Annotated in this window: 108 protein-coding genes, 1 pseudogene and 1 riboswitch (1 of these 110 only partly in view); of the genes and pseudogenes, 10 read left to right on the top strand and 99 right to left on the bottom strand. The window is 37.0% G+C overall.

Translation table 11 applies throughout. The features are described from left to right. Nucleotides 1-11: 11 nt before the first annotated feature. A riboswitch (FMN riboswitch) is annotated at nucleotides 12-130 on the bottom strand. Between the two features lie 68 nt (nucleotides 131-198). From I592_RS06690 to I592_RS06640, 11 genes are all read right to left on the bottom strand, one after another. After that, nucleotides 199-915, bottom strand: coding sequence for a pseudouridine synthase (locus I592_RS06690; protein ID WP_010780969.1), 717 nt, complete (start codon nucleotides 913-915; stop codon nucleotides 199-201). A 2-nt stretch (nucleotides 916-917) separates the two neighbouring features. Next, nucleotides 918-1,496, bottom strand: coding sequence for an SMC-Scp complex subunit ScpB (scpB, locus tag I592_RS06685; RefSeq protein ID WP_010780970.1), 579 nt, complete (start codon nucleotides 1,494-1,496; stop codon nucleotides 918-920). A gap of 74 nt (nucleotides 1,497-1,570) precedes the next feature. Continuing rightward, nucleotides 1,571-2,323 carry a segregation/condensation protein A gene (locus tag I592_RS06680; RefSeq protein WP_010780971.1) on the bottom strand — a complete coding sequence of 251 codons (753 nt, stop codon included), beginning with the start codon at nucleotides 2,321-2,323 and terminating at the stop codon, nucleotides 1,571-1,573. Between the two features lies 1 nt (nucleotide 2,324). Beyond that, nucleotides 2,325-2,690, bottom strand: coding sequence for a GNAT family N-acetyltransferase (locus I592_RS06675; RefSeq protein ID WP_010780972.1), 366 nt, complete (start codon nucleotides 2,688-2,690; stop codon nucleotides 2,325-2,327). Nucleotides 2,691-2,704: 14 nt separating this feature from the next. Further along, entirely contained in the window at nucleotides 2,705-3,595 is an 891-nt protein-coding gene (gene xerD, locus I592_RS06670) for a site-specific tyrosine recombinase XerD (protein ID WP_010780973.1), read from the bottom strand. Between the two features lie 113 nt (nucleotides 3,596-3,708). After that, nucleotides 3,709-4,164 (bottom strand): ferric iron uptake transcriptional regulator, encoded by a 456-nt coding sequence (gene fur / locus I592_RS06665; RefSeq protein ID WP_010780974.1) that lies wholly within the window; start codon nucleotides 4,162-4,164, stop codon nucleotides 3,709-3,711. A gap of 112 nt (nucleotides 4,165-4,276) precedes the next feature. Beyond that, nucleotides 4,277-5,134, bottom strand: a complete 858-nt coding sequence (locus I592_RS06660) for a CvfB family protein (RefSeq protein ID WP_010780975.1) — start codon at nucleotides 5,132-5,134, stop codon at nucleotides 4,277-4,279. Nucleotides 5,135-5,261: 127 nt separating this feature from the next. Beyond that, complete coding sequence (locus I592_RS06655) at nucleotides 5,262-6,962, bottom strand: cell division site-positioning protein MapZ family protein (RefSeq protein WP_010780976.1); 1,701 nt, start codon at nucleotides 6,960-6,962, stop codon at nucleotides 5,262-5,264. Between the two features lie 267 nt (nucleotides 6,963-7,229). Continuing rightward, nucleotides 7,230-8,339, bottom strand: coding sequence for an RNA polymerase sigma factor RpoD (gene rpoD / locus I592_RS06650; RefSeq protein ID WP_010780977.1), 1,110 nt, complete (start codon nucleotides 8,337-8,339; stop codon nucleotides 7,230-7,232). Between the two features lie 22 nt (nucleotides 8,340-8,361). Beyond that, a complete protein-coding gene (dnaG, locus tag I592_RS06645; RefSeq protein ID WP_010780978.1) occupies nucleotides 8,362-10,182 on the bottom strand; it encodes a DNA primase in 1,821 nt (606 codons plus the stop codon). A gap of 150 nt (nucleotides 10,183-10,332) precedes the next feature. After that, nucleotides 10,333-10,968, bottom strand: coding sequence for a lysozyme family protein (locus I592_RS06640; RefSeq protein ID WP_010780979.1), 636 nt, complete (start codon nucleotides 10,966-10,968; stop codon nucleotides 10,333-10,335). Between the two features lie 184 nt (nucleotides 10,969-11,152). Here I592_RS06640 and I592_RS06635 point away from each other — a divergent pair, with 184 nt between their 5' ends. The 4 genes from I592_RS06635 (at nucleotide 11,153) to I592_RS06625 (ending at nucleotide 15,644) form a co-directional block, all read left to right on the top strand. Beyond that, complete coding sequence (locus I592_RS06635; protein WP_044926489.1) at nucleotides 11,153-11,875, top strand: alpha/beta fold hydrolase; 723 nt, start codon at nucleotides 11,153-11,155, stop codon at nucleotides 11,873-11,875. A 4-nt stretch (nucleotides 11,876-11,879) separates the two neighbouring features. After that, nucleotides 11,880-14,459 carry a bifunctional lysylphosphatidylglycerol flippase/synthetase MprF gene (mprF, locus tag I592_RS06630; RefSeq protein ID WP_010780981.1) on the top strand — a complete coding sequence of 860 codons (2,580 nt, stop codon included), beginning with the start codon at nucleotides 11,880-11,882 and terminating at the stop codon, nucleotides 14,457-14,459. Between the two features lie 254 nt (nucleotides 14,460-14,713). After that, nucleotides 14,714-14,881, top strand: coding sequence for a hypothetical protein (locus tag I592_RS21385; RefSeq protein ID WP_155857548.1), 168 nt, complete (start codon nucleotides 14,714-14,716; stop codon nucleotides 14,879-14,881). A gap of 25 nt (nucleotides 14,882-14,906) precedes the next feature. Further along, nucleotides 14,907-15,644 carry a hypothetical protein gene (locus I592_RS06625; RefSeq protein ID WP_010780982.1) on the top strand — a complete coding sequence of 246 codons (738 nt, stop codon included), beginning with the start codon at nucleotides 14,907-14,909 and terminating at the stop codon, nucleotides 15,642-15,644. A 77-nt stretch (nucleotides 15,645-15,721) separates the two neighbouring features. Here the strand turns inward: I592_RS06625 and I592_RS06620 are convergent, their stop codons facing one another. The 50 genes and pseudogenes from I592_RS06620 to I592_RS06385 all read right to left on the bottom strand — a co-directional run bounded on the left by I592_RS06620 (nucleotide 15,722) and on the right by I592_RS06385 (nucleotide 68,516). Then, nucleotides 15,722-16,702, bottom strand: coding sequence for a plasmid pRiA4b ORF-3 family protein (locus tag I592_RS06620; RefSeq protein WP_010780983.1), 981 nt, complete (start codon nucleotides 16,700-16,702; stop codon nucleotides 15,722-15,724). Nucleotides 16,703-16,792: 90 nt separating this feature from the next. Continuing rightward, complete coding sequence (gene dnaJ / locus I592_RS06615) at nucleotides 16,793-17,953, bottom strand: molecular chaperone DnaJ (protein ID WP_010780984.1); 1,161 nt, start codon at nucleotides 17,951-17,953, stop codon at nucleotides 16,793-16,795. A 149-nt stretch (nucleotides 17,954-18,102) separates the two neighbouring features. Next, on the bottom strand, nucleotides 18,103-19,932 hold the full coding sequence (gene dnaK / locus I592_RS06610) for a molecular chaperone DnaK (protein WP_010780985.1): 1,830 nt from the start codon (nucleotides 19,930-19,932) through the stop codon (nucleotides 18,103-18,105). A gap of 57 nt (nucleotides 19,933-19,989) precedes the next feature. Further along, the gene (gene grpE, locus I592_RS06605) at nucleotides 19,990-20,526 is read right to left on the bottom strand and encodes a nucleotide exchange factor GrpE (protein WP_010780986.1); all 537 of its coding nucleotides are present in this window, start codon (nucleotides 20,524-20,526) and stop codon (nucleotides 19,990-19,992) included. Between the two features lie 33 nt (nucleotides 20,527-20,559). Then, entirely contained in the window at nucleotides 20,560-21,600 is a 1,041-nt protein-coding gene (gene hrcA / locus I592_RS06600) for a heat-inducible transcriptional repressor HrcA (protein WP_010780987.1), read from the bottom strand. A gap of 121 nt (nucleotides 21,601-21,721) precedes the next feature. Next, on the bottom strand, nucleotides 21,722-22,891 hold the full coding sequence (gene hemW / locus I592_RS06595) for a radical SAM family heme chaperone HemW (RefSeq protein WP_010780988.1): 1,170 nt from the start codon (nucleotides 22,889-22,891) through the stop codon (nucleotides 21,722-21,724). A gap of 92 nt (nucleotides 22,892-22,983) precedes the next feature. Further along, entirely contained in the window at nucleotides 22,984-24,369 is a 1,386-nt protein-coding gene (locus I592_RS06590) for a tyrosine-type recombinase/integrase (RefSeq protein ID WP_010780989.1), read from the bottom strand. A gap of 162 nt (nucleotides 24,370-24,531) precedes the next feature. Continuing rightward, a complete protein-coding gene (locus I592_RS06585; RefSeq protein WP_010780990.1) occupies nucleotides 24,532-24,750 on the bottom strand; it encodes a hypothetical protein in 219 nt (72 codons plus the stop codon). A gap of 178 nt (nucleotides 24,751-24,928) precedes the next feature. Then, complete coding sequence (locus I592_RS20935) at nucleotides 24,929-25,081, bottom strand: DUF3789 domain-containing protein (protein ID WP_010780991.1); 153 nt, start codon at nucleotides 25,079-25,081, stop codon at nucleotides 24,929-24,931. A 655-nt stretch (nucleotides 25,082-25,736) separates the two neighbouring features. After that, on the bottom strand, nucleotides 25,737-26,819 hold the full coding sequence (gene vanS / locus I592_RS06580; RefSeq protein WP_010780992.1) for a vancomycin resistance histidine kinase VanS: 1,083 nt from the start codon (nucleotides 26,817-26,819) through the stop codon (nucleotides 25,737-25,739). Beyond that, nucleotides 26,803-27,507 carry a VanR-ABDEGLN family response regulator transcription factor gene (vanR, locus tag I592_RS06575; RefSeq protein WP_010780993.1) on the bottom strand — a complete coding sequence of 235 codons (705 nt, stop codon included), beginning with the start codon at nucleotides 27,505-27,507 and terminating at the stop codon, nucleotides 26,803-26,805. The genes vanS and vanR overlap by 17 nt, the downstream gene beginning before the upstream one ends. A gap of 76 nt (nucleotides 27,508-27,583) precedes the next feature. Next, on the bottom strand, nucleotides 27,584-29,707 hold the full coding sequence (gene vanT, locus I592_RS06570) for a membrane-bound serine racemase VanT (RefSeq protein WP_010780994.1): 2,124 nt from the start codon (nucleotides 29,705-29,707) through the stop codon (nucleotides 27,584-27,586). Beyond that, entirely contained in the window at nucleotides 29,707-30,282 is a 576-nt protein-coding gene (vanXY, locus tag I592_RS06565) for a D,D-carboxypeptidase/D,D-dipeptidase VanXY (protein WP_010780995.1), read from the bottom strand. Before vanXY ends, vanT begins: the two co-directional genes overlap by 1 nt. Next, on the bottom strand, nucleotides 30,242-31,312 hold the full coding sequence (gene vanC, locus I592_RS06560) for a D-alanine--D-serine ligase (RefSeq protein WP_010780996.1): 1,071 nt from the start codon (nucleotides 31,310-31,312) through the stop codon (nucleotides 30,242-30,244). The genes vanXY and vanC overlap by 41 nt, the downstream gene beginning before the upstream one ends. A gap of 1,196 nt (nucleotides 31,313-32,508) precedes the next feature. Continuing rightward, a complete protein-coding gene (locus I592_RS06555; protein WP_044926486.1) occupies nucleotides 32,509-33,093 on the bottom strand; it encodes an SOS response-associated peptidase in 585 nt (194 codons plus the stop codon). A 5-nt stretch (nucleotides 33,094-33,098) separates the two neighbouring features. Further along, nucleotides 33,099-33,398 (bottom strand): DUF5960 family protein, encoded by a 300-nt coding sequence (locus I592_RS06550; RefSeq protein WP_244265159.1) that lies wholly within the window; start codon nucleotides 33,396-33,398, stop codon nucleotides 33,099-33,101. Beyond that, on the bottom strand, nucleotides 33,398-33,802 hold the full coding sequence (locus I592_RS06545) for a hypothetical protein (RefSeq protein ID WP_010780999.1): 405 nt from the start codon (nucleotides 33,800-33,802) through the stop codon (nucleotides 33,398-33,400). The genes I592_RS06550 and I592_RS06545 overlap by 1 nt, the downstream gene beginning before the upstream one ends. Nucleotides 33,803-33,823: 21 nt before the next feature. Continuing rightward, nucleotides 33,824-35,175, bottom strand: a pseudogene (locus I592_RS06540) (Y-family DNA polymerase). A 576-nt stretch (nucleotides 35,176-35,751) separates the two neighbouring features. Beyond that, nucleotides 35,752-37,236 (bottom strand): MFS transporter, encoded by a 1,485-nt coding sequence (locus I592_RS06535; protein ID WP_010781001.1) that lies wholly within the window; start codon nucleotides 37,234-37,236, stop codon nucleotides 35,752-35,754. A gap of 68 nt (nucleotides 37,237-37,304) precedes the next feature. Then, complete coding sequence (locus I592_RS06530; protein WP_010781002.1) at nucleotides 37,305-38,045, bottom strand: sulfite exporter TauE/SafE family protein; 741 nt, start codon at nucleotides 38,043-38,045, stop codon at nucleotides 37,305-37,307. A gap of 23 nt (nucleotides 38,046-38,068) precedes the next feature. After that, nucleotides 38,069-40,099 carry an alpha-glucosidase gene (locus I592_RS06525; protein WP_010781003.1) on the bottom strand — a complete coding sequence of 677 codons (2,031 nt, stop codon included), beginning with the start codon at nucleotides 40,097-40,099 and terminating at the stop codon, nucleotides 38,069-38,071. 16 nt (nucleotides 40,100-40,115) lie between these two features. Continuing rightward, the gene (locus I592_RS06520; RefSeq protein ID WP_010781004.1) at nucleotides 40,116-40,973 is read right to left on the bottom strand and encodes an NAD(P)-dependent oxidoreductase; all 858 of its coding nucleotides are present in this window, start codon (nucleotides 40,971-40,973) and stop codon (nucleotides 40,116-40,118) included. Between the two features lie 12 nt (nucleotides 40,974-40,985). Then, nucleotides 40,986-42,320, bottom strand: a complete 1,335-nt coding sequence (locus tag I592_RS06515) for an L-fucose/L-arabinose isomerase family protein (RefSeq protein ID WP_010781005.1) — start codon at nucleotides 42,318-42,320, stop codon at nucleotides 40,986-40,988. A gap of 11 nt (nucleotides 42,321-42,331) precedes the next feature. After that, complete coding sequence (locus tag I592_RS06510; protein ID WP_010781006.1) at nucleotides 42,332-43,009, bottom strand: DUF4867 family protein; 678 nt, start codon at nucleotides 43,007-43,009, stop codon at nucleotides 42,332-42,334. 8 nt (nucleotides 43,010-43,017) lie between these two features. Beyond that, the gene (locus tag I592_RS06505; RefSeq protein WP_010781007.1) at nucleotides 43,018-43,683 is read right to left on the bottom strand and encodes a transaldolase family protein; all 666 of its coding nucleotides are present in this window, start codon (nucleotides 43,681-43,683) and stop codon (nucleotides 43,018-43,020) included. Nucleotides 43,684-44,261: 578 nt separating this feature from the next. Next, nucleotides 44,262-45,197 carry a succinate--CoA ligase subunit alpha gene (gene sucD / locus I592_RS06500; RefSeq protein ID WP_010781008.1) on the bottom strand — a complete coding sequence of 312 codons (936 nt, stop codon included), beginning with the start codon at nucleotides 45,195-45,197 and terminating at the stop codon, nucleotides 44,262-44,264. Nucleotide 45,198: 1 nt separating this feature from the next. Continuing rightward, entirely contained in the window at nucleotides 45,199-46,332 is a 1,134-nt protein-coding gene (locus I592_RS06495) for an ATP-grasp domain-containing protein (protein ID WP_010781009.1), read from the bottom strand. Nucleotides 46,333-46,394: 62 nt separating this feature from the next. Next, the gene (locus I592_RS06490; protein WP_010781010.1) at nucleotides 46,395-47,762 is read right to left on the bottom strand and encodes an aldehyde dehydrogenase family protein; all 1,368 of its coding nucleotides are present in this window, start codon (nucleotides 47,760-47,762) and stop codon (nucleotides 46,395-46,397) included. Between the two features lie 19 nt (nucleotides 47,763-47,781). Next, nucleotides 47,782-49,212, bottom strand: coding sequence for an SLC13 family permease (locus tag I592_RS06485; protein ID WP_010781011.1), 1,431 nt, complete (start codon nucleotides 49,210-49,212; stop codon nucleotides 47,782-47,784). Nucleotides 49,213-49,417: 205 nt separating this feature from the next. Further along, a complete protein-coding gene (locus tag I592_RS06480; protein WP_208856165.1) occupies nucleotides 49,418-50,263 on the bottom strand; it encodes an IclR family transcriptional regulator in 846 nt (281 codons plus the stop codon). Next, the gene (locus I592_RS06475; RefSeq protein WP_010781013.1) at nucleotides 50,239-51,624 is read right to left on the bottom strand and encodes an SLC13 family permease; all 1,386 of its coding nucleotides are present in this window, start codon (nucleotides 51,622-51,624) and stop codon (nucleotides 50,239-50,241) included. Before I592_RS06475 ends, I592_RS06480 begins: the two co-directional genes overlap by 25 nt. A 36-nt stretch (nucleotides 51,625-51,660) precedes the next feature. After that, nucleotides 51,661-52,809, bottom strand: a complete 1,149-nt coding sequence (locus tag I592_RS06470; protein WP_010781014.1) for an iron-containing alcohol dehydrogenase — start codon at nucleotides 52,807-52,809, stop codon at nucleotides 51,661-51,663. 19 nt (nucleotides 52,810-52,828) lie between these two features. Then, nucleotides 52,829-53,614, bottom strand: coding sequence for a sulfite exporter TauE/SafE family protein (locus I592_RS06465; protein ID WP_010781015.1), 786 nt, complete (start codon nucleotides 53,612-53,614; stop codon nucleotides 52,829-52,831). Nucleotides 53,615-53,637: 23 nt separating this feature from the next. Next, the gene (gene hpfG, locus I592_RS06460) at nucleotides 53,638-56,118 is read right to left on the bottom strand and encodes a (2S)-3-sulfopropanediol dehydratase (protein WP_010781016.1); all 2,481 of its coding nucleotides are present in this window, start codon (nucleotides 56,116-56,118) and stop codon (nucleotides 53,638-53,640) included. Nucleotides 56,119-56,146: 28 nt separating this feature from the next. After that, nucleotides 56,147-57,097, bottom strand: coding sequence for a (2S)-3-sulfopropanediol dehydratase activating enzyme (hpfH, locus tag I592_RS06455; protein ID WP_044926483.1), 951 nt, complete (start codon nucleotides 57,095-57,097; stop codon nucleotides 56,147-56,149). 198 nt (nucleotides 57,098-57,295) lie between these two features. Next, entirely contained in the window at nucleotides 57,296-58,399 is a 1,104-nt protein-coding gene (locus I592_RS06450) for a response regulator transcription factor (RefSeq protein ID WP_010781018.1), read from the bottom strand. A 254-nt stretch (nucleotides 58,400-58,653) separates the two neighbouring features. Further along, the gene (locus I592_RS06445) at nucleotides 58,654-59,871 is read right to left on the bottom strand and encodes an ROK family transcriptional regulator (protein ID WP_010781019.1); all 1,218 of its coding nucleotides are present in this window, start codon (nucleotides 59,869-59,871) and stop codon (nucleotides 58,654-58,656) included. Nucleotides 59,872-60,222: 351 nt separating this feature from the next. Then, complete coding sequence (locus I592_RS21380) at nucleotides 60,223-60,396, bottom strand: hypothetical protein (protein ID WP_010781020.1); 174 nt, start codon at nucleotides 60,394-60,396, stop codon at nucleotides 60,223-60,225. Between the two features lie 648 nt (nucleotides 60,397-61,044). After that, nucleotides 61,045-61,254, bottom strand: a complete 210-nt coding sequence (locus tag I592_RS06440) for a helix-turn-helix domain-containing protein (RefSeq protein ID WP_010781021.1) — start codon at nucleotides 61,252-61,254, stop codon at nucleotides 61,045-61,047. A 70-nt stretch (nucleotides 61,255-61,324) separates the two neighbouring features. Beyond that, nucleotides 61,325-61,726 carry a sigma-70 family RNA polymerase sigma factor gene (locus I592_RS06435; protein WP_010781022.1) on the bottom strand — a complete coding sequence of 134 codons (402 nt, stop codon included), beginning with the start codon at nucleotides 61,724-61,726 and terminating at the stop codon, nucleotides 61,325-61,327. After that, complete coding sequence (locus tag I592_RS06430) at nucleotides 61,727-62,188, bottom strand: hypothetical protein (protein WP_010781023.1); 462 nt, start codon at nucleotides 62,186-62,188, stop codon at nucleotides 61,727-61,729. Nucleotides 62,189-62,311: 123 nt separating this feature from the next. Beyond that, nucleotides 62,312-63,493 (bottom strand): acetyl-CoA C-acetyltransferase, encoded by a 1,182-nt coding sequence (locus tag I592_RS06425; RefSeq protein WP_010781024.1) that lies wholly within the window; start codon nucleotides 63,491-63,493, stop codon nucleotides 62,312-62,314. Nucleotides 63,494-63,506: 13 nt separating this feature from the next. Beyond that, a complete protein-coding gene (locus tag I592_RS06420) occupies nucleotides 63,507-63,725 on the bottom strand; it encodes a tautomerase family protein (protein ID WP_010781025.1) in 219 nt (72 codons plus the stop codon). Beyond that, on the bottom strand, nucleotides 63,712-63,954 hold the full coding sequence (locus I592_RS06415) for a tautomerase family protein (protein ID WP_010781026.1): 243 nt from the start codon (nucleotides 63,952-63,954) through the stop codon (nucleotides 63,712-63,714). Before I592_RS06415 ends, I592_RS06420 begins: the two co-directional genes overlap by 14 nt. A gap of 66 nt (nucleotides 63,955-64,020) precedes the next feature. Next, a complete protein-coding gene (locus tag I592_RS20705; protein WP_010781027.1) occupies nucleotides 64,021-64,650 on the bottom strand; it encodes a hypothetical protein in 630 nt (209 codons plus the stop codon). A 60-nt stretch (nucleotides 64,651-64,710) separates the two neighbouring features. Further along, a complete protein-coding gene (locus tag I592_RS06405; protein ID WP_010781028.1) occupies nucleotides 64,711-65,184 on the bottom strand; it encodes a tautomerase family protein in 474 nt (157 codons plus the stop codon). Between the two features lie 19 nt (nucleotides 65,185-65,203). Continuing rightward, complete coding sequence (locus tag I592_RS06400; protein ID WP_010781029.1) at nucleotides 65,204-66,049, bottom strand: Cof-type HAD-IIB family hydrolase; 846 nt, start codon at nucleotides 66,047-66,049, stop codon at nucleotides 65,204-65,206. Between the two features lie 22 nt (nucleotides 66,050-66,071). After that, the gene (locus I592_RS20700; protein ID WP_010781030.1) at nucleotides 66,072-66,821 is read right to left on the bottom strand and encodes an AfsA-related hotdog domain-containing protein; all 750 of its coding nucleotides are present in this window, start codon (nucleotides 66,819-66,821) and stop codon (nucleotides 66,072-66,074) included. Nucleotides 66,822-66,921: 100 nt separating this feature from the next. Next, on the bottom strand, nucleotides 66,922-68,055 hold the full coding sequence (locus I592_RS06390) for a trans-sulfuration enzyme family protein (RefSeq protein WP_010781031.1): 1,134 nt from the start codon (nucleotides 68,053-68,055) through the stop codon (nucleotides 66,922-66,924). 89 nt (nucleotides 68,056-68,144) lie between these two features. Next, nucleotides 68,145-68,516, bottom strand: coding sequence for a carboxymuconolactone decarboxylase family protein (locus tag I592_RS06385; RefSeq protein ID WP_010781032.1), 372 nt, complete (start codon nucleotides 68,514-68,516; stop codon nucleotides 68,145-68,147). 77 nt (nucleotides 68,517-68,593) lie between these two features. Between I592_RS06385 and I592_RS06380 the strand changes: the two genes are divergently transcribed. Both I592_RS06380 and I592_RS06375 read left to right on the top strand, forming a co-directional pair. Next, nucleotides 68,594-68,995, top strand: coding sequence for a MerR family transcriptional regulator (locus I592_RS06380; RefSeq protein WP_010781033.1), 402 nt, complete (start codon nucleotides 68,594-68,596; stop codon nucleotides 68,993-68,995). A gap of 182 nt (nucleotides 68,996-69,177) precedes the next feature. Further along, complete coding sequence (locus I592_RS06375) at nucleotides 69,178-69,963, top strand: SDR family NAD(P)-dependent oxidoreductase (RefSeq protein WP_371191119.1); 786 nt, start codon at nucleotides 69,178-69,180, stop codon at nucleotides 69,961-69,963. A gap of 40 nt (nucleotides 69,964-70,003) precedes the next feature. Here I592_RS06375 and I592_RS06370 read toward each other — a convergent pair whose 3' ends face one another. From I592_RS06370 to I592_RS06320, 11 genes are all read right to left on the bottom strand, one after another. Beyond that, complete coding sequence (locus I592_RS06370) at nucleotides 70,004-70,336, bottom strand: MerR family transcriptional regulator (RefSeq protein ID WP_010781035.1); 333 nt, start codon at nucleotides 70,334-70,336, stop codon at nucleotides 70,004-70,006. Nucleotides 70,337-70,452: 116 nt separating this feature from the next. After that, nucleotides 70,453-71,070 carry a sugar O-acetyltransferase gene (locus tag I592_RS06365; protein ID WP_010781036.1) on the bottom strand — a complete coding sequence of 206 codons (618 nt, stop codon included), beginning with the start codon at nucleotides 71,068-71,070 and terminating at the stop codon, nucleotides 70,453-70,455. Nucleotides 71,071-71,109: 39 nt separating this feature from the next. Continuing rightward, nucleotides 71,110-72,171 (bottom strand): Gfo/Idh/MocA family protein, encoded by a 1,062-nt coding sequence (locus I592_RS06360; protein WP_010781037.1) that lies wholly within the window; start codon nucleotides 72,169-72,171, stop codon nucleotides 71,110-71,112. A gap of 10 nt (nucleotides 72,172-72,181) precedes the next feature. Next, complete coding sequence (locus I592_RS06355) at nucleotides 72,182-73,150, bottom strand: sugar phosphate isomerase/epimerase family protein (protein WP_010781038.1); 969 nt, start codon at nucleotides 73,148-73,150, stop codon at nucleotides 72,182-72,184. Beyond that, nucleotides 73,147-73,881 (bottom strand): ThuA domain-containing protein, encoded by a 735-nt coding sequence (locus I592_RS06350; protein WP_010781039.1) that lies wholly within the window; start codon nucleotides 73,879-73,881, stop codon nucleotides 73,147-73,149. The genes I592_RS06355 and I592_RS06350 overlap by 4 nt, the downstream gene beginning before the upstream one ends. Nucleotides 73,882-73,892: 11 nt before the next feature. Further along, a complete protein-coding gene (locus I592_RS06345) occupies nucleotides 73,893-74,969 on the bottom strand; it encodes a Gfo/Idh/MocA family protein (RefSeq protein WP_010781040.1) in 1,077 nt (358 codons plus the stop codon). Nucleotides 74,970-75,130: 161 nt separating this feature from the next. Next, entirely contained in the window at nucleotides 75,131-75,988 is an 858-nt protein-coding gene (locus tag I592_RS06340; RefSeq protein ID WP_010781041.1) for an AraC family transcriptional regulator, read from the bottom strand. A 108-nt stretch (nucleotides 75,989-76,096) separates the two neighbouring features. After that, entirely contained in the window at nucleotides 76,097-77,236 is a 1,140-nt protein-coding gene (locus tag I592_RS06335) for an MFS transporter (protein ID WP_010781042.1), read from the bottom strand. A gap of 134 nt (nucleotides 77,237-77,370) precedes the next feature. Next, nucleotides 77,371-79,569, bottom strand: a complete 2,199-nt coding sequence (locus I592_RS06330; protein ID WP_010781043.1) for an alpha-galactosidase — start codon at nucleotides 79,567-79,569, stop codon at nucleotides 77,371-77,373. Continuing rightward, the gene (locus I592_RS06325; RefSeq protein ID WP_010781044.1) at nucleotides 79,556-81,064 is read right to left on the bottom strand and encodes a glycoside hydrolase family 32 protein; all 1,509 of its coding nucleotides are present in this window, start codon (nucleotides 81,062-81,064) and stop codon (nucleotides 79,556-79,558) included. Before I592_RS06325 ends, I592_RS06330 begins: the two co-directional genes overlap by 14 nt. A 1-nt stretch (nucleotide 81,065) precedes the next feature. Further along, complete coding sequence (locus tag I592_RS06320; protein WP_010781045.1) at nucleotides 81,066-82,574, bottom strand: PTS transporter subunit EIIC; 1,509 nt, start codon at nucleotides 82,572-82,574, stop codon at nucleotides 81,066-81,068. A 116-nt stretch (nucleotides 82,575-82,690) separates the two neighbouring features. On the opposite strand from I592_RS06320, the gene I592_RS06315 reads away from it, so the two are divergent. After that, on the top strand, nucleotides 82,691-83,509 hold the full coding sequence (locus tag I592_RS06315) for an AraC family transcriptional regulator (protein WP_010781046.1): 819 nt from the start codon (nucleotides 82,691-82,693) through the stop codon (nucleotides 83,507-83,509). Between the two features lie 876 nt (nucleotides 83,510-84,385). On the opposite strand, the gene I592_RS06310 is transcribed toward I592_RS06315, so the two are convergent. The 25 genes from I592_RS06310 to I592_RS06190 all read right to left on the bottom strand — a co-directional run bounded on the left by I592_RS06310 (nucleotide 84,386) and on the right by I592_RS06190 (nucleotide 111,402). Further along, nucleotides 84,386-85,813 (bottom strand): glycoside hydrolase family 32 protein, encoded by a 1,428-nt coding sequence (locus tag I592_RS06310; RefSeq protein WP_010781047.1) that lies wholly within the window; start codon nucleotides 85,811-85,813, stop codon nucleotides 84,386-84,388. Next, entirely contained in the window at nucleotides 85,810-87,264 is a 1,455-nt protein-coding gene (locus I592_RS06305; RefSeq protein ID WP_010781048.1) for a PTS transporter subunit EIIC, read from the bottom strand. The genes I592_RS06310 and I592_RS06305 overlap by 4 nt, the downstream gene beginning before the upstream one ends. A 102-nt stretch (nucleotides 87,265-87,366) precedes the next feature. Continuing rightward, nucleotides 87,367-88,356, bottom strand: coding sequence for a LacI family DNA-binding transcriptional regulator (locus I592_RS06300; protein ID WP_010781049.1), 990 nt, complete (start codon nucleotides 88,354-88,356; stop codon nucleotides 87,367-87,369). Nucleotides 88,357-88,950: 594 nt separating this feature from the next. Then, a complete protein-coding gene (locus I592_RS06295; protein ID WP_010781050.1) occupies nucleotides 88,951-89,835 on the bottom strand; it encodes a conjugal transfer protein in 885 nt (294 codons plus the stop codon). Between the two features lie 22 nt (nucleotides 89,836-89,857). Continuing rightward, on the bottom strand, nucleotides 89,858-90,862 hold the full coding sequence (locus I592_RS06290) for a bifunctional lytic transglycosylase/C40 family peptidase (protein WP_010781051.1): 1,005 nt from the start codon (nucleotides 90,860-90,862) through the stop codon (nucleotides 89,858-89,860). Beyond that, entirely contained in the window at nucleotides 90,859-92,919 is a 2,061-nt protein-coding gene (locus tag I592_RS06285) for a CD3337/EF1877 family mobilome membrane protein (RefSeq protein WP_010781052.1), read from the bottom strand. Before I592_RS06285 ends, I592_RS06290 begins: the two co-directional genes overlap by 4 nt. After that, nucleotides 92,920-95,367: a conjugal transfer ATPase TcpF gene (gene tcpF / locus I592_RS06280; protein ID WP_010781053.1), complete on the bottom strand. Its 2,448-nt coding sequence runs from the start codon at nucleotides 95,365-95,367 to the stop codon at nucleotides 92,920-92,922. Further along, nucleotides 95,351-95,743, bottom strand: a complete 393-nt coding sequence (locus tag I592_RS06275) for a conjugal transfer protein (RefSeq protein ID WP_010781054.1) — start codon at nucleotides 95,741-95,743, stop codon at nucleotides 95,351-95,353. Before I592_RS06275 ends, tcpF begins: the two co-directional genes overlap by 17 nt. Nucleotides 95,744-95,752: 9 nt before the next feature. Beyond that, on the bottom strand, nucleotides 95,753-96,055 hold the full coding sequence (locus I592_RS06270) for a hypothetical protein (protein ID WP_010781055.1): 303 nt from the start codon (nucleotides 96,053-96,055) through the stop codon (nucleotides 95,753-95,755). Nucleotides 96,056-96,103: 48 nt separating this feature from the next. Then, nucleotides 96,104-96,619 (bottom strand): antirestriction protein ArdA, encoded by a 516-nt coding sequence (locus tag I592_RS06265; RefSeq protein WP_010781056.1) that lies wholly within the window; start codon nucleotides 96,617-96,619, stop codon nucleotides 96,104-96,106. Next, nucleotides 96,620-96,841 carry a hypothetical protein gene (locus I592_RS06260; protein ID WP_010781057.1) on the bottom strand — a complete coding sequence of 74 codons (222 nt, stop codon included), beginning with the start codon at nucleotides 96,839-96,841 and terminating at the stop codon, nucleotides 96,620-96,622. It abuts the gene before it with no gap. Between the two features lie 343 nt (nucleotides 96,842-97,184). After that, nucleotides 97,185-97,496 (bottom strand): hypothetical protein, encoded by a 312-nt coding sequence (locus tag I592_RS06255; protein ID WP_010781059.1) that lies wholly within the window; start codon nucleotides 97,494-97,496, stop codon nucleotides 97,185-97,187. Nucleotide 97,497: 1 nt separating this feature from the next. Then, a complete protein-coding gene (locus I592_RS06250; protein ID WP_010781060.1) occupies nucleotides 97,498-98,685 on the bottom strand; it encodes an XRE family transcriptional regulator in 1,188 nt (395 codons plus the stop codon). A gap of 246 nt (nucleotides 98,686-98,931) precedes the next feature. Beyond that, nucleotides 98,932-100,143, bottom strand: a complete 1,212-nt coding sequence (locus I592_RS06245) for an AbiH family protein (protein ID WP_010781061.1) — start codon at nucleotides 100,141-100,143, stop codon at nucleotides 98,932-98,934. Between the two features lie 59 nt (nucleotides 100,144-100,202). Further along, nucleotides 100,203-100,487, bottom strand: a complete 285-nt coding sequence (locus I592_RS06240) for a hypothetical protein (RefSeq protein WP_044926116.1) — start codon at nucleotides 100,485-100,487, stop codon at nucleotides 100,203-100,205. Between the two features lie 21 nt (nucleotides 100,488-100,508). Next, nucleotides 100,509-101,723, bottom strand: a complete 1,215-nt coding sequence (locus I592_RS06235) for a DNA cytosine methyltransferase (RefSeq protein WP_044926114.1) — start codon at nucleotides 101,721-101,723, stop codon at nucleotides 100,509-100,511. Between the two features lie 11 nt (nucleotides 101,724-101,734). Then, nucleotides 101,735-103,153: an FtsK/SpoIIIE domain-containing protein gene (locus tag I592_RS06230; protein ID WP_010781064.1), complete on the bottom strand. Its 1,419-nt coding sequence runs from the start codon at nucleotides 103,151-103,153 to the stop codon at nucleotides 101,735-101,737. Continuing rightward, a complete protein-coding gene (locus I592_RS06225) occupies nucleotides 103,146-103,397 on the bottom strand; it encodes a hypothetical protein (RefSeq protein ID WP_010781065.1) in 252 nt (83 codons plus the stop codon). Before I592_RS06225 ends, I592_RS06230 begins: the two co-directional genes overlap by 8 nt. A gap of 58 nt (nucleotides 103,398-103,455) precedes the next feature. Continuing rightward, nucleotides 103,456-103,827 (bottom strand): YdcP family protein, encoded by a 372-nt coding sequence (locus I592_RS06220; RefSeq protein ID WP_010781066.1) that lies wholly within the window; start codon nucleotides 103,825-103,827, stop codon nucleotides 103,456-103,458. 17 nt (nucleotides 103,828-103,844) lie between these two features. Beyond that, the gene (locus tag I592_RS06215; protein ID WP_010781067.1) at nucleotides 103,845-104,159 is read right to left on the bottom strand and encodes a YdcP family protein; all 315 of its coding nucleotides are present in this window, start codon (nucleotides 104,157-104,159) and stop codon (nucleotides 103,845-103,847) included. A 20-nt stretch (nucleotides 104,160-104,179) separates the two neighbouring features. After that, nucleotides 104,180-104,530 carry a hypothetical protein gene (locus I592_RS06210; RefSeq protein WP_010781068.1) on the bottom strand — a complete coding sequence of 117 codons (351 nt, stop codon included), beginning with the start codon at nucleotides 104,528-104,530 and terminating at the stop codon, nucleotides 104,180-104,182. Nucleotides 104,531-104,599: 69 nt separating this feature from the next. Then, complete coding sequence (gene ecbA, locus I592_RS06205) at nucleotides 104,600-107,908, bottom strand: MSCRAMM family collagen-binding adhesin EcbA (RefSeq protein ID WP_010781069.1); 3,309 nt, start codon at nucleotides 107,906-107,908, stop codon at nucleotides 104,600-104,602. A gap of 756 nt (nucleotides 107,909-108,664) precedes the next feature. Next, nucleotides 108,665-109,549 carry an LPXTG cell wall anchor domain-containing protein gene (locus I592_RS06200; RefSeq protein WP_010781070.1) on the bottom strand — a complete coding sequence of 295 codons (885 nt, stop codon included), beginning with the start codon at nucleotides 109,547-109,549 and terminating at the stop codon, nucleotides 108,665-108,667. 208 nt (nucleotides 109,550-109,757) lie between these two features. Further along, complete coding sequence (locus tag I592_RS06195) at nucleotides 109,758-110,651, bottom strand: LCP family protein (RefSeq protein ID WP_010781071.1); 894 nt, start codon at nucleotides 110,649-110,651, stop codon at nucleotides 109,758-109,760. A gap of 475 nt (nucleotides 110,652-111,126) precedes the next feature. Continuing rightward, entirely contained in the window at nucleotides 111,127-111,402 is a 276-nt protein-coding gene (locus I592_RS06190; protein ID WP_010781072.1) for a hypothetical protein, read from the bottom strand. A gap of 163 nt (nucleotides 111,403-111,565) precedes the next feature. Here I592_RS06190 and I592_RS06185 point away from each other — a divergent pair, with 163 nt between their 5' ends. From I592_RS06185 to I592_RS06175, 3 genes are all read left to right on the top strand, one after another. Next, complete coding sequence (locus tag I592_RS06185; RefSeq protein WP_010781073.1) at nucleotides 111,566-112,264, top strand: helix-turn-helix domain-containing protein; 699 nt, start codon at nucleotides 111,566-111,568, stop codon at nucleotides 112,262-112,264. Further along, a complete protein-coding gene (locus I592_RS06180) occupies nucleotides 112,156-113,133 on the top strand; it encodes an IS3 family transposase (RefSeq protein WP_244265182.1) in 978 nt (325 codons plus the stop codon). Before I592_RS06185 ends, I592_RS06180 begins: the two co-directional genes overlap by 109 nt. A 241-nt stretch (nucleotides 113,134-113,374) precedes the next feature. Beyond that, nucleotides 113,375-114,055, top strand: coding sequence for a DUF1003 domain-containing protein (locus I592_RS06175; RefSeq protein ID WP_010781074.1), 681 nt, complete (start codon nucleotides 113,375-113,377; stop codon nucleotides 114,053-114,055). 87 nt (nucleotides 114,056-114,142) lie between these two features. Here I592_RS06175 and I592_RS06170 read toward each other — a convergent pair whose 3' ends face one another. Continuing rightward, nucleotides 114,143-114,676, bottom strand: coding sequence for a PadR family transcriptional regulator (locus tag I592_RS06170; protein WP_010781075.1), 534 nt, complete (start codon nucleotides 114,674-114,676; stop codon nucleotides 114,143-114,145). Nucleotides 114,677-114,687: 11 nt separating this feature from the next. Continuing rightward, nucleotides 114,688-115,343, bottom strand: the 3' portion of a protein-coding gene (locus tag I592_RS06165) for a sialate O-acetylesterase (RefSeq protein WP_010781076.1). Its footprint extends 193 nt past the window's final position; 656 of the gene's 849 nt are visible here — the last part of the coding sequence; its start codon lies off the right edge, out of view; the stop codon is at nucleotides 114,688-114,690.

Below are 115,343 nucleotides of genomic sequence, written 5' to 3'. Positions count from 1 at the left end.
ACTCAAATAAGCTCTATCTTCTTTATCCAGACTGTACTGTCGGTATCGGAATTACACCGATTCGGCTGCTTTCGCAGTTCGCGGACTATCACCGCCGGTCGGGATTTTCACCCTGCCCCTGAAGACGAACCTTAATTTATTTTATTTGTAAAACCACTATAACAATTTTACTATCAAAAAACAAGTAAATGATTTTGTTTATTTTGATTGGTTCAATAACGTATTGATTTCCTTTGTATTCAACCGACGATATTCCCCTGGACGTAACCCTTGCAATGTCAAGTCACCATAACGTTCACGCTTTAATTTTTGTACCGGCAAACCAACCGCCGCCAACATATTCTTCACCTGATGATTGCGGCCTTCATGAATGGTTAATTCAACAATACTTGTCTCTGCTTTTTTATCTGTTGAGAGAATCTCAAAACGTGCAGGCGCAGTTTTCTTTCCTTCAATGCGAATCCCTTTTGTCAATGGCAACAAACTTCTTTTTTCCGCGTAACCTTTTACTTTTGCCACATAGACTTTATCAATTTGGTGTTTCGGATGCGCCAATCGTTGTGAAAAATCACCGTCATTTGTTAAAAGTAATATTCCAGACGTATCATAATCTAAACGTCCAACAGGATAGATTCGTTCAGGGACAGCGGCGAAGTAATCTGTTACCACTTTTCTATTTTTATCGTCAGAAACAGCCGAGATAACTCCCCGAGGTTTATAAAACAAATAATAAACGGGCTCTTCTTGATAAATTGGCACACCGTCAACTTCGACGATGTCTTTTTTTCCAGCTTTTGTACCTAATTCTTTTACAGTATCGCCATTCACTTTGACGCGTCCGCTAGTAATGTATTCCTCAGCCTTACGTCGGGAAGCTATCCCAGCATGGGCGATTATTTTCTGTAATCTTTCCATTATTACTCATCCTCTTCTTTAAAACGATCGTAAAACAAATCCAAAGGCTCTGCTTCGTCTGCTAGATCATCTTCCATTTTTTGAACGTCCGGCAATTCCTTCATATCTTTTAATCCAAAATAATCCATAAAATAGTCACTTGTTCCATATAAAATTGCTCGTCCAGGCCCTTCAACGCGGCCTTTTTCTTCTATTAATTGTCTGGCTACCAAAGTTTGCACAGCTCCGCTCGATTGAACACCACGGAGTTCATCAATTTCGGCACGTGTTACGGGTTGTCTGTAGGCAATAATCGAAAGTGTTTCCAATGCAGCTTGACTTAAGCGATTTGCCATAGGCGAACGCGCGAATTCTTTTAGCAATGAAGCAAATTCTTTTTTCGTGGTTAAAACAAAATGATTGCCCACTTCCAAAATAGTCAAGGCCGACTGCTCTTTATTTTCATATAATTCCTTCAAATCTAGGATGTTTTGATAAACTTCTGGTATGGGTCGATTTAAAGAAAAAGCTAATTCTTCTAAACCGATTCCCTCTTCCCCAACTACAAAAAGCATCGCTTCAATTTGACTTAATTGATTCATAGTACGGCTCCTTTTACATGATAATGGAACAAATCTCTGATTGAACTAGTTATTTCCCTCGTTAGACGCAACAATCATTCTTCGATTATTTCGCCTTTAAAAATGACTATAGGTGCGTAGGTCTCCTCTTGAGTTGCTACAGCCAATCCTTTTTTCATCAATTCTAATAATGCCATAAAAGTTGTAATCATTTCATCTTTAGTATATTGGACAAACAAGGATTCTAAAAACAGCCCTTTTCCTTCGGGTAGAACATTCAATCGATTGCCAATCTCTACTACTTTTTGGTCAATGGTAATTGACTCCGTGGCAACTGTCGTTTCTATTGGTTGATTTCTTTTCTTTCGTTGCAAAACATCATGCAATGCCAGAAAAAGATCAATCGTATTTAATTGGTTTTTAGGCAGCGGAAGGATTTCTTCTTCATAGTCTGAAAGATCCATGGGCGCCTTTGTAAAAAACAAACTACGCTCTTGTTCTTTTTCTGAAAGGACGGATGCCGCATACTTATATTTACGATATTCTAAAAGTTGCTGAACCAATGCCTCACGAGGGTCTTCGCCCTCTTCGTCTTCGTAATCAAAGTCTAGTTCTGGTTTTGGTAAAAGCATTTGGCTTTTAATAGACATGAGTGTTGCAGCCATAACCAGATACTCACCTGCTACTTCTAACTCTAAAGTTTTCATTGCATGGATGAAATTCATGTATTGCTCAGTCACTGCTGCAATAGGAATATCATAGATATCAATTTCCAACTGTTGGATTAGATGGAGCAGGAGATCTAAAGGACCTTCAAAAACATCTAATTTTAAACTTATTTCTTCCATTCTAACCTCTTTTATGTTCCTGCCATTTTGCCAAAAAGGCTGAAGTAGCAGGGGTTCCCATAATTTTTTGATCTGGATACATGGTTTGTAGTTCATCCATCATCGCAATACTTACCCCCTCACCACGATAAGAGGGGTTCAAACTAATGTCGTGCAAGACGATTTCTTGATCTTCTAACGAACTGATCCCGATCACCCCCTGTACGTTGTCGGAGCTTTCATCATAATAGCAATAAAGCTGGTAGCGTTCGTCACCTTCATAGGCATCAATTTCTTTTAATAGATGGCGTTGATCTTTTAGGCTTTCGTGAAAACTCAAAAGTCCCATCGCGATCTTTCGTTGACTTTTTCGGTATTGAGTAAGCATTTTTTTCCTCCTAATTAAGCGCGTGGAAAAAACTCTTTATAAACTTCGGTCATTCTTCGCTTAGTGATATGGGTATAAATTTGTGTTGTAGATATGTCTGCGTGTCCCAGCAATTCTTGAACCGTTCGCAGATCAGCGCCATTTTCAAGTAAATGGGTCGCAAAACTGTGGCGCAATGTATGCGGCGTGACATCTTTTGTGATCTCAGCTTTAATGACATATTGCTTCAAGTTTTTCCATATTCCTTGACGACTCAGCCCGCGTCCGTGATTGTTCACAAAAAGAAACGTCTCATTTGGATTTTTTTTTGTCAGAATGGGACGAACTTCAGACAAATATCTCTCTAGCCAATGTATCGCGTAGTCTCCCAAAGGAACTATACGCTCCTTATCTCCTTTTCCAACCGTTTGTAACAAGCCCATTTCCAGATGGATATCTCCCAGCTTTAAGCCAATTAATTCACTAACACGCAAGCCTGTGGCATACAGGACTTCTAAAATCGCACGATCACGAATGCCTAAATTCGTAGTTGTATCTGGAGTGGCTATCAACCGTTCGACTTCTGCTAAAGAGAGTGTTTGCGGCAACTTTTGAGCCTTTTTAGGGCTATCTATATGCTGCATAGGGTCATGGTCGGTATAACGTTCTTGCCGCAAAAATTGATGAAAACGCCGAAGACTAGAAATCATTCGTGTAATTGTAGTAGACGCTTTTCCAGCATCTGATAAGCTCGCCAAAAAAGCCACAACAGTATAACGATCCACAGCTTCCCACGTGGATACACCCTGCGCGTCTAAAAATGACAAATATTGTTGTAGATCTCTTTGATAACTACTACGAGTATTCTCTGAAAGTCCACGCTCAATCGCTAAGTAATGCAAATACTCTGTTATTTGTTCATCCATGTTCTCACCACTTTCGCTTTATCATAACAAAAAGTCCCTTGAAATGATAGCACGTATCGTTGCAAGGGACTACATAATTTAATTATAACTTAATTCATTTTCATCTAGGTATTCTACGCTTCTTTTTTATCTTGACAGCTTTGACAAATTCCATGAAATGTCAGGCGATGATCTTTTACTAGAAAATGATACCGAGATTCTACGACTCTTTCTACATCTCCTAAAAGATCCTCTTCAATTTCTTCAATATTCCCGCATTCTAAACAAAGTAAATGATGATGAAAATGTTCTGCCCCTTCTTTACGAAGATCATATCTAGCGAGTCCATCATCAAAACTAATTTTATTAACAATGTGCAATTCCGTCAAAATTTCTAAGGTGCGATAGACTGTTGCCAAGCCGATTTCAGGACTTTTCTTTTTAACTAAGAAATAAATCTCTTCCGCTGACAAATGGTCTTTTTCATTTTCTAATAAAACGAGAACGGTCGCTTCACGCTGTGGTGTCAACTTAAATCCAGAATCGTGAAGTTGCTTTTTAGTTTTTTGCAGAGCTAAAATCGCGTTCAAGAGAACCCTCCTCTTCTACTTTATAATAACTATAAACAAGCAAGTGCTTCAGTACTGCTTTTCTTAGAATTATTATAGTTTATCACCTATATTTATGCAAGGACATTCTCAATTAGCTTTTTAAACGAATTTCGCCATCCTTTTGTTCAATTAATTTTTCCTTTAACAAATGACCGATCGCACGTTTGAATTGACCTTTGCTGATTCCAAAGGCAGCTTTAATTTCATCAGGATCTGATTTATCCCAATACGGTAACAAATGGTCTGCATTTCTTTGCAGCATTGTCAAAATCATCGCAGCATCATCGTTGATCATTTCATACCCGCGAGGCTTTAATGACATATTTAGAATACCATCTGGACGTACGCCAATCACTCGTGCTTCCACAACTTCTCCTAAACGTGGTTCTTGATAGCGTTCTGAAGGGTGAATAAATCCGATGTAAAAATCTTCAGTCAGCAGAAAAGAACCCGCGACTTTCAACCGATAAATCGTCCCCTTCTTGTTTTCGTTTTGCATTTCTGCATTTCCGGCACGACTCAAAGAATGAAAGATCGTCTCGTCTGCTAACACACCCCACATGCGATCCTTTTCATCAACACGCATGCTGATCATCAAACGGTCCCCTTTTTTAGGCCAAAGTTCTTTCATGCTAGGCATCTCGTCTAAGGAAACCACCATATCTTTATCCGCAAGACCAATGTTTACGAAAACACCTAAATCCCGACGAACATCTGTGACTTCTCCAAATGCATAATGTCCGATACGAACTTGTGGGATAGCCGTTGTAAAAATCGCTTCTTTTTTCTGATTCACATAGCCGAAACCTTCAACAGATTCGCCAATTTGATATACTTCCTCTTGTTTTTTTTCAAAATGAAACGTCACGCCATTCTTTTGAACCAAATACATGGTTTCATTTTCATCAATAATCAATCCTGTAAATACTTGTCCTAATAATTCATTCATATTTTTTCTCCTAACGCGTATTCATAAAAGCAAAAGCATTGCTCTTAATAGTTTATACTATTTTTTAAACTCTTACATCAAACAATAAAACTGGGAAGAACGTTCTCCCCAGTCTCCATATTTTGATTTAGTTTGGTCCGTTCCCTTTGAACCATCCTGTCTTGCAGTTGATGGTTACTAAATACATCGGCAAATCAGAATTGGAATAGCCCTTCGTCAGTGACGCTCGGTTAGAAGTGGCATATAGATTGTAATACCCTTCTCCGTTCTCAACCTTTACAGGTTCCAAGCTATAACCGCCATCAACTATATAGCCACGTGAAATACAGGTTTGGATTACCTTTTCTTTCACTCCAGGTGCCCAAGCATAAGCATCACTGCTTGTATCTCCGGCTTGATTGGACGCGGATGAAGAATTGCTATTTTGAGCTTCTTGGGCAGCTTTTTCTTGTTCTGCCTTTTCTTGAGCGGCCTTTTCTGCTGCCGCTTTCTCTTCCGCTGCTTTTTTCTCTTTTTCTTTTAGCGTCTGATCTACTTTTGCCAGTTCATCCTTTTGCGTCTGAACTAGTGACTGATTAGCCACGACTTTAACAGCCTCATTCGCCGAATTGTATTGATCACGATTTACTGAATCAATAACGTTTCCATCTTTAAGTAAACCATCGGTTGCTTTTTTTGCCGCTTCAATTTTCGTGTATTGATCTTTTGCATTATTGATTGCTTGGTTCATTAATTGATCAAATTCTTGATCTCCAGTATCAACAGTGAGAGTGACAGGTTCGGCAGATTTCAATAATGGCTTGTCAGTGACCTTATCTCCATTAATTGCTGCTTCTGTAAATAATTGATTCACAGATTTTTCAGCTTTCTGTTTTTCTACTAGCTCATTGTATTCTTTTTTCAGCTTATCATAGCGCTTATTGTCTTTGTATCCAGCCAACTCTTCATCTATTTTACTAGTATTGAGGTCCAATTTATCAGCCGCAATAAATGTCTGCTTCTCATTGGTGTAATATCCTGCAATGCTCGCTTCAATTGAATCAAGCGCCTTATTTTCTTTTTTAACGGTAGCGATTTGTTGTGCTTCTACCTTTTTTTCATGCTGATAATAATAGCCGCCACCAACACCTAGCACGACAATCGCTGCTAAAGTGATGTACCGCTTTTTTCCGCCTTTTTTTTGAGGATCACCTGTAGAACGGGGTGCCTCTGGGGGAATATTACCTCCATTACCAGCTTCAGTTGACTCAACTGGAATCGTAGAATGTTTATCTGAATCGGTCTCAGGCTCAATCGTGCGTTCTTCTTCGATAGCTTCCGAAGATTCCTCAATTGAGGCATCCTCAGTTAAGGGCATCGCTTCGACTTCCTCAGCGTCTTCTTCCGACTCTGCATATTCTGGAATGGGATCTGGTGATAGGCTTGACTCAGAAGGTGCTTCTTCTGTTTCTTCATTAGAAAGCTGGGTCTCATCCGTATTTTCTTCATTGTCGACTACAGTATCTTCTGTCATCTCGTTGTTAGATTCGTCTTGTTCTTCCAGACTATCTTTGTGCTCACGAATGTACTGTGCCAAAATCGGATTCAATTCAGGTGTTTCTTCAGTTTCTTTAGAATGTTCTTCTTTCATTTTTTCCTCGTTATCCTTAAACATTTTCTGCACAGATTCAATGGGCATATCCGCTAGTTCTGACCACTCTATCGTATCATTTTTATCAGTAATATTTTCAGTATTTAATTGATCGTTTAACTGTAATGAAAAGCCACACTTCGGACAAGTCGTGCATCCATCGACTGGTTCATGACCACAGTTAGGGCATTTTTGCAATGAAATCGGCTCCTTTTCAATCATATGCTTTAATCTATCATATGTTTAGGGATGTTCCAAGCGATTTTCGAGTGAATTAATCAAAAATAATAAATTCAATCAGGTTTTTGAAGCTTCCATGATTCGTTATTCACAAATAATTCGTTAAGATAATCGTGTTTTTCCTTATGAAAAATAGTTTTATCCTAGCGTCTGGCATTACGGCGTAGGTTGTCTTATAAAACAGAAAAACTCTGCGAGAAAGGTTCTCGCAGAGTTTAGTAATGACTATTCTAAAAAGTCTTTCAACTGTTTTGAACGTGATGGGTGGCGTAACTTACGTAATGCTTTTGCTTCGATTTGTCGAATACGCTCACGTGTAACTCCAAATACGCGTCCAACTTCTTCCAAAGTCCGAGTTCTGCCATCATCTAAGCCAAAACGCAAACGCAATACGTTTTCTTCACGATCAGTCAATGTATCTAATACATCTTCTAATTGTTCTTTTAACATTTCTGATGCCGCATGCTCAGCAGGGCTTGTTGCTTCTTGGTCTTCGATAAAGTCTCCTAAATGCGAGTCATCTTCTTCACCAATCGGCGTTTCTAGAGAAACAGGCTCTTGAGCAATCTTTAGTATTTCGCGAACTTTTTCAGTCGGCAAGTCCATTTCGGCACCGATTTCCTCTGGTGTTGGTTCGCGTCCTAAATCTTGCAACAATTGACGTTGAACACGGATCAATTTATTAATAGTTTCAACCATGTGAACCGGGATACGAATCGTCCGAGCTTGGTCGGCAATCGCGCGAGTAATCGCTTGGCGAATCCACCAAGTAGCATAAGTTGAGAATTTGAATCCTTTACGGTAGTCAAATTTTTCAACAGCCTTCATCAGACCCATATTTCCTTCTTGAATCAAATCAAGAAATTGCATGCCACGACCAACATAACGTTTGGCAATACTTACAACTAAACGTAAGTTAGCTTCCGCTAGACGTTGTTTTGCTTCTTGATCTCCTTGTTCGATCAACAAAGCAAGTTCTACTTCTTCTTCAGCCGTCAATAACGATACACGACCAATTTCTTTCAAATACATACGAACTGGATCGTTAATTTTAACACCTGTTGGGGCTGATAAATCTTCTTTTTGAGCTTCTTTTACTGTTTTTTCGTTTCGTTTCAAACTCGCCTTAGAAGGTTCACCATTTTCATCTACAACGCTGATTCCAGCATCTTCGATTTTTTGAATCAATTCATCCATCGCTTCTGCACCTAACTCGTAAGGAGTCGCCATACGGTTAGTTAGTTCGTCATAAACTACCTGTCCTAGTGGTTTTTTCTCCTTAATGAAGGCTGTTAAAGCTTTTTGGTACTCTTTGTTATTTTTTACATCTGCCATAAAATAAATGCCCCTTTCACTTCTAGGCTTGTTTCAAGCGTTTTGTCAATTCGATAATTTGAATGGTTAGTTCTAGTTCCCGCTGTTGATTTCCGCTTTTCCTGGCCTCAAGCTGCTCTTTTCGTCGTTGTTTTATTTCTTCAGCAATGCCAGATTGAGAAATCACACGCATCAGATCATAAATTTCCCGTTCGTTACTATCTTCTGACATGGATATCATAGAGATGTCGATGGCTAACTGCTTCATCTCGTTCTCTTTCAAATAGTTCAGAAAATCCGCTAAAATAAAATTTCCATGAACCATCATATAACTATCTAAGTAAAGAAGCAATTCTTGATAATGATCATGAATGAATTGGAAATCCGTCTGGACCAGCTGCTCGCGAACTGAACTCTCATTCATACTACGGTATAGCAGCATCCTTTCGGCTTTTTCTTCTTTTGTTACGACTCTCCTAACCGATTGAACGGGTGCTGGAGAAGGAACTGTCTGTTGTTGCCGTCGTTCTGTACGAATCGTTTGCCGAACCATCTGCAATTGCTGCTTCAAACTCTCTCTTGTTAAATGAAAGTCGTTTGCCAACTGGCCTAGATATAAATCTTGTTCGACAGGTGATTGTACTTTTGCTAAATCCTGCATCACGACATCCAAGTAATTCAATCGATCCGCTTCATTCTCTAAGTTTAATCCTTTTTTTCGATAATGCATCTTGAATGCGAAGGGCGTTTGACGACCATGCTGCAATAAATTTTGCAATTCAGTCACACCGTATTTCCGCAAGTACTCATCCGGATCGAGTTTTTCTGGTACAGTGACGACTGAAAGTCCTAGCCTGCTGTGTGCATCTAAAATCGACAAGGCTCGGTCAGTGGCTGCCTGTCCGGGATCATCACCGTCATAACTGATCACTACTTGCCCTGTTATTCGTTCGATGGAGGCAATTTGTTGTTCAGTCAAGCTGGTTCCCATAGAGGCCAAACCAATTTTTATGTCCGCTTGCCAAGCCGCTAAGACATCCATGAACCCCTCGAATAAAATTGCTTCGCCCTGTTTCCGAATTTCATTTCGCGCTTTATCAAAGTTAAAAAGAACTTGACGTTTATTAAATAGTTCCGTTTCAGGGGAGTTTAAATATTTTGGCTGATCGTCCCCGGGATACTCCTCGGTTTTTAGTATCCGACCGGAAAATCCGATCGGCTTTCCGCGGAAATCATTCAATGGAAACATGACTCTTTGATAAAATCGATCACTGAAACTGCCGTCTTCACGTCGAATAAACAGCCCACTGCGTTCCATCAAATCAGCACTCACTTTATCCTGCTGCGCAATTTGCACGAGAAAATCTCTTTGGCTAGGTGCAAAACCGATTTTGAATTCATTGATCAACTCATCGCTTAATCCACGTTCATGGAGATAGCTCAACGCCGTTTCTCCTACTTTTGTGTTCACTAGCAAATGATGATACAAGTCGCGTGTCCGCTCATGCAAGGCAATCAGTTGCTGCTGTCCTGTTGAGGTTTGACTGATCGGTTCATTTGATATTTCAATACCTAGCGGAATTTGTTCTAAGTCCGCAACTTTTTTTACAGCTTCCGGAAAACTGATGCCTTCCAGTTCTTGCAAAAAGGTATAAACATTTCCACCTTTACCGCACCCAAAACAATGAAAAATCTGCTTATCTTCTGCAACTGAAAATGATGGAGTCTTCTCTTCGTGAAATGGACAAAGGCCTAGATAATTTTTACCAGACTTTTTCAGCTGAACATATTGACCAATGACTTCGACAATATTTGTTTTTTCACGAACCTCATCAATAACATGTTGGGGAATTCTTTGCGCCAAAAAAACCTCACCCCAATTCCCAAAAATATGATAACAGCCGTAAAAAATCGCCCTAATTCATCTTTCGATCAGCGCGATTTTTTTAGACAAACTTATACGTCTATCATTTTAGCATATTTCTTTATTATTACAAGCTTTCCGCTCATTGTTTTAACTATTTTCAAACCTTTGAAAGAATGTAATGAATCGTTTGTTCATTTGCACAATTTCTGCGTAGAACATGTTTCCGCCATTTTGATATAAATAACCTCCATTGTACATTATCGACTGCATTTGCATGTAACGATACGTGTGTTGCTGGTCATTGCCATACCCCGGTGAAAGAACATCTCGCGAGTATTCTTCTGCAAGTTCAACGCTATTTTTTCCACCACGCTCTTTCACGAATTGAATGTATTTTGTTCCGAAATTGTACGCTTGAATCGCCGTATCCAGATCACAACCAGCCGCTTTTGCCTGTTGATAGCTTTCGGCAAAGTGTTTCACGCCGCTTTCGATACTTTCTTGTTGGCTCAAAATCTTTCCTCGGCTCCCATAGGCACTTTCAGAACTTTGCATCAAATCGGTTCCTTTTCCTTTAGATTCCGTGTACATGATTCCCAAAATAACATCCGTGTAGTTCCCTACACCTGCTTGATCAGCTAGAAGCTGCACATCTTCTCGATGGCTATTGATTGTCTTTGTTGTCGTATATGTTCGAAATGCAAATAGTCCAGCTATTGCAAGAGTAACAAGAATCGCAAATGTAAGAATTACTTTTAAAATTTTTCCAATTAATTTCAACATAAAATCTGCCCAACCATCTTCTTTTTTCTCTACTACATACTACAAGAGTCGGCTGAACTTTTGAAAGTATTAATGGATAGTTTTATATTTAATTAATTATTCTGAAGTTTTCATTATGTCTGACAATTAAATTAATGTGCAAGAATTAAAAAAATCGGTATACTTGGTACTGGTAGGTGATGTTGTGAAGAATGAGAAAAAAATTGCTCACATGAGTGATAATACTGAAATTTATTATGAAAAATATGGCGAAGGTCCCGCACTTTTTCTACTGCATGGCAACGGCGGCAGCGGAAGGTATTTTTCTAAGCAATTAAATAGTTTCAGTAAACATTTTAATGTTTATGTTGTAGACAGCCGCGGCCATGGGCGCTCAACAAATACCCAAAAAGAAACAAGTTTTCATTTGATGGCAAACGATCTTGCTGAGATCATGGATCAGGAGGATCTGGACCATGCGGATTTCTTAGGTTTCAGTGATGGTGCAAATTTGGCGATGGTCTTTGCACGATTGTACCCGGAAAAAGTTGATCATCTAATTTTGAACGCAGGCAACACCGTACCCAGCGGCGTAAGGGCGATTCCTCATCTATTGAGCTATATTCAATATGCCATTGTTTGGATCGGTGCCTTTTTCGATTCTGGCATGCGGAATTTTTTGCCGATCTTGCGTTTGCTTTTCCGTGATATTGGGTTAACCACTGAAGACTTAAATCAAATCCAAGCCCCTACGTTGGTCATCGTTGGGAAGCACGATTCTATTAAAACGCAGCATTCTATGTATATTGCTCGTTCGATTCCAAATGCAAGTTTTGCGATCGTATCTGGGCAAGGACATATGTTTGCGCGTAGGAATCCGGGGCGATTTAATCAGGAAGTCTTACAATTTCTAATTGAGAAGGAGTGATTTGGTGGAAAAGTTAGTAGAATGGTTTAAAACACATTTAAGTAAATTTAAAATGATCTTTTTAATTTCAGTTATTATTATTGTCCTATTCGAATTATCAAATATCGCAAAAACAATTTCGTTTGACCAGCTCTCAACCATTTTCAGCAATATCAGTATATGGAATATTCTATTAATGGCTGTGATCGGGCTTGTCTCTGTGACACCCATGATCGGTTACGATTTTACTTTGAATAACATTTTGGAGCAGAAGCCGAAAAAGCTGTACATTTTTGAAACCAGTTGGCTCGTCAACACATTAAATAACATCGCGGGATTTGGTGGATTCGTTAGCGCGGGTCTTCGTTCAGAGTTCTATGGCAAGCAGACCTCTGGAAAAAAAGTGGTTCAGGCGTTATCGAAAATTTTAGTCTTTACCATGTCCGGGTTATCGATCTATGCGCTGATCTCCTTCTTCTTGGTTATGTTTGATGATCATAATCAATACTTGCGTCAATATTGGATCTGGCTTATCGGCGGCGGATTATACTTCCCGATTGTTTTTTGTCTAAGTATTTTCGGAAAGGGAGAATATCTGGGGGATTTAAAAAGTTCTCACCGACTTGAGTTGATCGGAACTTCCTTCCTTGAATGGACCGGTGTATTAATCAGCTTCCTTTCAACAGGGTTCCTAATGGGGATTCAGGTTAGTATTCGTGATGTTGTTCCGTTATTTATCGCTGCGACGGTAATCGGAATTGCTTCCATGATTCCAGGAGAATTAGGTAGTTTTGACTTAATGATGATCATTGGATTGTCTGCTTTAGGAACACCAAGAGAAACCGTCGTTGCATGGTTGTTGCTCTTCCGACTATTTTATTACTTGGTTCCTTTTGCCATTGGACTTATTTTATTTTTCAAAAACCTTGGGACTACGATCAATACACGCTACAAAGGAATTCCTGTTGGTCTATTACGAGAGCTGGCTCATAAGCTTGAAAGTTTCTTGCTTTACTTCACAGGGATCATGCTTGTTTTATCAGCAACTATTCCTGAAGCCTTTATAAGGCTGCCCTTTCTTCAAAAGCTTAATCCGATACACTCTCGAGTAATTGTTGTTTTTCCAGCAATTTTATTAGGATTCTTATTGATCGTTTCTGGTCGAGGAATTTCTGCACGGGTAAAACGTGCCTACTTCCCTACCATTATTATCGTGACATTGACCTTCTTGTATTCACTACTTGCAGGATTTCGTTTTTCTACCGGCTTCTTCCTTGCACTAGTTTTATTAGTTGTTATTTTTTCTAAGAATGAATTGTTCAGGGAGCAGCTTGTTTATTCTGCGGAGTGGATGACCATTGATGGCCTTATTATGGGTGGACTCACCTTCTTGTACATCATCATCGGTGTCTATAACAGTCCTAAAATCCATCATCGCCATCGTCTACCGGAATTTTTCCTATTCCCTAGTGAACAAATTTGGGTCGTAGGATTTGTGGCGATTTTGATTGTAGCGTTCATTATACTTTTATTGATTCGTTTCCTAAAAAATAAGCGCACGCAAATCGGTGAACCTTTAGATGAAGCACGTGTCCAGCATATTTTAGAAACCTACGGAGGCAATCCAGATAGTCAATTGGTCTTTTTAAAAGACAAAAAAGTTTTTTATTACAATGATGGCGAAGAGGATACTGTCTTCTTCCAATTATCGACTTTTAATAACAAAATTTTAGTTATGGGTGATCCTTCCGGAAAAAATGAGGATTTTGTTGCTGCGACAGAGGCCTTGATAAACGAGGTTGACCGGTTCAATTACTTACCTGTTTTTTATGAGAATAGTGAAGAGATGGTCATGATCCTTCATGAGTTTGGCTATGATTTTATTAAGTTCGGTGAGCGAGCACATGTTCATTTACCTGATTTTACTTTGAGCGGAAAGAAGATGAAGGGACAGCGCTCTGGTTTCAATAAGGTTCTTAAAGAGGGGTATCAATTTGATGTCCTTACTCCCCCGTTTTCGGATGAAACAATGAAGACGTTGCGGGCAATCTCCGATGAATGGCTCAATGGTCGTAAAGAAAAAGGATTCTCTTTAGGCTTCTTCTCAGAAGACTATTTGCAACGTGCCCCAATCGCGGTCATAAAAAATAGCGATAAAGAAATCGTAGCCTTTGCGAATTTTATGCCGACCTATACAGATTCTATAGGGACCATCGACTTAATGAGACACAGCCCTGAGAAAGCACCTGGCGGAACGATGGATTTTCTTTTTATCAATTTATTTCAATATATGCGTGATGAAATGGGAATCGAGTATTTTGATTTAGGTATGGCTCCTTTAGCAAATGTCGGTACTTCTCGTAAAAGCTTCACGCAAGAACGGATCGCTTATTTAGTCTATAATTTCGGATCGCGCTTCTATTCATTCGGCGGACTTAAAGAATACAAAGATAAATATGCGAACGAATGGATTCCAGAATATGTATTGTATTCACGTGATAGCTGGATCGGCTACGTAATGATTGCTTTACTAATTACGGATAATGCGCCTGTGCAAGAGGATAAAAAATATCGCGGATTCCGACGTTTTACTTTTAGAGATTAGCAGCTTCGATTTCGAAGTTGCTTTTTTTGTCTTGACAACTCGTAAGTTTGTGTCTAAAATAAGCAACAACATATACGAAATCAGTTTGGAGTGTTTAGAATGACTCAATTAATCTCTGCACAACTGAATACTTTTTACTTTAGCTATTTTAGATGAGTTTGTATTCCTATTCGTGGATACAGACACCTACGTTTGTATCTATGATGGCTAAGGCATTTTACGCTGACTTGTTGCCGCATAGATGAAAATCTATAGTGGCTTTTATTTTAGTACCGTTAACGCTCACTGTAGATTTTTATATCTGCAGTGAGCGTTTTTTCTTTGGCAAAGTAACAGAACGGCACCACGAGGACCAAATGTTCCTTATTGAACGAATGGACAACATGAAGAAAAAATCGTTTATCGCAACGAATCGAGAGTAAGAAGAAAAACCTAGGAGGAAATTTTATGAATAACGTACCGAAAATCATGGTTAAATCAGAAGGTATAGCTGCAATCGGCAGTTACGCTGCTTCGTTGTGGTCAACTAGAAAAATCGTCTTATTAAGTGACAAAAAATCATTTGATGCGGAAGGTGCAAAAGTTCTTCAATACTTAACCATTATGGGGTTTGATGTGCAAACACTTGTATTGAACGAACCGCTCTACACTACCGCTATCGCAAATCTAGTATATCAATTTTTATCTGATCAAAAGATAACGAAAGAAAATGTAATTGTCGGATTAGGGGATGAATTTCTTTGCCAGTTGAGCGGTTATGTAGCAGAAAATTATCTTGGTGGTCTGCCGCTTATTCAGATTCCAACTACTTTACGCGGACAGCTCAGTCTCTGTACTGATAACTATGTGCATTTGCTGAATCTTGAAGCGAGAACGTTCCACTCTCTGCAATCAAAACCAGAAGGTATTTTGATTGATACGAACATGATCGATGCCTCTTCTGAGAACAGCTTGAAAGTGGCGCAGGAATTTCTGCTTGCGAAAGGATTCCCGCAGAGCCATATGTGCCAACACGAATTATGTAAAAAAAGACGCATCGAAGGGCATCAAATAGACTACACAACTTTCTTTTCAGAATTAGCCGATAAAAATTTAATACCCAATCGCCTAACTAACCATGACATCCGAACACCTATTTTACGGGACACCCATAAAAAATGGCTATCACTGATAAAAAGAAGATAAAAAGGTGTTCCCCAAATACTCAATCATTTGGGGAACACCTAATCATTCTTTCACAGTGAAAACACGTTAAAGGGAACTTATCTCTTCTTTTTTAATTCTTTATTGATGTCGGCTATGTCAAAGGCCTTCCAGCTTTCATTTCCCCGTGAGTCCTCAGCTGGCGTCTCCCCTTTTGCCTTCATACATATTGCATACTCAACGGGAGCCTCCTCAAGGATCTTTTCAATAACCAGCTGGTGTTGCCAATCGCAACCAAAATCATAAAGATAACTGATTGTTTTCTTATTTTTAAAATCTTCATCGATCAATCGCTGCTCTTCCGCAAATTGCACCATCTCTAAATCACTAGGACCAATCATTATTTTCTTGTCTACAAAAAAGCTATGCAAATGACAATCTTCCCAACCAAATGCAATCTGCAAAATCTCATGTAACTGCTCATAAGAAATGCTCGCAGGAATTTTTAAGCGTCGCCAGATTCGAGGTCGATACCCTTTGAGATCCACACGTACGACATAACTAGTTTGTGTTTTAACAGCAGCACTTTGTCTGGGAAACTCTAAGATATTGTTCGGAACTTCTTTTTTTACCGTTTCATCTATATTATAATTATCTAAATTGTAAGGCTCTTCAATATCAAAATTTCCTTCACGCCATTCATCCATGACTGCCAATTTGTTTTTTGACCAATAGTTAGGGTTGCTCATACGAGATAGAAACGCTGTTTTATTGAGATAAATAACGTATTGCATTTCTTTACATTCCTCTTTGGTAATAATTCTTTCATTATACAATGCGTAATAAAGGTCTAGCAGCATTTGATAAGCATAAAAACTTTCATCGATATATAGCGGCATATGGTTCGGCAAATGATGGATCAAAGCTTCTTTAACGAGTTCTTCATCTAGCAATTTCCCACTGAGCCTTCCTTTATCAACAAAGTTTAAAAAGAATTCTACCGTGCGAATAAGACCGTCCGGTTCAGCAAGTCCTCCAGCAATAAAATAGTACACCATATCTTTGGTCATTCGATCAAACAGCTTGTCCAATTTATCCATGCGAACCTCCCTTAAACACATTTTCTCTTTTCATTAAGGATAAAAGAAAAAAGAGGCCTAATCAATACTGAATTGATTAAGCCTCTAAACTTATTTTTTTCCACCAAAGGCATCTTTCACTTTGCCAAAGAAACCTTCTTCTTTTTGTTCGCTTACTGTTTGCCCGCCTGCTTCAGCAAATGCACGTAGCGCATCACGCTGCTTCTCATTCAAGTTTTTAGGTGTAATGATTTTCACCGTTACTTGTTGATCGCCATTCGTATTTCCACGAAGTCTCGGAGCGCCTTTTCCGCGGAGTCTAAATTTAGCACCTGTTTGTGTGCCCGCAGGTACTTTCAATTTAACATCTCCATGAACGGTAGGGACATTGACTTCATCCCCTAGAGCCGCTTGGACAAAACTCAACGGCAAGGTGTAGTAAATTTCTCCGCCATCACGGTCGAAGATGTCACTTTGTTTCACTTTAAAGACAACATACAAATCTCCGTATGGTCCACCATTTACTCCAGCTTCGCCTTGATCCGCTAATCGCATTTGTTGGCCGTCTTCCACACCGGCAGGTACTTTTACCTTGACTGTATGAGGACGCTTCTCATGACCGGAACCATGACACGTTGGACAAGGATCTTTGATTTCTTTCCCTGTTCCATGACACACATCACATGTTTGACGGCTCATTACACGTCCAAGTGGTGTTTGGTGTTCAACGTTAATTGAACCAGAACCATGACATTTATGACAAACTTCTGGTTGCGTGCCAGGTTTTGCCCCATTTCCGTGACACGTATGACACGTTTCTTCACGGTTGTATTTAATGTCTTTTTCCACACCGAAAATAGCTTCTTCGAATTCAAGGTTGATTGAATATTGTAAATCTGCCCCTTGTCTTGGTGCTTTAGGATCTGCTTGACGTCCGCCGCCACCACCAAAGAAAGATTCAAAAATATCCTCAAATCCAAAACCGCCTGCTCCTCCGAAACCACCAGCACCGCCAAAACCGCCTGCTCCTCCAGCTCCAAAATTTGGATCTGTTCCCGCATGGCCGTATTGATCGTATGCCGCACGTTTTTGCGGATCGCTTAAAATCTCATAAGCTTCAGAAATCTCTTTAAACTTTTCCTCAGCATCGGCTTCTTTATTGATATCCGGATGGTATTGCTTGGAAAGCTTACGATATGCTTTTTTTATTTCATCATCCGAAGCACCTTTTTGTACCCCAAGGACTTCGTAATAATCCCGTTTTGTAGCCATTGGCTTCCCTCCATAATTTCATAGAATCGTTAGTATTGTATCACACTAAAAATCGATACGATACGTTTCTTAACGTTTTTCTAACGGACTTGCCAATCTTGAAAGAAAAAAGGCCAAAGCGATGACTTTGGCCTTTATCAACGAATCAATTATTTGTCGTCATCGTTAACTTCTTCAAAATCAGCATCTACGACATCATCCGCGCCGCCTTGAGCTGCGTTTGGATCAGCATCTGCTTGTTGTTGTGCCGCTTGTTCGTAAAGTTTAACTGTTAAGTTTTGTACGATTTCGTTCAATGCATCGCGTTTTTCTTTCATCAATTCGATGTCATTTGCTTCGACCGCTGCTTTTAGTTCATCGCGCGCGTCTTCTGCTTTTTTCACTTCGTCTGCATCTACTTTGCCTTCTAATTCTTTCAATGTTTTATCAACAGAGAATAGTAAAGCATCTACATCATTACGTAGGTCCACTTCTTCTTTACGAGCTTTATCAGCATCCGCATTTGCTTCTGCGTCTTTCACCATACGATCGATTTCATCGTCAGACAAACCTGATGAAGATTTGATCGTGATTTTTTGTTCTTTTTGTGTTCCTAGGTCTTTCGCAGAAACGTTTACGATACCGTTTTTGTCAATATCAAACGTTACTTCGATTTGAGGAATTCCACGAGGTGCAGCTGGAATATCTGTCAATTGGAAACGACCTAATGTTTTGTTATCAGCAGCCATTGGACGTTCACCTTGCAAGACATGGATGTCTACTGCAGGTTGGTTGTCAGCAGCTGTTGAGAATACTTGTGATTTACTTGTTGGGATCGTCGTATTTCGGTCGATCAATTTCGTGAACACGCCGCCCATTGTTTCGATACCCAATGATAATGGTGTTACGTCTAGTAATACAACATCTTTCACATCACCAGTGATGACCCCACCTTGGATCGCAGCACCCATTGCTACTACTTCATCTGGGTTAACTGATTTGTTTGGTTCTTTACCTGTTTCTTTACGAACAGCTTCTACAACTGCTGGAATACGAGTTGAACCACCGACTAAGATAACTTCGTCGACTTCTGATTGAGAAAGACCAGCATCTTTTAAGGCTTGACGAACAGGTGCTTTCGTACGTTCAACTAGATCAGCCGTAATTTCATCAAATTTTGCACGAGAAAGTGTTGTTTCTAAGTGCAACGGACCAGCATCGCCGGCTGTGATAAACGGTAAGCTGATTTGTGTTGAGCTGACACCTGATAAATCTTTTTTCGCTTTTTCAGCAGCATCTTTCAAACGTTGCATAGCCATTTTGTCTTTAGATAGATCAATGCCGTTTGCTTGTTTGAAATCAGCAACTAAGTAATCGATGATCTTGTTATCGAAGTCATCCCCACCAAGAGCGTTGTCTCCTGCTGTAGATAATACGTCAAAGACACCGTCGCCCAATTCAAGGATTGATACGTCGAACGTACCACCACCAAGGTCAAATACTAAGATTTTTTCATCCTTGTCTGTTTTGTCCAAACCGTAAGCCAATGCTGCAGCAGTTGGTTCATTCACGATACGTTCAACTTCTAAACCAGCAATTTTACCAGCGTCTTTTGTTGCTTGACGTTGAGAGTCATTGAAGTAAGCAGGAACTGTGATAACGGCTTTTTCAACTTTTTCGCCTAGGTAATCTTCTGCAAATCCTTTGATATATTGCAATACCATTGCAGAGATTTCTTGTGGAGTATATGATTTTCCGTCTGCTTCTACTTTGTATCCAGCTTCACCCATATGGCGTTTGATTGATGAAATTGTATCTGGGTTTGTAACTGCTTGACGTTTTGCGACTTCACCTACTTGGATCTCACCATTTTTGAATGAGACAACAGATGGTGTTGTGCGGTTTCCTTCTGGATTTGTAATGATTTTAGCTTCTCCGCCTTCTAAAACAGCTACTGCGGAGTTTGTTGTACCTAAGTCAATACCGATAATTTTACTCATAATTGAAAATCTCCTTTTCATTTATCTTTTAAATTTACTAATAAATAGTAGAATACTTTATTGAGCGACAACGACCATTGCGGGACGCAATACTCGGTCGTGTAGTTGATACCCTTTTTGTAAAACATTGACGATCGTTTCGGGTGCTACGTCGTCTTCTGCTGGAACTGTTTGAACCGCTTGATGAAGATTCGGGTCGAAGGTTTCACCTTCAGCTTTGATCTCTGTGATCCCCTCTTCTTTCAATGCAACGGTCAAACTCTCAAGTACCATTTCTACCCCTTTTTTCAGGCTGGCACTTTGATCATCTGTCACTTCCGTTGCTAAGGCTCTCTCCAAATTGTCGATCGCTGGTAATAATTTTTTCCCAAGATCCTGCGAACGGTAACGGATTAACTGTTCCCGCTCATTTTTGTTACGGTTAGACATATTTGCAATCTCAGCACGAGCTCGCAAGAATTTATCTTCCATTTCACTGAACTTGTTTGTTAAGTCTTCTACTTCAGAAACTTCTGGGATATCGATTTCTTCAGTTTCCATTGTTTCTTCCGCTTCAACTTCTTCTTCAACTTCATGTTTCTTTTCTTTTGCCACTACGCGTACTTCCTTTCTTTTTAGGAATCGTTTCTAGTGATATAAATCCAAAGAACGATAATAATCATCCAATGCATTTGTCAACTCGTATCGGAATACATCCAATAATCCGAAGATTTTTGAATACGGCATCGAGGTCGGGCCTAACAATGCGATCGTTCCTCGGCCATGCCCGCGAATTTCATAATTTGCTTGGATCATACTTAAATGATCAAACAAATCATTGCCTAACTCCGTACCGATCCGTACATGGATATTGTCATCTGAGGGAAGCAATAATTGTGTCAATTCATCCGAATTCTGCATCAGTGAATACATTGACTTTACATGATCGAAGTCCTGATCGGGATTGAAATTTAAAATATTCATTCGCCCACTAACAAAGACTTTATCTTCAAACGCCTCATTTAAAATCACATCGAACAAATGTCTGATGCCATCAGTGGTTTGAAAATAGCGATGTAAAATCATTGGAATCTCTGTTCGCAATTTCTGATAGACACTCATTAAAGGCTGTCCCACTAAACGATCATTGATGATTCGAACCATCTTCTCCAAGTCCTGACTGTCAACATTCTCAGGAATACGAAAAACTTGGCTTTCAACGTTCCCTTTGTCAGTAACGATGATTGCTAAAATTTGGCGATCATTCAATGGAACGATCCTAAATCCTGTTAACGTCCGATCTTTCATTTCAGGGCCGAGTGAAAATGCCGTATAGCTGGTAACCTGCGAAAGTATTCTTGCGGATTGTTGAATAATATCATCGATCTCATGAATATCTTTCTTTAACGAACTGCGAATTTGATCTGCTTCTTGATTACTCACCTTTATCGGCGTTAGTAGATGATCCACATAATAGCGATACCCCAGAGCTGAAGGAATCCTTCCTGATGAGGAATGAGTCTTTTCTAGCAAGCCTAATTCTTCTAAGGTCTTCATGTCGTTACGGATAGTCGCGGAACTTGCTTTTACGCCTTCTTCCATTAAACTTTTCGACCCAACTGGTTGTCCCGTATGGGTAAAGTTTTGGATGATCAAGCTGAGAATCAGTTTTTGTCTTTCCGTTAACATTCATCTCATCCTTTAGTTAGCACTCTTTCTTTTTAAGTGCTAACTCGATTATTAATATACCACATCTCCTATAGAAGTCAAGTGAAAAAAACAAAAAATTAGCACTCTGCAACAGAGAGTGCTAATCGTTTTTATTCAATAAAAATTCTTCAAAAACATCGTTTCCTCTAAACAATCCTGCCTTGGTCAGATGGATGCTGGTATCGGTCTCTATAATGAGCTTTTGCTGCTTTAATTTTTCAAGCACGTCACCATAAACATCCATTATTGACTGCTTAAAACGGGCTTCAAAAACCGCCTTTTCAACTCCTAAAATTTTTCTTAAGCCCAAGAACATTTCTTCTTCAATTTGCTCTCGTTCAGATAAGTATTCCTCTTCAAGAATTGGAAGACGATCGTCATTCAAAGACTTCAGGTAATGTTGTATCGGTCCGCGATTTTTATAGCGTCGATTTTCTAAGTAGCCGCTCGCGCCTGCCCCGATCCCAAAGTAATTTTGATTATTCCAGTAAACTAAATTATGCTTGCTCTCAAATCCTGGCTTAGCAAAATTACTGATCTCATATTGCATTCGTCCAGCTTTCTCCATTGCTTCAATTGTTTCAGCATACATTTGGGCCTCTACTTCTTGTTCAGGCAAATGCATTTTTCCTCGTCGCACCCAATTCATGAACATCGTTTGATTTTCTAAAATCAGGGAATAAAGTGCGTAATGCGGCAGATCTAAAGCCAAAGCCCGCTCCACGGTATCGCGGAAACTTTCTAAACTTTGACCTGGCAACGCATAAATCAAATCAATCGTTACATTTCTAAAATCCTTTTTTTCTAAAAGTTGAATGGTATCGTGCACGTCTTGCGCATTATGCTTACGGCCAATTTTTTTAAGTAAACGATCATCAAACGTTTGGACGCCCATAGATATCCGATTGACGCCATAATTACGCATCACATCTAATTTCTCTGCGGACAAATCCCCTGGATTGGCTTCCACAGTGAATTCTCCGTTCTCATAAGGAAGGATTTCTCTTAATCCACCGAATAGCCGGTCCAACTGTGCGGCATTCAAAGACGTTGGGGTTCCTCCGCCAATATAAAGTGTCTCCATCTTTTCGATCGGATGTTCACTCAGTGAAAGACGGGCTTCTTTCAATAAAGCTTCTATGTATTCATCCACTGGCTGGCCTTCAAGAAAAACTTTGTTGAAGTCACAGTAGTAACAGATGTGTTCACAGAATGGAATGTGAATGTAGGCTGAAGCCTTGGTATTACTGGATTTATGTACATTTGTCATTTCATATTTTCCTCTCAAAAAGCAAAACCATACCAAAAACCATACCGATTTTCATACAGCCTTATATACGCATATAGTAGCAAATCGTTATTTTAATCTGAAGTGAAATCCCAACTGGCTACCTCTGAAATAACTTTTTCTTTTGATGCTTTAGTTACTTGGTTATAGATTTGTAAGGTCGTTTTCACATCAGAATGACCTACTCTTTCCATGATAGCTTTGATTGGAACTCCAGCCTCAGCTAACAAAGAAATGTGGGTATAACGAAAAGTGTGTGTGGTAATATGCTTCTTAAAATTTGGGTATTTGTCTTCTAAAATATCTTTTACACATTTCACAGGTTTTGGATTATTTCCATGCCCGTTCATAAATTCATTGAAGGAATGATAAACAACAGGATTACCATTTTGTGTTTGGAAAATATAATCGGTCTCCTTATAAGAAGGTGAGTCACGAACTGTTTTACAATAAGTTTTTCCGCTACCATCATTTCTAGAATAAGTGGTTGCTAGTTCTCCCGCTCGTCTTTTTCTCATCTCAGCTTTTCTTTTTCGATTATATTCTATTCTATTTCGGATAATTTCAATAGAACGATCATCCAAATCTATATCTCTCGTTGAAGCAACAGTTTTTGTAGGATTCAATGTATAGTTAGCAATAGATTTACCAGCCGCAACAAGACCCTCGTCAATGATTAATATCTTGTTCTCGAAGTCTACCTTATCTACAGTCAAAGCACCAACTTCGCTGATCCTCAGTCCATTACGCACCATAAATTCAACTAAATCCAAATAGATTCTTCCCATTTTAGCTGGTCTTCTATTCTTTTCGTACTTTTCATTAATAGCTGCTAATAGTATTTCTACTTCGAAACTATCCATGAACTTCTTCTTTCTTCTTGCATTTGCTTGAATTCCACGATCCGTAGGGATCTTCATATCAACCATTTGCAAATCAAAGAAGACAAAATTTCTTTTATATCCATAATAGGTAATTTGCCTTAATAAAGAACGAATCTTTTCTAAAGTTGCTTTTTCTAATGGCTTTCCTGTTCTTTTCGCAGTCAAGGTTAATATCTTTGCCCAGCAAGATTCAACATACATAGGCTTGATTTTTGATAGAGGCAGCTCTTTAGGGAACAAAGGCAGTAGATAACTTTTCAGCAAAAACATTTGATTATCTATTGTACTTTTCCTAACACTAGGACTCCATGTCGCATACCATATATCAATCAATTCTCCAAAAGTTTCAATTACAACCTCATCATTATAAGCGCGGTTTGTAATTATATCTTCGATTTCTTTCCTTAGATAGATTAACGCTTGACGCTCACTCTTTATCTTTTTCCTTTTCCAACCAACTCCAATTTTCTTTACTTCATCAGTGATCGGATCACGATAAGAATGATAAGTTCTTTTGTTCCCATTCTTATCTTTGGTGGTAAAAAAACCCAATAAATAATTTTCTTTCATTCTCATAGCTTTTGACTCCTTTTGCTCTACATTGTTTGCGAACACAAAAAAGGCAAGGCTTCTGAAAATTGAACATAAGAACAGATAGATAAAGATTTTTCATGCGAAAATTCTTTTTATGTTCTAAATGATTTTAACATATAGTTGTTTTTTTATCCGCCTACTAATTCAATACCCTCTCTCGTGTGCTTTCCATTTAAGAAACTTTAGAAATCCTTCAACATTAATCCAAACTAATCGTTGTGTAGGATTAATGACATATTCGTGGAATTCTGTATTATTTCGCATTTCCATAAGCAAAGCATTTAAAGTGTTTCGGTTCAGGCCTTCGAATCTTTGTATCAAACCATCTTTATTTACCCACTCAGCCTCATTCTCCTTGCTCATCTTATTTTCCACCTTCAAATTAAATATTTACTTGATCATTATCTTCTCTTCTAGTTTGGAGACTATATTACAAATAATGATTCTCTTAAATTCAGTTCCCTTTATAATAGGAAGAAAGAAAAACATCATCCTCCTGCTAATTCTAAATATCCTATATAGTTAGAATGATGGTTTTCGTTTATAACGATTCACGAGGCTCTGATTTTTCAGTTCTGTCCTCATAATTAATTGTTCTTCTGTCTGCTTCACCAGCAACTTGCACCAGACACATAGTTGCTACCCCGATAAAACCACCAACAAAAAATAGTAACAATCCTACTAATATACTCATTTCTTCCTCCTATATTTATTTTCTATTGTCAGGTTTCTTCTTTGCTACTAAGAAGAACATAGGAATCTCACCTCTCCGCTTTTTATGCCGAGCCTCACGGAAGTATCATTATTCTTTCAAAATTCATCGCTGCATATTAGCTTATGCTTGGCAGCAATCAGTCTATCGCTCGATTATTACATCATCTTGGCGCTGATTCTACCTTGGCTTATTTTGGAAGTTTTGTCCCTGACAAGTTTATTTAGTTTTCAATGGACGATTAGTTCTTACATTAGATACAAACACGAATGCATTCTCCAAATGAAACCAGTTAAATACTTTTTTCAAATATTACTGTGATTAGCGGTATCGAATTTTTAATCTATATGCCTTCTTAAAAATGCAAAATAGCCCAATCATCGGTGTAGACGGTCAGGCTAGAGTTTAGAATAAATTTCAAATCAATTATGCAAATTATACTCAGTTTTCTTTTTATGATACTCTCCCCCAAATTTAGTAAGGCAATTATTATAAATACTATGACAAGTACCATTTAAAAAAGTGATATTCTGTGAAACGAATAGAAGTGAAGCAATTTGCCAGAAATAAAAATATGTATAAAAAAGGATTAACCATCTTTTAATGATTAATCCTAAATAACTTTTTAAAAATATTATCAATTAATTGGCAATTCTACAATGAATGTTATCCTGTTTTCTTCACTGTCAGCTCGAATCGTGCCATTCATTGCCTGAACAATTTCTTTTGCGATTGGTAGTCCTAATCCCGTGCCACCAGTACTGCTCGATCTTGCATTATCCATTCGATAAAAGGGTTCAAAAATTTGATTGATTTTTTCTTTCGGGATAGTATAACCTTCATTTGAAACCTTCAACTCAATCGAAGTTCCTTTTCTTAAGATAAGTTGAATAGTCGAACCTTCAAAGCTATAATTGATCGCATTTCGAATTAAATTGTCAAAAACGCGTTCCATTTTTTCCGCGTCTACTCTACCAATTACACTTTTCTCAATCTCTAGCTGCCACTTCAACTGCTTCTCATCAAGAATCGGTAAAAACTCGTAAGTAATTTGCTCCAACATGAAACTTAAATCTACTTCTTCAGTTCTAAGCGTTAGTGTCGTCAAATTAAATCGTGTGATTTCGAAAAATTCTTCTATCAACAGCTCTAACCGTTCGGCTTTTTCCAATGCGATTCCCGTGTATCTGGCTCGCAGTTCAGTCGACAATTGTTTTTCCTCCTGTAGAAGCGTCAAGTAACCGATGACACTCGTTAAAGGGGTGCGCAAGTCATGGGCTAAATAGACGACTAAATCATTTTTTCGTTGCTCCGCTTCCTTTGCCGCCTGAAGTGCGAGATTATTTTTTTCTCTTAGCTGATTCATTTCCTCCTGTACTGAAAATAAATCTTGCGAAAGTTGAATACGACGATTGGGTTCTTCTAAAAGCTGGCTAGTTGCTTGAGTAGTCTCGTTTAGATAGCTAATAACTCTAATGATGAATAAAAAAGTCGTGAGAATCCAAATAAAAACAACTCCGATTAAAAGGATAATGTAAAGATTTTTATTAAAAAAAGACAATACTTGATACAGCAGTTCTGATTCTTCCCAAACACGTAACAAAGAAACTTGTTTAATGATCAGTGGGATCAAAATCAATACGACCAACGAGCCAAAAACTGTCGCACAGTACTGAAATAAGATTTTACGCACCAATGGGTTTTTATAATTGTTTTTCAATGATATATCCTACTCCCCATACTGTTTTGATATATTTGTACTTTCTTGGCTTTTCACCTAATTTTTCTCTTAAACGAGCGATATGCGCGACGACTGTATTGTTATTATCTAAATATTCTTCCTGCCAAACCGCTTCGAATAATTTTTCAGATGAAACCACGTTTCCTTGACGCTCAAACAAGTAAAGTAGAATTCTAAATTCAATTGGCGTCAAAAAAATCTCGTGATCCAAAAGGTAGACTTTATGACTCCCCTTTTGAAGAGTCAATCCATCTTTTGTATATTCTTCTTCCACGTCGCTGCTTGAATTATTTTGACTATAGCGTTGTTGGCGACGTATTTGTGTTTTCACTCGCGCCACAACCTCTAAGGGATTAAAAGGTTTGGTGATATAATCATCCGCACCCAGAGTAAGTCCCATAATTTTATCCATATCTTCGCTCTTTGCTGTGAGCATCAACACTGGAAAAAAATAGTCTTGACGGATTTTCTGAAGCAGTTGAAATCCGTCAATATCCGGCAGCATCACATCCAGTACCGCTAAAGAAACCGGCGTTTTCATTATAAAAGCTAAAGCTTGAGATCCATCATAAAACGTGTGTACATCAAATCCTTCATTTTCTAAAAAAGTTGAAATCAGATTCGCAATTTCTCTCTCGTCATCAACCACAACAATTGTGTCTTTCAATGTTTACACCCCAAATATTGTATCGCTTTTTTCTTCTACATAAGTGTATCATATCCCCTAATGATCCCCAATTTCTTTACTCACCAGCAGATTGTACCGACAAACGGTTCCCTAAGCGGCTTAATACTTCATTAGTAATGGTCTGTGTTTGTGTAGCCGCAGTTTCAAAATCAGCTAGGACTGTCAATTCCGTTTCAATCGGTACAGCACCGAGTTCTGTTAAATCTACCAACAACATATCCATACAAATCCGACCAATCTGAGGTACTTTTTGATTGCCTAAAAACAGATTGAATGATACATCCGACAATTCTCTTGGGATTCCATCACAGTAACCTACACTGACGACACCGACCTTTCGTGGTGTTGAAAACTTCGTATTAAGTCCATATCCGATATATTCATTGTCTAGTACAATCTTTTTAGAAACCAATTGTGCCTTGATAGCAATTGTCGGTTTCAAATCCAGTTTTACCTTCGTTTCATCATTGGGATTACTCAAAAAACCATAAAGGATTACTCCTGCACGCACATAATCATAATGAAGCGTTGGATAATTCAGAATACCATAACTGCTTTGTATGTGAGTTAAGCCAATTTGGACACCTTGTTCCTTTAATTCTTCTACAAGCCAATCATAAACGAAAAGCTGCTTCTCAGTCCGTTCGACTGCTTCTGAGGTCAACTCATCTGACGATCCTAGATGAGAAAATAGTCCCTGAACTGTTAAATATGGTAATTGATAGATTTGTTTAATCCGATTCATTTTTGGTTCAACACCTAATCGATGCATCCCTGTGTCTACCTTGATATGACAATTGATTGTGACCTTTTCACGATTTAGAGCTATCGCGTGTTCTTCACTAATGATTGACTGAATCAGAGAATATTCACTGATTTCGAGAATTCTTTTCGGTGATGTGTATCCTAGGATCAAAATTTTTCCTTTGATCCCAGCTTTACGCAATTGGATTCCTTCATCTATGGTAGCGACACAGAAAAAGTCTACACCATTTTTCTCCAGAATCTTTGCGAACCCCGCCTCATCTGTTCCATAAGCATTTGCTTTCACAACAGCCATAACTTTAGAATCTGCAGGAATGACGCCTCTAATTTCTTTTAGATTATGAACTAAGGACTCGCTAGAAAGAGATTTACTAGCCCGATATGACACTTGTTTTTTCACTGAACATTTTTTTTTCACTTTATTCTTTAGTTCTAAAAGAATTAGTACCAGTACAGTAGTGCTGACAGAGACTGAAATGAAGAATACTACACTATTATTTATGAAAGGAAGGATCGAAGCACCTACATGCAGAACTGCTATTATGTAAGGATGCATAACATAAATACCCAAGGATAAAGGCGCACCATTTTCTACATATTTATGCGGATTCCATTGTAATACCATCTGAAATAGGCTCAACATCACTAAGGGCAGAAATAGATACATACTGTCATGATGCGGTGTAGAAAAACGATGTAACAGATAGCCTTCTAAAAGCAGTGCAGCTACACTTACGAATAATAAAAATGGATTGACAGTTTTTTTACATCTTTTTGTCACTTGCTTCTGGTACAAGAAAGCCCCAAGAGCTAAGAAAAGTGGCGCAAAGAAAACCCCATTGCGGGTACCTCCTAATATATTTAGTATTAAGGAATAGAATTCACTTATTAAAGGGATACTCTTAAAAATGCCTGACCAACTATCTCCACCAAGGCCAATCAGATACAACAGTCCTGTCACTAATAGAACCTTCTTTTGACTGAAGCGTACAATCAAGTATGTAGTAAGTATTACACCTAAAATAAGAGCTGGAAAATACCATAGATGGTACAAGAATCCTTCGAATAGAAACAATTGTAACCATTTTGATAGCGGCATAGAAAAGGTCGCAAATCCGCTATATATAGCCAGAGGGAGATACAGTAGATTCACTAACAAATACAGCTTACTTATTTTTTTTAGAAATTGAAGGATTCGCTGTCTCTCTGAATACTCCTGTTTTTTTTCAAAGGGGCCTAAAACATAGAAACCAGTGACCATGAAAAAGAATGGAACTGCGACACGAAACAAAGTTAGGGTTATCAGTGTATCTAATTGTGGTGCAATTGACTTAAACGGAAAACTATGGATCGCCACTACCATGAATGCCGCTATCATCCTAAAATTAGTGACGCCATTATTTGTTTTTTTCATTAGATAGCCCTTCCTGTTTGTTCAATAAATCGAATGTATTCTTCTAACGTCCAGCCTTGATCATGAATGATTCGGCTATGAGGAGCCCCGACGTATCTAAAATGCCAAGGTTCATAGCCAATTCCAGTCACTTCCTTTTTTCCTTCTGGGTAGCGCAAGATAAATCCATAATCCTTCATATGCTTTAGGAAACACTCAACAACTTTTCCCTTACGGAAACCAGGCGCAATCAAATCATGGATTTTTCCTTTTAAGCCGATATCTACTGCTAATCCAGTCTGATGCTCACTACATCCTGGAACAGCTACATATTCTTTAGTGTAATCTAATCCGTGTTTTTCTACTGAATACTCCCACAATTCTTCCTGATCATTTTGAGTTCGATACCCATCTACGATGACAATTTTATTTTCCAAGCGTAAATCGCGGATCAATGTTTCTAATTGTTTCGCAAGTTCTGGATGGATGTAAATATCCTCTTTTGAATTCGGGCAAAGTACTAAGTCTGTCGGTTCATTTTCTTTTTTCACAGGATTATTTTGATTCACTAGTTGTAATAAGGCGTCTTTCTTCATAATTTTCCTCCGCAAGTTCAAATAATTTTTGTATAATATCGCCATAAGTTAAACCTACAGCACCAAGCATTCCTGGAAAGCGCGAATGCGCTGTGAATCCCGGAAGTGTGTTTACTTCATTTAATAGAATTTCTCCATTCTCAGTTAAGAAGAAATCAATTCTTGCTAAGCCTTTACAGCCAAGAAAACGATAAAGAATCTGAGCCTGCAATTTAATATCTTCACTGATGGTTTCTGGGATTGAAGCTGGCACGTTGATTTTCGCAGTCAGTAATTGATATTTTTCAACATAATCGAAAAATCCTTCTTCTAAAGAAATTTCATCACATTCCCCGACAATCAAGTCTACATTTCCCAAAATACCACAGCCAATTTCTGTTCCTACGACCGCTTTTTGCAAAATCACTTTATTACCAAAAGAAAAAGCTTCTTCTATAGCTGTCCTTAAGTCCTCTTTTTCAGTGACTCGGCTAATGCCTTTGGACGAGCCACCTTCGTTAGGCTTTACGAATATCGGAAATCCATGAAGTCGAACAAAGTCTTCAGCTTTACCTTCTTCTTTTGATGAGTTAAGTAATATCGTTGGGGTACTGTTGATCCCAATGTTTTTTGCGAATTGATGTAATAACCATTTATTCATACAAATAGATGATGCACTGAGACCACAGCCGGTATAAGGTATTTCCATCATTTCAAATACTCCTTGCATAACGCCATCTTCTCCGTTTCCTCCATGAAGAATCGGAAACGATATGTCCGGCTTTAAAAACTTTTGATCTTCTTTTAACCAGAAGCCTTTTCCATTAAAGCAAGGCACTACTTCTTGAATCAAAGATTGTTCCATCCATCTATCATCTTGGATGTCTTCTGAATTACTATTTGTTAAATACCATTTACCTGTTTTACTAATCCCTATTTTAAAAATTTCGAAGTCCATTGTTTCCATTGTCTCAAGTACGCTGGCAGCCGATACTAATGAAACTTCATGTTCAGTGGAAGTCCCACCAAAAATCAATGCAATTTTTTTCATTTTTTTATCTTCCTCTCTTGGTCATTTCTAACCTAAGAGAAGCTTACCAAGCGTTTTTATAGTTTTGTTTTAGAAACTATTCTAAAATTCTACGTAAATTATTACGATTTTATGACTTTTGATAAATTGAAAAAGGCATAAACTCTTGATAATTCTTATCAATGGTTTTGTACTATTAAATAATGAAACAATCTCTCCTTAGAATTATGGTCAAAGCAAATAAGAGCAAGCTCATTTACTTGTTCGTTTTTGTTATCAATCTGTTTTCAATCCAAACAAACGATCCACAATATAGCCTTTTCAGCTCAATTTCAATTCTGAATTGCACTATATCAGCAGCAAATATTTTACTTTGGATATAAATAGAAACATCCTAGAAAAGTATTAGATTCTTCCTCTTTTTTCTAACTAATGAAAGAAGTCATTTAATATAATGAATTAAATATACGTTTTTTAGTAAAACCTGCTCATGGTTGATAGTTTTTTCTCACTAAAACTTTTTAATCAATCCTATTTCAATAAACTGAAGTGCTGTTCAAAGCTATTTATCAAACAAATAACAATCTTAATACACTTCTTGTTATTACAAGAATGAGGTTCATTTTTTACTAAACAAAAAACTACTTTAGACTTTTCGCAGATATTTGAATCTCCTAAAAGTCGAGAATGTCTTCTATTTTTTGGATAAAAGTAAAAAAAATCAAAGGTCCAGTTGACTAATTAAAAAATCAGGAATCGAATAATTCGACTCCTGAACAAATAGACACACTTATTTAGCTTATTAGTATTAATAAGTGGTAATGTTTTAAGTAAACGACATACGTATGATGAATATCACCGTTCACAACTGACTTGTCATATTTAGATAAATAAAGTTCTTCAACTTCTTTATCGAAAAAGAAGAATATATATTTCAAAACAGTCATCTTACCAATCTATTATTACATTTAAAAATAAATCAACAGCTAGCAAATAACTGGAAAATGAATCAAATGTAGAGTCAGTGATAGAGTCACGACATCTGCTACCAAAATGTACATTTCCTTCACCTCAATATAAGATACGCATTCTCGAGTGTATTTCATTAACTTTCTTTTTAACCCATAAGCTGAACTCATAAGAATTGAAACTATTAATAGTTACTATCCATGAAATTGCGTTTTCTTATCCAGGTGTAAAATATACAAATTATTCCATCACGAAACCTTTTTACTTTCTACGATTGATTTATTATTCTCAAGATATTCTTTCGCAAAATCTAAATCTAGAATCCATTTCTCCATATCTTTCTTATCGATGATCAACGGCATTCTATCGTGGATCTTAGAAACGACATCATCTGGTTCTGTTGTCATAATAATCGATTCAGCAATCCCTTCATGTAAACGATAAAAACCGGCAACATATAATGTTTCACTTTCTCCAATGAAAAGAAATTTTTCCTTATTAGTATTCCACTCATAAAAACCGGTCATTGGAAAAATACACCGATGATTTTGAAAAGAATTACGGAAAGTTTTCTTTTCTTCAACCGTTTCAGCGCGTGCATTAATCAAGAGCTGCCCCTTTTTAAAACCTTCAAATCCCCATTTTGTAATACCTGGGACGATTCTGCGTTTTTGATTAGCACCCAGAGTCACCACATTATTTGAAGGAAATACATCACCAGTTGCAATTTCTTTATCTCCATACTGCTTCTGTTTCTCTGCTACATTCCTGATAATTTTCCAGTATTCGTCGAGTTCGCCTGTCATAGGATCAAACAAATATCGTCCACACATTTCAATCATCCCTTTCCTAATAAACCACGGCGTTCCAAATCAATTCCTTTGTAACTGTATACTTTGATGCGAGAATTTTCACTAATCGTTCGGACATCAAAATAAAAAGTATGATCTTGACCGTCAACGCATTTATAACCAATGATTCGGAAGCTAGTCATTTGTCGTTTATGCATCAAGTACAAGAGCTCATCCTGTAAAGCAAAAAGCGGAACGTCCGTGATGACATAATTCATAAAATCCTTAGTAAATTTCTCAGAATTTTCCGTGTGGTAATCAAACTCTAAGCCATCTGTGTTAAGCATCAGGAGATCCAACTCCATTTCTCCTGTGTAGCAATCCGAATATTATTTATTGCATCAATGGATACCAGTTGCACACCAAGATCAACGTCTGAAATATAAAGGGTATTATCATTAAATCCTTCAACGACTCCAATAATATCTTCAAATGCCAATCCTTCACTATCTAATTCAGCCGTTTGAATAATTACTGTGCAACGATTTTTAAATGCAGTGTCCAATGTCTCACCAATCTCAAGATCATTCATCTGTTCCTTTCGAAACCAAATTTTATTTCTAATTGTGTTATCCTTTTTCATTTCAGATGTGTGCTCACTTAAATAAAAGCCCATCCACTTTGCCATACCACGATCATCATAATCACGAACATATGGATCAGGATGATACGCCATGAATGTTTCGCCCATTATAAATCATCCCCCTCAATTTTAAAGTCCATCTAGTCCACCGGCGCCGCCATTGTGACCACCGACAAGCCCTGCTCTCTTAATACTGCGTCCGTTTTCCAATGTTGAGCTGGCTCGTACAATACTGACAAAACCATACTTTTCTCGAATTTTATCTGTCACTTGATCAATCTTAATTCTCTTCTCTTGCTCGAACGGATCTTCAAAAAGATCAAGTTGATCGCCACCGTCATAAACCAAATTTGAATAGGTGACACCGATGTTACGAATGAAACTCCGACCATCATAAAATTTATTGAATAAAAACAACAATGATTCAGCTAATTGCTGTGTATCATTAGTAGCAGATATTTTTGTTTGGCGACCAAACCCTCTTTTTCCTTCATCTTTGCTATAACCAATAAAAAGGTGAACAGTTGTGGTTTTTGCACCCTCACGTCTTAATCTGATAGCAACTTGTTCGGCCATCTCACGTACTACAAGTGGTATTTCATCGCCACGATAGTCTCGCGGTAGAACTTGGCTATTTCCAATATTTTTTGATTTTGCAACATATGGTTTTTGCAGCTTAGAACGATCAATACCATTTGCATGATGATACAACTGGAGACCCATTATTCCGAACTTTCTATGTAATCGTTCAGGAGAAGCATTAGCCAAATCCTTAATAGATTTAATTTGCATAAACTCAAGATTTCGCTTCATGCGTCCACCGATCCCCCAAAAATCATCCATTTCAGGTATTGACCAAACCTTTGTTTGTACATCACGATAATTCCAAAGAGCACGCATATTATGATTTTTCTTTGCTTCATTATCCAAAGCTAGCTTCGCCAATAAAGGGTTACTATTCGACATGCCCACGGTACTGAAAATTCCAGTTGCTCGTAAAATATCTTGTTGAATTCGTTGCGATACGATATCTAATTTTTGTGCACGATTCAAACTTGAGTCTGGAACAAAGTAATTCAAGCTTTGGGTCAAATCCACTACGCACTCGTCAATGCTATACCACATTATGTCCTTATCGGGTGCATAATTACGTACCACATTTTGAATCTTCAAATTTTCTGAAATGTAATATCGCATTCGAGGAGGCACAACTATTAAGTTTTTTACCGCAGGATTTTCTTCTGGAGTAGGGAGTTCCCATTTTCTTGCGACATTACGAATTCCTAATATTTTTTTCGCTGCTGGTGAACTAGCCAGAATTAATCCACTCGTATTATCAGCCGTACTCATCACGATCAATAGATCACGTAATGGATGCAATTTTCGAGAAACTAGTTCGCAGCTCGCGTAAAAGACTTCATATCAATAAAGGCATAATCTCCGTGCGGTTCAAGTTCATATCTGAAATTAGGCTTCTCCATTTTCTTCACCTCAAGAACATTATACGAACATATGTTCTAGTTTGTAAAGCGAACAGTTTATTAAGGTTTAAATTTATTTTTTTCGATCCTCGTGAAATGAATAATTAACGTGCATTTTCTACAAATAATTGGATAAATTTAGATTTTCGTCGCTAACTTATCAGGTCTTTTCGATTTTAAAATCATAGAAATATCTCAAATTTCCTCGGTTTTTTTGATTCTATATCATATGATTTGTAAATATAGCCATTCCCCTCTTATCACTAAATTAATAACGCTTATCTCTTTTGGAAAGGAGAATTTCGTGCAAAAATTATTTACTAAAATAAAAAAAGCCCCAGGGGGTGACTGGAGCCCAATGTGAAGATAATTTAGTTGGGTGGAACTATTCAAGAAAATATTATCCTATTTTATATTTGTCACTTTCTTTCTCAGAAACTATCTGAAATCATTTATTTCTTTCAAACCTTTTCTTGAATAATCTACTATTACAATCGAAGTTTTCACTTGCTAGTGACCATTTGTTAAAGGCACAGAAAAATAAAATCGATAAAACATTTATTCTTTCTTATCTTTTCAAGCATTTGGTTCTTTCATGATTTCATTACTTTGATTTGATTCAGCAATTGATTCCATAATCATTGCTGCTTCTGTTTCTACTTCCGGTTCGTGATTCAACTTCGCTTCAACTTCCTTCATTTTTTCATCATCTAAGTTATAGATAAATTTCATTGAGCAGAAGATAATTGCTCCACCAATTAAAAGCAACAACGCGGCAAACGTTTTCACACCACTACCTACTCCGGCAGCCTGTTGAGCAACGTTGACTGTTTCGTTATAACCAACAGCAGATAAACCAGTACCAATTACTACTTGACCAAATCCTGATGCAAATTTACGGAATAGAGTAACCGATGAATAAACGGTTCCTTCTTCACGTCTGCCAGTCCGAGCTTCCATGTAATCAATAATATCCGAGATCAGCGCCCACATTAACATAACAAAAGCACCTTGCAATAAACCAATGAAAAATTGACACGCAATCCAAACATATGGATTATCCATAGGAGTAATCATCATAAAGGCTGCAACTGCAACTACACCAATAAATGGGTACGTAATCAAATTCTTCTTACCAATCTTTTTAACTAATGGTGTTAAGAAAATCATCATCAAAATTTGGGGAATATAAGATAACATCATAGTCAAGCTCAACAAGTCTGTTCTTTGGTAATGCAACATGAATACGTATTGATTCGTTGCGTTATTTGATTGTAATAACATCAATAAAGCACAGGTTGCAATTATCAAACCAATCATTGGACGGCTTGACATAGCTGAAAAGAATGTCTTAAAGAAATTCCCTCGTGACTGATTTGTATCTGTAGGCTCTTCCACTCGAACGATACGTTCTGTACACATTTTCGCACACGCTTGAATACAAACTGTTCCCATCAATCCCATAACGATCGCTGTAGGAATAAAACGAGAAAAAATTGGATCTCCAGATTGTGCATTATAAAGAACTAATGGAAGTACGACACCTGCAGGTACATTCCCTAGTAGACTACCAAGTGCACGGTACTTTGATAACTCAGCACGTTCAACACCATCCGTTGTGATAACCGAAGCCATTGAACCATAAGGAACATTCACCGCGGTATATACGAGAGTCCACAGAGCATAAGATCCCATACACATTGCTAGACGACCACCATACGATAAGGCTTCTATTGGTGTAAACATAATAATTGTTGCAAAAATCAATAAAATGCTTCCGTAGAACATCCAAGTTTTAAACTTACTTTTACCTGGTTTAGGACGTAATCTATCGACCATTGAACCCACAAAAATATCGTTCAAGCCATCCCATACTCGAGAAGCCAACGCAATAAATCCAAAATGTACAGGACTGATTCCCATTACCGTTACATAAAAGACCATAAAATAAGTACTAACCATTACAAAAGATAAGTTACATCCAAAATCACCAAGAGCATACCCGATTTTATCCTTCATACCAAACTTTGGAGCATCATCAACAATTACTGTTTTTGCCATTTTTTCATCTCCTTATTCTTTGACACCGCTCTCATTTCTTTGCTAAAGGAAAGACATCAAAAAGATGTCTATATCAAAAGACTGATACCTGAAAATATTAACAAAGCATATGAGATATGCATAAATGTTACCTGACTCATTTTTTTCAACAAAATTCCACCGATCACTATTCCAAATAGAAGAGGAATAATGGAAATTGCCATATAAGTTGCGATTTGAGCTGTTATTGCTTTCGCTATAATACTTTGAATTAAAATGAGAGAATTTAATACTAGCCATACAACCGATAAAGTTGCACGAAATTCTCTTTTGTTATCGATTTCCTTCGTTGCAAACGTTACTAGTAAAGGACCTCCAGAAACAAAGAGTCCATGAACAATTCCAGCTCCTAACAAAAGTAAAAGATTTACAATTGGATTTTTCTTTTTTCTTGTTTTATTACTTTTCATGAATGATTCCAATAAACCTTTAATACCAATGAATAGGATAAATACTGGGAGTAAATACATTAAAACGTCTTTCGGAAAAAAATTGTAGCAAATAATACCTATTGCTAAACCGATGCCCATAGTTGGAATAATTTTCCTCAGTAAATCCCCTCTAACAAAGGCATGGTCCTTACTAATGATCCAGAGACTGCCCACGATACCTAAAGCATTTAAAACCTGTTTTGCAGTCTCCAAATCAACCAATATTAGCAGGAAGGGCATAGCAATAAGAGTACCTGCGAATCCTGTGATTCCTTGAATAATATTAGAAAACAGAATCACCAGACAAAATACAAACAGTACCATCATATGAAGTTCCATTGCTTTACCTTCCTTTTCTTAAATTATTTATATTTACTTGTAATAGACTCAAATAATTCAGCGTATTCTGAGCCTTTACGATAAAATACAGGAGTCTGACCAATTGGTGAGGCAACTGTATAATTACCACCTTTAAATTCTTTTCCGGTCCACAAATGAACCCAAGTATCTTCGGGAAGATACACATCCCATTCGGATTTTCCTTCTTCATGAACAGGTGCCACCATAACATCAGGGCCAAACAGATATTGATATTGAATATCATAAGCGTGTTGGTCATCCTCATATTCCATAAATAAAGGACGTTGGACAGGAGTACCTTTTTCCGAGTTTTCCTTAACAATAGCCCGACGATAATCTGTCAAATCGGTAAAAACATTTGTACAAATCGCTAGGTGATCAATAGCTTCATCATCATCAAAAACTTGGAAGTTTTCTGCAGGACGATTTCCTTCATGACTTCTCATGAACGGTAAGAAAGCACCCATTTCAGCCCACCGCATAAATAATTCTTTTGTACGAATATTCCCGTGTAAACTTGTATATCCGCCGATATCACTATGGCTTAATCCACAGCCTGACATTCCCACTGAAAGTGCTGCCGGTATTGTAGATGCAAGCCCGTCATCAAGACTCCAGTTCACACTTTGATCTCCTGCCCAAATTAAAGGACAATATTTTTGACTACCAGTTGCTCCAGCGCGCATAAAGTAAACAATCTCTCCCCATTTACCAGATTCCTGCACTGCATCATAATTACATTTTGCCCAAAGCATCGGCCATTTATTGTGAGCAACCATCGGGTCAGTACCATCATGGAGTACGACATCTGTTGGTAGATACTCACCAAAATCTGCCATCCATCCATCACACCCAAAATCGATTAGTTCAGTTTTAATGACATTCTTAAACCAATCGAAAGCCTCTGGATTAGTAAAATCAACCACACCGCAATTAAACTCTCCGAAATCTACTTGATAAGTGCCACCATCTTTATTTTTTGCAAAATATCCCTTAGCATCAGCTTCTGGATACATTTTTGCATCAATAGCAACATAAGGATTGATATATGTCATGAATCGAAGGTTTTCATTTTCTTTCCATTCATGAATCTTTTTATCTAATTCCGGATATAATTCACCGTTCCATTCCCAATTCCAAAATAACCGTTTACCGAAACTGGTCATTCTGATGCCTTCCCAATCCTGACACCAAAAGCCTGCAAGTTTTACACCTTTATCAATCAATTTCTTACCGGTATTGTAAACATAATCTGTTCCACCTTGGATACCTAATAGAAAACCATTGTCTGACCATTCTGGTAATTGAGGCTGACGGCCTAACAATCCAGTTAGCTTTTCGATCAACTTTTTATAAGTAGGCGCTGTTTCGAACACGAGAGAATCCGGGATTTCCCAGTATTGCAACTCATGGAAATGATCATTTCGAAAATCAAAATCCGCATATGCATAAGAATTAGTATGGCAATAATATTTTTCTGTTGAAACAAAAGTAGCTTCTGGATAGTTAGTAGTATAATAATTACCACCAGCTTTGTCTTTTACATCAGCCCAGAAAGTGGTCAGAGTTTCCTTATTACGTCCTACACCCGGCTCAGAGCTCCACAATGGAAAATGTTTGCCACGTAGATTAAAATGAGATAGCTGTTCCCCACAACCATAAACTTTTTCGTCGGAGTTGGCTGCCAAACGAAGCCATAGTCGATTATACGATTTATCATCTCCCTCAAGAGCTAATACCAATCGTCCTAAATCATCAAACTTCGCAATAATGACTAAAGCGGCTTTACTATCCCCACAGCTTAAGCTTAATTTGATTTGATCATCGGCCTCAGTATAGTCAACTTTATCTAGTGGTATGCGTGTAATAAGATAGTCTTCAATTTTGAAATTACCGCGATACATCTCTACTTCTTCTTCTCCTCGACCAATAAACGCTACTGGATCGACTGACCAATCAAAGATCACACGGTCGTTGTAACTTAGTGTATTGCTATCAACAACGATGCTATTTCCGTTCTTTTCCATTTTCATGAACTATTCTCCTTTTTTATTGATCTGAAACAATTTTAAAAGTTGCTGAGAAATCTTCTCCACCAAAGTCCTTATCCATAGCGCTTTGATATACTGCCTGAACCAATTTTGTTCCTGGTAAATCTAGTCCTTGTTCAGAAATCATTTCACCTGCGATATTGACATCCTTATACATGTTTTCAACTGAAAAAGCTGTAGTGAAATCTTGTGTACCAATTGCTTTTCCTTTTGTTTCAAGATAGAAGTTTTTTCCACCGCCAATGTCAATTGCCGCAGAAAAATCTTCCCAATTGATACCATTTTGATTAGCCAAGACCATCATTTCATTAACGCCATTTTGAATTTCACCAACTAACATATTGTGGCAAATTTTCATAACTAGGCCTTTTCCATTTGTTCCCATATAAACAACTGCACTACCGATCATTTCTAAAAAGGGTTTAATTACTTCAAACTGCTCTTTTGGTCCGCCAACGTAAATCCCCAATGTTCCATCGATAGCAGCCTGCTTAGATTTTACTACTGGTGAATCTAAGAAATAGGCTCGGCGTTTTGACATTTCCTCACCAAGAGCAATCGAATCTTTTGGTGCGATAGTGCTCATGTCAACAAAAATTTGCCCTTCTTTTACAACTGGATAGATTTCCTCATGTACAGCTTTTACATGGGTCGCTTTAGGAACACTTGTAAAAACAATATCTGCATTTTCAGCAACCTCTTTACCACTGCTTGCCGCAATCGCGCCTTCGGCCACAAGTTCTTGCACTTTTTCTTTCACAAAATCAAACACATATACTTCAGTATTGCTTTTCTTAACAAGATTTAAGGCCATCGATTCACCCATAATCCCTAATCCAACAAATCCTAATTTCACAATATATTCCTCCTAATATACAAGTGTTTCAATATTTAATACACGCGCCATTTCGACTAATTCTTTAGTTACATCACCATGAATCATCGCAAAATGAGGTTCAATTCCTTGTTCGACTGTGTAAGTCACGAACTCATCTGCATCTTTATCTAGTTTAATTTCAGCAGATGTCCCAAGATAGGAATTCGGAACATCTAATGCATTACCTTTAGTAATAACGAAACGATACCCTTCAGGACCATATCCTACACGGAAAAGAGTTACTTCACCTGGCTTAATGCCGAAGTCCATTGCTAATCCTATTTTCCTGTTTGGATGAACTCCCGCAGTAGCCCCCGTTTTTGGATTAGCTATTGAATATGGTGCGAACCCACAATGCCATAAAATAATAGAATTGTTTTCAGGTACGATGTTGACTACATCTCCCATATACGGTGCATTACCTTTTGAAAGCATTTGTAAAATATACATTGAAAGGGAACCATGAATATCGGCTTCACAGGCAGTTGGAAAACCTTGTTCTGTCAATTGTGAAAAAGCGCCACACGGTGCAGCTTTTAATTCAACGAAAAAGTCAGGCCAACATCTCATTGCAATAGCGCTTAATCCATCATTTCGAATATAATCTTTGGCTACTTTAACAAATTGCGCGAAACGCTTCACTGTGTGATCAGTTCTATTTAACCCAATGATTTGTTTTTCAGCAAAATCAATTTCTGACTGATACTCTTCCTCATTCACTTCTTTAGCTAAGTCAAACCAATCATGGAGTTCGTAATGTTTCAAATCAACACCAAAGGCATTTCTTAAATCCATTTCATTCGCGCCCGAGAAAAAGAATCCTCCCGGATAATTTCCGATGACTCCAATGGTGAGATTCTTCACTTTTTTAATAGCCGATAAAACATTAATCTGTTTTTCTAAATTAATTTTTGTTGCTTTTTCCTCAGGATTTCCACGAGTGTATAAGTATGGACGTTTATTATTGTGTAAAACATTTGCTGTACTCATCACACCGGTTAAAGAATTCAACCGCAAGCGTCCACCAATACTAGGTTCCTTTAAGCCCCAAATAATAACTGGGACATTTACCAAATCAATCGCATTCTGGATAAATTCTCCGTCAGTGAACGTTGTGTCTTGAAACAAAATGACATCTGCATCAAGACCATGCACATTGATAAAATCTACTAACATATCTGGATCAGTCAATAACCCCTCTGGAATTATTGGTTGAATCCCTTCCATATTTAACAATAATTCTTTACTTTGAGAGTAGATATTTTCTGCAAGTTCGACATCAAAGGTTAAACGAGCAGTAGGTAAAAATAATACTTTAGTTAACATGTTCTCACTTCCTATACGCCCACAGGCTGTTTCAATTCAAAATTTTCTCCATAAAGCCCTGGATACGCACCCATTCCTATCATTCGATCATTTTCGGGATGGCTCAATAACCATTTGTTCATCTTAAACAACGTTTTGTCTTTAATCCTGTCTAAATCTTGTTGTTCGAAATCTTCATTCGTTCCCTCAGGTAACACCACAATAGTGCGAAAACCAATTTCAGTTGTCTTACATGGAGCGAAGTGAAGCGTTGTCCCATATAACTCAATCAAAGTTCCTTTTGGTACAAAAAAAGCAACAACATTTTTGGAACTGTAGCTATCATCTTTGATTAATGACATCTTTCCTAAAAACAGAACGATATCCTCAGTAGCAATATTAATTTCTGGACACTTATGGTACTCTAATGCGTTCAATTTATTGCTATTGCCATTGCAATAGCCAATTTGAATTGGTAAATTACCATAAATTTCTCTTTGTAATTCGTCTTTAATCGTCAAGGACTCAAGTTCATGATCTGAAGGGACATAAACATTCCCTTCAGACGGTAATGGTTTCTCTTGTAATTTGATCAATAGTTCTCGCGTATCAAAATTTTTCAAGATTCGCCCATATTCTTCAAAACAATCCTGTTCAACTGAATACAAATCAAAATTTGAATTTACTTCTTGTATTTCAGCTAATTTCATAGTTACCCTCAACTTTCTTTTGTGTTGTCCCATGCATTTCTAAATACTCCTAAACCGTAATCAGTAAACGGATGCTCAAAGCTTGCTTTAAAGACATCCAGTCCACAAGTTACAATATCAGCACCAGCTTTTGCTGCTTCGCCAATCTGAAAACCGTTTCTTAAAGCAGCAACGATGATTTCAGTTTCAAAATCATAGTTTTTATAAATTTTTACAATGTCACGAATATAATCAAACGCATTGTCTCCACTATTCTCTTTCCAGCCAACAAAAGGTGAAACAAATTTCGAGCCGTTTTTCGCAGGAACAATTGATTGAGATGGTGAGAATACTAATGTTACGTTTGTTCGTACACCTTCTTCTTCAAGTCTCCGTGCAGCTGTCAAGCCTGATTCGCAACAAGGAATTTTGATAACGAAGTTTTTAGATAAAGCAGCAATTTTTTTCCCTTCTGCTACGATTTCATCAGCATCATCTAAATGAGGATTGATTTCTACTGAAATTGGAAATTCAGGGTCATTTTTAAACTCATTTGCTAGCTCCTCAAGGACAACTAAGAAAGGTTTACCGCTGTTCATGATGTGTCTTGGATTCGTTGTTACGCCGTCAATCCCAAAATTATCCCGAGCATAGCGAATCTCCTCAATTTTTGCACTGTCTAAAAAGTATTTCATAATGTTTACCTCTTTCTTTTGATTAATATGTTTAATTAATTAATTATGGTCTTAGTATAACCGCTTTCAATACCAATGTAAAGGAAAATTTGATTAGCAAAGGATGTTAATTCGGTGTGAGCAAAACTTTGGATTATTAGTAGCTTTAATCAATTATTTTCGTTTTACTATTTACCGTTCTTTTTTTAGAGCATAAAAGCTTAATATCATACCAAATTTGATTTCTTGAGGTTATCTAAATACTTTGCTTTATGGAAAGTCTCCTAACAAATCCGTTAAAAAATATTCTTAACTAATTTTCTAAATGTCTTCTTTTTTCCTATCAAAGAAGCAGTTGACGAGTAAATACAAAAATCTCCATATGTATGCCCTCTTATCATGAGCCTTTACATATGGAGAAATTTAAAATTCTAAGTTTATATATTCACATCAATTTAACTAGTTTGACACTAAGTTTTTAATTAGTCAGGCTTTACCATTATAGAAATAAAAATCCTCATTCTTCATATTTGTTCGCATTCACAAAGAGATTTCACAAATTCAGTATCGATTATTCAGTGTTACATTTTTACAGCAAATCAAGTTTGCAAAATAGATGCATCTACTTTAGGTTCTAGAGAGCGTAATTTACCATTTGTCTGGGAATTTGTTTTTTCCATGAACTCAACAATTTTCCCGAGCGTTGGACAAACTGTGACTCCTGCATCTTCTAGCGCCTCTACTTTTGATTTTACAGTTCCCATATTTCCACTAACAATAGCTCCAGCATGACCCATTTTCTTGTTTTCAGGCGCATGCATTCCTGCAATATAAGCACAAATCGGTTTTTGTATATTTAATTCTTTGATTTTAGCTGCGGCCATTTCTTCACTAGTACCACCAATTTCTCCAATCAGTACAATAGCATCCGTCTCATCATCATTTGCAAACAGTTCCAATACATCAGCATGATCCATTCCGACAATCGAATCTCCGCCAATACCGACACAGGTAGATAAGCCGTAACCTTTAAAAGTTAAATTGGAAGCAGTTTCATGAGTGAGCGTTCCACTTCTAGAAATAATACCAATACGCCCTTTACCATAAATATCTGCAGGCATAATCCCTAATTTAGATTTCCCAGGAGCTATTACACCAATCGTATTTGGACCAACAACTTTTGCTCCTAATTTCTTCGCTTTGGTAACAATTTCTAATGTATCAAGAACAGGAACGAACTCAGTGATTATCACCAATAACTCAATTCCTGATTGTAAAGCTTGAATAGCGGCATCCTTAACAAATCTTGGAGGCGTTAATAGCATTGCCGCACGAATCTGGGGAAATTCTTTTCTCGCATCTTCAACACTCTCAAACACTGGAATTCCTTCAACCATTTCTCCGTTTTTACCGGGTGCAACACCTGCGCGTAATTTCGCTCCACTTTCAATCGTTCGTTTCGCATGAATACGACCTTGTTTCCCAGTTATACCAATGATCAACAGCTCTGTTTCCTGATTAATTAAAATACTCACTCTATTTTGCCCCCTTTAACGCTAAAAGTATTTGAACTGCTTCATCCGTCGTTCCATATTTCGCCTGCGGGAAACCGAGTTCTTTATACATACTCCAACCTTGTTCCTGATTAAATCCACGACTTTTTACTACAACTGTTTTGCTGATTCCTGATTCTTTATAAGCGCGAGTAATTCCCTCTGCCATGTCAGCACAGTTATTGATACCACCAAAGATATTAATCAAAATATAATCAGTGTTTTCATTTTCAAGTAAAATCCTCATTGCTTGGTAAGTCTTTTCGGAAGTAACTCCACCACCTAAATCAAGGAAATTATTAACTCTCCCGCCGTAATGAAAAACGGTGTCCATAGTTGCCATGCCAATTCCTGCCCCGCCTGCCATCGTACCAATATTCCCTTTAGGATCTACCTCGACATAAGTCAGATCATACTGTTCAGCTTCAATCTCTTGAAGTGACTTTTCTTGAACTGTCCGAGGAAGTATCGTGTAATCTCCTTGTCGATACAATGCATTGTCATCGATTACAAGTTTTGCATCGATAGCCATTAAGCTTTCATCCTTTAGTAACGCTAAGGGATTAATTTCAATGGTTGTAGCATCAAGCGCGAAGCATGCCTCGGATAATTTCTCAGCAATATCCACTACCAGATTCAGACGTTTTTCTGGCAGTTCAAAAATAGTGGATGCTTTTTTGAATTTCTCGGCATTAAACCCTTCTGTACAATCGAAACGCAAAAGTTTTTCTGGATCTGTTTCTGCAAGTTCTTCAATATCCATTCCACCAAAAGGAGTAAACAACATGATCATTGCTCTATTTTTTACATCAAGAGTCATTCCTAGATAATATTCTTCCTCAATAGGCAGGAATCCGCAGGCAATGACGCCTTCCATTACTTGATCATTAATCTTGATTTGTTCAATTATCTCTTTAGCTTCGATCAATTCAGCTCTTGTTTTAACGACTCGAACCGCCCCTGCTTTTCCACGCTTCCCTGACAAAATTTGCCCTTTTAAGACACACGGGTAAGGAATATCTTCTGGAATATTGTCACCGGTAAGTAAGATACTTTCATTAATTGGTATTCCAAAACGTTCTAATTGTGCTTTTCCTTCAATTTCCAAATAATCCATTAGATTTTCCTTTCTATAAATGTTCCTGCACCAAAGGGCCAAGAATCATAATTTTTCTATTTTTATTTCCAAGCTAATTCAGGATCTGGCAAATAAGATTCCTCATAAGGGTATCCCACACGAGTGATATTCATGAAGTGTTTATGGCTTAAATTACCACTAAAACTGTTATTTCCCCACGAACCACAACCAAGTGTTGTAGTTGCAACAAAGCCATTTGTGGGCGATCCTCCACCGGTTGTTCCTGCCGGTTGATTGACTACTACTCGTGAAACAGAACACTGAATAGCCGCATATTCCACATGTTCGGGTGTATTCGAATGAATCGAAATACTATGACCTTTACCTTCATAATCCAAATTTTCCATCATCATCGCCACACCTTTTTCGAAGGTATCATATGGATATAGGGTTAAAACGGGACATAGCTTTTCTCGGCACAATACATCCTCGCAGCCAACGCCACTAGCTTTTACGACTATTGCTTTTGTATTTGCAGGAACATCTATACCAATAATTTTCCCTGATTGTTCTGCGTCTAATCCAACGATATCTCGATTTAAGGGGCCTGAATTCGGGAATAATCCTTCTCTTACTTTTTCAACCTCATCCAGATCAGCAACATAAAAACCACCATGTTTTTTTATCTCTTCTATAAATAAATCCATTTTTTCTTCTGGAATGAACGCGGTCTGTTCTCCAAGACAAATTAACCCGTTGTCAAAACTGCGACCAATTAGAATTTTTTCTGCTGCCGCAGACAAATCAGCATCTCTATCTACAATACTTTGAACATTCCCCTGCCCTACTCCAAGAGATGGTTTTCCGCTAGAATATGCCGCTTTGACCATTGCCGGGCCACCTGTGGCAACTACTACATCAGACAGGCTCATTAATTCACTACTATCTTCAATAGAAACTTCTTCTAACCCTAGAACTAGATCTTCTGGGAATCCAAATTTCGAAAGTTCCTCACGAAACATCTTAACTAGCAATTTAGTACATTCAACAGCACGAGGGTGCGGAGCAAAAATGACAGAATTTCTTGTTTTCAAACCGAAAGCTGCATTGCACATCGGTGTTACTACAGGATTCGTTGATGGAATAATACAGGCAACCGTACCTAATGGTTTCGCGATTTCAAGCATTTGCCGGTTTTCTAAACGATTGATTACGCCAACAGTTTTTTCATTCTTGATACTCTCCCAGATCAAAGAAGATTTCATTCGACATTTAGTAATTTTGTCTGCCTTACTACCCATGCGAGTCTCTTCAGCAGCCATTACTCCTAATTTTTCGGCATTATCATACACAACCTTACAAATTGCGCGAGCCGCTGCGTCTGCTTGTTCTTGAGTAACAAAGGCAAATTGCTCTTGCGCTGCTTTTGAACGTTCCACTAATTCTTTTACAGTAGTTGATTTACTCATATCCTTATACTCCTCTTTTTTAATTTGTTAGGTAAGATAACTCTCCAAAGCCCGGCCAAATCTGCATTACAACATAGCCAAAGACAATTACTAATATCGTACTTGCAATTGTCATTGGCACGCCTCCTTTCAACATTTTGTTTGCATCTAATCCATAAGCTACTGGTATTGCGCGTACACTAATTGGTAATAAATACTCAGAATTATAAGCCATAACTGTGATAAACCAATATGGAATTGGGTTTAATCCCATTTTCACAGCAAAACCAAGGACGATTGGGATACTCACAGCAGAGGCAACTGTTGAATTCGTTAGCTCTGAGATAACACGAGCGAAAACAGTAAATACAATAATTGTCATGAGTCCGCCATCCAGGGACATATCGGCAACAATGTCAGCGATCGCAGATCCTGCGCCAGAATCATTTACTAATCGCCCAAGTGCCAAGCCACCACCGAATAAAAGCATCATGCCCCACATAACACCTTTTTGTGCAGTTTCCCACACTAGCATTGGCTCCTTATTTGCTGCATTGATGACAAATGATAAACTTCCAAATAGCAAGAAAATATATGCAGGAGCTAAACCTGGTAAAAGATTTGCATATAGCGGCCGCGTAAACGCTCCGATTAAAGCAATTAAGAAAAGTGCCGCACAAATTTTTTCATCACGCTTCATTATCCCTAATTCACTATAACTATTTACAAAATATTCCTTTGTACCATTTAAAGGACTTGATTTTCCATAAAGAAGTAGCATTCCTACCAGACTTATAATGGCTAATAAAATGAAGTATGGTGCAATGCGAACGATCCAATCCACATACATGAATTCATTACCAGTGTATTCTTCCAAGAATGAGATCGCAGCGATATTCATTGCCCCACCAAGTGGCGTACCCACTCCGCCCAAACCAACACCCCAGCCTATTGCGAGAAGTATAGGCACTGCATGTGTACTGGTTTCAATCTTTTCAATTCCAGCAGCGGCTAACATCGAAACAGCAATTGGTGTAAAAAGGGCACATACTGCGACATTCGGTAATATACTTGAAACCAGCATACTGGCAAGTAACCAAACCGTGATTTGAGATCTCATTGAAGGACCGATAATAGATAAAATTTTCAGTGCTACTCGTCGATCTAGCCCCGTAGAAGCCCAAGGTAAGGTTAGGAGGCTTGAGCCAAGTATCAGAATGATACTGTCAGAAGCGTATTGCGCCGTGAGTGAAGCCATAGGAACAATATTTAACAGGGCATTAACAAGGACAGGTACAAAAGCAGTGACTGTCATATGCACTGGTCGAGTCACCCACCAAAAAACCATCCAAAGCAAAACTCCTACTGCCTCTGCTCCTGGTCGTGTCAAGAAGCCAGAAAGTAGAGCGATACTTGCAACTAAAATCATAGGCCCCAACAAAATATAAACTAACCGTCGTGTCGAATTCATAATAACTCCCTTCAAAATTTAAATATTTTTTTGTTGTTTCTTTCATATTAGTAAATTACTGATAAATAACAATGCATTTTTATACTTGTTTCACTTAATACAATAAGTTATCGAAATTCGCATCTAAGTTGCAGAATACAATAACTATTTGCACAATATGCAACAAAAAAGATGCCAAAAAAAATTTGACATCTTTCGTTAACACCTATTCTGGATAATAGCCCAACTTGCTAGAAATTCTTCCTGCAGCGGTAATGACTGCTTTTGCCAATTCAATTTCTCTTTCAGGCTTACTAAGACTGCGAGCACTAGCTGAAACACTAACAGAAGCAACTGGTTCTCTACTTCGATTAAAAACTGGAGCCGCAAGTGACGCTGTTCCTTCAGTGAGTTCATTAATTAATATGCAATAACCTCTTTTTCTTGTCAGAATCAACTCTTGATTAATATCACTAATTTCTATCTTCGTCCCAAACGTATATTTTTTTAAGTTTCCGTTTTTCAAAATCGCTTGAGCTTGAATCGGTGGTAAATATGCCAAAAAAACTCTCCCCATCGCAGAGCAATACATTGGGTGTTTATGTCCCATTGGGATTAATAAATCTGTAGAATTTTCAGAGCTGCTACTAATTAGATGAACTACCTCACTTTCCTGAGGAACCGCCATATGACCGCAAACATGATACTTATAAGAAAGTCGATGGATTTCAGGAAACGAATAACGATATACGTCATTTGCTTGCAATGATCTTCCAGCCAGTGCAACAATCTCTGGACCTGGGAAGTAATAGCCAGTATATTCATCTCGTTCTAAAAAGCCTAGATCAAGCATGGTATTCAAATGACGAGAAACCGTGCTTATGTTCATATCCAGTCTTTCCGCAATATCTGAGGTTCTCTGCATAGGATTTTGCTCATCAAATGAAGATAACATTGCTAATGTTTTAACCAAACTTTTCGTATTTGACTTACGATGATTTTTTTCCACTGATTTTATCATAAAAATTTTTCCTTTCGGGATCATTTTTAAATCAATCCAAATAAATTCCATAGTGGATACATTACAAAGATAAATCCAATAAGCATGACCCCAGCTTTTAAAGACATTTGAAAAATAAAATCTTTCATCGGCATCAAACCGTATCCATACATAATTAAATTACCAGCGGATTCATATGGCATAAATAGCATTTCGCAGGAGTATAGTAGACACATACAAGCGGCCACTGGATTAATTCCAAGAGTCGCTGCAATCTGTACAAATGGTATAGCTAATCCTCCAAGCATTGCGAATGGTGTCATAAAAAAATTTGCAATCATGCCGATCAGCAAGAAAGAAACACAAACTATTAAATTACTTTTTCCTACTAACATTGGTACCGCAATTCCTGTTAAATAATCACCAAATCCCACATTTGCACCAACCACGCCAATGCCTAAACAAGTTGAAACGAAAAAGACCATTGAAAAATTAAGTGTATTTAGTGTCTTTTCTTTGCCAATTCCTATTATTGGTAGATACATCAAGAAGGGAATTATCATAAATCCGTATGCAGCAGGTAAATCAAGAAACGTTGAAGAAAATAAGTATGCTAATAAAAGAATAACCATAATTACAGCCTTCTTTTCTTTGGAACTCATCTCTCCAAGCTGCAGATACTTTTCATCGAAAAGCTTTTTACTGACATTGATTGCCATACTTTTAGTATTATAGATTTTCATCAATATAAAAATACACAAAATACAAGCAATAATAAAAAAGCCATTATATTTAAGCGATGTGAGCATAGGCATACGATAATTTGGGATCACTTCCCTAATTGCTGTTTCTAACATAGAAAAATATCCTGGATAGTACAAACAAACAGTACACCCCGTAGCGCCAATTGTCCCAGCGAAACATATCAATGATGCTTCCTTTGAAGGCTTCATATTCATTGCACTACAAACTCCATAAACAAGAGCACTTGCTACTAACCATCCATTACAAAATGTAATCAAATTAAGAATGATCCCGATAAAAAAACAGCCAAATACTGCACCTGAGTATGTTCCCCCACATTTTCTAATTACGTAGTAGGCAATACGTCGTAAAAGACCTGTTTCATCCAATACATTGCTGAAAATAAGACCTCCAAGTACCATCCAAACAGTGGTACTCGTCCACGAGGCAAAGGCTGTTTCAGCTGGAACCAACCCAGTAGTCATGTACAGGGTTGGTAAAAGGATTGCTGAAACCAATCTGGGTAACAGTTCTAATGCAATAATTAAGATAACAAATATCGTCAAAACCAAGAATAATCGTAAACTATTAGTGAAGTCATGTGAAGTTGGGATAAAAGCAACTATTAATGGAAATAATAAGCAGATAAACCATCTAAAACATTTTTTTCTATCTATCGTGATTCCCATAATCTTTATCCTTCTGTAAGTTTATTAATAATCTTTTTATAATGCTTTATGGTACAAGGCAATGATATCTTTGATAGTTGTCAATCGTGGGTTAACCGCTACGTTAGGACTTTTCATTGCATCTTCAGCCATTTCAGGAATCTTATCTTCTGTGACCCCCATTTCAGAAAGATTATTTGGAATGCCTAAGTCAGCATTAAGTTTTTTTATCTCATCAACTAACATTTGGGGATAAAAATCAGTTACTGCTTCCTTTTTTTCGCTAATAAAATTATATATTGTTTCATAGCGTCCACGATCTGCCAAAGCGTTGTACTCCAAAATAGTTGGAAGGAGAATGGCATTTGCTACACCGTGTGCAATATGGAAATACGCACTTAACGGATGGCTCATCGCATGAACATTACCTAATTTTGCCCAAGCAAATGACATTCCTGCAAAAGTAGAGCCAATCATCATGGCGCATGCGGCCTCATCATCCTGTCTATTTGCAACAAACTGGCGAAGATTTCCTCCAATCAATTTCATCGCTTTTTCTGCCATTGCATCAGTAAAGGGAGAAGCATTTTTAGACACATAAGCCTCCATTGCATGAATTAAGGCATCTATTCCACATGCTGCTGCAATTGATGCGGGCGCAGTCATAATTAATTCTGGATCTAGCAAAGCATATTTAGGTAACATTTCGTAACTAATTACAGACATCTTATAATTTCTTTCTTCATCTGTAATTACTGCTGATGCTGTTACTTCACTTCCCGAACCTGCTGTGGTTGGAATCGCAATAATCGGTACAATTGGTCCAGGAACTTTATAGAGCCCCTCGTAATCAGTGATTTTCCCACCATATGTCGCTAAAACACCAGTAGTTTTTGCAACATCCATTGAACTACCACCACCAAGAGCAACAATACTAGTAGCACCACTTTCTTTATAAAGCGTTGCTGACTCATTCACTACATCCACAGTTGGATTTGGAATTGTCCCAAGATAAGTTGTACACTTGATCTCACCCGCCTCAATGATAGCTTGAATTTTTTTTACTACTCCAAGATCTTCTAAACCACGATCAGAAATCAAGAAAACATGATCTGATTTATTCTCTTTCAGTAATTCTGGAAGTTTTTTTAAACTTCCCATTCCAAATTCAATGCTCTGAGGTACTTTAAACGTAAAATCTTTCATTTATCTCTTCCTCCGTTTTCTACACAACTGATAAAATACTTGTTACCAACATGTTGCCGCCTACAAAGAGCAATACAACATAAACGATTCGTAAGAATTGTTCTCGATTGATTTTCTTCAAGAAGCCCATTCCTAAAAAGAAACCTATAGCTGCCATTGGAAGTCCCACCAGTAATGCACTCAACATATATGGAGTAAATGCTCCACTTCTATATTGCGAAAAAGCATTCCATGTATTTAAGACAACCCATACCATGTTCATAGTATTTCTAAATTTTTCTTTCTCTTGTACTGCTTCAATTGTGTAAACAGTAATCAATGGTCCCCCGATATTAAATGCTCCATGGACTATCCCTCCAAGGATTAGACAACCATACCGAAAGATTTTCTTTCCAACCGTATCAACTTCTTCAACAGCTTCTGTTTGCCCCGATATTTTTGGTTTGATAATGTATTTGTAGATGTTCATTGATGCAATAAGCGTAACCATCGCACCAATACAAATTTTGGCAATATTCGGACTAATCGCGTAAAATAAATAATTCCCCACTAAAATTCCCGGAATACACAAACCAATGATTTTTGCTAAATCTTTCCATGAGACTTCTTTAAATGCTTTAATGCCTAAATAATATAAGAAAGGAAGGGTGATGAGAGTACCATATGGCACTCCCGCTTCCGTTCCCAACAAACCATTTGTTACAGCTGCTGCGATTACAGTACAACCAAATCCTGTACAACCCTGTACAAAAAAACCAACTATTTGCATTAATGCCACAAGGACAAAGGAAAATTCAAACGTCATTTTTTTCACCCATTCTTCTTTTTTTAGAAACTCAATTCAGTACGTTGAATCAAATCCTTTTGTAATGGTTTCCCAAGTTCAACAAAGTATGCACTATATCCAGCAACGCGCACTAACATATCTTTGTAATCCTCTGGTTTCTTCTGAGCAGCACGCATTGTCTCTGAACTCATGATATTAAACTGAACATGCATTGGATTCTTTGCCATGTACGCATCGATAAAACTAATTAAATTATCGCGACCTTCAATTCCAGATACAGCTTCTTGCGGAAAACGCAAATTCATTAGTGTTCCATTAGTAGCTAGGCTATGATCGACTTTCGCCAATGAGTTCACTAATGCAGTTGGTCCGCTTACATCGTGTGATCCCGCATCCGTATGAACTGGACCCATGTTATCCGAAATTGCTTCACCTTTTTTCCGTCCATCAACAGAGGCATTTGTATTCATTCCCATTGCTACATTTGCATTTACAGAATACACTCCAGGGCTGAACTCACCGCCTCGAACATTTTTTCTACCAGACACATGTTTGCAGTAGCATTCAAACATATATTTAAATAGATCATCTGCATAATCGTCATCGTTTCCATAATGATGAACTTTTGAACTGTTAACTAATGAATATAAGACTTCATGACCCTTCCAGTTATCTTTGACCGCCTGTAAAAGTTCCTCACCAGTGCATCGTTTTTCTTCAAATACTAACTGTTTGATTGAAGATAGTGAGTCAGCGCAAGTTGCCATCCCACTAGCTTGTGGACCCGTTCCATTGTATTTTGCTCCACCCTCAGTCAAATCTTTTCCTGATTCTAAGCAATCTTCAAAAAATGCAGAAACATATGGTAACGGTTTAAGCTCACGATGAATCGTATCAATCACATTCAGACTACTGCACATTTGGTCTGTCCAATACTCAAATTGTTGATCCACACTTTCCAAAACTTCATCAAAGTTTTTATATGTGTCCAAACTACCCGTGTCAGGTCCGAGTTGTTTTCCAGTGTTCAGGCTACGCCCACCATTAACGACCATTTCCATCATTTTTGGGGTATTGACATAGGCTGCATCATGCCAACCATATTCCTTACCTGGTAAACTAATTTCAACACATCCAACTACACAATAATCTCTAGCCTCTTCAAGTGACATTCCTTTTCGCATCATACCGTTGATCGTTGGTGCGTCGTTGAATAATTTGGGATGACCATATCCAGCTCGAATACACTCAGTAGCTTTCACTCGCAGTTCATAAGGAGTATCTTCATGCATTCTGACACAAACCCACGGATTCATCATTCGAGTGTGTGCAGATCCTTCAAGCATTAGCATAGTCAGATCATTCGTAGCGTCATTACCGTATTGATCTACACCACCAATTGTTAAACTTTCTCCTCCAAATCCGCGACCATTCCGCAACGCCATGCTTCCCTTATCTTTTAGTTTCGTAGGATTATTCATCTTCACATACTCAACTTCCAAAAGCTCAAGTGCAAATTCTTTTGTGATCTTATCACTATCAATATCTGCTTCATAGTAAGGGTATAACCATTGGTCCATTCGACCATAAGAAATAGAGTGACCATTACTTTCAACTTGAATTAACGCCGTTGCTATATTGAACAATTGTAAAGCTTGCCAGAAAGTTTTAGGCGCTCCTAACGCAAGTTGATAGCAATTTGTTGCAATTGCCTCAAGTTCTTCCTTACGTTTAGTACTTTTTTCAGATTCAGCCATCTTTTCAGCTAACTCTGCATAACGCTTGATATATGTTCTTGCTGCTTCATGCATAATAATCATAGCATCGTAGAAATCTCGTTTGTCTGCATATTCTGGATCACGCTTGCTGAGTTTTTCTAAACGCTGTTTTGCTTCATCAATTAATCCTACATAACCTATTCGCATAAGTTTTGCATAGTCAATTGCTAGATGTCCGGCTCCTGCATAGTGATAAAGATTTGTTTGGAAAATTTTCTCCCCTACTTCAGACCCTTTAGTTTGATCCTCATCAAGTCTGACATTGACCATGTCATCAATCGTCTGACCTTTCCACCAAGAGCAAAGTTCCAAAATTTCGTCTCTTTCCTCCTCATTTCTAATATAAAATTGATCATTCGGTCGCTCTTCGAATGGAGAATGCAATATTTCATCAATAATCCAATTGACAGAAAATTCAGGGTAAATCGGCGAAGCTTTAGCCGGTGCAGCAATTTCTCCTACAATCAAATCATCTTCATAAATATATAAACTTGTATTCAGTAAAATATTTTCAAAAGCATACGCACATTTCAATTTTCGAGAACACGTTTCATGTTTTTGATATGCTTCGGTCACAAGACGTAAACGTTCAACATCCACGTCATATGGTCTATCTAAAAACTTTTGTCTTAAACGATTTACGCGTGAAAAAGGTGACCAATCTTCATGATTCACTTGGTAACCCAAACTATACATTTTGTCGAACGGTTCTGTCCCTCTTGCTGCTGTGTGCTTGCTACTCATTAAAAATCCTCCTCTAATATATTAATAATTATTGTTTCTCTTTAGTTCCTACTACACAGTGAATTCCCCTACTATTCATATATTCAGCAATCTTTTCCACTTTCTTTTGAAAAGACTTCCTATTGACCTTCAATCCATCCATAGCATAAGGTATCCCCAATGCCTCATACTTTTCTACTCCTAAACGCATGAAACTAAGTAATTGGAGTGTCCTTACGCGCCCATTCAATTTATTTAAAATAAAATCAGCTGTAGCTTCAATATTATCCATATCATCATTAAATTCCGGGATCACTGGGATTCTCAAAATCAGCTCCCTATCAAGTTCAGTTAATTTGATCAAATTTTTTAAGATTAATTCATTGCCTACTCCTGTACGTTTCCGGTGAATCTTAGTATCCATATGTTTGATATCTGATATCCATATATCGGTGTCTGGGAGAAGCATCTCTACGTTTCGCCAATTTGAATAGAACGTAGTCTCAAAACAAGTTTGAATATTTTCTTTTTTGCATTCGAAAAATAGCTCGGCAACAAAATCACTTTGCAATAATGCTTCCCCACCAGAAACAGTAACGCCACCGCTGGAACGTTCATAATACTCTTTATCCTTCCGAATAATATGCATACACTCATCAACGGACATTTCTTCGCCCCATTGCTTAATCGCATCTGAAGGACAGGCATTAGCAAGCGCAGTACAATTTTTACAAATTTTTGAATCGATTGAGGCTAACTTTCCTTTTTGAAAGGTGAGGGAATTTTCATCATTTTCAGTCAGCAGACATAGACCGCACTTATTTTTTGAAATACACTTTTTCTTGTAAACACCAACCTCGATTTGGGTGGACCAGCTTTCTGGATTTCCACACCAATCACATCTCATCGGACAGCCTTTCAAAAAAATTTCCGTCCGTAATCCAGGACCATCGTGAAGAGTAAAACGTTGTATATTAAAGACAATACCCTGTTTAGACAACACATTACCTTCCTCCATTATTTAGTGAAGCGCTTTTATGTTCACATTTTAACAAAGTCATAGTTAACGATATATCGGGTTTTCGTATTATTTATCTATAAGGAATGTTCCCTATATAAATGGTAATTATAGAATCATTTTCATGAAAAAAAGCCTTAGACATTTGTCTAGGCTTTTATGCAATCGGATAATGGTAACTTATTTTTTACTATCAAATAGTTGTGACAACTCATATCTACTATTTACTTTGCATTTGCAGTATATATTTTGTACATGTTTCTTAACCGTATGATAACTGATCACTAATTTATTGGCAATGTCCTTATAAGTTAGTCCCTTACACAATAATTCAGCTATTTTAAATTCAGTCTTGGTTAATGGTAAATTATCATTTAATTCTTTAGAAAAATTCTGTTCCTCTTTTTTCGAGATAGTTATCCAATGATACCTGTCGATAATACCATTCGAGTATGTCTGATCATAATTGTAAATTTTAAAAACTAAATTATGAACAATTCTTGTTCTAACAGCCGTGGAACTATTTGGTTTTTCCTCTCCCAACAAAAAAGGAAGCCAACTACAAGGTTCTGTGTCACTGATTTGATCAATCGCTGTGGAGCCCAGAATATCCTTCAGATAATCAATTGCTGCCTGACTGTAACTCATTACATTGGTAAAATCGTCGGTGATTAAATACGCCTTCTCCCCCGATACAATAATTTTATTTTGAATCGTTTGTATTATTTTAGATTGTTCATATTTTTTAAAATTCTTATATGAGTTAGCTAAATAAACATAGATACCTCTTAGTTCCTTGATTTCTTGCTTAGTGAAATCACCTTCTGCTGAATTTTTGAAGAAAATGACTTGAATATAGGCGTTAATGCCAAAAGCCATTGTTACACTATAATGCTGCTCAAAGTTTTTTTCGATAAAGCGAACATATGATGACTCTTGATACCCATCTAATCCAAGAACATCGGTTGATTTATATAATCTGGGAGTAACATCAAAATAAGTAAGATGATCTTTTATAGCTTCATTGAAGACCTGTTGCTTTATCTTATCCTCCTCAACAAATGTGCGATAAGGATGGTCCTTATCATTTACTGACTGGCCCTCCCAATTAGTCCACGACAGAAATCTACCTTCTGTATCGTAATAAGAAATGAGCACCCTATCCCACCCAAAATTTTTCTCTAAGTATTCTAAGAGAGTGGTGCTAAAAAACTCACGCGCATTTATCTGATATTCCGAAATCTCAGAAAAAAAATCGGTTTGTTCATTTTTATCTACGTCCATATACAATCACCCTTCAAAAATACTTTCAGATAACAAGCTCTCCATTTTTCAAAATGGACTAAATCCATAATTAAAATAAAATTAGAGGTCAATTATATTTTAAGCTAAATGAGCGCCAATTTAAATAATTTTTTTTGGGAGGCAATTTGGTTTCAAAAAATATGTATGTGCCAAACTGATAAAGATATGTAAAAAAGAAAGTAGGATTTAAAAACCATACTTTCCTTTGAATAAATTATCACTACAAAAAACTGTTAATTAAACTCATATAGGTTTTTCATGCCTTCAATATATGCAACTGCATATCCGGCCAAATAAGATTCATTATTACTAATTGAACTTTTTTGTGTAACTGTTGGTAACTCTTCAGATATCAATTTCAGCTCATTCTCTAGGTAAGTATAGAGAATCGTTGCAACATTAGTCGAAAAGAAAAGGTATATTTTTTCTAAATCCAGTAGATTTTTATAATCATAAAGGCGATGCGCTAGTATTCTCATTTTTTGTTTAAATAATTTTTCAATGATTATTTCCTTATACAACAAAGCTTGATAGATACCAGGCATTGTCAGCTTTTTTATATCCCCATTTACTAAGTCAAATAAATATGGTAGCTGAAACTCATTCCAATACGGTCGAATTTCCTCAATGATGAAGTCCAAAGAGATAATTTCTTCTAGAGTTACTTGCTTTGAATTCTGTAAATTTGAATAAAATCCACTCACTATTGATCGACCAATCTCTCCAGCTTGCCCGTGAACTCCTCGATATAGATGATCTGAAAATACGATTGCGCTACCTAATCCCGGTCCAATTTTTACATATAGAAAAGAATTGATTTCTGCAAATGGATAATATAATGATTCAGCCATCGCTAAAGCTCTGACATTATTCTCTAAATAGACTTCAATATCAAATGTAACTTGAAGAAATTTTTTAAGCTTTTTTCTATCTTTCAAAATAGGCGGTATTTCCAAATGATTATGCTCGTAATAGCTCTTTCTTCCAACCATCGCAACCCCGCAAGCAAGAAAACTCTCCATAGATATTGTTAGAGAATTAAGCAGTTTATTAATATTTTCTTCTATTGAATCTAGAAACTCTTTCAAAACAAATTGATCCGATCGCAAAGTATCAAACGGATATGATGTGCTTCCAATAGTATGTCCATCGATTGTAGAAATACCAATACTTATCATGTCGGCTTCTATGTCAAGACCAAGTAGATGCCAATGAGAATTATTTAAATCAATAAGTATTTCCTTTCTTCCTGCCCGATTTTCTTTTTCCTCCATCTCTCCAATCTCAAGTAAAATATCCATCTTTAATAACTCTGTAGTAAGCTGTGTGATACTTGCACGAGTAAGAATTAATTTATCAGCAATTACTTTGCGAGATAAAGGTCCCTCCGTTCTCAGCAAGTCAATTATTTTTAACTGGTTTTCTACTTTTCCAGATTTTTTTCCGTTCATAATCATATAACTCCAATAATTAATTTTTTTTATTAACCAATAGAATTATATCACATGTTTCCTATCTATCGTATAAATTGAAATAATAGATTACTCCATAAGGGATATCTACTATTTTTCTCATTAGAAAATATTTGCAATCTGTAAGAACTCAAGAAGAGATTCTAAAGATTCCTATGGTCCTCGATTTCTATCATTGAACTCGCAATGCAAGTCCAGAGAAAAAAAGCAAACGGATTGTTCAAATAATAAACAATCCGTTGTTTTTTAAAGAGAATATTTAAAACCCTCTACTTTAAAATCTCCAAAAATACATTATGTATATTTTAACAATTTCCTTAAGTCCTTATTTTATTTTTTGAACTCCGTTTTTTTATATTCATTATCTCTTTCGCACTGAGCCATCTTTTCGGCTTGTCTTGCATTCAATACATTCGAAACAAACGATCCATAGTATAGTCTTTTCAACTCAATTTCAATTCGTAATTGATCTATTTCAGCTTCAGTTAATTTTCTTTTGGACATAAATAAAACCTCCTAAAAAAGTCCTTTAGCAGCAAACCAACAGACCACATAAATTAGTGATCATTATTGAATCATACCGCCTTGAGTATGCTCAAGGTCAAGGGTTTTCGAGGAAATCTTTTTAACTTTATCTGCATTTTTCCAATTGACTAAATGACAATTATTCTTTAAAATAGTAGGCACATGGTAGGAATAACTAAATAAAAAAAGGCACTTGGTTTCTAGCGCCAACTAGATCACCAAGCCCTGATTAAGTCAATGAACCTGACCAATCAAGTTGCCCTTAGTCAATGTACGACATTGACATAGATTATTTTACTCAATTTCAAGAGAAATATCTAGTGCTTTTTTCTCTAGTTTTCTCTGTAATTTTAATTGATTAAAAATCACAGGAGTTTTCGTCTCCTGTTTATTAAGGCTAAGCAACAGTATTGGTAGGATACCAATACTGTTTTTTTGTTGGTTTTCCTATCATGCTTTTGCAGAGTATAAAAAATTCTCTTAATTCGTGTATTGCTCCACAACATATGGATATAAGAAATCTTTTTACTCTGCTCCTTTATATGTAATAATACGGATAACTATGTCACAGTTAAAAAGATTCAATGAGCAGCAACTCACTGAATCTTACACCAATGATCTAAAGCATTAGCATGGTGGAATCAGTTCAAATTGACGAACTGCTTTAATGAAGCGTTCCGCGAGTATTTGGTAACAATCTTCATCAATAAAACCATAGGAATTCTTAGAGAGCTTTAGCAACAGGTTTCTAAATTGCTCTAAAAGTTTTTCCATTGACTCTTCATCGCCTTGCTGAGCTTTTACTAACATTGGGACTAGATTGACATAGTTTTCCATATTTTTCACTCCTCCAGAATTAGTTTTTACAGAACTAATTCTGGGGGAGCTCTTTTTTGATTGTTCGAACTTATGGGCCGATGGTCAAAAATTTTTCTAATTTCTTTATGGCTTTTCGACGTTGCTTTGATACCGCTTGACTGCTAATACCAAGCTCTTTTGCGATCGACGGATCTTTCCACCCTTCTACATATCGTTTATATATGATCAGCTTTTGTCTAGCTGTTAATTTAGAAATAGCGTTTGAAAGATTATCATCCTCAATATAGTCCTCTAGATTGCTGTAACTTCCTTTAGGTATTGTTTCCATTAATTCAACATTTTGATACTGAACGTTATTCAGCAAGTTTTCGTCATGGATTATATCAATCCCTTTTTTCTTACCATCACGAATATAATTAAGCTTTTCATTGATCATTGCTTTTTGAATATAGCGGACAAACATGGCATTCATGGCATTTTCATCTTGCATCTATACGTTCCCCCTCTTATATTGCCAGTATCCTCGATAAGCCTTTTCTATGGAAAAGTTGCTTGATTCGTTTATTCTTGGAAGAATATTATTCCTGAAATTTTTATATTGAATGTTTAAATCGTAATCATGGATCAGCTTTTCATAAATTTCTTTCGCACTAATTGGAACTGGTGAAGCCTTCAAAATTTCCCTAACATATCCTGCGACTCGTTCAAAAGCCACTCGATTATTTTTCTTTGTGTGTGATGGGTAGTTTACTTTTACCAATAAGGTTTCTGGATTCTTTTTATGGATCGCTTTTGTTGCGGAAGGCGGTATGAGGGCATCAATATTAGTATCTTTTCGCAAATTATCTAATCGGTATTTCAAATCATAATATTGTTGACTAAGCTCCCTTCTTTCAGCAATGATTCCCTGCATTAATTCATAAATAACTTCTATTTCTTTTTCTGCATTCATTGGCTATCCTTTCTTTTTAGTTATAAATAAACAAACTTCTAAGCTATAAAAATGAAACCCTCTTAGACAAAAAAATAGAAAGTGACAATTCAAAGAATCATCACTTTCTAAAAAATTTGACTATTAGTCTCTACGGATAATGGTAGAGCATCCCATTCCTCCACCAACACATAATGCGGCCAATCCAATTCTAGTGTCCCTTCGAATCATTTCATGGATCAACGACACGAGGATTCGGCAACCAGAGGCGCCAAGAGGATGGCCTAAAGCAATTGCTCCACCATTTACATTGACAAGCTCTTGCCTCAAACCAAGCTCCCTGATTACTGCGATCGACTGTGCGGCGAAGGCTTCATTCAATTCTACAAGTTCAATATCATCAATCGTTAAACCTGTTTTCGATAAAACTTTTCTCGTAGAATCTACAGGACCGATTCCCATAATTGAAGGCTCTACTCCCGCTAACTCACCAGCTTCCCAATAAGCCAAAATAGGGATATCCATCTCGATTGCCTTTTCCTCACTCATCAAAAGGACTGCAGCAGCTCCATCGCTGATTCCTGAAGAGTTTCCTGCGGTGACTTTTCCATCTTTCATAAAGACTGGACGCAATTTTCCTAATTTTTCCAACGTAGTATCTTTCCTAATACTCTCATCCTCACTAAATAAGTGATTTGCTCTTTTTGTTTTAATTTCAAAAGGAAGAATTTCCTCAACGAACTTTTTTTCTTCAATCGCCCTTACTGCATTCGATTGACTGGTGAACACGAACTGATCGAGTTCTTCCCTACTCAATTCCCATTTTTCTGCAATATTTTCTGCCGTTACACCCATGTGATAATCATTGAAGGCATCTTCTAATCCATCCTTGATCATGGAATCAACTATTTCTCCAGAACCAAGCCTGTAACCATATCTAGCTTTTGGTAGAAGATAAGGACTTGCAGACATATTTTCCATCCCACCAGCAACAATGATCTCTGAATGGCCTGCGGCAATAAATTTCGCTGCCATATTCACCGTCTGCAATCCTGAACCACAAAGTACATTAATCGTAGTTGCTGGTTTATGAAAGGGAACTCCTGCTTTCATCGCTGCTTGTCGCGCCACATTTTGCCCTTGTCCAGCTTGAAAGACACAGCCCATAAAAACTTCATCCACTAGGTCAGGAGTGATATTACTTTTATCAATCGCCCCTCTAATGACATGACTACCAAGATCAGTCACAGGAGTGTCGCTCAATGATCCTCCCATCGAACCGATTGGTGTTCGCACGGCACTGGTTATTACTACTTTTCTATTCATGGTATCCTCCATTTCACATCTGATGCTTGCGACTCAACGTGTCAAAATCAGGATGGTTTCTTGTAAACCCACCTCTTCCCCATGACTCATTCCCTACTTCTTGGATGACGACAGATATTTTTTCAGGTGGAATGTTTAGTAGATCATAGGTTTTTTTCGTCAGATCAAAGATCAATTTCTCTTTTTGCTCTTTCGTGCTTTTGCTCATAAGCTCCACTTTAATTACGGGCATAATCATTATCCTCCAATGTCTTAACACGAGATTTCTCTAACCAATCGTCATCCGTTCCAACGGCACCTGCCTGACCCCAATTTTCACTAGGAATCTCATTGATGAATACGGTGATCTCATCAAGCGGTTCTTGAAAGCTTTCTGATATGACGGAGGTACACTCCCTGATCCATGCTTTCTTATTTTCAGATGAAATACCTTTCCATCCATATATTTGTACTATTGACATCGATTCATTCTCCCATCTTGAATAATGCATCTTAATCCCAAATTCTGAGATTAAGATGCAAAATAGTTAACCTACTTTACGGTATTCAAATGTATTTAGTCCGTCTTTGATATGGTCATGTCCGGCTTCTTTGATAATTTTCTGATATTCAGGAGTCAAGAAGCTGTTTCGATACTCATCAGGATCACCTTCAAACTCAGTAACGAATAGAACTCCAGGTGTGGATGATAGTAAGCTGTGGAATGCAACAAAAGACTTCACTTTCTCATTTCGACCAACAAAATCGAAAATGGTTCTTTCACGCCAATCCAAGTATTCTTCAATACCAGACAATGGCACTTCAATGTGGCGTAATTGCATAAATGAACTAGTTGGCAGCAAGTTTTCACGCGGCGCAACTTGTTTCACTAAGGCAACAATTTCCTGATGAAGATCACTATCCAGGTATTCTGAAATGTCATCAACAAACTGAAGAAACGCTTCACTTTCGATGAAATCCTGAGCATCGTTAAACTGATTGATTTTGTAAAGTAAAACCAAGGTATTCTTTTGAATCGCTTGATAAAGAACAGACTCTGGAAGGATTTTTTTCGCTTCACTATTGTTCCAAATTTCTACAATTCCTTCACTTCTGTTTGGTAAAAATTCAAATTCGGTCACGACTAAATAAGGGGCTTCATTTTTAACTAATTTCATTTTTCATTCTCCTAATCGGTTTTTTCCTTATATTGCTCCACAACATATGGATATAATTTTTTATCTATTTCTGCTTCTGTCCAAAAATTCTTCATCAATTCCCGACACACCATTTTGAATCCAATTCGATGGGTCCATATCTCTTATTAAAATAAGAACATTGTCACCAGACACATGATATTCTTTTTTAAAAAAATCAGTGATTTTATATCCTAAAATAGATTTTTCGTTAACGGAAAAATTACGCCAGATATCCAATTCGACTAATATCAAGTCCTCCTCACTGACGGTTCCGCTAAAATAACTAGCCTCAAATAATCCATCCACTTTTCTGCTATCGCTGCTGAAAGTTGAACTTGTTGGTGACACACCTGATCTTGCAAAATTCTCTTTATCCCCTGTTTGTACTAAGACTTGCACCTTATCAGGAGCGACTTTTAATTCACTAACAGTCAATTTTGTGATCGTTAGACTGATTTTTTCTTTCTCTTCTTTATTAAGAGGTAAAGAAGTTGTAATGGTAAAAAACGGCATAGACGATTCTCCTTATCTTTTAAAAGTTACATAAAAATCTTTCTTCATTCATTACTAATTGTTCCAGAACAAAAGAAACGCCATCATCATCATTGCTTTTAGTGACATACTTGGCAACGTCCTTCAATTCTTTACAGGCATTATCCATCGCCACCCCGAAATAAGTTCCTGCGATCATTTCAAGATCGTTATAACTATCCCCAAAACTGATGACTTCCGAATCCGGATCGATTCCAAGTATCCGTGACAGTTCAATGACCGCTTGTCCTTTAGAAGTATCCGGAGCAAGAAACTGCAGCATCCATTTATTTTTGATCCAAGGAATGAGTACATAATCAAATTGATCATGATAGTGAATTTTCATCATGTCTAAATACTCTTCTAGCTTTTCTTTCTCATCAATCAGCAGTAACGAAAGTGGTTCTTCCGTGACACTGAAAGATTTTGGAAAAATGGATAGATCAATTCCTAGTTCTTTTGCGTATGTTGTACTAAGAACGTGTTCTCTGAGGATATAAACTTGATTTTCGTAGTTAATGTGCAGAAGCGCTCCATTTTCTTGACTAAAAGAAAACACCTCATCAACGATAGTTTTTGGTACAGTTCTTTTTGATAAAACTTCTCCTGTTTTTAAGTTTTTAATCAAGCCACCATTATGGGTAATGACTAACCCGTCTGAATTTATATGTTCAAGATGTTTCTCCACTGCCGATTCCATCCGACCAGTCGCAAAAACGATCTTTATATTATTTTCAGAAAACTTATTGATAGATTCAATTGTTTGTTCACTAAGCTGATGTTGACTATTTAACGTCGTGCCATCCATGTCAAACGCAGCTAGTTTAAATTTACTTTTTCTTTCCACTCTTTTTCTCTCCTAAAGAAGACTATTTTCTTCTTTTTTCTAAATAAATCTCTTTCGAACGGAAGGTATAGGCGCCAAGAAATCCTTTAGTAACAACTTTATCTCCTTGAATAATATTAAAGACACAAAACATTGCCCCGCCATCCTTCTCACAAGCAGGAATCGCTTGGATGATATAGGGCTCATCAAGCTCAACATAACTGATATAGTCAATTTTGAAATTTGTCAGTGCAACTACTCCATTATGTTGTAGTCCATTTAAATGAAGAGATGCCAATGTTGCTTGACGGAAGGCCTCGAATAATTTGATTCCATCGACGTGATCTGAAAGGTGATCCGAGTTTAATTCAGCAATATCCGAAAAACCTTTAAAGTACCAAACATTCCCATGATTTTTAGGTTCAGATATAAGGACGTTCTCAGGGTTTTTCTTGTGAACCATCTCTTTACCAATTGGTTTATTACTGTCCTTAATCTCATCAATCACTATTTTGGGAATGGGAATCTTTGTAGAGATATCATACATTTCTTGTGGGTTTCGGTAATTCCATGAAGCCTCATTCAACGCGCTATTCGCTATTTCACCGTTCGTTCCAATATAAATACGATCAACAGTATCACCTAAAGCTAATTTCAATAGCTCCAATTCTCTCAGGGAACTGAATTCAATTTCTTTCTTGTCAGTTGATTCAGTAACCTCTTTCTCACTATTTTTATAAACTAACAAATAACTTTCTTCTTGTTCTAAAACTGTATTTAGTGTATTACTCATTTTTTCTCCTCCACCTTTTTATCTTGGTTGTTTTCGTGAACAAAATGGTGGAGGACGATAAACCATCACAGCAATGATTCCCCCTTCCCACGGAAATCTTCTATTGCAACGCTTGTTCAAGATCCATGATTAAATCAGCGACATCCTCAATACCTACTGATAGTCGAATAAGTTCTGGTGTTACTTGACGGGTCATTTTTTCTTCTTCAGTCATTCCCCCGTGGGACATTGACCAAGGGTAAGACAAGATTGTCTCAACTCCTCCCAAACTTACACCAACTAAAGGAATCGTAACTTTTTGAAGAAAGTTCTCAACCGCTGCTACATTTTCCAACTCAAAACTCAGAACACTTCCAAATCCTCTGGCTTGTCTCGTATGAGTTTTTCTTCCATAGTGACTATTCAGCGAAGGATGATAAACTTTTTTCACATTATCGTTTCTATTTAATACACTAGAAATAAGCAAAGCGTTATACTCGGATCGTTCCATACGAACCCCGAGTGTTTTTATCCCTCTCATCAATAACCAAGCATCTTCTACCCCGAGAATACCGCCCAAAATAGTTCGTTGATTGACGATTCTTTGATTTTGAATGACATCGTTCGTAACAACTATTCCCGCGACGACATCACTATGACCATTTAAAAATTTTGTTCCACTATGGATCACGATATCTACCCCAAGATCCAAAGGATTCTGATAATAAGGAGTCATAAAGGTATTATCACAAACGGTAATAATGTCCTTTTCTTTTGCGATTGCTGAAACGGCCTGAATATCTGTAATCTTCAAAGTTGGATTCGAAGGAGTTTCCATGTAAATCATTTTGGTATTTTCTTTTATCACTTCCTCCCAATTTGAAGCCGGCATCTCTTCAACAAACGTGTATTCAATATTGAAACTATCTAGTAAATTCACAACAATCTGATAAGTACCACCATAGATGTTCTGGCAAAGAACGATGTGATCTCTCGCTGATAGAAGAAGCAATACTGAACTGATTGCAGCAACACCAGACGAAAACGCAATCCCGAACTCGCCATTTTCCAAAGCAGCCACTGCCTGCTCCATTGCTTCAACGGTTGGATTTCCGAATCGTGAGTAGGTGTACTTCTGTGTTGCAGATAAATCTTTCTGATGAAATGTAGAAGCTTGTATTTTGGGAATAGATGATGCCCCAGTTTTCTCATCAATCATGGGGTAACCATGGATTATCTTTGTGTTAATATTCATTTTTCACCTTCTAATTTAAAATAGTGGGTATAACAATCGTTTTTGTTATTTTTCGGTACATATCATTAGCTTTTGATATGCAAAAATGATTAACTATTTTTGAATGCCCTTTTGGCTGTTTCGATCGCATTCAATACTCTGGGAAAACCAACATAAGGAAGAGTTTGAATAAACATTTCGATAATCTCATCCTCTTCCCAACCAAAGTTTCTAGCTCCTTTGATATGAGTAAAAAGCTGATGATCTGTGTCTCCTTGTGTTAATAGCGCGGTTAATGTCACAACTTGTCTTTGCTTCAGGTCTAGATGTGGTCGATTATAAATATCGCCAAACGCAAAATTTATAATGTAGTCGGCAACGTCAGGAGCGATCTCACTTAACCCATTTTTTACCTTTTCACTAGTGCCTGGATTCAATTTATTTAGAGTATCAAACCCTAAATCGTATTTTTCTTGGTCCATGGTTGAACCTCCCTTCTCGTTATGTTAATATATGATAAATGCTGGAGTGTACTCAATGTCAAGGGGGAATTTCAAACATGGAATATGGTATTGGTGAATTTTCAAAAATAACGGATTTATCTATTGATACGATTCGTTTTTATGAAAGAGAAGGATTGATTATTCCGAGAAGAGATGCTAATAATAGGCGTGTTTTCGAAGAATGTGATATTGGTTGGATTGATTTTATAAAAAAACTAAAAATGACTGGTATGAAACTAAAAGATATAAAGTATTACGCTGAACTTCGCTATCAAGGTGATAGAACAATTGATAAACGATTAGAATTACTTTATCGACAAGCTGATATTTTATTCATGAAGCAAAAAGAAGTCTCTGAACATATAAAGTATCTTTATAATAAGATTGATATCTACAACAATAAGTTAGAAGAACAGCATAAAAACAGGGATTCTGATCAGCATTTAGAATCAGCATAAATAAATGGAACCTCTATTTTAGAGGTTCCATTTCTATTTTACAAAGTGATTGTGTATATTGAATTTTGTATATACATGCATAACGCTAGTTGTTTATACTTATTTTAATCTGTAACATAGATTTTGATTGACATAGAGTACAGTCCATATACTATGATGGGTTTACTATCCCAAGGAGGTTTATTATGAAGAAGTCGAAATATGTAGTCATTACTGGTGCCAGCTCTGGAATTGGTTATGCCACAGCAAAAGCATTTGCCGAGAGAGAAAAGAATCTTATCTTGATCGCTAGAAGAAAAGAAAAATTACTCGAATTAAAAAATGAAATTATTGCGATTCATCCCGAACTAGATATCATTGTCAAAAGCATCGACTTATCGATCGAGAAAAATTTATATCAGCTATTTGATGATTTAAACGATTTTGAAATCGAAACGTGGATCAATAATGCTGGCTTTGGCTATTACAGCCAATTAGCAGAACAAGATATTCAAAAGACAGTTAAGATGATTCGCTTAAACGTTGAAGCTTTGACAATTCTTTCAATGCTCTTTGTTGAGAAATATCAAAATGTAACCGGAACTCAATTAATCAACGTTTCGTCTGCTGGTGGATACACCATTGTTCCAACAGCGATCACGTATTGCGGAACCAAGTTCTTCGTTAGTTCTTTTACTGAAGGTCTTGCACGTGAGTTAATGGATACTGGCGCTAAAATGAGAGCAAAAGTTTTAGCCCCTGCAGCGACGAAGACCGAATTCGGAAAAGTTGCAAATGATCTTGAGTCCTATGATTATGACAAAGCTTTCGAAACCTATCACTCTAGTGATCAAATGGCACACTTCTTACTTGATTTATATGACAGTGACAAAACAGTTGGTCACATCAACAGAGAAACATTTACTTTTGAATTGAGTGATGGATTATTTAATTATTCAGATAATTCTTCAAGCAATCAAAAACCATAAAAAAAAGTTCTTGAAATCATTGTGATTTCAAGAACTTTTTTTATGAAGTTTTTAATGTCTGGATGTACTTTCTGAGGTTATTCATTCTCTGATTGATCATTCGAATCTGATTCTCTAATATCTCAATTCTCTCAGCTAGAGTAGAATCACCCTGCTGCTCCAGATCAACAAACCTCTTGATTTCTTTGATTTCCATTCCCATAGATTTTAGACACTTAATGAACTTGATCGACTCTATATCAGTATGAGAATACTTCCTGATTTTATTCGATCCACGCTCGATTGAGATAAGTTCTTCTTTCTCATAGTATCGCAAAGTATCTATAGTAAGCTCCGTAATTTTTGCGACTTCTCCAATGTTTGAATACGACATTAAGCTAAACCCCTTTCTTAACCTAATGCTACAGTATGGAGTGTAGTCTATGTCAAATAGAAAAAAATTCAATATTCAAATTTTTAACGCTTAATTTCAATGGAGAGCCGACTTTTTTATAGTTCTATATCCCTTTCATATGCTTTCTTTTTTTCCTTCCAGTACTTTGTATCGCTGGCAGTAATTTCCCGTAGTACTTTGCACGGAACTCCTGCAGCAACAACATTATCTGGAATATCTTTTGTTACTACAGAACCAGAACCGATAACAACATTGTTGCCAATGGTCACTCCTGGATTAATGACGGTACTCCCGCCAATCCATACATTATTGCCAACATTGATAGCTGTAGCAAATTCTAAACCGCTATTTCTGATTTCATGATCTATCGGATGTCCTGGGGTATAAAAACTAACTCTAGGTCCTAATAAAACATTTTCACCGATCGTGATAGGCGCAACATCTAACATGATACAATCAAAATTTGCATAAAAATTTTCGCCAATAACAATATTTTCACCATAATCACAATGAAACGGTGGTTCAAAATGAAAACTCTCTCCTGTTTTTCCAAGTAAATTTTTGAGAATTTCCTTTCTTCTACTTTTTTGAGTAACTGTCGTTGAATTGTATTCAGATATTAAAGTTCTATTTTTGAAATTTAACAGTCTAAGCTCGTCGTCGTTTGGCATATACATTTCACCTTGAATCATACGTTCTTTTTGAGTTTTCATGTTCACGTCCTCTACAGAGTTTACTCGTAATTATCTTATTTAAAATAAATATGCGGCTTCTGCTTCTTTTATATTTTTTTCTCCAAAAAGGATGAAGTCAATCAATTTCATTACCTTGCGAACTTCCTCATTTTTTACGATTGGTTCTGATTGATTACGAACAACATCATAAAAATTTTGATAGAATGATATATCTTTGTTGATAATTGGAAATTCTATTTTAGATGTTGCTTCCTCAGATGGTGGAGCCATAGTCTTTGTTAATCCTACTCCTGCTTGAATGGGTTTAGGAGAGGTTGAAGGTTGTAATTCTGACGCAACAATCATTTCTCCTGAAAGATCCCAATCATCAATTTTAGCAGTTCCTTTAGTCCCTTTTATATACCACCGTGGTAGCTTTGTATAATTTGTTGTTCCTACTTCAATTACTGTACGAACACCATTTTCAAATTGAATAGCACATGAAAAGCCATCATCAACCTCATCCCCTAAAATAAAACTTAAGTCAGTGGTTATTTTTTTAATCGGGCTATCGATAAGATACAATAATTGATCAAATAGATGAACACCCCAATCTAATACCATTCCTCCACCGTGCTTTTTCAAATGACGCCAGTCTCCTGGTATCCCGTTCGCTCCTTGAACCCGGGACTCGATTTGAAAAATGTCTCCTAGTTGATTGTTTTGATACAATTCTTGAATGATTAGAAAATCTGGGTCCCATCGCCTATTATGATGAACTATAAATTTTTTTCCAGATTTTTCTGCAACTGCTAGAATATCATCAAACTCAACTGTATTAAGAGTCACGGGTTTCTCACAAACTACATGTTTACCTGATTCCAAAGCTTGAATAACTAAATTCTTATGAGTATCATTGGGTGTGGCAATCAAAACTGCTTCTACATTACTGTCATCAAGGATTGATTGAAACGAATCAAATACAATATAACCATCTTTTTTTGATAAGATGTTTTGACTCTCTGAAATATCATATGTTCCAATGACGTTGATTCGTTCTGATTCTTTTGACATGATCTTCTTAACGTGATAACTCCCCATACCGCCATAACCAACTACAGCAAAATTGATTGGTCTCATAATGTCCTCCTTAAGCCCACCACATATCCGCAGGTTGTTCCTTAATCAAAATACTTTTCAAATTAGTTACCGCTCTTGTCAAACCTTCTTCAATTGACATCAACGGATCTTCATGTTCAATACTCAAAGCGTGATCATAACCATATAAACGCAGCATAGATACCATGTCCGACCATGTTTTTAAGTCATGACCACAACCAACAGAACGAAATGTCCACGCACGACTCTTTACTTTTTCATATGGTTGCATATCGGTCAGACCGTACATATTGATATTATCCTGATCCAAATAAGTATCCTTTGCGTGGAAATGATGAATCGCTTTTTCTTCACCCAAAATCTTGATTGCCGCAATAGGATCAATTCCTTGCCACCATAAATGACTTGGATCCAAATTACACCCAATTGATGGACCTGTTGCCTCTCTTAGCTTCAACATAGTGAACGGAGTATGACATAAGAAACCTCCATGAAGTTCGATCCCAATTTTTACACCGGAGTTTTCTGAGATATGATTAATTTCTTTCCAATATGGGATTAGCTTTTTCTCCCATTGAAAATTATAGTTGTCCGAGTATTCTGTTGGCCAAGGTAGCACCGGCCAATTGACTTGTGTATCATTAGCATTTCCTCCAGAAACACCTGAAAACCCATTAACTACTGAAACGTTCATTTTTTCAGCTAACTTGATAGTTTTTTTAAGTAATTCATCAGCTTCTGATGCTTCTTTTTCAATAGGAGAAATCGGATTATTGTGGCAACTTAATGCAGAGATACTCAATCCTTTATTTTCTAATTTTGTTAAATATTCTTTACGAGCTTCGCTATTGTTCAATAATTTATCAATATCTAGATGAGCGTTTCCCGGTGATCCGCCTGTACCAATTTCCACCGTTTGAAGCCCATGTTTAGACACTACTTCAATCATATTATCAAAGTCCATTTGATTAAATAATGGAGTAAAAACACCTAATTTCATTTTTCAACCCTCCGATTTTCATTATCTTCAACTGCTGTTGCGTGACCATAAATTGGATTCAAATTATTTTTTGAATTAGCCCAATAAACACTATTAGAAATTACTTTTTGTACTTTTTCATTATAGTAACTGGGATACGTCTCATGTCCCGGCTGAAAGTAAAATATTTTTCCCATTCCACGATAAAAAGTACATCCACTGCGAAAGACCTCTCCTCCAAGATACCAACTGATTAAGACTAATTCGTCAGGAGCCGGAATATCAAAATGCTCACCATACATTTCTTCCTGATCTAATTCGATTGTTTCGCCAATTCCTTCAACAATGGGGTGACTAGGTTTTACAACCCACATTCGGCTGTGTTTGCCATCTTCTCGCCATTTTAAATCACAGGAAGTTCCCATTAATTTTTTAAATATTTTGGAAAAATGACCAGAGTGAAGAACAATTAAACCCATTCCTTCTAAAACTCTTTGGTGGACTCTATCAACAATTTCATCGGTTACTTCCTCATGAGCGATATGTCCCCACCAAATTAGCACATCTGTTTCAAGTAGTGTCTCTACAGTTAAGCCATGTTCCTCATCATCTAAAGTTGCTGTTTTAACACTAAAACCATCTTTTGATAAAAAGTCTGCTAATACCTTATGAATTCCTTGTGGGTACACTTCTTGTACTTTTTTGTCTTTCTTTTCATGTCTAAACTCATTCCAAACGGTTACTTTAATCAAGCCTTTCCCCCCTAATTTAAAAATACTGGTTCTTTTTTTTCTGAAGACTGATATATAGCTTCTAAAATTTGAGTCACTACAAGAGCCTCTTCTGGTCGAACGACAGGCTCAACATCATTTAAAATCGCATCGATCCATGATCGAGCTTCTAAAATTGCCGGTGAGTTTCCCGCTCCATCATAAAAATCAACACCACCAGTTTCTAATTCGATCGTTTTGTCATAAAGCAATCCATGATCCTCACCATTAACAATTAGTCCTTCATTCATGTCGGCTCCTCCTTTAGAACCGCAAAGAGTAGTTTTTGCTTCCTTAATGTCTAGACTATTCAATGCCCAACTTGATTCCAAAAAAATTGTCGCGCCATTTTCCATAGTTATAAATCCGAAAGCTGAATCTTCTACAGTAAATTTATCTGGATCCCACGCTCCCCAAGCATTGGCAGCATTTTTTGTTGCGGATAATTGATGATAGGCATTTCCTGTAACATACTTTGGCTTATAATTATCCATCATCCAAAGAGTCAAATCTAATGCATGAGTTCCAATATCAATTAATGGTCCTCCTCCCTGGGCTTCCTCATCAAGAAAGACTCCCCAGGTCGGAACAGCTCGTCTGCGAATTGCATGTGCTTTTGCAAAATATATATCACCTAACGCATTTTCCTGACAGATGTCATGAAGATATTTTGCATCGGTCCTGAATCGATTTTGATAACCAATAGTTAATTTTTTTCCAGTTCTCTTTGCAACTTCAACCATGGCCTTGCCTTCTTCATATGCTTTAGCCATAGGTTTTTCACACATTACATGACAATTTGCTTCCATTGCTGCAATACTGATTTCGGCATGAGAAATATTAGGAGTACATACATGAACAACATCTAAGTCCTCCAGAAGAAACTGTTTATAATCAGTAAATATTTTCGCACCGATACTACCGAATTCATCCTTTGCTTCAATAGCCCGTTCCTTGATAACGTCACAAAAAGCAATAATTTCGATCTCTTCAATTTGGATCAAGGCTGGTAAGTGTTTTGCTAGAGCAATACCTCCGCAACCCACGATTCCAAGTTTTAGTTTTTCCATAGTATTTTCCTCCAACAATTTTATTATTTATACTAATCTTATTGGAAAATTATTCGCTTTTCTTCCCGATTCTTTCGCAATAAGTCTGAAATTTTGTCTTCTTAACTGGACACTACTTTTTTAAAAAGAAAAAACCGAATAAGTTTTTATCCTTACTCGGCTTATTGATCAAATTGTTTTTGATATTGTAACGGTGAACAACCCACTGATTTTTTGAAAACGTGGTGAAAAGTTTTTATATTGGAAAAACCAGAACGCTCGGCTACTTCAGTTATTGGAATTTTTTCACTTGCAAGTATAAATTTAGCTTGGCTCACACGAAACTCATTCAAAAACTGAATAAAGGTTTTTCCAGTATTTTTTTTGAAAAATCGGGTAAAGTAATATGAACTAAAGCCTGTATGTCGAGCAACTTCTTCAAGAGTGAGTGGTTCATTGTAATTTTCTTTTACGTATTCCAATGCTTTGTTAACATATTCTAAAGTGTCCTTATAACGAATTGACCCATATCCTGTAGATTTTTTTTCGCTTTTTAGAGGTAGCAGGCTATAGAGATTGGCAATAAACTTATACAGATCCCCTAAAATCATATAATTTTTCCCAACCTCACAATTTGAATTTACATTATACAGATCAAGCAGAAGTTCTTTCGAAAGATTTTTTAACTCTTCAGACCAATATCTACTATGCAGTTCTCTATACTCAAATAACTCTCGCAAAGAAAGTTCTTCTTTAAGAATTGTTTCATCAAAAATTTGTAAATCAAATTGAAACACATATCGTTCACTGTCGGGAGATGACAAACAATAATGAGGCTGTCCACTAGAAAAAATGATAATCTCACCCTCATCTAGCAATAATACATCATTGCCAACTCCTATGTTTACCCTACCTTTTGAACAATAAATGATCTCTATCTCTTTGTGGAAATGAGGATAAGCAATGGCCATTCCATCATTCATAAATGTTCGAAAAGCCAACTCACCATTAAAACTTGGAATTTCTAAATAGGATTTCATTGCCCCACCACCTCTAATCCCAAAAAAATTTTCTTTCGAGTACTCTCTTTATAACGTCATATTGATTCATAAATAATAGACTTTGATTTTCTATTAATAAATAATTTCTTAAGTGGATTTTGTCTTCACCGTTAAATAGGTGGTGAAAATACTAAGAATAACCAGTGTGAATGCAATTATCATTAATATTTCCTTTGTTGCACCATTTACAATACTACCTAGTGTATTCCATATAATTGGGGCTATAAATTGACTACCAATAATGATTAAGGTAAACATGGAATTTACAGTAACAACTTGACTACTATCAGCTAGTGAGTTTAATTTTAAAACGATAAATGGTCCAGTAAAAGAATAAACAAAGTTGAATAAAATTGCTGATACAATTGACAGCCAAACCACATTTGAGAAAGTCATTACAAAAACCATTAATGCTGCACCCGTATATCCTAATACGAAAACCCAGTTGCTTATTTTTTTGATCAATTGCCCAAAGGCGATCCCTGCGAAAAGACCTGCTAAATTCATTATACTTAAGACCGTACCGCCTATAGCAGTATTTCCGTTAGAGAGCTCTGTAAATAACGTAGGAATTTTTAATTGAACACCATAAATAATAATAAACGTCACTAAACAAAGAAATAAATAAAAGAGTATATTTTTGGATAGTGTTTTCTTCGTCCTATCTTTAGATTCTTTTAAATTTTCAATGGATGGTACAAATTTAATAATCATCAATAGAACTGGAACTAATAAAAAATACAGGCCATATATTAGTTGCCATTGATAACGTACAATAAGACTAGCTAAAAGAAGAAAAAGAGCATTTCCAGCAGCTGTTATTCCGACCTGTAAACCAAGAAATGTTGATTTTTTTTGTGCTGTATAGAAAAGTGCAATTAATGAAATAGCATGTGGAGAATATAAGCCTATCCCTAATCCAAGGACAAACCTTGATGCGTAAATAATTGGTAGGTAATCGACAAACAAAGGTAATGTTCCCGCTACAATAGCTATTAAAATTCCAATTTCTAAAACTCTTTTAATACCTAATTTTTTTGAAAAATAATTGTTCAATATGATTGTTATCATAGCTCCCACGCTTGGCACTGTGACTAGGCTTTCAATCATACCTAAACTATAGTCTTCAAAATATAAGGTCAAGTTAGGAATTGCCGCTGTCAATAATGTAGCGACTCCCGTAATGAACGAGACTGATAGAATACTGATATCTTGATTTTTTTTCATATGGACTCCTTATTGATTAATGATACCATAAGAACTTATTACCCAATAAAAGAATAGAAAACAGGAAATTAATCGAGAATTCTCAATCAATTTACCTGTTTTTAATCGTGAAAAGTTTTAATAGTTGAAATCTACTACTCATTCACCTTTTTAAGATGAACTATTTTACTTTGGAAATCGCCTTTTAAAAATGGGAATAAATAGAAGCCGCTGTTTTGAAGTTCATACCCTGAATATTGTTCAGCATCATCCATACTATAAACATAATCATTCTGAAGACCTAAACACTTAACGATATCCAATTTAGGGGCAGCTTCAGCCAATACTTTAAAATAAAACAACAATGATTCTTTTTTATCTTTTGAAACAAATTGCCAAATTGTTTCATTGGATTCAAAAGGACTGCGAATCCGATAAAAATCACCGTATTGGATAAGCTTACGATATTTTTTGTAAAAATGAATTTGCTCTTTGACCAAATTCTTTTCTTCATCTGATAATTGCTCAGGGTCCAACTCATAGCCGAAAACTCCAGAAATTGCAACTGCACCACGCATTTCTAAACTAGTTATTCTTCCTGTTTGATGATTTGGCACTGCTGATACATGAGAGCCCATACTTGATGGAGGATAAACCAAACTTGTCCCATATTGAATCTCTAATCTTGCAACTGCATCTGTATTATCACTGGTCCAACTTTGCGGCATATAGTGTAATATTCCCGGATCAAATCGTCCGCCGCCACCTGAACAGCCTTCAAATAGGGTGTTTGAATAAGTTGAAGTCAAGTAATCCATCATTTGATATACACCAAGTATATAACGATGATATACCTCTCCTTGTAATTGCTCAGATAAACCTGTTGAATAGGCTTCTGTTAAATAACGATTCATATCCCATTTAACATAATCTATTTCTACGTTGTCCAAGATATCAGAAATTTTTTTCTGTATATGTTCTCTAACATCATCTCTACTAAAATCTAAAACCATTTGATTTCTACTCAATGTTCGTTCTCTATCTGGTACTTGTAATGCCCAGTCTGGATGAGCTTCGAACAATCGACTTTCTTCAGAAATCATTTCAGGCTCAAACCAAAGACCAAATTTTAATCCTTTGCCATGTGCATAATCACTTAAACCTTTTAAGCCACCAGCCAGTTTATCACGATTTTCTACCCAATCACCCAAGGCTCTTTTATCATCCGAACGAGAACCAAACCATCCATCATCCAAAACAAATAACTCTATACCTAATTGCGCTGATTGATCAATGATATCCTTGATTTTTTTGTCATCAAAATTAAAGTAAGTCGCTTCCCAATTATTGATTAAAACTGGTCGTTCCGCATATTGATGTTCACCTCTAGCCAATCTTTCGCGATACAAATCATGGAAGGTCTGACTAAACTTATTTAAACCTTGATCAGAATAAACAAGTACCGCTTCGGGAGACTGAAACTCTTTTCCTGGATCAAGCTCCCAATTGAAGTGATAAGGGTTAATCCCTAAACATACTCGAATTTGTCCATATTGATCTTGTTCAATGACTTCTTCATGGTTTCCACTATAAATGAGTGAAAATCCATATACATTACCCGTTTCTTCCGTTGCCTCGGGAGATGCTAAAGCAACAAAAGGATTTTGTTGGTGACTGCTAGTTCCTCTTTTACTATCAAAGATTTTTATTCCAGGTGATACAGGTTGACGAGTAATTGTACGTTCCCGTCCCCAAGAGCCATTTAAATCAATCATATCAAGCTTTTCATAAGGGATATCCAAACTTGCACTTGAAAATTTTGTTAAACGAACCGACGTCTTACCTTTGTTGATTATTCTAGCCGATCTAGTAATAACCGCCCGTTCTTTATAAATCGTATAATTTAATACAATTTCAAGTTCAGTTAATTGATCGACTAATACAACATCCAAGGATTCCGCTTCTGTCTTTTCCTTTACATAAGTCGCAGGTAATCCCTTTAGGAGTGATTTACCGGAATAAATCTTATGGCTCTTATAAACAAAATTAGTCACAGAGCTGCCATTTTCTTGAAAGACTTCCACCGCTGGAACTCTAAAATCACCATTTCCGATACCTGGAAACTCGTGAGGAATAGTATCCCTAGAATAATAACGATCGTTGCATTCAGCGAAGTTCGTTGAAAAAGAACGTTCAAATCTCGGATAACTTCGTCCACCACGATATCGATCAATATATTTTCCATAATAGAGATGGCTCAATACGCCAAACTCCTCAATACAAAATACATAGCTGACCATCCCGTTTTTTAAATGGAACACTTTTTCCTGTTCGTCAAACTCAATTAACTGCATATCTATTCTCCTTAACATCTATATTCCAATAATCGATTTTACAAAGAGTCTCCTCTTTCCCAACAAAAAATACATGCCGTGAATCTGTTGTAGGAAAGATACGTGAAGAAGCGACAGTCTTACCATGATCTATAAATATTTCAATCGAACTAGTATCAATAAAAATATCCAAGTGGATTTCTTCTCCTAAATCTTCCGCAAGTAGTCTTCGTGTCCCAAACTCTGTTGCAAACGGCGTTCCAGAGAATTTACGATCTAGCCACAATTCTTTTTTATCTGAGATGTATTCGATGCGAGTATATTCGGTATACTCTTTGTTGCAGCATAAATCTAATACAAAATCACTATTAGAAGAATTATTCGTTTGAATCATTAATTCAAAAGCTGCTTCGGTTTCAATCCCAGATGATAAGTCAGCTTGAGAGAATTCCTTTTGATTTTTTCTGTAATTTTTAATTTCTTCAATCGGTTTTTGGATTAGGTCTCCATCGACTAATGTTAATTCTCGAGGCATAGTCAAACAGCCGCAATAACCAAAATTTTCTGTTGGATAAACACTTTCTGGCAAGCCCATCCAGCCGATTACTATTCTTCGACCATCAGGCAGCTGTGTTGATTGAGGAGCGTAAAAGTCAAACCCTTGGTCTAGTTCTTTAAATGATGACTTTTCATTCAGATATAGATTATCCTTACTTAACTTATCTCCAATCAGATAACCTGTTTGATAGATATTCTGATAGTTTGGTCCCTCTGGCGTTAAACCCTGAGGTGAGAAAATGAAGATACCTTGTCCCTCTAATTCAAAATAATCTGGGCACTCCCACATATATCCAAACTCGATCAGATTAGTTTTTACTTCGCTAAGTATTTCCCAATTATAAGTATTTGAAGAATGAACCATTAATGCAGCACCTGTTTTATTTTGTCTTTGAATCCCAATCAACGCATAAAAGTCTCCGGTGTCCGTCTGCCAAATCTTTGGGTCTCTGAAATGATCCGTATATCCATCCGGCACTCCAGTAATTTCTGGAAAATCCCGCTTAGTGATTTTTCCTTCCGTATCCAACGTGGCAATTATTTGATAAGGAATTCTTTGTGAAAGCTCGTTTCGAGTGTTTCCTGTGTAAAAAAGTAATAATTCACCGTCCACAGAAAGTCCACTACCAGAATAAGATCCGTGAGTCTCATAATCCGTATCCGGTTCAACTCCAGGTCCCAGTGACTCCCAACAAATCAAATCTTCCGAAACTAGATGGTGCCAACCTTGATACCAAATATTCGCTTCAGAATATTTAAAAGGAGTCCATTGATAAAACAAATGAATCTTTCCATTGTAGAAACTAAAGCCGTTTGGATCATTTAAGTAACCAGAGGGGGCTTCCACATGAAAGCTTTGTCTAAAAGGGCTTCTGCTTACTTTTTCTTTCATTTCTTCTTTTATTTCAATCGGTATTTGTTCATACTTAAAATACTTCTCTGTTACCTCTTCCATCATCCTAGTCCTCAAATACTGACAACTCTTTTTCAGCCTCTTTCTCGATCATTGATGCAACATTTTCTTCTAAAATTATATCTTTTTCATCTGTATTTTTTCTCTCATACACTTTGCCAAATGCGTATGTTAAGGTAATACCACCAATCACTGCAATCAAATGAGCAACGACGAAATGGAGATAACCATTGTTGGCCGGATCCACAATAGTAAATCCTGGCAAGCCAGTTGTGCCATAGCCAACTGCTGTTAACTTACTGAGAAAAACGTATCCTCCACTGATAGCCCCAGCGATACATCCGGCAATCAACGGGAATTTATATTTTACAGTTACACCAAACAATGCGGGCTCAGAGATACCGAACAGTACTGAGGTAAATGCAGAAATTGAAATTTCACGGATTTTTTTATTTTTTCTATGCAAAAGCATATAGCCTAAGACTGCTCCACCTTGAGCCACTAGTGCTACGGACATTAAAGGATTCAAAAAGTCTCTACCTGTATTCGCAACCAACTGACTTTCGATTGCACCGAATGTATGGTGCAGCCCTGTAATAACGATAATTTGTTGTACCCCAGCAAAGATCATAAATCCTAAAATTCCTAAATGCTCAGTCATCCAAAGTAAACCATTCGTCAAGCCATTGCCTAATTCTCTTCCGAATGGTCCAATAATTGTAAACAACAGCAAAGAAGAAATAAGGATCGTTAACATGGGCGATAATACGAATTTTATGATATCGGGTAAAACTTTATTAAATAGCTCATCTAATTTTGCAACGATGTAGCCAATCATTAAAGCAATGATAATCCCGCCTTGAAAACCAACTAGCTCAATGCTCAAACCAAATACATTCACGACCTCTGGAGATGAACTTCCCCCAGCAACGCCGAAAGCATCAGCTAGATTCGGATGAATCATAATGGCTCCAATAGCCAAACCTAATGCGGGACGTCCGCCAAATCTTTTAGTAGCAGAGTAAGCTACTATCATTGGTAGTAAAGCAAAAATCCCTGAAGAAGCAATGGAAACCATCCTGTTAATGCCCGAGATAGCTGGAACCATTTCTACAATAGACTCACTACCAAATAATCCTTTTGTAGATAATAGTGAAGTTAATCCCATCAACAAAGCCGCAGCTAAAATAGATGGCATAATTTCAATAAACACATCTGAAATTGATTTAATAAACTTTTGTAACGGATTTTGTTTTGTTTTTGAACTTGCTTTTACATTAGTTTTTACTTCTGTATTACTCATACCTAAAAATTCAACTACTTCTTGATAAATACTGTTCACAAGTCCAGCTCCAAAAACAATTTGAAGTTGATCACCCGCAACAAATGCTCCTTTAGCAAGTCTGAGATTTTCAACATTTGACATTTCTATCTTGTCATTATCTAGTAATACTAGTCTTAATCTCGTTGCACAGTGTGTCACTGTTTGAATGTTTTCTTCTCCACCAACATAATGAATAAGTTCTTTGACAATATCCTCGTACTTTTTTTCCATTTTAATTCCCTCCCGAGTTAAGTTACCCTTATTTTAGCGAAATCAATCAAGACAAAACATGGTATAATGTAGACATAAAATATCAAATTGTTTAGAACCAATGATTGGAGGTCAATATGCGACTCTTTTTTAATAACCATAATTTTAATGACCAAATCTATTTATACACGGTAGGATATGATGAAACGCTCCCTTCCCACAAGTATGGCCCTACTACTAGAAGTGGCTATATGTTGCATTATGTCTATTCAGGCGAGGGTTGTTTTTCAAGTGAAGGTCGCCATTACAGCCTAAAAAAAGGAGATTTTTTCTTCATCAAACCAGATAATATCGTCTCCTATCAAGCCAGTAAAGATAATCCTTGGACGTACTACTCGATTGGTTTTCGCGGAGATCTTGTGAAAAGCTATCTGGAGAGAACTGCTATCAATAGCTATCATCCTATTTTTTCAATTTACGATGGCGGGGATATTATTAAAGATAAAATCAGCGAAATATTTGAAATATCCCTTATCTCAGAGCACAATGATCTATTGCTGAACGCTAAATTGTTGGAAATCTTTTTCTACCTAAGTGAAAGATACCCGGTTGAGAAAGGAAAGATAGCTCCCACGAAAAATGTACTTTTGACTAAAGCATTGCAGCTTATGCGAAACAATTTAGAAGATAATTTGAGAATCAATGAAATCGCAGAATCACTAAATATTGATCGATCTTATCTCCATAGGATATTCAAAGATTATTTCAATTTGAGTCCAAAAGAGTACTTAACTACGCTAAGGTTAAATAAAGCTAAAGAGCTATTAGTTCAAAGTGACTATCCCATTAATGTCGTTTCACAATCAGTTGGTATAGAAGATGCTCAAAATTTTTCTAAACTATTCAAAGCAAAAGAAGGTCTTTCACCTAGAGAATATCGGAAACAGAATAAATAGTCGGCTATTTAAAGATTGGTAAATATTTTTCCTATTTATATTTTCTAATAGTGGTTCAGGAAACCTCTATGCAACAATATAGATATTGAATATTAGACATAGATAACAAGCTTTTCCATAAAGTTAATAGGCTGTCGAGATTCTTTAAAAGATATCAAAATACTTGAAAACCCCACTTTTTAAGAGATCTTTCTTTTGCTGAGCATGCTACCTGAGACAAGGATTTCAAAGAGACTGTATATCATAGCACAAAAGATTTTTCTTTGAAGATCAATATGGATTTGGACAATTTGCATAAAGAAGTCCTGTTATGCAGATGTTGGGCATCGTTGTAGAATCTAAGGCAAATACTTCTTTTGCATTGCCAAACGTCTGCATTCAGCTTTCATCACTATGTTGAGAGACTTCCATTTTTTCCGTTAAAAGATAGCGTTATCTTTTACATGCTCACGAATCTTCGACATCAAATCGTTTCCTCTTGGTCACGTTTATCTGTCCACCAGCCAAAATGATTCTGTCAGTAATAGCGAATCACCATTTCTTTTCGAGAGCCCAAATCATCTGGTCTTCGATACCGATGGGCATAACACAAATATTGATGACCTTGCTTTTGGTTGAAGTCATGATGTTTCAAGATACAGTCACACTCTTTGCCACGAATATCGACCGAATTATGAAGTAAGAAGAAAAGAAAAAAATAGTAAGTAAAACACTCTTCTGGGTCAAAAAAAATGAAGACGATCGTTACTAAGCATCGATCATCTTCTTTTTTTTATTTTATCTCTTTTAAAAAAGTAAATTTTTTTACCCGTTTACTGTGGTACCACCCGAATTTCTAAAGAAGGGTATCTTTTCCATTTCCCAAACATCAGTCGTTCACTTTTTTTTATTCAACGTCCCCACTAATATATGAGCGGTGGAATAAATTGTTCCTGTGATTTGCTGGAATACTCTGAAAGAAAAGACTATTTCTCCTTCATTTAAATAAATCTCCACAAATGAGTTATCAACAAAAACATCGACGACCGTTAAGTGTTTAACTTTGGCTTTTCTTTCAAATCCAAATGTCTCATCGATTATTTGATCCAATCCTTCTCTGGAAATACATGCTTCTTCTTTGTCAGTGTCATACGTGAAGGACCAGTAGTCCTCCTTTGAACCCACTCGAAAATCAAATCCGTCTGTTAATTGCAAATGATAGGTTGAAGTATTCGGCATAATGCTCTTAGTAGTTACATTTTCACCTTCAGAAAAGGCTCCAAGAATTTCATCTACTGGAAAACGTAAAAGTTTTCCATGCTTTAAATGTAATTTTTGAGTGAAGGTTAACCCATGCTGCCATTGCTCATCCACTGGATACTCCGGTTCACCGCAACCAAACCACGCCATCATCAGAGGTTGCTTTTCTTTATAAAATGCCTGCGGAGCGTAAAAATCGAACCCGGCATCCATTTCATCCCATTGATCCGTCTTGAATATTCGTTCCTCCAGATCCAATTCACCGACTAGATAGACCGTTGCAAACCGATTATTTAATCGTGTCTCATCTGAAGCCATTCCCATAGGAGATAAAAATAAAACTTCTTTTCCATCAACTTCAATCAGACTTGGACATTCCAGCATATAACCTGTATCAATCGGTAAATCAATCAACCCTTGATAGTTCCAATCCAACAAATTCTCACTTTTATAAAGTAATAGCACGCCCTCTTCTCCGAAACCTGGGTGTTCATCTCCTTCGAATTTACTACCGCCGAGAAGCATGTAAAACAAACCATTTCTAGAAAAAACATATGGGTCACGCAACTCTCCCGATAATCCTTCGACTCCAGAATCAATGATTAGCTTTTCAACTTTTATGATTTTCTCATCCTTGTCCATGATCGCTAGTGCCTGCTTTGGAATTTTTCCCGCTGGTGTTTTGAAATTTGCCGTATAGAATAAATACAATTTGTCTTCGTATTCAAAAGCGTTCCCCGAATAGCAGCCATTTTTTTCATAGTGTCGATCAGGAATCAAAGCCGGTTCTTGTTCCGACCAATGAATCAAATCTTTGGAGGTCGTTTTTCCCCAATGCTTCAGTCCATGAACCGGGGCGAAGGGATACCATTGGAAGAAGACATAATATTTTTGATTAAAATAAGCCAGTCCATTTGGATCATTCATTAATCCAGCTTTTGGGTAAATGTGTAATTCTGGCAAGTAGCTGCTTTGGGCGACTACTTTGGTAAGTTCTTCTAACTGTGCTTGTTTTTCTTTCGTATAAACATTGGTTTTATGATTTTCTATTACTCCTGTTTTCACGACGCCTTCACTTCCTTTATACTATCACTTGTCTGAATTTCCGCACCTGCCACACCTTTGACCTTGTTGTATACAAATAGGAATACGATAGGCAGTAAGAAGGATAGTAGACATCCGAAAATATAGTGAATCACTACCGGCGGATTGACGATCGTTATCCCTGGGATTCCGGTCAAACCAAAACCTAACGCTTTTACATCAAAGATTTTCATGTAAGCTCCTCCAATTCCAGCACCTAGCACTCCCGTAATAAAAGGAATCAGCGAATCCTTCAAGTTGACCGCAAAAATCGCCGGTTCACTAACACCCACAAGCGTCGGAATAAAACTAGAGAAAGAAATCTCACGACGTTTGGAACCTTTTTTCGCTAAGAAGAACATCCCCATTGCTGCACCTCCTTGAGCGATAATTGAAACGGCCCATAAAGGTTGGATATAGTTGAATCCAGTTTGTGCTAATAATTGTGCTTCGATAGAGCCGATCATATGATGCGTTCCTGTGATAACCAATGGCTGTAGTAAAGCCGCAAAAATTCCAGCCCCGAAGACACCTGCTTTAACATACAAGAAATCCGCTATTGTTCCGATCCCAGAAGCAACTAAATCTCCTAAAGGACCAAACACCAAGAACAGTGACAATGCTGATACTAAGATCGTTACCGCTGGAACAACAATGAAAGTCAGCATTTTAGGTGTATATTTAGTTACAAACTTTTCAAATTTCGCCATAAAGAAGGAAGTCAGGATTGCTGGGAAAATACCACCTTGGAAAGCAACTTGCGGAATACTCAATCCGAATAGACTCCAATATTGAGCATCCTGTATAGTACCCTGCATGTACTCAAAACGATTTCCTAAATCTGGATGAACCAAAATCAATCCTAGAATAATACCGAATACCGGATTCCCACCAAAACGCTTGGTTGCTGAGTAGGCCACAAAAACAGGCAGAAAATTCAACCCCGTTGCGATAATATTCAAAAAGCTAGCTGTATCGGCTGCCCATTTGTAATTGTCGGCCAAACTGCCTTCTAACCCAAATAGTCCGGTTGTAATAAATAATGACCGTAAACCCAGCAGCATGGCACAACCCACAATGGCAGGTATCAATGCGACGAAAATATCAGAGAAAGCTTTGAAGAACTCCGTCAGTTTGTCCTTCCAAGTCATTTCTTTGTTCAAATCCTCATAAATCTGATTATTATCAATTTCTATTTCAGTAATAAAGGCCTCATAAACCCGTTCAACAACACCAGTACCAAAAACGATCTGCAATTGTCCTTTGTTATAGAATACTCCTTTTGCGCCATCGATATTCTCCAATTTGGCTAAATCATATGTATCTTCTTTCAAGGTCAAACGCAAGCGAGTCACACAATGGGTTGCTTGAGAAATATTCTCTTTTCCTCCAACAGCAGAAACAATTTCTTTTACTACATTTTTATAATTCATATTACTCCTCCTTTTTTGGAACGTTCCAAGTATATTTCTATTATAATTGGAACGTTCCAAAAATCAAGCGTTTTCACCAAAATAAATAAAAAAAAGTTGAATTTATTCATTCAACTTTTTCGTTGTTTGCAAGTCCAACAGTTTTACAGGCAAAATATTCTTTTTTTGAGAAGACCTTTCTATGTTGAAATTGAGCATTTCTTCTACACTGATTTCCGCAATTTTTTTAATATCTTGAGCGATTGTAGATATTCTCAACTGCTCTGTCTCATAGCTGCGAGCACCGTCAAATCCAATTAATTGAACATCCTCTGGAATTTGCCACTTAAGCGTCCGAAAGGCATCAATCACATATTCAGCATAACGATCAGTAGCCGTAAAAATCCCATCGAAAGAACATTCCTCTTTATAACAACTAACTAAATACTCCTCCACACGTTTGGAAAATCCTTTTGAATCACCTTTATCTAAATAGACATCATAATCAATCGATAGATGTTTACAATAATCAATAAATCCGTTCATTCGTTCATGGATTCCTAAATTATTGGGTAATTCCCTCAGAATCATTAATAGTTTGGTAGCACCACGCTCATGCAAAGACTTCACCGCTAATTGCCCCCCTTGGAAGTTATCACTGGTGACAAACGGAACATGCTGATTAAAATATCGTTCGATCGAAACGAGTGGTAAATTTGACGTAACGTAAGGATCAATGTCACTATATGAAATCGTGATAATCCCACGAACTTTTTCCTCTTTTGCCATTTTTACGTAGTCCAATTCTAGGTTAAAATCATTCTGAGAATTACACAATAACATTTTCAAATTATGCCGTTGCAATTCTAGCTGGATATGATGGGTAAGCTCAGCGAAAAAAGGCGTCCATATAGTCGGCAAAATGAAAGCAATTGTATCGCTGGTCTGCTTTTTCAGTGCCCGAGCAGCTTGATTCGGAACATAATTCAATTCTTCTATCGCTTTCTCTATTCTTTTAGCTGGTTCATCTTTAATTCTCACACCATTAATATAGTTTGATACAGTTCCTCTCGAAACTTTTGCTAGTCTAGCGACATCATTCATATTGGCCATTATGTATTTCTCCTAACAACTTCAATAAACATCATTATACCATTAATCAATTTACGGACCTCTAAATAACAGATAATTATTTGGAGATCCATACTTTTTTTATAATTAAGATACATACTTTATTCGACACTTTTTTTACATACTTCAAAAAAGCTTTCTGACTCTTAGATAAATTTATGTTGGTAATGGGATTTAATTATTACAATTCAAAGTAAAAAGCATACTCAATATCTTTTTCACACATAAAATCAAAACGGAATTCTAACAGTACGCCTCTAGAAATTTCACAGGATTTGCAATTTAATTTCATACATAGTAATAGTAGTACACTTTTTTTAGATTTCCATGCTAATTTACTTTTTGACTAAAAAAGCAGTAATAGAAAACCTGTTAAAAATATAAATCCAAAAAGTAAGAGTAATAGGAAATATAATGGAACCATCAATAGTCTTTTTGTTTTCTTAAATCGTCTGAAGAAAAATGCTGTCATAAATCCCATAAAAATCCAAGCTCCGTAAGTTGACAACGTCATAAAGTTCACCCATTTTCATTGTTTGTGAAAACATTTTACCGCGAATGATTTATTTTGTATGCCTAAATTCCGTTGATAATTACCCAATTTTTTTCGGTTTTTTCAATAGATAAACTATATGTGAATGGCATCGCTGCTTTCGTATCTTTATCAAGATAAACAGCTACAACATTCACATTGACCCCTTTATTCATTTCAGAATAGTTGATTTGTTTGATCTCTGAGAAAATATAGTCCTTGTTGATTTCCTTTATGTCTTTACCCTTTACATAGTACAAGAGTTCTGTATTCTTCGCTGTTGGATAGACTTTGAAGAAGGTATTCAGGAAAGCCTGAATTTCGTCCTTCGTGTCTTGGGATACACTCATATCATCTTGTAATGGCTGAGATTTAATAGCCAACTTTTTAGGTGACGCGGCCATCACAGGATTTGTCAAAATAGCAAGACGATCATCACCTTTTATCCTGACCTTGACAGAAAATGCAGACTCAATTTCTCTTCTCTGAATTTTATCTCCGATGCTCTCTTCAATAGTTTGAATCACTGAGAAAACAACTTTATAGTCCTGATGGTTTAGTTTTTTTACATTCCAAATTTTCGATTTCTTCACATGCGATTTTGTGGGAATGTCCGAACGAATCATTTCTTGATTTAATTGTTGTAAGTCTTCAGATAAATATTTCTTCAGTTCGTTTGTTCGCTTCTCTAATCCTTCTTTGGTCGGTTCCCAAGAATAGAATATTTGAACGAACTCTTCCACGTAACTGGAAACAAAACTTGTATCAACAATCTTAGTCTCCACGATTTTTTCTTCATGGACTGTGTGACGATCAATGGCGGTAAAATTTTTATATACACCAAAAACAAGACTTCCTACTAACAATACCCATAAGGCAGCGGTAGTCTTTTTCCTTAATCCTAAATTTTTCGTTTTTATTTTTTTCATTTAATTTTTCCTTTCAAATCTTTTACTTAACTCTCCCCGCACCGACTAAATGTGCTTGCCAATAAGAGTCTGTCAAATCAGTATAGCCAATTGGATCTCCCGCATGATACATGCGGTTATTACCGACATAGATACCTATGTGTGTGATGTAATCTGAGGTGGAATAGGTTGAGTGAAAAAACACCAAATCACCTGGTTTTGCTTCAGCTAATGACAAATGCTGGGTCACGTTATATTGCATTTGTGCGGTCCGAGGTAAATTAATTCCGACCTTTGCAAAGCACCATTGAGTTATACCGCTACAATCAAACGAGGTCTGTGGATTGCTGCCTCCAAAAACATAAGGAAATCCTTGGTATTTCAACGCTTCATCCATTATTTTTTGAACTGTTTCGTCATCAAATTTGGCTGAGTTGGTAACTAAATATTGTTCGACTAATTTTACATAAAACTGATTTCCGTACCCATATCTCCATCCGCCGTTTACAGGAATCGCAACTGGATTTTGATAATCGACTCGTTTACCACCAGATTTTTCTTTTGAGAATCCTTCCGCCAACTCATACGAATATTTTTTCCCGTGTGTTGCCACATAGTTAACAAATCCACCACCAAAATTATAGGCTTGAATGGCTGTACTCAAATCACATCCATGGCTCTCAATCGCTTTGACTAACTCAGAAAAATACTTACACCCTTGTTTAATGGATTCTTCCGTACTCAATGAATTAGGTGGTAATCCTAAACTTTCAGAGCTTTGCATCACATCAGCGATTTTACCACCGCTTTCTACTTGCATGATAGCGAGGATTATATTGATATGATCCGATATTCCGTACTCTTTGCAGTATTTCTCAACTATGGGCTGATGCTTCAATACTTCCTGTGAGACATTAAGGCCAGTCATTTCGGTTGAAACAGATTTTTCTTGATCGTCATCACTGGAGAAAGTAATTCCCACTAAAAGAAGACCAAGGAAAAGAAAGAAACCGATCAAAGGCGAAGCTAATTTTACGACCCGCTTCATCTTCGGCCCGCTCCTTTACCTTTTAATGATGGATTCTTTTTTTCTTTTGGTTTACTAATTGTTTTACGCTTACTTTTTGAGGAAGTGGCCTCACGCTTAAATGACTCCCCATTCTCCAATTTTTTCATCTGCGATTCTCTAACAGCTTGTTTATTTTGATTTACAGATGACACCTTATTAGAAGGTTTACTTCCATATTTTTGAGGGCGAGGTGTTTTCTTTGGAACGTCATTCTGTTTTTCTCTAGTGTTATTCTTTTCATTATTAGGAAGATGTGATGGATTTTTCGGTTCTCTATTCGATTTTTCCAAAGACCTAATTGGTGCATTTTTTCTTTTAGAACCTTTTTCTGTTTTTTCAGGAACCTCTTTGTTGGGTTGGCTAGAATATTTTCCTTCCGGCTTTTTATATTTCGCTTGCTTGAATTTTCTAGAAGCCTCTTGAATTTTCTTCTCGTTCTTTTTCAATTCTTTTTTCGGAAGTGACTTCACTTGGATTTGATTCTTTTTCTTGGTTTCCATATTCTTTTCTTCTGATCGCTTATTCATGGAATTTGGTAACGTGGTCTTTTTTGGTTCTTCTCTTTGCTTCCTTGTAGTTTGTCCTTTTTCTTCTGGCTTCACTTGTTTATTTTTCTGGTCTGGATTATCTGATGGGGTCCTTTCCTTCCGTGTAAATCCCAATCCTTTCAGTGCTAAACCACTAATAGCCAATTTGCGAATCGCTCTAGTCGCACTTTGCTTAGGTCTCCTCATTACTCGACTTCCCGTACTTTGTGAGTCAGAACTATTCAAGGCCATCATTCCCATTAAGTCATTGAGTTTGAAATAGACGCCGGCAAAAACAACGATTTGCATGAACGCTACAATGAAGAACGGTTGAGTTGCAGTCAGTCCATAAATCATCGCTGACAGTGAAAAAGAAATCGTTAATACAAGTGTGATCCCTGCCCGCATCATAATGACATTGAACAATCGCATAATGGTTGTTTTCATCAAGTGATTAAAACTTGGAATCATTGAAAGTAAAAAACTAATAGGAAGAAATACGGCAAAAATAATAAACAGGACTTGTGAGAATATCATGATACCCGTCAATATAAAGACAAAAACAGAAATCAAAATATTAAATAAAAAAATGAAGATGGCGACACCTAACCGATTGATAGTCTTAGTGATGGTCATATTCTCATTTTCTTTTTCATTGATTTCCTCTTTGATAATTTCAATTCGGTCTTTCCCCTTATTAGCAAATGGACTAGTGGATTCTAAAGATTCTACTCGCTCTTTACCGATCGTTTCGATATCTGAATCTCCATATTGGAGAATCATCCAAGGCTGCTTGACTTGAATCTCAAACAAAGAATCACGAATCGCATCTACACTACTTTTACCTTTTGCTTCCGAACTGGGCATAGTCATTCTTGAACCTACATCTAATGCGGCATTACTTATATCGGATGAAAAGTCATTGATTCGAGAGATGTAGTTTGGTGAATAAGCTATAAAAGCAGAGGACAGAACAAAAATCGTCAAAAAACTTAGTAGTGATCCGATTGCTTTGGTGGTTTGACGTTTGATCAATCCAGTATAGGTAACATAGATTCCCATAATCAGAATCAACAAAAGAAGCAGACCAGGGTAAAACCCTGTAGACATAAAACCACGTTGATTGATACCCGCTAGAGTTTGAATATTTCGACCGATGGATTCAGTCGTCGCACTAATAAAATCGAGTGAATAGGCTTCACCAACGAGATAGCCGGCGGCATTAGATAAGTAAACACTGACTAACCAGATAAGGTTCGTGATACTGTAAATACCAAACATGACATTTTTACCAATACCATCGCCCCAGCTCCAAGGCAGCCAGTCCCATTTGGAGTCTACGAAATAATCCAATGTATAATTATCTACTGGATACTTTGAATAGTTGTTACCGTTATTGATCGTTTCATCGATTAGTCCGGTTGCCTGGACGGTCATTGAGATTGCTGACAAAAGAAAAAAGATACCGACTATTCCTAGCAGTATCTTGATCACTTTTTTCTTATTCACTTAATCACCTCCATTGATAGGTGGTCTTGTATCAAAAGCATGAAATAGATGCTCAAAAATATAATCAAACTGAATGACACCAGTCCGCCCCCAAATATCCTGAAAGAGTGCTTGACCGTTTTCAAGATTTCGCAGGCGATTTTGATTTCCCTCATCTTCTATATCCAATCCAAAGAATTCCAATGTATTCTTTATCTCGTTAATATCAGTAGAGCGAAAAGCAAACTTCATCCCAATATTATTTTTCATTTTTTCATCTAATAAGTCATTGGCATTCTGAGTGACAAAGTATACTCCCGTGTTCATGGCTCGGCCTTCACGGACTAGTTTCATGGATAAAGTTTTACCTTGAGCGACTTGAAGAAAACTCCAAGCTTCATCTAAATCAACGATCTTGAATGTCGAAGTATCCGAGTGGATAAAATCTAGTGCAAAGGTACTAATTACCATCAACATTGATACACTTAGCATTTCCATTGTCGTATATTCTTCCATTGTTGTATTGGCATCAGGAAGGATCAAATCAGCAACTTGGATCACATTTAATTGTTTATCCAAACTTATCGTATTCTCGATCTTTCCATCGCTAAACAGTAGTTGAGCAAAATCATAATCGACGAAAGACTCGATATGATCAGCGATATTATTAGAAATGTCCGAATCCTCATTTCTCAATTCCTCAATCACTCTCAATAATCCTCTTTGATCTGATTGTGCGACTGTATGAATCGCTTTTCTTAATGTTGGGAACTTTTCACCATCTCTTGAAGAAATTCCAGTCAGAAATGTCAACGTATCGATTGCAAGACTTTCAGAATCTTTTGCATTTTCTAGGATCACGAATGGATCAAGTAAACCTCGATTTTTCTCTTCACTTGTCAGGTTGATGATATTTACCTCTTCTTCTATATGAACGAGATCATTTTTCCAATTACCTCGCTCGCTTTTTGGATCAAGAATCACTGCCTTTCCACCAAAAAGTACCGCATAATAAACGAGCAAATTATTGGAGAAGGATTTCCCGCCGCCGAGACTTCCTAAAAATGCTGCTGCTAGAGCATTGGTGATCGTCCCCTTAATTCCCTGAGCAGCCAAGTTGGGTTGAATGAAGACATTTCTTCCCGTATCTACGTTGAAACCAACATAGATTCCCTCACGTTCGCCTAAGCTTTGAGTCGCCCCAAAACCTAGCGCGGAAATAAAGTCACTAGTCACGTATTGAATGTAGTCATTCATATACCGTTTGGCAGAAGGGATAAACTCTCCTTGGAGGCCCAACATATCCCCGAAAGGACGGACCAGTTTCACATTAAAATCATCGTAAAAATCTCGGACTTCATTACAACGTTTCTTCAATTCATCCAAGTTTGGCGCGGACACTCGAATGACATAGCTGAGTTTGTACATGGATTCCTTCGTTTGATCTAATACGTTCTCTAATTCATTGACTGAGTCTAACGCATCTACGACATTATTAGTCGTCTCATTGTCGCTTTCCCAAGCGTGATTATCTAAATCCTTTAGTTCCTTTTTCTTATTACGAACCGTAGATAAGGCTTTTCGATTCGTTACAACTTCGATATTCATAGAAGTATCTATTGGGAACGAAAATTGTTGCTGCTGAAAATAAAAGAGTTCACTATTCGGAAACTCCATCTCTCCGACGATTGCATTTATAGTAAAGTAAGATACATAGATTTCATTTTCTTCATTCGTGATTTTCATATACCGTTGCTTTTCTTCGATCAAACAACGGGTCGGTTTGATCAAGTCATATTTTTTTACGATCCTTTGACCTGAGCTTTCTACACTTGGCAAATGGAAATCATAATCCTCATAGGTAATACCGTCTTTTCCATGCAGATGCTCCAATATATAGCCAAAATCATTTTTATTTAGTGGACGGAAATTGAAGCGCCGCAGTAATTTGTTTTCTAGCAGCTGCTCCAATTTTTTAAACCGTTCAACCTCATCAACGCTCATTTGAACAAAATCACCCATCAATTTTGAATTCACATCATGGACAAAATCTTGTATTCCCAGCACAAACTCATTCCAAATATTTTTCATGCTTACTTCCTGATCATTCAAAATCAACTTGAAACCAATGAAAAAGCGATAATCAACTTGATGCTCCCCAATCAAGTCAATCAACGCTTCTGTCTGCCCATCAATATGTTGAATCGCAGCTTCTTTCAATTTACCTTTAACCGTTTCTTTCGACCGGTTTTGGACTTCTTTGATACTAGACTCCGCACTCAACTGAAGAGCATGAATTTTACCCTCACGATATTGAGCTACTAGCTGACGAAAATTATCTTGCACTTTATACTTTTCTTCAGGGCTAAGAAAAGAATAGTTAAATGGGATCAGTTCGTAATACGCAAAACATTCTCCATCATTATTGAACACTAAATTGTTTTCGATATATTTAATTGGATAATCCAACGACTTCACTCCTTACATAAGTGATACTTTGCTCTATGATAAACTGTTTCTCTTCCACCTTTTTTTCATTAAAAGTTACTTTAGGCTTAGAGTAATAACGATAGATGGAACGAAGAAATCCAACTGGTTTTTTTCCATCAAAAGATTTTTGCGACATAAACCATGCGATAAATCCTGGTATTCCTAAATATTTTAATAACGCACCGTCAATAAATGACAACGGTGGAACATTCGATAAAAGGATGACCGTAAATAAAGAAAGAATAAACCAAGTCATCTGATTAAAAGTGATGGGAAATGGCAACTTCAAATCATTGATGGCATAAATTACTTTTTCTACATTCCATATGCTGGTATAGCTTTTTATTATTTTCATTTTTCCTCACTACTCCAGTTCGATTCGAATAGTTAATCGATCATCATCCATACGGCAACGATAAATCACAAATGTATCATACCGACCGATTCCGATTCGAAATTCAGGATAATTCACAGTATGAAACCAAACACCGTATTCTTTCACGTCGAATAGTTGTTCCGGCGTTGCTGTCTCACAGTTCTCTTTTGCGTCAGAAATGATACGCTCAAATAGTTTTTCTTTTATCTGTTCTCTTAGCAATGGGAAAGACAACAAATTATTGATTTCTTCTGTTAAACGTTCTGGATTACTAATGACATATTGATACATTCTTCTCCTCCTAATAAAAAAGACGGATCAAATTTCGATCCGTCAAAATTAACCACTATATTCAAATACCCCATGTGAAGTAACTAAAAAATTTCCTTCGATTTCCATATCTCGGCCCAACGCCGAATAATCAAAGTAGTATCGCATATTCTCAGGCAAGCTATTCAATATACCCGTTTCTTCGATATATTGTTCTGCTACATCTTCCATGGAATCGCAATCCGAATAGCAAATAATATCATCTACATTGTCTAATAATTCTTCAATATCTTTGAACCAATAACCCAAAATTTCGTTAATCTCATCATAAACGGGACTTCCGTCAATTTCTTGAATTCTTTCATAGACATCATTTAGATGATCAATTGAAGTATATTCATCTATATGGAATGGCAATTCATAATCGTGAATAGCGTACTCTTCATACTCAGCATCTAATCCAATTTTTTCTGCCACTTCTTCTAAATCGATGGGGAGAGAGAACCATGCTCCTTGAAGTTCTCCCTCATTGTATTTTCCTAAATTTGCGATATACACTTGCATATCATCTATGTTGACTGACATCTAACCGCCGATCACCGTGTTAAAGATTTGCAGTAAAACATCTTTAACACCGGAGGTATTGAACACTAATCCAACGGCGATCGCCGCAACAATCAAGAATCCAATTAGTTTTGAAAACTCCCGCTTGAATCCTAAATAAACGCCAATCACTGCAATGGCCAACAGAACTAGCGATTGCGCATTTGACGTGAACCAATTAAATAAATTTTGTCCAAAATTCATGTGTACTCCTTCTTTCTAACTTTTTCAAAAAAGCTGTCTCACTTATTGCTTCATCTATACCTTATTAAACAAGTGATGTGCATTTTGATTAATTTCTAAGTAAAGAGAAAAAGACTCGATTCGTTTTAAGGCAACTGTTAATGATACTCGATCAGAGTAAACCTTAAAATAAGTTTTTCCATTCGGATAGCTTTTCATCTTATAAAAACTGTAGACAACCTCATGGGACAAATCATCCTTTTCTCCTTCTAAGTAAAGTGTCGTATATTTTCCTATTGAACGGTAATAAATATAAAGCTCAACTCCACAAAGAAACTGGCTTTTCTTTAGTCTCTTAGTTAATCTACTTTCTAAATCGATTCCCCCATCTTCTTGTTCTCATTTTTAATGCCGTTTCTGTTTGAGATAAAAAATTATGATACGTATTAAAGTTTTCATGACTCTTTGATATGGGTAATCCATGAACATCTAAAAGCGAACCAAACCCTACAAGACTCTTTCGCCAATCGAAATAGTCGGCAGGGCTGCCGAATTGCTCCATCTCAAATAGTTGTAAATACTTTGGATCTTCCTCAATGCCTATCAAATGATTTTCGAACGAATAGATATTAAAGTGAAAAGGATAATCCTTAACTTCAAAGCTTACTAAAAGCAAGTTAATCCCCCTTTTCCATCAGAATTTCTTGAAGGATCGCGGTATGTTGTTCGATCATTTTTTCGTGCTTTTTCGTTAAATTCGTATCATTTAGTAAATCATTTATTCTGTTGGTACTATTTTCTTCATCTATCAACAGCAGCATTTTTAAAGTGGGCGCCACTTGCCTTCGCAACCACAACAACGTTCGGCCCAATTCGATTGGCTTGGGTTCCATTGTTAATTTCAGTTTTCCACGATCTGGACCGATAAAACGTTCCCACGAGCGATCCATTTTCCAAGAAGATTTCTTTTTAGTCTTTCCTACTTCCAAGAAAACGATATAGGTGTTGATAATACTGAAAACTGTTTGTTCCACATCTCGATAAACTAATAAATCTTGGATAGTATTGTATGCTCGATCATTTTTCAGACGAATCTCATAGCGATTGATGATTTCTATCTCTTCGGCGGGGACACCTTTTTTGACCATCTGCTCAATATTCTTTTCGTAAAAACAAAAGTAGATGTCACTTTTGAGCGACCCAAGATACAATGTGTTGCCGACAAAAGACTCATTCTCTTCACTTTCGAACTTGCCTGACCCCAATGATTGGAATGAGCGAAATTTTGAGATCAATTCTCTTTGCTTACACTTTTCGCCAAGAAAAGGGATGGATAGGATACCGACATTATCATTTATCGCCAAATCAATTCGTTTGTAAAAAACTTTTTCCTTCTCACACCTGACAAAAAAATCAAACCAACTTCTACCCTGAGCGAGTAAAATATTTTCAAATTCTCGACACCCTTGACCCTTCAACTCAATAAGAGTTCCCTTATCATCTTCTTCCGGTGAAATCATTACTTGAATGTTGCTGAAGACATATTTTGCGATATAACCGTAAAAGGCGTAATCATCGTAGATCATATATTTCATTTTTATTTTTAAAATTTTCTCGATCACATATTGAACATCATGTGTCTCGAATCGTATGCGAACATAGTCAAAAACCAGTTCTAACTCTTTACCAGGATTCATTCGATTAAGCGCCTCTTGAATATCAGCCTGCATTTTTATGGATGGCTCATAGCTCCCGTTTTCGATCATGGAGATATATCGCCTAGAGCACTGACTTTCCACTGCTAAATGTTGCTGTGAGATTCCATAATCACTTCGTTTTTCTCGTAACCAATCTCCAAAGTTCATATTTCCCCTCCAAATAAAAAAGATGAGAAAAAATAGAAAAATTTTTCTCACCCTTGATTTCTAAGAATTGACTTGTTAAATCAAGCTTCTTAGCGATTATTAAGTTATAATTTTAGTGTTTACTCCCCCCCTAGTTAGATACTGGGGGTTTCTACTTTTTGGGCCGCGCAAGCGCGTCCCAAAAAGAAAGCTAACAGCTCGTCACCCGCGCTGGGGCGCGTTTGCCGGCTGTTGCTTGTTTTACTGCTAAGTTAAATCTATCATTGTTGGAACTTTTATTTTTTTTATCTCCAATCTATTTTCAATGATTAATTTGTGAAGCAAATTTTCACCATGATCTTTATTTCCCATAGTCTGTCCATATTTTTTCATTAATTCACTAACACTTAAAACTTGTATTTGTTGAAGAGAATTGTTTCCATCATTTAAGTAGTCATGGTATAAAAAAGTAATTTCAACTTCAGAACCATAGATATCATAGTAATCAAAGATTGATTGGAAATAGGAGTAATCCGCTTCACTAAGTGAATGTCCGTAAAAAATTATTGTGCCAATTTTGTTTTTTTCTGGTAAAAAACTGTTTGAATGGTCAGTACCACCATTTTCCTCAATCAATTGTCGATAAGTTTTAGTAAATTGGTAAGCAACATCAGTAACTTTTATTTTATTTTGATCGATCCCAAAAATTATATTATTATCGGCTAGTTGTCCATGAATATTCCGCCAATTCATTTGCATATTTGCAAGCTCACTCGAAGAAAGCGGTGTGGTATAGTTAAAGGATAAAACAGCTTGAGAAGAAGTATGTGAACTAGCTGCTTGATTTACAATCGCATGTAACAGTTCATCAGCATTTCTTGTAAAGGAATAGCTTCCGTCATCATTAGTTAATCCTAGCAAATATTTTGTGAAATGATCCTCGAATTTCTTTAACTCGGAAAGTAAAATTCCCTTAGAATTCGAAGGATTTGGCAACTTAAATTTTGCTGCTGCAAAATTAATTAGCTGAGAATAAAAGTAAGAAGAATACTCTTTTCCATCAAATAACTTATCAGATGACTGCATTGGTCCCTTTAACTGACTAAAGTTTGGAATATTCTGTTTTGGTCCATCAATTTCTGGATTATAAACTAAAAATTCTAAAATTCTCGATTCAACATCACTCCACTTATCAGGAAGACCCTTTATACCATAATAAATTATTAAATCCCAAATATTTATTCCATCAGGGACACCATACAGAGTCGACTCTTCTAACCCAAGTGAGTAAACATTAAAATTAAGATCGTTATCGTCTACGGATTTAAAATAAAATGTTTCAAATAGCGGTATCAATGAATCAAGACTTTTTTTTAAATTTTCCGGAAATTTTGAATTGAAGTAATCTGTGTATGAAGATTTCAATCTACAAGTTAAGTCAAATCCATTCCCTATGACTAAAAGATTCTGCTTAGCCATTCAATCACCTCTTTGAGTCAATTATACCTAAAAAACCTTTTTTTTTAATAATAAAACTATTAGAAAAATCCCCCAAAATAGCCATCTATCCCATCAGAAGCTAACGTATTTTTCAAATCATTTAGCATAATCTTATCTGAAAGTTCTTTCGCTTGTTCGGCCATAGATTCGAGCCGACGGAGTAATTCACTAAAATGGATCTCCTCTTCAGGGTCTTCACTTATATCACGGATACCACATTTTTTCACCGTCCAACCTAAATCATATAAACGTTCTTGCAGCTCTTCATCCTCAGTCTCTTTTGCCATATCATAAAGAGTACCTATCAGTTCCTCGTAACCCACTAACATCACCACCTACTGTTTTTAATTGAATGCGTGTAAAGCAGTTTGATAAACTACCTCTTGGGCCACGCTATTGCCAGCTTGTTTGTATAATTGACTAGCGGATACTACTTTTGCTGCTCGCTCATAAGCCCAATCTGGAAAGCTCTGCAGTCTCCAGCATTCCTTTGGAGTAAGCTTTCTAATTCGTAAATCATTGGTCACGACGCCTTGAGAATTTCCAGTAACGATCGTATTAGAGACTTGTCTTCCTACACGTCCGCGACGATTCCTTGATGATGGAAAAGCTAAATTGACACTATCACCTGGTTTTGCCTCGCTAAATCCTTTCTTCGTAGCTTCTCGAATAAAAAGAGACCGTTCCCCTTTATCAGTAAGAACAGTCTTTACGTGTAATGCATTATTCAATTTTTCTAAATCTGTTTTGGACAATAGAATTTTTGGTCCTTCACCTGTTCCAGCAGTTAAAGTTGGTGAAAGTCCTTCACTGTAATAAACTTTTCCACTCATTCCACGCTCACTAGGATTAACATTTCCAGCTACCATGATCTTGGGCTTTTCATGTGTAGTGATCGTAGGCGAAATGCCAGAAGTATCATAGAATCGATTTGATATATCAAATCCAGCGAATTCTTTAGTCTTATCCGCATCATTGACTCGCTTTAGATCGTTTGAAGAAGTTTGTTTGTTTTCTCTTCTGACAGGAAATATTTCGGATCGACCGAATCCTCTAAGACTTGCGACAATGAAGGTACGCTCTCGGTTTTGCGGAATTCCAAACCACTTATTGTTACATACGCACCATTCTGCATCATACCCCAATTCATCAAGCGTTGAGAGGATTGTTCTAAAAGTATTCCCTTTATCGTGGCTGAGTAACCCCTTGACGTTTTCAAGAAAAAGAAACCGTGGTTGGATTTGTTTGGCCGCTCGGGCAATTTCGAAAAACATTGTTCCTCTAGTTTCCAGAAAACCTCTTCGTTTTCCGGCGATACTAAAACTTTGGCAAGGGAATCCTCCACAAATGATATCAACTTTTCCACGTAACTCCTTCCATTCTTCATCAGAAATTTTAGTAATGTCATGGCGTGTCCATTCATCTGTGACCTGATGGATTGCTTCATAACTTTTCCGTGCATATTTATCCCATTCAACATATCCGACACAAGTATGACCGGCGCGCTCCATTCCAAAGCGAAATCCACCGACACCTGCGAATAAATCAATAAATTTTATCTTGTTTTCTCCTATTCTATCTTTAATTCAATTTCATCGTTTCGATCTTCATATAGTTTTTTAATGCTTTGAATAAAATCGTGTCCTCTTGGAACAAGCGGAGTATAAAACTCACTGATTACACTTGTTCCAGAATCTACATAGCCTCGCCCTCGAATTCTTTTTTGAAAGAAATCCTTATCTGTATCACCGAACATCATGCCATAACCCAACTCACTCATTCGACCAAGGGCTACTCGAAACATAAACTGATCACGAATCCCATCGCCTAAGTATTTTGCATCTGGTCGTTGGCAAGACAGAATAATAAAAAAGCCCATCTGTCTTCCTAACATCACGATTTGCTTGATCTTATTCATGACTTCGCTACTTTCCCGACCGATCATATCCATGAATGCGACATACTCATCAAATATCAAAAAATGCGGCTCTAATCCTAAATAAGCATAATTTTCACCCGTTTTGTATCCATCCATCTGTTTCATTGTCTCAGTGCGATCAATCATTTTTTCGTAGAAATCATTTAAAGCTTGAATCATATCCTCTTTTCGATAATAGACATCAGGAAGCACTACTGATAAATCCGCCAAGTCAGAATTTTTCGGATCTAAGATATAGAGCTTTGCATTTGTCTTCAGCAAGGTCTCAATCAAAGTCAGAATGAAATAAGACTTTCCTCCTCCTGTTCCTCCGGCCAATAACATATGAGGCAGTTCATCATAGCTCCAATAAACGTCTTTCATTAGTCGCAGGCTGCCATCTTTTGCAGACACATCTTCAATTGATATTCGATTTGAAATCGTATCATAAAGCAATGTGTATACGACAAATGAATCTCTTAACTCTTTTTCTACGAGTTCACAATACAGTCCACTTTCCAACTTTTTTTCTAAATGAAGCAATTGATCTTGATAACTATTAAGAGAAATCTCAACAGAAATTATCAAATAGCCCTGTTTCATCTGATAATAAAATTTAGGAAAATAAGAGATTTTTTCTTTCGAACGCTTAGAAGATAAATCTTTGAAAAAACCCTCATTTTGAACCGTTTCGACTTCGTACCAATGATTTTGTAAAATCATCGTAGCGATTTTTTGACGATGCCTAAGTCTTCGATACCAATCAGGAAAAGACGCAAACAATATATAGCCAACTAAAGAACAGCTAATGATTGAAAAAAATAGCACACCAATAAATTTCCCCCAATGGACTTGATGAATCGCCAGAGTTAATTTTTCAAATAAGGGTAAAGGATCATCAATGACTTTCTTAATTGGGGTCTGATGAAACATCAACATTTCACTAATAAAAAGAGGCGTTAGGCAACTTAAAAATGTAAATTGAATCAAATTTTTGTCTTTTGGCCGAATCCTGTTTCCCCGATGATAGACATATTGGAAAGGATTTAAACGTTTAAACCAATCAAACATCTTCCCAACCTTCGTATTTCATTGCTTCTTGGTCATCATCAATGACAAGATAAAAACGGAATAACCTTGCTTGACCATCAACCGCCATCTCTTCTTTCACTGAAATGGTAAAAATCAATACATCGGTTTCTAATTCCGCAAACTTTTCGAGGATTTCCGTTTCACTTATTTGATATTCGGTTTTTGTGTATTGCTTGTAGTCATCTAAGAATTGATCAAACCAAATAATCTTTCGTTGTCTCATATTTCACCAAAAAAAGAGTATAGTTTTTGGCTATACTCTTTCCCTTCATCACGATATTTTATTTTTGATTTTTATTGGATTCTTGCTGATTTGTTTGTGGAGATTTCTTTACGGTAATAATATCGGCACATTTAATATACCAGTCAACATCGGCTCCACGAAATGTTGGGTTAGCGACTGTATCGACTACAGGATCAATTAATTCCACCTCATCATTGTAGGCAAACTCTTTCAATTCTTTGCTTGCTGGCACACTTACTTGGATCATTTGCTTCTGACCGGAACTTTTTAAATCATACGTCCGTTCCTTCACTTTTTCAGTCAATTCCCCATCTGAATCTCTTTCAAAAACTTCCCGACGAAGAGCCGAAAATTTTAGCACTCCAAACGTTTTTTCATTATCAACAATGATACCTTCTGCTAATCTCATACTATTCCTTCTTTCCTCTAGGCTTTTACAATACTATCCGCTGTTAATACATAATTTGTAAATCCGCTCTCGCCAATGGCATATCCTTCGGCTGAAAGCTTTGGTTCGACCAACTTAACTTTTGTTTCATAATCCAGCTCGATTTCTCCGGCAATCGCAGGAATCGTAACCATCACTTGATCCGCTTTTTGGACGGATGAATAAAGGTGATAGGTTCGAGACAATACTTTCATTTTGCCATCTTCACGTCTGGTTTCTACGGATGCCTCCCCAGCAAATTCCAACGAACCGAATGTTTTTTCCATGTTTGGTACAATCTGTTTTAAATCCATTTTTTTACCTCACTTTATTTTTAGTCAAACCATTGTCGTGACTTTTCGTAAGTCAGCCCAACAATAAGTTTGGTCTTATTATTTTGATAAACCAATTTTTTGATAATGAAACTACGGAAAATAATTTCTTTCCGTAGTGTTTGTTCCGACGAAAAATAAGCCCATAAAAACTCATTTTCTGTCACTTCTATGGGTTTCCGTTCATTGAGTATTTTATTTACGATGGTCCTTCGCTCTTCAATTTGATACGCAGACAGCAACAGGGCTTTTTGAGCCACATCTAAAACATCTATCTCTTTTTTAAAGATTAATTTCAGCTCATGTTTGACTCTGATGCTATCTTCAAACTCGATTTCGTATAATCTAGTCACAAATTTCCTCCTGAAAGAAGAATTTTTAAATGATTGTACTTAAAATCCAATACCCTTTTGGCAAACTAGTTAGTCATTTGAACTTCTGCGAATAAATAGGATTACGCCTGCGGCAGAAAGCAGAATTGCTCCGATAACGATTAAAACAGGATTCACCTTTTCACCAGTTTGAGGAAAACTCTTCTCAGCTGGTTCTGAAGGAGTTTCAGAAGGAGAAACTTCTGGTACTTTACTCGTTGTTGTTTCTTTCAGTTCTGAAGATTCTACCGATTTTTCAGGTTCCTCTGGCGTTTCAGGTATGACTGGTTTTTCAGGAACTTCTGGCTTTTCTAAGGGATACAAGGTTTGGCTCTTCTCATCCAACTCCTCATTATGGGTTGCATTAATCTCTTTTTCCTCATCGTAATTGATCTCTTTGAAAGTAAAGGATGTTCCTTCTGGATATTTTCCGGTATCAACTTTTTCTGAAATGATTGTCTTAGTGAAGATTTCGTCATCAACTACATAATCAATCAGACCTGATTTCCAAATCTCTTCTTTTTCACCGCTAGGGAAAAGCGCGACTAGAATTGTTTCGAATGCTTCTTTCTTCCCATCGATCTCACTATGTCTGATTTCAACATCATCGTACATTTCCAAAACATCACCATGGGTAAATGAGTCATCCTTACCTTCTAAATGAGCTTTAGTTTTGATGCCTACAAAATTTTCGATTTTCACTTTAAGAGTTTGTGCTTGATTTTCAAGGTTGTTATCAATAGCAATCGGTTCATCACCATCTTTATACGCTTTTTCACTTTCATAAAGTGAATTGAACAGAACCAATGTTTTATCGTTTAGCTTCATCGGATCAACTTCTTGTTCGATTTCCCAGTATCCAGTCTTTTTCTGATTCTCTTGTGTGGTTGCATTTTCTTCTAAAACGACTGGTTTCGCATCTTTATCTTTTTCCAAAGCCGCCTTAGTAACTGCTACATCAACCACTTGGGAAACAAGATACCAATCATCCCTCGTTTCGTTCAATTTGTAGCTAACTGTATCAAGGATTTTCCCTTTAGAAGAATCCTTCAATACTTTTTCTTCATTGATCCAAGTAGCCAATGAGATCAGTTCATTTTTTTCTTCGGGCAAGTCATATAGCATCAAGCGATTCAGACTGACTGAAAAAGTTTGATTGGTGAGCTTACTATAAGGAACTTTGACCGTTTTGATAGGTTCTTTTTGATCAACTTCCGTTAGTGTGAAGACATATTGACTTTTCTTGTAGTCCTCTTTGTTCTCTTCAAAACGACTGTGGATTTCAATTGGTTGGATCTTTTGAAAACCTTTAGGTGCTTCCACTTCTTCAAGTAAATAATCACCAATTGGAATATTTGAAAACTTACCATAGCCATCAAAGCCTAATCCCTCATGATATTTTGTTTTGGCAGTATCTTCGGCACCGGTAATTGGCTTCGTTCCTTCTAATGGAGTTAGTTTAAATTCAAGATCGTTGAAGCCGCTGCTTGCTGAACCATTACTAGAATTGGCAAACTTGAAGAAATCAAAACCAAAACGGATGACTTGTTCCTTCGCGGTCACATTTTCAGTGATGATCGCATTCAGGTCATCCTTTTTCTTAATTTCAAAACTGTATATAGTTTGATCTTCTGAATAACCAACAGGCGCCTTTGTTTCCTTCCAGTAGTATTTTCCTACTGCTAGATGTTTGACTCCCGCTTGACGATTTTTATCAATTACCAAAGTGATTCCATCTTTTGTGAAAGGTGTCTTTGATTTCGTCCCTTTCAGCAATACTGGTTTAAAGGGATCATTCCACCTAACAGGATCACCATTTTTATGATTACTGATGTTCTCGTTATAGAAAAGTGTGTATTCGGCACCTTCAAAAGTAGCTGAGCCCTGGGAATCCTCATTAGTATCTTTGTCGATTTTAGTCAACGTGGTCTCGCCAGTGATCTCTTGATTCGATCCTTTGACAGATTCAACTATTAATGGGATTGTTTGATTTTTGTAGGTTAATTCAACCTTGATAGGCTTAAACGTATTCACGAATCCATTACTTGCTTTGTTCTCTACGACAAAATAAGTTCCCAGCTCTAATGATTTTGTTGTTTCTGCATGTCCTTTATCGTTAGTCAAAATCGTCTGAACGATTGAACCTGTCGGAGAATCTTTACGAATTTCGAATTGATTACCCGCTAAAGAATAGTGCTCATTCCAAGGAGTGATGCCTGTTTCTTGTCCTACTTTATCAAGAAGGATCTGTCCCTTCGCACGATTATTTTTAGAAGTAACCTCGATAGTCTGTCCAGCTATAATCACAGCCTTCATTGGTGTTTTATCAATGATGTAAGGTGCAGGGACAGATTTTTCCGTTACGATTGCTTCAATGCCATGAGGGACACCAGTTAAGGTGCCTGAACCGTCCTGTCCTGTGATTATTTCTTTATTTGGGTGTTTCCCTTGGAAATCTATATTGAAGACCGTGTTGGGAACTACATCGCCAGATTCCTTGTCTCGTTTCACGATCTTCAAGTTTCCATTCTTTTCAATGTTGATTTTTACTGTGTATTTATTTGTTTGGTCAATCGCACCGGCCATCACCGTTTGTTCTCCTGCTTTTTTGTAAGCGACAGGAGTTCCAGCGTGAGTGGATTTTTCAAAAACTAACTCTCCACTTACTTTTGAGTCTGCCTTTGGTGTAATAATCAGTTGGTTGCCACTGATCTTATAATCCACATTAGCAGTGTTTTTTACTAACCGATCAAAGCTGGATAGCTTACTACTATTTTGATCATTTAATGTCGCGGATTTTCCAAGAACAATATTCACACTGGAATTGTCGAAACTTGGTTTTTTCTGATAGTTCGCAATGACTTCGTTGATCCTGTTTTTGATTCCAGTTAAATCAATTGATTGATTATTAGATAAGTTGGTACTCTCAGTAATCGAATAGTTGTTTACTTCATTCCAAATCATCGTTTGTGCCGCCATACGAGTATCAGCATTGTTCCCAGCTTCACTCCAAAGAGCAGCAATCAGTTTTGCCTTTTGCGACATATTAGGAAGTGGATTTTTTACGAATCCAACACTATTGGGTCCATAGATTGGAACTCCAGGCTCAACACAAAACAGAGGTGTACGACTATTTCCCGATACAGCGAACAATGGGGACGAAATAGTTTCAAAATTTTCACCGTTTGCCTTTTTCCCTCGCATTCGATAATTCACTCCAGTATCGTATACTACAGATACTTGTTCGGGATGATTCACATCGGCATGAGCGACCAGTGATAAAACACAAAAAGCGAGTAGTTGAATGATCAGTGTTAAGACCATGACTACTCGCCAGTTACTTATTCTATTGATTTTCATTGGTTCTCCTTTCAAGTTTTATCTATTAATCCTTAAAGATTTTTTCGTAGGATTTCTGATTTTTATCAACTTGTTCTCCTAACAATTTTGAATGGAATTAGATAGAAATTTTTCTTGTGTTAAATACTTAAGATAACGAAAATGGAAACTTTACTCTAAAATAAAATGTTCCATGTATCTTTCCTTTCGTAATTTATATTCTTTAAAACCATACCGATTTTCCATACCATTTTTATAAAAGCATGTATAATTAAGTACATATCATTCTTAAATTACAGGCATAATTTCAAATCAATCAGTTATCATCTATCGTTTTTTTATATAAATAAAAACCACTCTATTAAAGTGGTTTTACTTCATCTATCTGTTCTTTTAATATAATTCTACTTCTTGATTTAAAATAACGAAAGAGTACAGTCACAGTAGTAGCATATGTGTTCGCAAAATGGAATGTGGATATATGCGGATGTAGAGTGTGTCATTATGTCCCTCTTTCTGCTTTTAGTAACACAGGTATTTTACCACAATTGACAGTATTTGAAGCATTTGACTCATTACTAAAGATATTCATAGAAAAAAATTTTAACGACTATCTCCTACCTATGAGCTTCAACACTAAAAAACGTCGCTTTCATATAAAAAGCCAAAAGCCTTAAAACTTTACATATTGAAAGTTTAAAGGCTTCTGACTTTACATTTGTTAAGTATTTTTCGGAATGACTTTACATTCGGTCGTTCCTTTAAGATCCAATATGATCACTGTCTGCGACGGATAACATACCATCCGAAAGTGCTGCTACTAACCAGTCCGATTCCCACTAAAGAAAGAAGAACATTCGATTGATCATTTGTCCTAGGGTATTCTTTTTGTTGTGTCGGCTGCTTTTCCTTTGCGGCAGTACTCGTGGCTGCTTGTGCAGTTGACGCTGTAGAAGGAGCGATGGCCTTTGTATTAGCAGCAGAAAGATCGTTTCCGGCAGAATCAATGATCGATTTTATTCGATCGACGGAGTCTTTCACATCTTTCATACGATTTTTTGCATCAGAAATGGTTGCTTGTGCTTGGTTCGCACCTTCTGTCAGCTGTCCTTTCAGATCCTGCGCACCATTTTTTACCGCTGCACTATTCTTTTCAATAGCTGCTCGATCCGCATCTAATTGTTGTTGTAATTTCTCAGCATCCGCAACTTTTTGCTGCCATTCTGCCCTCGCCTGATCTAAGCGTTTTTGGGCTTGTGACCATTGATTCTCAATGTTTCCATGGTCCTTTTGTATTTGGTCGTTTACTTCCTTCACATGTTTTTGAACATCGGCATGGTGTTGATCGAGTTGATCTTGGAGGTTTTCAAAATCAGTGTGATTCTCTTGATGTCGTTTTCCAGCCCGTTGCTGAGCATCAGCGAGATCCTGAGCGATCTGCTTTTGCCGCACCTCAAATTGCTGTTGGGCTGCCTTTATCGCTTCTTCGATCGCTGCTTGGTTCTTTGCCAGATCTTCAGTAGACGGAGTACTTGTTGTCTCTGTCGTGTCCCTTGCAGTGTGTTGCTCTGACCCCATCGTATCGGCGGAAACAGCACCACTAAATAGAAGCAACCCTGCGGCAACACCTGCAAAAGAAACGATCCGTGTAACGTGATTCATAGTTTACTCATTCCTCTCGAGAACCATTATAAACACTGTTATTGAAAAGTGTGAATAAACAAATCTTAGATTTTGTCTAAAAAACGAAAATTCATGATACTCAACTTGGACTATTTGAACCAATCTTCTCAAATTTTTTCCAGTTACATCCATACGCAAAAAAACCAACAGCATGACCGTTGGTTTTAAAATTCTTACTATATATACTTTATTCAGTCAAAAACTTTTTGATAGCTTTTGCATTTGCTTCCGTATCCAGCTCTAAAACACTGCCACTTGGAGTATCATTATTGAATTCCCATGATTTGTCAATCGGGACAGCCAGTGTTTCAACCTTTTCCGTATTTCCTAATGCAAAATCTTTTCCCACACTAAGAATGGTACTTTCAGGTAGATTCGTATCGACATAACCTAGCAGCTTCCCTGTGGTTTTCGGCAGCTTACTTAACGAAGTAACATCAGTCACCTGTTGAGAAATTGCGGAAATCACTTGCTGCTGTCTGCGGATTCGACCAAAATCACTTTCCTCATCCTCGCGAAAACGGGAGTATTGCAACAGTGTATTGCCATCCATTTTTTGCTTGCCTGCTTTAATGAATACTTGGTCTAAATCCAAATCTTTCTCCGCGTCAATCGTTACACCCTTTGGAAAAAGACTATCAATCGCTTCTTTAAAATGATCGAAATCAATCGTGACGTAGTACTCGATCGGCATATCGAAATTTTCTTTCAGCGTTTTTCGAACTAGCTCAATGCCGCCGTAGGAATAAGCCGCATTTATCTTATCTTTCCCATGACCAGGGATATCGACATAGCTGTCTCGCATGATGGATACGAGCTTTGGTTGTTGCTTCTTCTGATCATAATGGGCGATCATTAAGGAATCCGACCGTCCGCGATCTTCCCCACGCGAGTCAGTTCCTATGATCAAGATATTCAAATCATTCTGGTCCGGTGCCTCTTCCCCATTAAAATGAATGTTATCCTTTGCTTGATGATGCTTTGTTGATTCATATCCCTGAACAAAGGAAAAAATGAGGTAACACTCAAAAATCAATAAAACACCTAAAACACCTAATAAGACACGTTTGAATACTTTCATAGAAACAGCCTCTCTTCACCATAAAAAATCAATCTTTCCCCTTACAAAAATTCATAGAGGTTCGTTGATTTCTATCTATTGTTCTATCATTCACTCAGTGTAAACTAAAAATGATTTTGTTGCCATAATTTCTACTATTTTAAGAATTTTTGAAGAAACCTGTAGACTTCATAGCCCTTTCACATTCTTTCAATTTATACAATTGACTTAACAAATAGAAAGCAATTATCATTTCTACTTTTCAAATGTAAAGTATTTATCGCTATTTCTTTTCATTTGAAAAGCGATTTGAACTATTTGTAGGTTCGTCATAGACATCGCCTGCTCGTTTTTACGGTTTCCTGATTCCTGTGGGAAGTAGAATACTTTTACATTTAGATAACTAAAAAAAGGACTACTCAATTAGTCCCTTTACTCATTTTGTTGATTCGGCGTTGGTCCGAATATGTTCGATCGATTATTTTAAAAAAAGAACTCAAAAATAGATACTGCTGGCTTCTTCTAAATACTGTTTCTTTCTTTCTGGCCGAAAGATGAGTACTATTCCTGTCGAATCTGCTGACAGCACCATCTCTGTTCCGTCAATAGCACTTCCGTATTTTAAGGCATACTCATACAGCTCGCTCACACCCCAACCCTTTGCCGCAAGCGTGACCAGCTCTAAACAGAGTGTATTCACTTTTCCTTCAACTTCCTGTGTCACATACACCAATATGGGTGCAAAGCAACAGATATTTTTCAAGTGATCCATCACAATCACCCCTCTTTCAGTATAACAAAAAGAGAATGCTTATAAGATAAGATTACCAACCAACAACTTAAAAAAAAGAAAAGAAAATTCACGATGATACGCTCCCTATAAAGTAGACAAGGAAAAAACAAAAATCCAAGTCTACTTTATAGGGAGTTTTTGTATGTCAAAGAGAAGTATTTATTCTCCAGAAGAAAAATTTCAAATTATTTCAGAAGTGATGGATAAACGTCGTAGTGTGAACAGTGTCGCTAAGAAGCATTCCCTTTCTTGGACGACGATAAACAATTGGATTCGTAAATATAATGATGACGGAATCGAGGGACTAAAAGAAGCAACAACGTGGAATCAGTACGATAGTGGACAAAAGCAGGAGGCTGTTTTGGCTGTCATAAATGAAGAAATGTCTCTCTATCGAGCAACGACGTTTTTTCAAATTTCTTCGACCTCTGTGTTAAGAAGATGGGTTTCACGCTATACTAATGGGGAAACACTAAAATCAACAAGTAAAGGCAGTGTACCCAAAACCATGAAAAAAGGACGTAAAACCACCTATCAAGAGCGTATCGAGATCGCTCAATATACAATCGCTAATGAACTGAACTACGCACAGGCGATCGAAAAATATGATGTCTCTTACCAACAAGTGTACTCTTGGGTAAAGAAATACCAGCAACACGGAGAAGAAGCACTAAAAGACAATCGTGGACGAAACAAATCAAGCGAGTTCTTAACCGAAGAAGAGCGGTTGAAATTAAGAGTAAAAGAACTGGAAGCACGAAACAAGCATTTAGAAATGGAGAACGACTTCGCAAAAAAGTTACAAGAGATTCAACGGCGAAACCGGTCCTCACGTTCGTAAGAAACGTGGAACTCTATCAAACGATTTCAGAACTGCATGAAGAGAAGCACTATTCAATCACGAATCTCTGTCAATTGGCTGGGATCGCACGCTCTTCTTACTATAAATGGTTGAAGTGGAAACCCTCAAAAAAAGAACTTGAAAACAGAAAACTGGCAAAAGAGATCCAGAAGAAATATGACAGTAAAAAAGGCGCTATCGGGTATCGGCAAATTCGTATTCAACTGAATCGAACATTCAAGAAAAACTATTCTAAGAAACGTTATTACCGCCTAATGAAAGTACTTGGGATTAAAGCAGTGATCAAGAAAAAGCGTCCGACCTATGTAAAAGCAACGGAAGCTAACGTTGCAGAAAACAGGTTAAACCGCAAATTTATCGCTGAAAAGCCCAATCAAAAATGGTGTACGGATATTACTGAATTGAGATACGGCAATGGCCGAAAGGCTTATTTGAGTGCGATCATCGATCTTTATGATCACTCGATCGTTTCTTGGAAGCTCGGTCATTCCAATAATAATCCACTTGTCATGGATACTGTAAAAAAAGCCATGCGTAAGAATCCTGGCGTCAGACCGCTGCTTCATAGTGATCGCGGGTTTCAATACACCTCTTATGATTACAAAGCACTCCAAGTAAACTATAAATTCACCAAAAGTATGTCTCGAGTCGGTCGCTGCCTGGACAATCAACCGATCGAACATTTTTGGGGAACATTTAAAGAAGAAAAATTCTATCAAGAAAGCTATCAAAGCTTTGATGAACTAAAGAAATCTGTCAGTAGTTATATGCGGTACTACAATAATTATCGCTACTCTGAAGCGTTAAATGAGCTTTCACCAAACGAATTCAGAAGGCAAGCCGCATAAAAACAGGAATCGAGTCACTCGATTCCTGAATAGTATAATTTTTGTTTTTTGGCTGTCTACTTGACAGGGAGCACTTCACGAGACGTATCTTCTCTGTGTTTTCTTAGGATTCTTTTTGTTTATAATTCCTCTTTTTTTGATCCTACATCCTAATTGATTGGTCAGCCAAAAGTTTTTCAAGCATCTATCACTCAATAAGTTGTGACTCGTGCTATGATTTTGAAAAAAGCAGGTGATTCTTATGACTGACAATCCATCCGATCAACACTATAAGATTTCCGAGCTGGAAAAGGAACTTCAGACATTTATTCTCAAGAAGGAGCCCACTCTGACCTCGCAAACATCGATTTCTTATTTAAGCTTGTTGAATTATCGTTTTCAATCCCTTAATGAACAATTAAAAAATGAGGTTTCCACTTCAAAACAGCTTGACCATGAGTTGAAACATAAAATCCGGACGCAGCAAGTACACATCAAAAACGTTAATGATGCCTTAAAAACAAAGGAAACTTTCGGGCAAAGAGTCGCGGATGGCATCGCAAAATTTGGCGGAAGCTGGACATTTATTATTCTTTTCATCGTTGTTCTAGCAGCTTGGATCGCGCTAAACACACTTCCTCTGTTTTTTGAACCTTTTGACAAGTTTCCTTATATTTTATTGAACTTAGCCTTATCTTGTCTGGCAGCTATTCAAGCGCCAATCATCCTAATGAGCCAAAATCGACAAACTGACCGTGATCGAGTAGAAGCAGACAATGATTATGAAGTAAATGTTAAATCTGAAGTGGAGATTCACCTTCTCCATGAAAAAATCGATTATTTAATGGCATCGAAATGGCAGCATCTTATTGAATTACAGCAACTGCAAATTGAACTTTTGCAAGAAATCACTCAACAAAATCAAAAGACGCGCGAAATGTAGTCACAAATAAAGTAAGACAATTAACTAAACAGCCGAACAACTATCCTTCTGTCAAAGACGTTAGGAAATAGGTGTTCGGCTGTTTGATTATTCTGATGGTTTCTTTAGAGAATCAACCAGTTGTTCCTGAAACCATTCTAGATTGACTTCGTGGTGACGCTTAGAGTTTTCCATCATTTTAGCAAAATTAGAATGCAATTGCTTCGAAGAACTTAGGGCGTCGTCGATTAAACGAATTTTTTCTTTTGTTTGCTGAATTTGTGTTTGCAGCAATTGTTGGATCTCGTCGGGACGACGTTGGTTCGCAAAAAGCATGGACGTATAAAAGGGAAAAGTGATTGGTTCACTTTTACTCCCGTATTTATAAAATAGTCGCTTGAATTCATTCTTACCTAATTCTGTCAGCACATATCGATTCTTTTCTTTTTCTTCAGGTCGTTCCGTAGACTGCACTTTTTCGATCATTCGTTTCTCTTCAAGTTGTTGGATATTGTAATAGAAGGAACCTTTTGTAAATCGAACAAAATATTGAAAATAATTGGCCTTCATCTCAGCCAATAATTCATAGCCATAAGATTCCGGCATTTCTTGCAACAGTCCTAAAATCAACAGTGGTATCATTCGTCTCCCCCCTATGATTCGTTTGAGAGCTCAGTGAACCTTTCGATAAATATTTGATACGTTATTTCTCCAAGAGCAAAATCACGACTTAATAAATAAATTTTTTCATTTTTCGTGGTTTCTCGACCATAAATTTTACTTAGTGTTTCGTCTTCAGTGTTTAACGAATGTTGGATATCCATTTGCTTGTCAAAGGCTTCGTAATACCGAATACCGAACTGTCGTTGTGATTCAGCACTTATGTGGATACCGTCTAAATTGGCTTTTAACTTGTCAGCACTGACGATATAGCAATTATCTATTTCACTTACGGCTTTCTTCATCTCCTGATTGATTTCCTTAAATTCCGTCGCGCTCAATCCAAAGCCGCTTTTGCCAAGAAAATTCGGCAGTTCACCAACAATGATTGGTAACATAGGCAATCCAAGTTCTTGCCGAAAATGAGCTAAAACAGCCTTCAATTTCTGCGCATACTCTTTGTAGAGACCATTCAGACTATCATTCTCGCCTTGATGCCACAAGATCCCAATCAATTCACTGGATTCCATCGCAAATTTTGCTTCTGACAACGCATGACGCGTCAAAATCTGATCTTCAGCCCACTCATCGATGGAACTGCCGCCCTCTGCACAAGGGATCAATCCTAATTTTTCATCTGGATGATCCA

Source organism: Enterococcus gilvus ATCC BAA-350 (assembly GCF_000407545.1).
Classification (GTDB): domain Bacteria; phylum Bacillota; class Bacilli; order Lactobacillales; family Enterococcaceae; genus Enterococcus_A; species Enterococcus_A gilvus.
This window is presented reverse-complemented; position numbering and strand designations above follow the sequence as displayed.

Excerpts from the sequence above, each read along its gene's own strand:
- I592_RS06690 (WP_010780969.1), bottom strand. The coding sequence starts at position 915 with ATGGAAAGATTACAGAAAATAATCGCCCATGCTGGGATAGCTTCCCGA.
- scpB (WP_010780970.1), bottom strand. The coding sequence starts at position 1,496 with ATGAATCAATTAAGTCAAATTGAAGCGATGCTTTTTGTAGTTGGGGAA.
- I592_RS06680 (WP_010780971.1), bottom strand. The coding sequence starts at position 2,323 with ATGGAAGAAATAAGTTTAAAATTAGATGTTTTTGAAGGTCCTTTAGAT.
- I592_RS06675 (WP_010780972.1), bottom strand. The coding sequence starts at position 2,690 with ATGCTTACTCAATACCGAAAAAGTCAACGAAAGATCGCGATGGGACTT.
- xerD (WP_010780973.1), bottom strand. The coding sequence starts at position 3,595 with ATGGATGAACAAATAACAGAGTATTTGCATTACTTAGCGATTGAGCGT.
- I592_RS06660 (WP_010780975.1), bottom strand. The coding sequence starts at position 5,134 with ATGAATGAATTATTAGGACAAGTATTTACAGGATTGATTATTGATGAA.
- rpoD (WP_010780977.1), bottom strand. The coding sequence starts at position 8,339 with ATGGCAGATGTAAAAAATAACAAAGAGTACCAAAAAGCTTTAACAGCC.
- I592_RS06640 (WP_010780979.1), bottom strand. The coding sequence starts at position 10,968 with ATGTTGAAATTAATTGGAAAAATTTTAAAAGTAATTCTTACATTTGCG.
- I592_RS06625 (WP_010780982.1), top strand. The coding sequence starts at position 14,907 with ATGAATAACGTACCGAAAATCATGGTTAAATCAGAAGGTATAGCTGCA.
- I592_RS06620 (WP_010780983.1), bottom strand. The coding sequence starts at position 16,702 with ATGGATAAATTGGACAAGCTGTTTGATCGAATGACCAAAGATATGGTG.
- dnaJ (WP_010780984.1), bottom strand. The coding sequence starts at position 17,953 with ATGGCTACAAAACGGGATTATTACGAAGTCCTTGGGGTACAAAAAGGT.
- dnaK (WP_010780985.1), bottom strand. The coding sequence starts at position 19,932 with ATGAGTAAAATTATCGGTATTGACTTAGGTACAACAAACTCCGCAGTA.
- hrcA (WP_010780987.1), bottom strand. The coding sequence starts at position 21,600 with ATGTTAACGGAAAGACAAAAACTGATTCTCAGCTTGATCATCCAAAAC.
- hemW (WP_010780988.1), bottom strand. The coding sequence starts at position 22,891 with ATGACAAATGTACATAAATCCAGTAATACCAAGGCTTCAGCCTACATT.
- I592_RS06590 (WP_010780989.1), bottom strand. The coding sequence starts at position 24,369 with ATGAGAATGAAAGAAAATTATTTATTGGGTTTTTTTACCACCAAAGAT.
- I592_RS06585 (WP_010780990.1), bottom strand. The coding sequence starts at position 24,750 with ATGAGCAAGGAGAATGAGGCTGAGTGGGTAAATAAAGATGGTTTGATA.
- I592_RS20935 (WP_010780991.1), bottom strand. The coding sequence starts at position 25,081 with ATGAGTATATTAGTAGGATTGTTACTATTTTTTGTTGGTGGTTTTATC.
- vanT (WP_010780994.1), bottom strand. The coding sequence starts at position 29,707 with ATGAAAAAAACAAATAATGGCGTCACTAATTTTAGGATGATAGCGGCA.
- vanXY (WP_010780995.1), bottom strand. The coding sequence starts at position 30,282 with ATGAAGAAAGACGCCTTATTACAACTAGTGAATCAAAATAATCCTGTG.
- vanC (WP_010780996.1), bottom strand. The coding sequence starts at position 31,312 with ATGAAAAAAATTGCATTGATTTTTGGTGGGACTTCCACTGAACATGAA.
- I592_RS06555 (WP_044926486.1), bottom strand. The coding sequence starts at position 33,093 with ATGTGTGGACGATATTTGTTTGATCCTATGACAGGCGAACTCGACGAA.
- I592_RS06550 (WP_244265159.1), bottom strand. The coding sequence starts at position 33,398 with ATGCTTAACACAGATGGCTTAGAGTTTGATTACCACACGGAAAATTCT.
- I592_RS06545 (WP_010780999.1), bottom strand. The coding sequence starts at position 33,802 with ATGGGCGAAACATTCATGGCGTATCATCCTGATCCATATGTTCGTGAT.
- I592_RS06535 (WP_010781001.1), bottom strand. The coding sequence starts at position 37,236 with ATGGCAAAAACAGTAATTGTTGATGATGCTCCAAAGTTTGGTATGAAG.
- I592_RS06530 (WP_010781002.1), bottom strand. The coding sequence starts at position 38,045 with ATGGAACTTCATATGATGGTACTGTTTGTATTTTGTCTGGTGATTCTG.
- I592_RS06525 (WP_010781003.1), bottom strand. The coding sequence starts at position 40,099 with ATGAAAATGGAAAAGAACGGAAATAGCATCGTTGTTGATAGCAATACA.
- I592_RS06515 (WP_010781005.1), bottom strand. The coding sequence starts at position 42,320 with ATGTTAACTAAAGTATTATTTTTACCTACTGCTCGTTTAACCTTTGAT.
- I592_RS06510 (WP_010781006.1), bottom strand. The coding sequence starts at position 43,009 with ATGAAATTAGCTGAAATACAAGAAGTAAATTCAAATTTTGATTTGTAT.
- I592_RS06505 (WP_010781007.1), bottom strand. The coding sequence starts at position 43,683 with ATGAAATACTTTTTAGACAGTGCAAAAATTGAGGAGATTCGCTATGCT.
- I592_RS06495 (WP_010781009.1), bottom strand. The coding sequence starts at position 46,332 with ATGGATTATTTGGAAATTGAAGGAAAAGCACAATTAGAACGTTTTGGA.
- I592_RS06490 (WP_010781010.1), bottom strand. The coding sequence starts at position 47,762 with ATGAGTAAATCAACTACTGTAAAAGAATTAGTGGAACGTTCAAAAGCA.
- I592_RS06485 (WP_010781011.1), bottom strand. The coding sequence starts at position 49,212 with ATGAATTCGACACGACGGTTAGTTTATATTTTGTTGGGGCCTATGATT.
- I592_RS06480 (WP_208856165.1), bottom strand. The coding sequence starts at position 50,263 with ATGGAATTTATTTGGATTGATTTAAAAATGATCCCGAAAGGAAAAATT.
- I592_RS06475 (WP_010781013.1), bottom strand. The coding sequence starts at position 51,624 with ATGGGAATCACGATAGATAGAAAAAAATGTTTTAGATGGTTTATCTGC.
- I592_RS06470 (WP_010781014.1), bottom strand. The coding sequence starts at position 52,809 with ATGAAAGATTTTACGTTTAAAGTACCTCAGAGCATTGAATTTGGAATG.
- I592_RS06465 (WP_010781015.1), bottom strand. The coding sequence starts at position 53,614 with ATGACGTTTGAATTTTCCTTTGTCCTTGTGGCATTAATGCAAATAGTT.
- hpfG (WP_010781016.1), bottom strand. The coding sequence starts at position 56,118 with ATGAGTAGCAAGCACACAGCAGCAAGAGGGACAGAACCGTTCGACAAA.
- I592_RS06450 (WP_010781018.1), bottom strand. The coding sequence starts at position 58,399 with ATGGACGTAGATAAAAATGAACAAACCGATTTTTTTTCTGAGATTTCG.
- I592_RS06445 (WP_010781019.1), bottom strand. The coding sequence starts at position 59,871 with ATGAACGGAAAAAAATCTGGAAAAGTAGAAAACCAGTTAAAAATAATT.
- I592_RS21380 (WP_010781020.1), bottom strand. The coding sequence starts at position 60,396 with ATGTCCAAAAGAAAATTAACTGAAGCTGAAATAGATCAATTACGAATT.
- I592_RS06440 (WP_010781021.1), bottom strand. The coding sequence starts at position 61,254 with ATGGAAAACTATGTCAATCTAGTCCCAATGTTAGTAAAAGCTCAGCAA.
- I592_RS06435 (WP_010781022.1), bottom strand. The coding sequence starts at position 61,726 with ATGCAAGATGAAAATGCCATGAATGCCATGTTTGTCCGCTATATTCAA.
- I592_RS06430 (WP_010781023.1), bottom strand. The coding sequence starts at position 62,188 with ATGAATGCAGAAAAAGAAATAGAAGTTATTTATGAATTAATGCAGGGA.
- I592_RS06425 (WP_010781024.1), bottom strand. The coding sequence starts at position 63,493 with ATGAATAGAAAAGTAGTAATAACCAGTGCCGTGCGAACACCAATCGGT.
- I592_RS06420 (WP_010781025.1), bottom strand. The coding sequence starts at position 63,725 with ATGCCCGTAATTAAAGTGGAGCTTATGAGCAAAAGCACGAAAGAGCAA.
- I592_RS06415 (WP_010781026.1), bottom strand. The coding sequence starts at position 63,954 with ATGTCAATAGTACAAATATATGGATGGAAAGGTATTTCATCTGAAAAT.
- I592_RS20705 (WP_010781027.1), bottom strand. The coding sequence starts at position 64,650 with ATGAAATTAGTTAAAAATGAAGCCCCTTATTTAGTCGTGACCGAATTT.
- I592_RS06405 (WP_010781028.1), bottom strand. The coding sequence starts at position 65,184 with ATGCCGTTTTTTACCATTACAACTTCTTTACCTCTTAATAAAGAAGAG.
- I592_RS20700 (WP_010781030.1), bottom strand. The coding sequence starts at position 66,821 with ATGAGTAATACACTAAATACAGTTTTAGAACAAGAAGAAAGTTATTTG.
- I592_RS06390 (WP_010781031.1), bottom strand. The coding sequence starts at position 68,055 with ATGAATATTAACACAAAGATAATCCATGGTTACCCCATGATTGATGAG.
- I592_RS06385 (WP_010781032.1), bottom strand. The coding sequence starts at position 68,516 with ATGGACCAAGAAAAATACGATTTAGGGTTTGATACTCTAAATAAATTG.
- I592_RS06380 (WP_010781033.1), top strand. The coding sequence starts at position 68,594 with ATGGAATATGGTATTGGTGAATTTTCAAAAATAACGGATTTATCTATT.
- I592_RS06370 (WP_010781035.1), bottom strand. The coding sequence starts at position 70,336 with ATGTCGTATTCAAACATTGGAGAAGTCGCAAAAATTACGGAGCTTACT.
- I592_RS06365 (WP_010781036.1), bottom strand. The coding sequence starts at position 71,070 with ATGAAAACTCAAAAAGAACGTATGATTCAAGGTGAAATGTATATGCCA.
- I592_RS06360 (WP_010781037.1), bottom strand. The coding sequence starts at position 72,171 with ATGAGACCAATCAATTTTGCTGTAGTTGGTTATGGCGGTATGGGGAGT.
- I592_RS06355 (WP_010781038.1), bottom strand. The coding sequence starts at position 73,150 with ATGAAATTAGGTGTTTTTACTCCATTATTTAATCAAATGGACTTTGAT.
- I592_RS06345 (WP_010781040.1), bottom strand. The coding sequence starts at position 74,969 with ATGGAAAAACTAAAACTTGGAATCGTGGGTTGCGGAGGTATTGCTCTA.
- I592_RS06340 (WP_010781041.1), bottom strand. The coding sequence starts at position 75,988 with ATGAAATCCTATTTAGAAATTCCAAGTTTTAATGGTGAGTTGGCTTTT.
- I592_RS06335 (WP_010781042.1), bottom strand. The coding sequence starts at position 77,236 with ATGAAAAAAAATCAAGATATCAGTATTCTATCAGTCTCGTTCATTACG.
- I592_RS06330 (WP_010781043.1), bottom strand. The coding sequence starts at position 79,569 with ATGCAGTTAATTGAGTTTGACGAACAGGAAAAAGTGTTCCATTTAAAA.
- I592_RS06325 (WP_010781044.1), bottom strand. The coding sequence starts at position 81,064 with ATGATGGAAGAGGTAACAGAGAAGTATTTTAAGTATGAACAAATACCG.
- I592_RS06320 (WP_010781045.1), bottom strand. The coding sequence starts at position 82,574 with ATGGAAAAAAAGTACGAGGATATTGTCAAAGAACTTATTCATTATGTT.
- I592_RS06315 (WP_010781046.1), top strand. The coding sequence starts at position 82,691 with ATGCGACTCTTTTTTAATAACCATAATTTTAATGACCAAATCTATTTA.
- I592_RS06305 (WP_010781048.1), bottom strand. The coding sequence starts at position 87,264 with ATGAATTATAAAAATGTAGTAAAAGAAATTGTTTCTGCTGTTGGAGGA.
- I592_RS06300 (WP_010781049.1), bottom strand. The coding sequence starts at position 88,356 with ATGGCCAATATGAATGATGTCGCTAGACTAGCAAAAGTTTCGAGAGGA.
- I592_RS06295 (WP_010781050.1), bottom strand. The coding sequence starts at position 89,835 with ATGAAAAAAATAAAAACGAAAAATTTAGGATTAAGGAAAAAGACTACC.
- I592_RS06290 (WP_010781051.1), bottom strand. The coding sequence starts at position 90,862 with ATGAAGCGGGTCGTAAAATTAGCTTCGCCTTTGATCGGTTTCTTTCTT.
- I592_RS06275 (WP_010781054.1), bottom strand. The coding sequence starts at position 95,743 with ATGAAAATAATAAAAAGCTATACCAGCATATGGAATGTAGAAAAAGTA.
- I592_RS06270 (WP_010781055.1), bottom strand. The coding sequence starts at position 96,055 with ATGTATCAATATGTCATTAGTAATCCAGAACGTTTAACAGAAGAAATC.
- I592_RS06265 (WP_010781056.1), bottom strand. The coding sequence starts at position 96,619 with ATGTCAGTCAACATAGATGATATGCAAGTGTATATCGCAAATTTAGGA.
- I592_RS06260 (WP_010781057.1), bottom strand. The coding sequence starts at position 96,841 with ATGAATTTTGGACAAAATTTATTTAATTGGTTCACGTCAAATGCGCAA.
- I592_RS06250 (WP_010781060.1), bottom strand. The coding sequence starts at position 98,685 with ATGAACTTTGGAGATTGGTTACGAGAAAAACGAAGTGATTATGGAATC.
- I592_RS06245 (WP_010781061.1), bottom strand. The coding sequence starts at position 100,143 with ATGGCTAAGCAGAATCTTTTAGTCATAGGGAATGGATTTGACTTAACT.
- I592_RS06230 (WP_010781064.1), bottom strand. The coding sequence starts at position 103,153 with ATGTTTGATTGGTTTAAACGTTTAAATCCTTTCCAATATGTCTATCAT.
- I592_RS06225 (WP_010781065.1), bottom strand. The coding sequence starts at position 103,397 with ATGAGACAACGAAAGATTATTTGGTTTGATCAATTCTTAGATGACTAC.
- I592_RS06220 (WP_010781066.1), bottom strand. The coding sequence starts at position 103,827 with ATGAGATTAGCAGAAGGTATCATTGTTGATAATGAAAAAACGTTTGGA.
- I592_RS06215 (WP_010781067.1), bottom strand. The coding sequence starts at position 104,159 with ATGGATTTAAAACAGATTGTACCAAACATGGAAAAAACATTCGGTTCG.
- ecbA (WP_010781069.1), bottom strand. The coding sequence starts at position 107,908 with ATGAAAATCAATAGAATAAGTAACTGGCGAGTAGTCATGGTCTTAACA.
- I592_RS06200 (WP_010781070.1), bottom strand. The coding sequence starts at position 109,549 with ATGAATCACGTTACACGGATCGTTTCTTTTGCAGGTGTTGCCGCAGGG.
- I592_RS06195 (WP_010781071.1), bottom strand. The coding sequence starts at position 110,651 with ATGAAAGTATTCAAACGTGTCTTATTAGGTGTTTTAGGTGTTTTATTG.
- I592_RS06190 (WP_010781072.1), bottom strand. The coding sequence starts at position 111,402 with ATGGATCACTTGAAAAATATCTGTTGCTTTGCACCCATATTGGTGTAT.
- I592_RS06185 (WP_010781073.1), top strand. The coding sequence starts at position 111,566 with ATGTCAAAGAGAAGTATTTATTCTCCAGAAGAAAAATTTCAAATTATT.
- I592_RS06175 (WP_010781074.1), top strand. The coding sequence starts at position 113,375 with ATGACTGACAATCCATCCGATCAACACTATAAGATTTCCGAGCTGGAA.
- I592_RS06170 (WP_010781075.1), bottom strand. The coding sequence starts at position 114,676 with ATGATACCACTGTTGATTTTAGGACTGTTGCAAGAAATGCCGGAATCT.